Origin of the sequence: Pseudomonas sp. M2 (assembly GCF_015751845.1) — a bacterium.
Classification (GTDB): domain Bacteria; phylum Pseudomonadota; class Gammaproteobacteria; order Pseudomonadales; family Pseudomonadaceae; genus Aquipseudomonas; species Aquipseudomonas putida_E.
Window position 1 is genome coordinate 50,787 of the sequence record NZ_JADOUD010000001.1, and the last position, 112,910, is coordinate 163,696.

Here is a 112,910-nt window from a genome sequence, read left to right on the forward strand (position 1 = left end):
GCCTTCCGGGTTGACGTAGATCAGGCCCATCTGCACGGCGGCCAGCGGGTTTTCCAGGTTGCGCTCGGCCGACAGGTCGCGGTTCTGTTCTTCACCATGCTTGGCGGGTTCGGCCACCAGGTCCCCCTGCCCGGGCGCCTGGGCCTTGACCTGGTCCTTGCCATAGCGGGTGTCGCCGCCCAGCCAGACCTTTTCCGAACCCCAGTACACGTCTTCGTCCGGCTCCCACACATCCGCCCGGCCGCCGGAGAAACCGAAGGTCTTGAACCCCATCGATTCCAGGGCGACGTTGCCGGTGAGCACGATCAGGTCGGCCCAGGAGATCTTGTTGCCGTACTTCTGCTTGATCGGCCACAGCAGGCGCCGCGCCTTGTCCAGGCTGACGTTGTCGGGCCAGCTGTTGAGCGGCGCGAAACGCTGCTGACCAGAGCCGGCGCCGCCACGGCCGTCACCGATGCGGTAGGTGCCGGCGCTGTGCCAGGCCATGCGGATGAACAACGGGCCATAGTGGCCAAAGTCGGCCGGCCACCAGTCCTGGGAGTCGGTCATCAAGGCGGTCAGGTCTTGCTTGAGCGCCTGGAAGTCGAGGCTCTTGAACGCCTTGGCGTAGTCGAAGTCCGGGTCCATCGGGTCGGACTTGGCGCCATGTTGGTGGAGAATCCTGAGGTTGAGCTGGTCAGGCCACCAGTCTCGGTTGGTGGTGCCGCCACCTGCGGTTTGATGGAACGGGCATTTCGATTCGTTCGACATCTGCGGTTACCTTTGGGTCGGTTATCCAGATTTCCGGTCTATGCCAGGTGTTCTTTGAGCCGAGCACATGGGCTCATGCCTACCCCTCATCAGGTCAGGTCGGTCACGTTCCGACAGGGGCTTGCGAAGCTGTCACGGCGTGGCGGCAGGGTCTTGCACCCAGGTGCTCTGACGCCGCCCGCAGGGGAATTCGCAGGGCCACGGACAAGACTAGTCGAGCTTGGGCAGACTTCTAATAGAGTGGCTATTGGAGGGTGATAGGTAGGCTCTGTCAGGATTGCCGGGCAGGCGACAGCGCCCCCTGCCACCGGCTCACTTCCTGCGTTGCATCCAGGCTGCCCCAAGCCCACTCAGGCAGATGATGGCGATACCCAGCAAGGTGGTGCTATCGGGCACCTGCCCGTAGATCAGCAACCCCAGCAAGCCGGCAAACACGATCTGGCAATAACTGAACGGCGCCAGCAGAGCCGGCGCGGCGTGGCGGAAGGCCTGGGTCAGCAGCAGGTGCGCACTCATGCCGAAACCGCCCAATGCCAGCATCAGCAGCGCGTGGTCCCAGCGCGGCAGCTCCCAGAAAAACGGCACCAACGCACTCATTACCAGCGTGTTGCACAGCCCGGCGTAGAAGTTGCTGGTGGTGGGGCTGTCATGGGCGGCGAGTATGCGCGTGAGCAACTGGTAGAAGCAAAAGCCTAGCGCCGAGCCGAAGGGGTACAGGATTGCCGGGGTGAACATCGCGCCACCGGGGTGCACCACCACCAGCACGCCGATGAAGCCCAGCACCACCGCCACCCATTGCCCAGGTGTGACGCGCTCCTTGAGCAGCGGCGCCGACAGCGCAGTGACCAGCACCGGGGCCAGGAAGTTGACCGAGGTCGCCTCGGCCAGCGGCAGGTACTGCAAGCCGGTGGTGAACAGCAGGCTGGTGCTTAGCAAGCTTAACGCGCGCAACGTCTGTAGCACCGGGCGCCGGGTGCGCAGCACATTCAGGCCGGATTTGGGCAGGAATATGCCGGCCATCAGTAGCGTGTGCACCAGGTAGCGGGCCCACACCACCATGATGATCGGGTATAGCCCACCGAGGAATTTGGACAAGGCATCGTGGCTGGCGAACAGGAACGTGGCCACCACCACCAGGGCGATGCCGCGCAGGGGGTGGTTGACTCCGGACAGCGGTGTGCTGGAACTCATGGCGTTCTCGATGGCGGCGCTGCGGCATGCAGCGCCAGGTGAAGGCAGTGCGACAACAGGGATTCTAGAAGAGATACGACGACTTAAGGAAGGTCAATTGACACGCCGGTTCAAGCCAATGTGTTTTCCGTTCGCTGATCGACCACTTTCAGCTCCCTACTCGTGGTCCCTGACAGGCGAAACGCGCACCATCGAACGTGGCCCTCGAACCCGAACAAGGAGTTTTCATGCATAGGCTCACCACCCGCAACGGCCTCGACCTACCCAGCATCGGCCTGGGCACCTGGCCGATGACCGGCGCCGAGTGCACGCGTGCAGTTCACCAGGCACTGGAGCTGGGTTACCGGCACATCGATACCGCCACCGCCTACGACAACGAAGCTGCTGTTGGCCAGGCGTTGCGCGACAGCAGCGTGCCACGCGAACAGATCCACCTGACCACCAAGGTCTGGTGGGACCGCCTGGCGCCCGAGGCCATGCGCCAATCCCTGGAGAACAGCCTGCGCGCCCTGGGCACCGAGCAGGTCGACCTGTTCCATATTCACTGGCCCGGCAAGGACTGGGACCTGGCCCGTAGCATCGAGACGCTGGTGGCCCTGCGTGACGAGGGCAAGGTACGCAGCATCGGCGTGGCCAACTTCCCCCTCGGCCTGCTGCGCCAAGTGATCGAAACGCTGGGCGCGCCGCTGGCGGCGATCCAGGTGGAATACCACGTGCTGCTCAGCCAGCAACCGCTGCTCGACTATGCCCGCCAGCACGACCTGCTGCTAACGGCGTATACCCCGCTGGCCCGCGGGCGGGCGGCGGCGCAGCCGGTGATCCAGGACATCGCCCGCAAGCATGGTGTGTTGCCGAGCCAAGTGGCGCTCAAGTGGTTGCTGGACCAGGACGGCGTGGCGGTGATCCCCAAGGCCAGCAGCCGCGAGAACCAGCTGAGCAACCTGGCGGCGCTGGATGTGCGCCTGGATGATCAGGATCGGGCGCTGATTGCCGGGTTGCCAAAGGATCAGCGGGTGGTGAACCCAGACTTTGCGCCGGACTGGAACAGCTGAATGCCAGGGGCCGCTTTGCGGCCCCTTCAACCCACCGCCACAGCCACCTGCTTCAACCGCTCCCCCGCCGGCACCGGCCGCCCATACAGATAACCCTGAAAGTGCGAGCACCCCTCCGCCGCCAGGCGCTGCATCTGCTCCTCGGACTCCACCCCCTCTGCCGTGGTCTTGATCATCAGGCTGTTGGACAGTTCGGTGATCGCCCGAACGATGGACATCGCCTCGCGGCTGTCGCACATGTCATGCACGAACGACTTGTCGATCTTGATCCGGTCGAACGGGAACGAGCGCAGGTAACCGAGCGACGAATACCCGGTGCCGAAGTCATCCAGCGAAATCGACACCCCCAGGTCTTTCAGCGCGCGCAAGGTACGCACGTTCTCCTCGCTGTTGCCCAGCAGTACCGATTCGGTGATTTCCAGCTCCAGGCGCTGGGGCGCCAGGCCCGAGTCGGCCAGGGCCAGCGCCACGGTATGGACCAGGTTGGCGTTCTTGAACTGCACCGGTGACAGGTTGACCGACACCGTCTGCTCACTGTCCCAACTGGCCGCCTCCTGGCACGCCAGGTTCAGCGCACGGGTGCCGAGTTCGTGGATCAGCCCGGTCTCCTCGGCAATGGGAATGAAGTCCATGGGCATGACCATGCCACGGGTCGGGTGCTCCCAGCGCAACAGCGCCTCGTAGCCAGTCACGCTGCTGGTCTGCTGGTCCACTATCGGCTGGTAATGCAGGTGCAACTGCCCAAGGTGCAGCGCAGTGCGCAGGTCTGTTTCGACCAGGCGGCGCTGGCGGGCGGCGACATCCAGTTCGACGTGGAAGCACTCAAAGCGGTTACGGCCATTGCGCTTGGCTTCGTAGAGGGCCATATCGGCGTAACCGAGCAACTGTTCGGCCTGTTCATTGTCATCGGGGGCAATGGCGATGCCGATGCTCACGCCCACCGTGAACTGGTGGCCTTCGATCTGGAACGGCGGGCAAATCGCTTCAATCAGGCGCTTCGCCGTATTGCAGGCAGCCTCGCGGCCGTCCAGGCCAGTCAGCACCACGGCGAACTCGTCGCCGCCCAAACGGGCCAGGGTGTCTTGCTCGCGCAGCTCGCGGCGCAGGCGCTTGCCCAGGGCGCGCAACAGCTTGTCGCCGAAGGCATGGCCGAGGGAGTCGTTGATGTTCTTGAAGTTGTCCAGGTCCAGGCACAGCGCTGCGGTCAGCTTTTCGCTCTGCTGGCCGCGCACCAGTGCCTGCTTGAGCCGCTCGTTGAACAGTGTGCGGTTGGGCAAACCGGTCAGCGCGTCGTGGTGCGCCATGTGGTGGATCTGGGCGTGGGCGGCCAGTTCCTCGGTGGCGTCTTCTGCCACGAACAGCACATAGTCGGCCTGGCCTTCGCGGTTCTGGCTGAGCAGGGCACGGCTGCGCAAGGTACGCGGACCACAGGCGGTATCGACCCGGGTTTCAGCAGCATAACCCTTTGGGTTGCGCGCGCCACGGGCGAGCTGCTGTTCCAGGTAGTCAGCCGCAGCCGGTGCCAGGCACTCACCCGGCAACTGGCCGATCATGCTGCTGCCGCGACCACCGAACAGGCGTTCGGCCTGCTGGTTGGCCAACAGGATGCGCTGGCTTTCCAGGTCCTGGACGATAACGCTGGCGGGAATGTTGGCGATCACCGAATCAAGGAACTGCGAGAGCTTGGTCATCTCCTGGCTGTACTGTTCAGCCAGCTCCTTGGCCTGCAACAGCTCCAGTTCCTGCTGGCGCCGCTCGGAAATGTCGCGGGTGACCTTGGCGAAGCCAATCAGATGGCCGTTGTCATCGCGCACCGCCTCGATCACCACGTGGGCATGAAAGGTCGAGCCGTCCTTGCGCAGGCGTGCGCCGGTTTCTTCGAAGCGGCCCGTGTCGCGCGCCTGCGCAAGGTTCTGCTCGGGCAGGCCGGCGACGCGCTCGGCTTCGCTGTAGAACAGCGAGTAGTGCTTGCCGACGATTTCGTCGGCAAGGTAACCCTTGGCCCGCTGGGCGCCCGGGTTCCAGTTGGCGACGATACCGTCGGGGGTGAGCAGGTAGATGGCATAGTCCACCACGCTCTGGATCAACAGCCGATACATGATGTCGGGGCTTGCGACTAGCGACATGAAAATTTCCCTGAACCTGCAACGCGCACGAAAAGGAACCCCAGGCCAGAGCGACCGGGTCTTGAATACGAGGTAATGGCATTATGCCGCTTGAGTGGATTTTGTGAAGTGGCTCACAGTTTTTTGCCAGCGCCGCTCAGTGGTAAGCGGACGTAACCTTATAGGTGAGCAGGTCCGGGTCATCACCCAGCACGATTTGCTGCACCGGCCGCGGCAAGTCGGCCACGACGGCTTTGCAGAAGGCAACGGCGGTGGGGTCCGGCGCATAGCAGCGCAGGAGCCAGTCTCCGGCACCGCTGAGCAACTGCAGCGCGACCGCACGGCCAATACCCTGCCGGCGGTAGCGCTTGAGGATGAACAGGTCGGCCAGCTCACTGGCATTGATGCCAGGCAGCTCGCTGCGCTCGACCAGCACGAAACCGGCAATGAAACCATCCACCAGTACCAGGTTTGCGCTCCAACCGTTTGCAAGCCAATAGCGCTGCAGGTGCTCTTCGTGAATGTAGAAGCGCCCGTCTACCTCGACGTCTTCCTGCTCCCAGTCAGAGGACTCGTAGGCATAGAACTGATAGAGATTACGGATCAGGTCGGCCTGGTCGCGGGTAGTGGTGAGCAATTCGATGGGCAGCATGGGGGGGCTCGGGCACTGGGGTGGTTGAAAGGCTTTCATGTTGAAAGTACCGGCCCCCAGATTATGGCTCAACTCAGCGCCATGAACGGCATCAGGCGCCCCGCACCTGATGCCGTGCCCCTCACTTTTCTTGCAGTACCGCCCTGCCCTTCACTGCCCGCGGCCCGCGCCAGGCCCAGAACAGCAACCCGGGGAACGGGGCGTAGACGACGAAGACGATCCATAGCATCTTGCGCTCCGCGCGCCGTTCGCTGCCGATGATGTGCCAGATGGCGAAGATCTCCAGCAAGATGACCAAGGCCGCGACAATGATCCAGATCGTTCCGATTTCCATGAGCACTCTCCCGTTGGCATGTAAAGGGTTGGGTTACTGCCAGCGGCAAGGGTTCATTCGGATTTACTTGCCTGGGCCTTTTCCAGTGCAGCCTTCAACGCCTTCGCATCAGCGAACTCCTGCTGGCTGACCAACGCTCCCTGCTCAAGCTGCAACCACAGCACCTTGCCTTCCTGCCCAGGATAGCGGCTGGCCACCTGCCCTTCACGATCAAGCATAACCCGGTAGTTGTAATCACGCATGGCCGGGATGGCGAACAGCTTGCTGATCAGCGCCGGCATGCGCTGGATATCCGCCACAAACACCGCATCGCGCGACTCCAGGTAGCCCTTGGGCTGTTCAGCCAGGGCCGCCTTCACCAGCTTGGCGCCGTCCATGTCGCGGGCCACCAGCAGCACATGCGTGCCGGCGTCCAGGGTATAGGGCTGGTCATGCTGGTCGAGCAGCGTCCACGGTGCGAGCTTTTCCCCGGTTTGCAGGGCGTTTGCCACCAGTGGCAGCAGGCTGAACAACAGGGCGACGGCGTATTTCATCGAGGTTCTCCAGGTGGGAGGCGCCAGCATAGCCCAGTTGCCTCAATACGACCTCCAATACCACAGGCCCACCCAGGCGATTGTCTTTCCCCTAGCTACCGGCCACACTCGCCAGGCCATCCAGGAAGCGGAGTCCAGAGTGCCCACCCCACGCCAGTTCAGCAAGAAGACCAGCACCACCAACATGCTGCGGCTCAAGGCCACCGCGGGCAGCCCCCAGGCGCCCTACCGCGTCGACTTCGTCCTGCTCAAACACTTCTCCATGGCCAGTTTCACCGTGGCCATGGACGTGCTGGTCACCGCCAACCTGCTGCGCGCCGACAGCTTCAGCTTCACCCCACTGTCGCTGGACGGCGACCGGGTGCTGAGCGACCTGGGCCTGGAGCTGGTGGCCACTGACCTTGTTGCCAGCGAACTGAAAGCACTTGAACTGCTGATCATCTGCGGAGGCTTGCGCACACCGCTGAAGTACCCCGAACTGGACCGCCTGCTGGATGACTGCGCCGCCCACGGCAAGGCCCTGGGCGGGCTATGGAACGGCGCCTGGTTTCTTGGCCGCGCCGGGGTACTGGATGACTATGGCTGCAGTATCCACCCCGAGCAGCGCGCCAGCCTGTCCGAGCGCAGCCCGCAGACACGCATCACCCCGGCCAGCTTCACCCTGGACCGTGACCGGCTCAGCGCCGCCAGCCCCAATGGCGCCATGGAACTGATGCTCGGCCTGGTCCGCCGCCTTTACGGTGACGGCCTGGCAGAAGGCGTCGAAGAAATCCTGTCGTTCTCCGGCGCCCGCTACCGGCAGGTCGGCCCGGGGGCGAAAAAGTCGATGAGCCTGCACCTGCGCACCATCGTCGAGCTGATGGAGAACAACCTCGAGGAAACCCTCAGCCTCGACCAGTTGGCGGCCTACAGCGGCCGCTCGCGGCGGCAGATCGACCGCCTGTTCCAGGCCCAGCTGGGCACCTCGCCGCGGCGCTACTACATGGAACTGCGCATTACCAAGAGCCGCCGCCTGCTGCAGTACTCCGACCTGTCGGTGATGGAGGTTGCGGTGGCCTGCGGCTTTGTTTCGGTGTCGCACTTCAGCAAGTGCTACGCGGCCTACTTCGGCTACCCGCCGTCACGTGAGCAACGGCTGGGCGAGTGAACGGCACTCAGGCCTGGATGTAACGCATCACTGCTTCGCAGATCATGGCCTTGTGGCGCAGTTTGACCTGCTCATCCAGCAGGTCGATCTGGAAGATATCGCCGAAGGTATGGCGGTTCGAGACCCGATAGAAGCAGAACGCGCTCATCAGCATGTGCAGGTCGATGACCTCGATGCCCGGGCGGAACACCCCCTCTTGCACGCCACGCTCCAGCGTGCGGCCCAGCGCCTGCAGCACCAGGCTGCTCATCTCGCGGATGGCCGGGGTTTTCTTCACGTACTCGCCGTAGTGGATGTTTTCGGTGCAGACCATGCGCACGAAATCGACGTTGCGGTCGTGGTGGTCGAAGGTGAACTCGGTCAGGCGCTGGATGGCCTGCTCGGCCGGCAGCGACTCCAGGTCCAGGCGGTGCTCGGTCTTGCGGATGTCGCCGTACAGCTTGACCAGGCACTCGACGTACAGCTGCTCCTTGCTGCCGAAGTAGTAGTAGATCATGCGCTTGGAGGTGGCTGTGCGCTCGGCGATGGCATCCACCCGCGCACCTGCCAGGCCTTGCTGGACGAACTCGTTGATGGCGGCCTGGAGGATGTCCTCGCGGGTTTTTTCAGGGTTGTTCTTGCGCGACTTGCGTGTCCCTTCGATCTCGGGCTGGCCGAGGGGGGCAACGGGATTGCTCATAGCTGCTCACGGGGTATTTATTGGGATTTGGACGGGATTATCCGTGAGTGGAGGGTTGGAAGGAAGCGCGCTGTTGATCGGGTGGGCAGGATTGGCGGGGGCCCAGCCTGAGCCCCTTGATCAAGCGCTGCACAGGCAGCGCCCGATCTCACAAGCCGTGAACCCTTGGGCCGTTACAGCACCGGCTTGCGCGCCGCTCCGCTGCGCCGCTTGGCCATCGCCGCCAACCGCACAGGAACGTTGGCCGCACCGTACCCGGCATACCCCCCCTTGCGCTGGATGATTTCAAAGAAGAACCGGTCCTCGAACGCCTCGGTGTACACGTGGAACAGCTCGCCGCCCTGGGCATCGCGGTCGTACAGCACGTTGTAGTACGCCAGCTCGCTGAGAAACTCGTCATCGAAATCGAAACGCGCCGCCAGATCGTCGTAGTAATTGAGCGGAATTTCCAGCAACGGCACACCGGCTTCCTTCGCCCGCGCCACTTCCTTGAAGATGTCGGCACAATCGAAGGCGATATGGTGAACGCCCGACCCGCGATAGCTCGACAGCGCGTGGGCGATGGCGGTGTTGCGGTTTTCCGATATGTTCAGCGGCAGGCGCAGGCTGCCGCACTGGCTGCGCAGGGCACGGCTTTTGACCAGGCCGTAGGGGTCGGGCAACACCACTTCATCATCTGCGGCAAAGTCGAACAGGCTCTTGTAGAACAGCACCCAGCTGTCCAGCGACTCGGCCGGCAAGGCCAGGGCCATGTGGTCGATGCGCTGCAGGCCACCGGTGCTGCTGGCGCTCTGGTCCAGGCGGAAGTCGGTGTCGTACAGCGACGGGCCTTCCTTGCCCTGCTCCACCAGGTAGATCAGGCTGCCATCCGGGGCGCGCACTGCAGGCACCTCACATTCATTGGGGCCGACCAACCCACGGAACGGCTGGCCGCGGAAGTCGGTGGCGCGCTGCAGCGCCGCGTGCTCGTCCTTGACCCGCAGCGCGGTGGCACACAACGATGGGCCGTGGGCCTCGAAGAAGTTGTGGCCAAAGGAGTAGGGCTCGGCATTGAGCACGATGTTGATGTCGTTCTGGCGCAGCAGGCGTACGTCCTTGCTGCGGTGCTTGCCGGCGTCGGCAAAACCCAGGCGCTTGAGCCAGCTGCCCAGACGCGCGCCGACCGCTTCGTCCACGGCAAATTCGAGGAATTCCACGCCGTCGTAGGTACTGGCGGCGGGCGGTGCGAACAGCACACCCGGCTCGATCGCGGTGCCCTCCTGTTGCAGGCGCAGGCGGGTCTGTTCCTCCAGGTACAACAGCGAGCGCAGGCCATCGGCGGCGTTCTGGCGCGGTGGTGCGGCGCGGAAGCCGTCGTTGAAGATTTCCAGCGACAGCGGGCCGCGATAGCCGGTGGCCAGGATCGGCGCGAGGAAACCGGCCAGGTCCATTTCGCCCTGCCCCGGGAAGCAGCGGAAGTGGCGGCTCCACTCCAGCACATCCATGGCCAGGATCGGCGCGTCGGCCATCTGCACGAAAAAGATCTTGTCGCCGGGGATGTCGCGGATCGCGGCAGGGTCGCCCTTGAGCGACAGGGTGTGGAAGCTGTCGAGGATCACGCCCAGCGCCGGGTGGTCGGCCTGGCGCACCAGGTTCCACACTTGCTGGTAGGTGTTGACGTGACGGCCCCAAGCCAGGGCTTCGTAGCCGATGCGCATGCCGCGTTGGCCGGCGTGCTCGGCGAGCAGGCGCAGGTCGTCCACCAGCAGTTGTTCTTCGCCCAGGGCGTCGGCCTGCACGTTGCTGCACACCAGCACCAGGTCGGTGCCCAGCTCTTGCATCAGGTCGAACTTGCGCTCGGCGCGGTCGATGTTCTTCTGCAGGCGGTCGCGGCGGCAGCCTTCAAAATCGCGGAACGGCTGGAACAGGGTGATGGCGATGCCGAGGTCGGCGCACATCTGGCGCACCTCGCGCGGGCTGCCGGCATAGTAGAGAAGATCATTTTCGAAGATCTCGACGCCGTCGAACCCGGCGGCGGCGATGGCTTCGAGCTTTTCCGGCAGTGTGCCGCTCAAGGACACGGTGGCTATCGAACGCTGCATGGTGGAATTCCTTGTTATGGGGCTACTGGGCTGGAAGCTGGGGCTAAGCAAAACACCATCAGACTTCTTGGCATGATGAATTATTCGCAGGTAAAGTCATGGCAGCAATCACTTTGTACGGAACGGTTAGTTTTGCGTTCGATTACCGCACAAAACCCGTTTTGGCGAATTGATTCACTGCCACCCCTGCGCAACCATGAGACCAGACGCAGGCACACCGACCACCACTTTCTGCCCAGTGGCCGTTCGGCACAACCTGCGCTCACAAGCCCAGCGCCACGACATAATAAGTTCAATAAAACGGGTACAGACCTATGCAAACATCCCTCGCCTTGCAACCCGCACCTGCTCGATCGTTGTCTCCAAACAGACTTGGCTCGCGATCGCCGGCCCTTTAAGCACCCACATACTCCCGATAGCGATCGCACACCCACTGGCTTGCCGCCTGACGGCACCGGCTGTGCGGCGACCAACAAAAACAACGGAGACAACGATGGCTAACTCCAGCTCTCAAGCCAAGAAAGCGACCGCCAGCGGATGGATAGGCTCGGCACTCGAGTACTACGACTTTTTCATCTATGCCCAGGCTGCGGCACTGATCTTCCCGCAGATCTTCTTCCCCAACACCGACCCCAAGATGGCGATCATCGCCTCGCTGGCTACCTACGGCGTGGGTTACCTGGCCCGTCCGGTCGGCGCCTTCGTGCTCGGCCACTGGGGTGATACCCGCGGGCGCAAGAACGTGCTGCTGCTGTGCATGTTCCTGATGGGCATTTCGACCATGGCCGTGGGCCTGCTGCCTACCTACCACGATATCGGCATGCTCGCCCCGGCCTTGCTGGTGCTGCTGCGCCTGGTCCAGGGCTTTGCCGTGGCCGGCGAAATCTCCGGGGCCAGTTCGATGATCATGGAGCACGCACCGTTCGGGCGGCGCGGCTACTTCGCCAGCTTTACCTTGCAGGGCGTCCAGGCCGGCCAGGTAATGGCGGCGGCGGTGTTCCTGCCACTGGCCTACTTCATGCCCAGCGAGGCGTTCAACGACTGGGGCTGGCGCATTCCGTTCCTGATGAGCGCCATCGTGCTGATCGCAGGCTTCATCATCCGTAAGGAAGTGCACGAAACCCCGGCCTTCGTCAAAGAAGAGAAACAGGACAAGGTTGCCAAGTCGCCAATCAGCGAGGCCTTCCGCCACAGCTGGAAGCACATGGTGCTGGTGATGTTCATGGCCTTGATGAACGTGATCCCGGTAGTTGCCACCATCTTCGGCGCGGCCTACGCGGTACAGCCGGCCTACGGCATCGGCTTCGACAAGAGCGTGTACCTGTGGATCCCAGTGGTGGGCAACATCGTTGCAGTGCTGGTTATCCCGTTCGTGGGCAATCTTTCCGACAAGATAGGCCGTCGCCCGACCATGATCGCCGGTTGCCTGGGCTCAGGCCTGCTGGCCTTCGTATACCTGTATGCGATCAGCATCCAGAACGTGCCGCTGGCCTTCGCTACCTCGATCCTGATGTGGGGCATGGTTTACCAAGGCTACAACGCGGTGTTCCCAAGCTTCTTCCCTGAGCTGTTCAACACCCGCTACCGCGTGTCGGCCATGGCCATTGCCCAGAACATCGGCACCATGCTGACTGCGATGCTGCCGGCGTTGTTCGCCCTGGTAGCGCCACCAGGCTCGGATAACATTCCGCTGGTGGTTGGCGGCCTGGCGTTCTTCATCACCTGCGTATGTGCCCTGGCAGCGTATGTCGCGCCGGAAACCCATCGCCTGGCGATGGAAGACCTGGGCAACCCGCAGGCCAAGCCGATGGACAAGGATGCCTATGAGGCCAGCCGCAAGGGTAGCCTTCAGACAGTGAGCCACTGACGGACGCAAGGGGCCGCAGTGCGGCCCCAAGCAATTCAGCCGTTGACCACTGCCTGCAAGCGCTGCCACAACCGCTCGACATGCTCGCGCTCAGTGGGCAGCGCCCCCACCGAAACCCGCACCATCCAGCGCCCGTTCAAGGTCGCCGGCGTGACATAAGCCTCACCGGAGGCGTTGAGCCGCTCAGCCCATGCCTTGGTATGCGCATCCAGCGCCTCCCCTTCCAGCCCCCCAGGCCGATGCACAATGCACAAGGTCTGCAACTGTACCGGCGCCAACAACGCCCACTCCCCTGCCGCCTCAACCTGTTCGGCCAGCCAACGGGCATTGTCCAGGTCGCGCCGCAAGCGCTGCTGCAACGCCTCGACCCCCTCGCTGCGCAACATGAACCACAGCTTCAGCGCGCGGAAGCGACGCCCCAGCGGGATGCCCCAGTCACGCAGGTTCTTCACCTCACCATCGACCGCCGACTGCAGGTAGCTGGGGTTGGTGCTCATCACCCGGATCAGGTGCTGCGGGTCACGCACGTAATAGATAGAGCAGTCGAACGCCACCCCCAACCATTTGTGCGCGTTGACCACCACAGAGTCGGCCAGCTCGATGCCGTCCCACATCCAGCGGCATTCGGGCAGGATCATCGCTGAGCCGGCCATGGCTGAATCAACGTGCAGCCACAGCCCCTGGGCCTGGGCGATTTCGCCAATCTGGCGTAAGGGGTCCAGCGCCGTAGTGGTGGTCGTGCCGGTGGTAGCGACCACTGCGCAGGGCTGGTTGCCTTCAGCCAGGTCCTGTTCGATGGCCGCCAACAAGGCATCGGGGCGCATGGCGAACTGCTCGTCGGTGGCGATCAGGCGGATGTTGGTGCGGCCGAAACCGGCCAGCAGCGCGGCCTTGTCCACCGAACTGTGGGCGTGGGCGCTGACATACACGATCAGCGGTTTGGCTTCGGCTTGCAGGCCGCCACGCACCAGGGCGTAGTCGGTGGCACGTTCACGGGCACAGATCAGCGCGACCAAGGTGCTGGTAGACGCTGTGTCCTGAATCACGCCGCTCCACTGCCCCGACAGGCCCAGCAACTGGCGTACCCAGTCCAGAGTGGTCTCCTCCAGCTCGCTCAGCGCAGGGCTCGATTGCCATGACAGGCCCAGCACACCCAGGCCCGTGCTGAGAAAATCGCCGAGCACCGAGGACAAGGTGCCGTTGGACGGGAAGTAGCCATAGAAATCGGGGTGTTGCCAATGCGACAGGCCTGGCATCACCAGCGTGTTGACGTCATCGAGGATCGCTTCGAACGGCTCGCCCTGTTGCGGGGCGCCGGCAGGCAAGGCAGCTTTAAGGTAGCCAGGCTCGACCTGGGCCATCACCGGGCGGTCACCGACGCTCTGGCGGTAATCGGCGATCAGGTCGATCAATTGATGGCCGTACTGGCGGAATTGTTCTGGGGTCACGCGCGGTCTCCTGTGGGTTGTCCGCTGTCAGGCCCGCCCCCATCGCCGGCAAGCCGGCTTCCACAGGTACTGCACTGGGCTTGAAGGCTCTGGGCACCTGTGGCAGCCGGCTTGCCGGCGATGGGGGCATCACCAACAGCACAAGGGCCCCAGTCTAGGCGCCTGCCGCCACGCCAATAACCCCGCTTGGCGCATACCTGCTATGGCAAAGCCGCATGCCCACCCTGCACGCCGAACTGTGACTGGCGCCACAGCTCGAACACCCGGTTGCGCAACCAGCGGTGCTCGGCCGACGCCTGCAGGCGCTGGTGCCACACCACCCAGTAGCGCTGGGTATGCTCCACAAATCCCAGCGGCCGCCAGGCCAGGCCATGCAGCCGGCACAGTTGGCGGGCAATATGCTCGGGCACCGTCGCCAGCGCCTGGCTGTTGCCAATGACCTGCACGGTGGCCGAGAAGAACGGTACCTCCAGGCTGATGCGCCGCTGCAGCCCCTGGGTGCGCAGGTGGCGGTCGATGAAGCTGTCCTTGTCGCCACCGCCGGAGATGCGCACGTGCTTGAAGGCCAGGTAGTCGTCCTGGCTCAGCACTTCGCAGGCCACCAGCGGATGGTCCCGGCGCATCAGGCACACCGCACGGTCCTCGCCAAGCAGGCGACCGTGCAGGTTGGCCGGCGATTCGTCGAACAGCGTGGTCGCAAGGTCGATCTCGCCGCTGGCGAGCAAAGCGTATTGCCCGGCCTGCCAGGTGCGGTAGTCGATGCTCACGCCCGGTGCTTCCTGCTCCAGCGCCGCCACCAGCAGCGGCAGCATGTGCTCTGCAACATAGTCGGACGCGGCCAGGCAGAAGCGCCGCTCGCAACGGGCCGGATCGAACGCGGCCGGCTGGCGCAGGGCCTGAAGCTCTTCAAGCACCTGGCGCAGCGGCTCGACCAGGGCTTGGGCGTACTCGCTGAGCACGTAGCCACGGCCCTGGCGCACCAGCAATGGGTCGTCGAAGGCTTCGCGTAGATGGGCCAGCTGACGGCTCAACGCCGACTGGCTGACGCCCAGGCGCTCGGCGGCGTGGCTGAGGTTTTTCAGCTGCAGGAGGCAGTCGAGGGTACGCAGGTGGGCGAGGCTGAGGGAGGCGAAGGTTGGGTTCATACAGGCTTCCCCAGGCTGAACACAGGCCCATTCGCCGGCAAGCCGGCCCCCACAAGTACCGCGCAGAACCTGCGCTTTGCACTGTACCTGTGGGAGCCGGCTTGCCGGCGATTGGGCCGCAAAGCGGCCCCGGCTTTTACTCGGTCAGGCCAACGTAGACGTTCTGTACGTCGTCGTTTTCGTCGATCGCCTCGAGGAACGCCTCGACTTCAGCCAGTGCCTCGGCACTGAGGCTGGCAGCGCTCACCGGGTTCTTCGGGGTGTAGCCGATCTTGGCCGAGGAGACGGTGAAACCATGCTCGGGCAGGGCTTTCTGCACTGCATCCAGGTCGGTGGTGTCCGTGATGAACAGGGTCGAGCCCTCTTCTTCACCTTCTTCAAAGTCCTGGGCACCGGCTTCGATGGCGGCCATTTCCGGGTCGGCATCGCCGTCGGGCATGGCTTCGATCAGGCCCACATGGTTGAAGTCCCAGGCCACCGAACCGCTGGCACCCAGCTGGCCCTTGCGGAACAGCACGCGAATCTGCGCGACGGTGCGGTTGACGTTGTCGGTCAGGCACTCGACGATCAGCGGCACCTGGTGCGGCGCGAAACCTTCGTAAGTCACCGCCTGGTACTGCACGGCATCACCGTCCAGGCCCGCGCCCTTGCGGATTGCCCGGTCCAGGGTCTCGCGGGTCATGGAAGCCTTCTTGGCTTGCACGATGGCCAGGCGCAGGCGTGGGTTCATGTCGGGGTCGGCGCCCGACCTGGCTGCGATCTGGATTTCCTTGGACAGCTTGCCCATGATCTTGCCCTTGGCATTGGCAGCTGTTTCTCTATGCTTGGCTTTCCACTGTGCGCCCATGTCGACTCTCTTGTTTCAGCGGCCGGTTCAGGAAGCGACCGGCCAAAAGTGGGAGCAGTTTATACGCCCTCGGGCCAGTGTTCGACAAGAAATCTCACGCTTTGTCGGCCTTGCCCGCCGCCGCTGCGAACCGGGCCAGCCGCACGTCCAGGTGGCGTGGCCGCAGCCCCCGGTCTTCGGCGCGCTCCTTGCGCCGGATTGCATTGCGCACCATCAGCGACCCCAGGTAACGGATCGGCTCCGGCGGGAACAGCCCCAACGGGCCCTTGACCAGTGGCGAGCGGGTCCACGGGTTGTCCAGCCCCAGCGCCAGCGACGAGAGGATCTGCCCGCCCATGTGGCACGGCCCTACCCCGCTGCCAGAGTAGCCGAAGCCATAAAACACGTTGCCCTGCCCGTCCAACCGCCCGAAGAACGGCAGCCCGGTCACCGAGCGGTCGGAGGGGCCGTTCCAGCTGGCCGCCAGCGGTACCTGGGCCAAGGCAGGGAAGAAATCGGCCAGGCTCTCACGCAGCAGCGGCCGGTATGGCGAGGGTTGATCGAACACCGGCAGCATGCGCCCGCCATAGGCGAAGGTGTTGCCACCCTTGCCGAGCATCAGGCGACCATCGGAGGTGTTGTGGTAGTAATGCACGAAGATCCGTGAGTCCAGCACGCTGATGCCGTTGTTCAGGCCGATCTCGTGCAGCAGCTCGGGGCACGGTTCGGTGATCACCATGTCACTGGAGACGATCGCCACGCTGCGCTCGAACTGCGGGAAGGCACGCGCCATCCAGGCATTGAGGCCGAGCACCACGCGGTCGGCACGTACCGTGCCGTGGGCCGTGCGCACCAGCGCCGGGGTGCCATGCTCCAGGCCGGTCATGGCCGTGCCTTCATGAATGCGCACGCCGCGCTGCAACGCCACACGCCGCAGGCCGCGAACCAACCGGCCAGGCTGGACGGTGGCGGCGGCCGGCGAAAACCAGCCCTCCAGGTGCCGCGCCGAGCCGGCCAGGCGCTGCACCTCATCCAGCGGCAAACGCTCGAATGAATTGATCCCCTTGTGCTCCAGCGCAGCGATCACCGCATCGGTTGCACCCACCTGGGCCTGGTTGGTGGCGGTGTACAGTGTGCCGTCCAGGCGGTAGTCGCACTCGATGCCATTGGCCGCGCAAAACGTGCCAATGGCACCGATGCTGCGCTCTGACTCGCTTACCAGGCGCACCGCTTCGGCCACCCCGAACAGACGCTCGAGGGTGAAGTACTTGGCCGACCAGGACAACGCGCAACCACCGTTGCGCCCACTGGCGCCCGCACCGCAGATGTCAGCCTCGATCAGCAGCACGTCCAGCGCCGGCACCGCCTCCTTGAGCATCAGCGCGGTCCAGAGGCCCGTGTAGCCGCCGCCGACAATGCACACGTCGCAGCGGGCATCGCCTTGCAGTGGCGGGCATACCGCGTCCTGTTCACAATCCAGGGCCTGTTGCAGCCAGAAGGGTCTCATTCGCTCGCTTTCCTTTAGGTACGCAGTGGCTTGATCGCCATGCTGGTGTTGGGCGCCACATCATTGGCCTGGGCTGCGCTGGCCGGGCGGCTGTTCCAGTGCGGCAGCAGCACCAGAGCCGAGAACAGTGCGCAGCCAGCGAACACGATGAACACCGTGACGCTGTCGAAGTAACCGGGCAACAGGCCGCCGAGCACCGCGCCCACCGAACCGCAGCCATTGACGAAACCGGCTGCCGTGGCACCGGCCTTGGCGGTGCCGAAGTCGATGGCCGCCGCGCCGCTGATCATCGAGTCCGGCCCGTACAGGGTCAGGCCCATGAAGAACAGCAGGCCAACTACCATGACGATGCTGCCGCTGTGCATGGCTGCCATGAACGCCGCCAGGGCCACGGTCAGCAGCACCAGGCTGATCACACAGGCCGGCATGCGCCGGGCGCCGAACAGCTTGTCCGATGCCAGGCCGATGATGATGGGGCCCAGCAGCCCGGCCAGTTCAAAGGCCGTGGGGATGATCGCAGCACCTACCTTGCCGACGGAGGGCATCTGCTCGAAGACGATCACCGGCCCCCATAGCAAGATCGCGTAACGCGCCGGTTTTAGAAGAAAGTACGCCAGGCCCAGGGTCAGTACCGTGCGGTTGCGCAAGATCTCGCGCAGCGGCGTCCACACACTGCACAGGCTGCCGGCCGGCGCCATGCTCTGCGGCTCGGGCTCGACCGCCGGCAAGCCCACATCCTCGGGTTTGTTGCGCTGCAGGAAGAAGAACAGCACCGCCACCGCCGCCACCACCGCGGCACTGGAGAAGAATGCCGCATGCCAGCTGCCGATCAGGGTATAGGCCCACCAGCCGGCGAACGGCGAGGCGACCAGGCCGCCAAATGCATAGCACGAGCTCCACAACCCCAGTACCCGGCCGCGCTGAACGGCAGGGAAGAAGCTGCCGATGTTCTTGCACAGCCCGGCCCAGCCGGTGGACTGCGCCAGGCCCTGGATCAGCATGCAGGTGGCAAAGATCGGGAAGGTCGCGTAACTGCCCATCACCACTGCTGCTGCCGCCGAGATCAACAAGCCACCGAGCACCACCACACGCGGGCCGAAGCGGTCCGCCAGCATGCCCCAGGTGAACTGGCCCACGGCATAGGCGGCCAGGTAGATGGCGTCGAGGTTGGCCATGGAGGCCTTGTCGAGCATGAAAGTCGGGTCTTCACCAATGCCGAGCTTGGCCACCGAGAAGGCCTTGCGGGTGAAGTAGAAGGCGGCGTAGGCCAGCCAGGTGATAGCGAAAATCTGGATGCGCCAGCGTTTCAACGCGGCTAGGGAGTGATTCATGTGCGTCTGACCTCTTGCTCAAGTGTGCCGGCAGAATGTGAATAAACGCCTGTCTTGTTTTTGTGTTGCGCACTGCATGACGTGGCTCGTCATCTGGTCAGATGGCGCAGGGGTGCGCGCCATGCCCGGCGGCCGCTTGTGGCAGCGCTGGGTTGGTCAGTATGGAAACAGGTGGTGACTGATAAATAAAATCGATTTATCGTATTTCACACATAAGCTCAGCTTGTTACTGGAGTCCACATGTCGGTGTCCCACGCTCAACTCAGGGCTTTCCACGCAGTGGCCGTGCACGGCAGCTTCACCCGGGCGGCAGAAAAGCTGTTTTTGACCCAGCCGGCCGTGTCCGACCAGGTGCGCAAGCTCGAAGAGCGCTTCGGGGTGCTGCTGTTCCACCGCAACAAGCGTTCGGTGCAGTTGACCGACCTGGGCGAACGCCTGCTGGGCATCAGCAAGCGCCTGTTCGCCTGTGAGGCCGAAGCCCACGAACTGCTGCAGGACTCCCGCGCCCTGCACACCGGCAGCCTGGTGCTGGCGGTGGATGCGCCGGTGCATGTGCTGCCGCAGATCGCACGCTTCTGCCAGCGCTACCCGGGCATCCAGGTCAAGGTCGAGACCGGCAACACCGACGAGTCCCTGGCCCGGCTGTTCAGCTATCAGGCTGACCTGGCACTGTTAGGGCGCGATGTCGACGATGAGCGACTGCACTGCATGCCGCTGCGCCGCGACCCGATGGTGGCATTCGTCTCGCACAACCACCCCTGGGCCAGCCGTGGCTCGATCAGCCTGGCGGACCTGGACGACACGCCGCTGGTGCTGCGCGAGCCTGGCTCGGTGACCCGGCAGACACTGGAGGAAGAAATGCAACGCGCCGGGTTGCGAATACGCGCGGCAATCCAGGTCGAAGGCCGCGAGGCCGCGCGCGAGGCGGTGGTGGTGGGGATTGGCGTGGGGGTGGTGTCGGCCGCCGAGTTCGGCGCCGATGCGCGGGTGTGTGCGCTGCCCATTGTCGATTGCCAGCGGCACCTCACCGAGACACTGGTGTGTTTGAGCGAGCAGCGTACGCGGCGGGTGGTGGCGACGTTCCTGCAGGTGGTGCAGGAAAGCTTGTAGCGGCCTTCCCGGCCCTATCGCCGGCAAGCCAGCTCCCACTGGTTTTGCGCTGAGCCTTCATAACTATGCTGGGTATACATTCCTCTCAAAATGCACAACTCATGATTTTCCGCCTAGCCGCCGACACGCTGGTGCTGCTGCACCTGGCCTTCATCCTGCTGGTGCTGTTCGGCGGCCTGCTGACGCTCAGATGGCGCCCCGCCCTGCTCATCCACCTGCCCGCCCTGGCCTGGGGCCTGGCGGTTGAGGGCCTGCACCTGGAGTGCCCGTTGACCGGCTGGGAGAACCGCATGCGTTTCGCCGCAGGCGATGCCGGCTACCACGGCGGCTTCGTCGAGCACTACATCTGGCCGCTGATCTACCCCGCGGGGTTGACGCCGCAGATCCAGTGGCTGCTGGGCGGCGTCGTGCTGCTGGTCAACCTCGGCGTCTATAGCTACGTGATCTGGCGCTGGCGCCATTCACCTACCGCGTAGCAATCACAAACAGCCGCGGGAACGGCAGCAGCACCTTGCCGTCGGTGGCCGCCGGGTAGTCGTGCTGCATGGCCTGCAAGTACATCTGCAGGAAGCTCGCCTGCTCCTGCTCGTCCAGCCTGGCCAGATAAGGCCGCAGGGCCGAGCCCTTGAACCACTCCACCACGGCCTCGGCGCCACCGGTCAACGGGTGATGGTAGGTCGTGCGCCACACATCCACCCGCGTACACAGCGGGCTGAGCAGGTCGTAGTAGAACGCTGCGCTATGCCGGGGCGGCAAGCTCAGGTCGGCGAATTTTTCGGCCCAGGGGCCGCGGCCGGCAATCTCGCGCAACTGGCGGTGGGCCGGCTCGTCGAGGTTGTCCGGGGTTTGCACGGCCAGGCTTGCACCTTCACTCAGCTGGCGCACCAGGTGCGGGTAGAGCGAACCGTGGTCGGGCACCCATTGCAGCGAAGCGTTGGCCAGGATCAAGTCCTGCGGTTCGGGGGCGGTCCAGTGGGCGATATCGGCAATTTCGCAACGCACCCTGGGGATGCGCAGGCGCTGGCGTGCGCGCGCCTTGTCGATCATGTCCGGGTCGCTGTCCAGGGCAGTCACCTGGGCATCGGGGTGGCGCTGCAGCAGTATTTCGGTGGAATTACCAGGGCCGCAACCTAAGTCGGTAGCGTGGCGCACCGGGCGGGGAGGCACCGCGGCAAGCAGGTCGCGCACCGCACGGGTGCGTTCGTCTTCGAACAGGGAATACTGGGTGGCGGACCAGGCCATGAGGGGCTCCTTTTGGCGGGCAATGTGCTCAGCATAAGCCATCTGTCGCCTGTACGGGCCCTGTCGCGGGAACTGTTAGCTCATCCTTGAAGTCAGCCCCTTATGCGCATGCCCATGAAACCATTCCTCGCCCTGGCCCTACTGGCCCTGATCAGCGCCGCCGCCCTCCTCGGCTCACCGTGGATGAACGGGCGCTTTCACATGCCAGCGGACAAAACTCCCACCCATCAACGCGAAACGGCCGGGTCCACGAGGGAGCCGGCCGCTTCGGGCAACCACTAGCGCTTAGTGCTTGCGGGCGCTGCGCATCTGGTGCACCACACCCATGGCCACCACGACGGCGGCAGCAATGCCGGTGGAGATCACCAGGATCTGGTAGTCAGGCATGAAGGCCATGGTCACCAGTGCGGCGACGATGAAGGCGATCACCAGGTAGGTCAGCCACGGGAACAGCCACATCTTCAGGCGTACTTCCTTGCCCTCGGCGATCAGCTTGCGGCGCATGCGCAGCTGCGAGAAGGCAATCACCAGGTACACCAGCAAAGCGATCATGCCGGTGGTGTTCATCAGTGTATCGAGCACGTCTTTCGGGCGCAGGGTCTCGCTGAAGTTGATCAGCGCACACACCACGGCCACGGCGCACGAACCGATGATCGCGTTCACCGGTACGCCGGTACCGGCGCGGGTTGTCTTGAAGAACGACGGCGCATCGCCACGCTGTGCCAGCGAGAACAGCATGCGCGAAGCGGTGTAGTGGCCCGAGATCAGGCAGCTGCTCACCGACGTCAGTACCACGAAGTTCATCAACAGCTCGGCATACGGCACACCCAGCAGTTCCAAGGTGCGGCGGTAGGCGCCATAACCGGAAACGCCCAGGTGCGGGTCGTTCCACGGCACCAGGCAGACGATCAGGAAGATCGAGCCGACGTAGAACAGGCATACACGCCACACCACCGAGTTGGTGGCCTTGACGATCTGGGTGGCCGGGTCCTTGGCTTCGGATGCGGCGATGGTGACGATTTCGGCACCGAGGAAGGCGAACATCACGCCAAGCAACGCCCCGATCACCGTGGTGATGCCATTGGGCATGAAGCCTTCGGCGGTCAGGTGGGTGATGCCGCGCACTTCACCGAACTGCCAGATGTTCATCACCGCTGCAGTACACACGATCAGGAAGCAGACGATCGCGATCACCTTGATCAACGCGAACCAGAACTCGAACTCGCCGTAGTGCTTGACGTTGAAGAAGTTGACGGTGATCAGCACCAGGGTCGTGGCCAGCACGAACACGTTGACGCTTACATCAGGGAAGAAACCATGCAGGATCTTGCCTGCCACATAAGCTTCCCAGGCCATGAGGATGACCCAGTACCACCAGTACAGCCAGCCGATGGTGAAACCGGCCCAACGGCCAATGGCGCGGTCGGCGTAGGTGGAAAACGAACCGGTGTCGGGCGACGAAGTCGCCATTTCACCCAGCATGCGCATGATCAGTACCACCAGGATGCCGCCTGCCAGGTAGGCCAGGACAGCAGCCGGGCCGGCGCTGTGGATCACGCTGCCGGAGCCGACGAACAAGGCGCCGCCGATAACCCCGGCGATCGACATCATCGTCAGGTGGCGCGACTTGAGCGAGGCACTGAGTTTGCTCTCGTGCCCGCTGTTCGCGGTGGTGGTTGTGGATGTTGCGTCCATCAGTTGTGTACCCCGTGCTTCTTTTTATCCAAGGAAAACTGTAAGACCGCGATGGTCATCGGCCTCACCTGTACATCAGTGCTAATGCGGGCAGGAGGTGTGCTGTTACACACGCAGGCCTTCCATGGCGGCCTGCTGACGCGCCCCTGGGTTTGCCCCTGGAGCGAACTGAACATGCTTTATGTGGCGCTATCTGACACCTAATGTAAAAATGTCCGACACATAGAGCCATGCACAGTGGCATGAAAGTCGCACTGCACTGTACAGGTCGCCGATGCAATACACCCTGCAGGCGCCTGCCGTTACGCACCCTCAAGGCCCCCGAATGCTTGAATTACACCCAGACTCCTCGACGCCGTTGGTCAACCAGATCATCGACGGGCTGCGTGAGCTGATCGACAACCAGACCCTCAAGCCAGGTGCCAAGGTCCCGTCGATCCGCGCGTTTGCCGCGACCTATTCGGTGAGCACCTTCACCGTGGTCGAGGCTTACGACCGCCTGGTCGCCCAGGGGCTGCTGGTGAGCAAGGGCAATGCCGGGTTCTTCGTCAACCGCGCGGCGGCCGAATTGCTGGACAACCACAGCGCCGAGGCCGACGCCAGTCGACCATCGTTCAACTCCGAATGGTACCTGCAGCAGATCTTCGAGACCCGTCAGTTGCCATTCAAACCGGGCTGCGGCTGGCTGCCCAACGACTGGATGTACGAAGAAGGCCTGCGCCGCGGCCTGCGCCAGGTTGCCGGCAGCCCGCTGGAGCTGTCCGGCTATGGCGACCCGATGGGCCTGCCGGAATTGCGCGCGCTGACCGCGCAGAACCTGCAGCAGGAACTGTCGATCGTCGCCAACACCGCCCAGCTGATGCTCACCCACGGTGCCAGCCAGGCTCTGGACCTGGCCGTGCGCACGCTTGTGCGCCCCGGTGACGTGGTGCTGGTGGACGACCCCGGCTACCCCAACCTGATGAGCATCCTGCGCACCCAGGGCGCCACCTTGATCGGCGTGCCGCGCACCCCCAACGGCTACGACCTCAACCACCTCGAGCAGCTGTTGGCGCACCACCGCCCGACGGCTTTCTTCACTCAGCCGCACCTGCACAGCCCGACCTGCTCGCGCACCCCGCTGGCGCAGCTGCACCGCTTGCTGCAACTGGCCAGCCAGCACGGCTTTCGCCTGGTGGAAAACAACCTGTACGCCGACATGGTCGCCGAGCCGCAGCCGTGCCTGGCCAGCCTCGACCACCTGCAGCAGGTGGTGTACGTGGGCAGCTACTCCAAGAGCATTTCGCCCAACGTGCGGGTCGGCTACCTGTTGGCCAACCCGGAACTGGCGCAGAAGCTGCTGCACCTGAAGATGCGCTCGGGCCTGACCACCTCGCAGGTGATGGAGCGTGTGGTGTATGCCGCGATCATCGACGGCCGCTGGCGCAAGCACCTCAAGCGCCTGCGCCAGCGCCTGGCCGAGGCCCACCAGGAAGTTGGCCGGCACCTGCACCGGCTGGGTTTCGAGCTGTTCATCGAGTCGGATGAAGGCATGTATATCTGGACCCGCCACCCGGCCATCCCGGACAGCGCAGCGCTACTGGATGATGCGCTGGAGAAAGGCATCATGCTCGGGCCCGGGCAGTTGTTCATGGTCGATGCCAAGCCGACCGGGTGGATGCGGTTCAACGTGGCGTTCAGTACCGACCCTGCGATGTGGGAGTTGTTGGAGAAGGTGTTGGTGAAGCACGTGCGCCGGGCGGGGATTTAGGGCTCAGGGATTGTGCTGTGGGGCTGCTCGCCGCGGCATTTCCAGCGTCTGCGACAGCGAGCGCCGCGCGCGGCGCTCTATCCGCAGGGTGCTATGAGCAGGCACATCGTGTGTTCACACAATACCTCTGCGTAGGTAAACACCGGGGCCGATAACCACAGCCCTGCTCATGCCTCGCTGCCCAGTCTTCGAACGCACCCTCAGTCGCTGCGGCGCCACTCCCAATGCCTGGGCGAATAAAGTCAGGGCCATGAAAGTGGCCTAAGAACCAATTCCATCTTAGTCTTGGGTGACAACAGTCACATCATATTTCTCTCCAAACCTGCATCACAGGAAAGAGAAATGACTGCCCGCAGAACCATAACAAACCCTGAACTTGACGAAATATACTCCTCCGCGCCTTTTGATTATGACTTCGAAACCTTGCTCTCATGGAAACAGCCTTTCACAATACCAATAACGCCGCCAGACATAACAGCGCTTACTGACAATGCGCTTTTGGAGAGTGCTGAAAGTATTGCGCAGAATGTGATCAACAGCATTGAAACGTCTTCCTGCGGGGGAACCCGGTCTTGCAACCTACTTGGAAAAGCAGTATCTAGACATTGACCAGACTCACAGCGAAACCGCCGGCAAGCTCTTTGCAAAAAAGGCACTGCTCCTGCTTCTTTACAGCGAAATTCGTCGTCAGGCAGGCCAGCACACAGACCTCTACAACGGCATTCATGTTTACGCCCCAAACGACCAGACCTTGGCCCAGTTTTTCGAGGTCACGGCATACGTATATATCGAAGAAGAAAGCGAATTCTTCATAATTGAAGAGGCATTGTACAAACTCGCAATCAGCCTCACTGCCGCCCAAATCGAAATTGTGCTGAAGCGTTGCCTGAAGAAGGTTTTGAGAGAGCTGGAAAAAACTCACCATACAGCAACATCAGTTCTACAAAACAGAAACCAGGAGCGCCCTCACAGCAACACCATCATCCTGACGACGAACCCAACAATTCAATTAGGCACAACCCAAGGCCCCATAGCAATAAGTCGATACATTGAATTCGGACTGAAGTATGCAGGACGTAGACTGATTAACATGGCCGAAGCTGCAGCATTGCGAATTTTCAGACTGGGTATCGGCGGTGTCCTTTACTCCCCTGAACTAGGGAACTCTGACCTGTACCATGATTCGGCCTTGAGCATCCCGGCAGAGCTGCTGATCCCTGACCTACCCGAGAACCTTAATGAGCTTGCTACAACCGAAGGTCTCCTTGAGTCCCCGCTTCGAATCCACACTGACCTCGACACCTACATCCTTACGAGGCATCTGAGTACAGCAGATGCAGCGCACCAGATACCCGTGCGCGCCCTCATATTCGATGAAGCGAGTAACAGTTACGTCTCGGCCCCATCAAGGGACTTCCCGATACGACTTACATTCCCCATTCATGTCGCTGGTGGCTCTTCGACCACATCTCCAGGCATACCCGTCAAGCCCAACCCCTATAAGGGTGTAAATCTCGAAACGGCCAGCAGCGCGGCGACGCCCTTCCCCGCAAATGAACCCCAAAATCCCAGAGATTGCATTTACTGCTTCCCGGTAGAGTCTGGCCTGCCGCCGTTATATATCGTATTCAATTCGCCGTATCCCGGCGCTACAACTATAGGCACATACAGCGGCAGGGCCTACAATCCAGACAAAGCAGGCGGGCCTATCGAACGCCTGGACTGGCGAGAAGCCACCTTCACCCAAGCGGGAGTCGACCTTGTAAAATTACACATAAGTCGCTTCGATCCATCTGAAGCTAATGTCGTCATGATAGATAGGCTTGAAAAAATCTTACACGGCAAGATAGCACCTACTGACACAGACAAGCGATTTGTCACCCATGAACTGAGGGAGCTTGAGCGCTTCCGCGCCCTCGGTATCGCTGATAGAATTCTGCCAAACGATCATGGAGAGGCGTGGAACAACACTCACGCCGCCACTCTAGAAGACTACCAACTTAGCTCAGAAGCCGAACTACTATATACACCAGAGGCTTTGGAAGCAGACCGAAAACAACTTCAAAGAGATTACTAATGAACACCATAGACGACATAGTACAAAACGAAGCACCTAGGGACGTCATTTTATTCCTCACTCGAGGAAACAGCATTTCCCACCCGCAAATAGACAGATTATACGAGCGTAACAACTGGGTTTCTCTTGGCAACTGCCTCGGCCTGATCGATCTAATAAAAAATATGCACTCCGATGGATTAATAGTACAAAAAGGCGGCGGGTACTCGAAAGGCCCCAAATGGACCCCTCCCCAATTTTTCCTAGAGAAAAAATACAAATTCACTCAGCCTTGAGCACGAGGTCGATGAATGCGACTGCCCTCTAATTAAAAATAGCAACTCTAACAAGTTGAACTGGGCAGCTTGACGTCACAACACGGCGCCGGCTGCCAAATTAGAGCGCGACAACACCGGCACCTTGGCGCCAAAGTCCTTCCCCGCATCCAGCACAACCTCAAGCTGACTAGTGCGCTGCATGGTGATCGCCGGCTTTGGCAGCGGCTGCCTGCCTGCCTGCCTGCCTGCCTGCCTGCCTGCCTGCCTGAGCATGGGGTGGCGCCGAATCGTGAAACAAGTGCACAGGCCACTCATCCTGCTGAACTTGGATCCTATTCACTGAACGGGTATGCTCGCGGCAATAGCCAATTGCCATCATTCAGGCATGCACCACGCCTGAACTTCAAGGACGAGCCCTTTGCCCAGCAACTCTACCCGCCACACGATCGCCCGCCAGTGGCAACTGCTCAAATTGCTGCCCGACCGCCATCCGGGCATGAGCTCCACACAGTTGCAGGCCGCGTTGGCCAAGGTCGGCTACAAGACCAGCAAACGCACGGTGGAACGTGACCTCAATGAGCTTGCGTCGCTGTTCCATTTACGCTGCAACAACAAGGGCATGCCCTACGGCTGGTACTGGCAGCCAGGCCGCAACCTGGGTGAGGCTCAACTGCTGCAGCCGGATGCGCTCTGCCCTGCCCGGCAGATCGAATTGCGCGCCTGGGTGGATGACGCCCTCGCGCGGCGCCTGGAAGACCAGCCCTTGTCAGATGACATGCGCCTGGCCCCGCACGGCAACGGCGGGGCGACCCTGGATGCCACCGTCGACGACAGCCGCGCGTTGATGGGCTGGCTGCTGTCCCAGGCGGGCTCCATACGTGTACAGGCGCCAGAGGCATTGCGCACAGCCGTGATCGAGCAGTTGCGCCAAAGCCTGGCCCTGCACGACGGCAGCCACTAAGTCATCAGGAGGGCAATGCGGGCTTGCGTGGCCGCGCAAGGCAGGCGTAGCCCAGGCCCAGCACACTGAGCCCCAGCACACCAAGCAGCACCATCAGCTCCCGGCTGTAGCGCGCCACCAACGCCGGGAAACCGATGAATTCTCGATACACCTGCACATCCGCCACACCGTCGGCATGGCTGATGCTGATACCCCCCTGGCGGATCTGCGTGTAGTCGGCATCGAAATACACCCACACCTTGCACGCCCGGCCTTGCTCGATGACCGGGATCTCGACCATGGGCGTGGGGGCCTCGTAGAGGGTGTCGTTGCCTGAGCCGTCGCGCACTTGCACCAAACCCTTGGCCGGCAGGCGCACCTTGACCTCGCGCACCTCGGTGTGACCGGTGTTGCGCAGCTCTATGAGCAAGCCGGTACGGTGGTCCACCAACCCGGCCTCGAACGGTTTGGCGAACAGTTGGGCGTAGGGTGCCTGGGCCAGGTCGATCAGCCTGTCGACCTGATCCTGGCTCAGCGCCCCCTGGCCAATGCCGGCGATGCGAGGCTGCAGCCGCTCGTACTTGAGCTGTTCGTTGGTCTTGCTGATGCGCTCGCTGAACTGGCTTGGGTAGGTGAGGTAGGAATAGGTCAGGGAAGCTCCGAGGCGGGCGTTGTCCTTGAGCACCACGTAGGCCACCAGCCAGACCATCAGGCCAAGCAACAGGGCTACGAGCAGTTTCCCGATTTTGTCCCAACTCAACGGTAGGTTTCCTTCTGTCACGGCATGGACGGTTCGGCGGCCACAAAGGGTGCCAAGTTCAGCGTCGCCAGGCAAGCACTCAGTGGCCCCTTCCCGCTTCAGGCGAACCGTTCGACCTGCGCCTGTGTACGGCGCATCAGCACCTTGCCGTGGCGCACCGACACCAGCGCATGGCCCTGGCTGCGCACCATCTCATAGTCGTCCGGCGCCGACAGCAACAAAAGGTTCGCCGGGCGCCCCACCTCGATGCCGTAAAGCTCGCCAAGGTTGAGCGTGCGCGCACTGTTGTCGGTGATCAGGTCCAGGCAACGTTGCAGGTCTTCGTAGCCCAGCATGTGGCAGATGTGCAGCCCTGCCTCGAGTATGCGCAGGATGTTGCCGTTGCCCAGCGGGTACCAGGGGTCGACGATCGAATCCTGGCCGAAGCACACGTTCATGCCTGCCCGGTCGATCTCGGCCACACGCGTCAGCCCGCGGCGTTTGGGGTAGCTGTCGAAGCGCCCCTGCAAGTGGATGCTCTCGGTCGGGCACGAAACGAAATTGATGCCCGACATTTTCAACAGGCGGAACAGTTTGGAGCAGTAGGCATTGTCATAGGAACCCATGGCCGTGGTGTGGCTTGCGGTCACCCGTGCCCCCATCCCGCGCACCCGCGCTTCTTCGGCCAGCACCTCGAGGAAGCGCGACTGCGGGTCGTCGGTCTCGTCGCAATGCACGTCCACCAGGCAGCCCGTACGCTCGGCCAGCTCCATGAGGAATTTCACTGACGACACGCCCTGGTCGCGGGTGTTCTCGAAATGTGGAATGCCGCCGACCACGTCGGCGCCCATCGCCACCGCCTCGGTCATCAACGCACGGCCGTTGGCGTACGACTCGATGCCTTCCTGCGGGAACGCGACGATCTGCAGGTCGATCAGCCCGCGCACCTCCTCACGCACCTCGACCATCGCCTTGAGCGCGGTGAGCTTTGGATCGGTCACATCCACATGGGTACGCACATGCTGGATGCCATGGTCGACGAGCATGCCGATGGTCTTCTTGGCCCGGGTCTTGATGTCGTCGTGGGTGGTGATTGCCTTGCGCTCGGCCCAGCGCTCGATCCCCTCGAACAGCGTGCCGCTCATGTTCCAGTTCGGCTCACCGGCGGTCAAAGTGGCATCGAGGTGAATGTGCGGTTCGACGAAGGGGGGCACCACCAGGTTCTGTTGGGCGTCCAGGTCGTCGGGGCTGGAGGGCATGACGGCATTGGCCTGGGGCACAATGGCGGCGATACGCTCGCCGTCCAGTTCGATGCGCATCAGGCCGGGCTTGCCGCGCAGTCGTGCGTTGATGATGTTCATGGAGTTACTCCTTGCCTTGGGCTTCGGTCATGCGCCATATCAGCATAGCGACCGCAGCGTTCATACGGAAAAGCGGGTCGTCCAGGGACTGCCCGCTCAGTTGTTCGATGCGTTGCATCCGTTGATTGATGGTGTTGCGGTGCAAACCCAGGCGCTGCCCGGCCTTGAGGCCATTGCCGTTCTCCTTGAGCAGCGCGTCGAGGGTGTGCAGCAATGCGTTGGGCTGTTTGCGCCCAGGGGTGCGCAGCGGGCCGAGGGTCTGGGCGACGAAGTCATCGATCAGCGAACGGTCGACGATACCCTGCAACAGGCGCAATACACCGAGCTCGCTGAAGTCGCACAAGCCGGTGGCCGGGCGCAGGTTTTGCGCCACCTCCAGGGCCTGACGCGCCTGGTTGAGGGCTTGGCGGTAATGGCCACAGTCCTCGGCGAGGCTCGACAGGCCCATGAACAGCCCCATCTCACCTGCCTGCGCGGCCAACTGCCGGTGCAGGCCGGCCAAGGCTGCACGCAAGTCCGGGGTATCGGGCAGCAGCAACACGAACAGGTCACCGGCCAGTTGCGCGGTGACCGCGCCGGCCCGGGCCCGGCACCAGGCTTCAAGCTGGTCTTCCAGGGTTTGGCGGGTGTCCTGCCACAGGCGTTCGCCTGTGGCCAGGCCATGCCGCTCGAACAGCCCGTCGACCGCCGACAAGCGCAACGCCACCAAACGCCGCGGCCCGTCCAGGTCGAGCTGCAGGTGCGCGGCCCGCTGGCGGGCGATGGCCAGGCTTGGATAGTCACCGGTCAGCAGTTGCCCGAGGATGTCGTTGCGCGAGCGGCGCACCTGGGCCATCTGTACCAGTGCGGTACCGATCAGGTGGGTGACCACCACCATCTTCAGGGCATAGGGCTGCTCGATCAGTGGCAGCCCCAACTGCTCGGCGCGCTCGATTACCGCGGCCGGAATACACTGGATGAAGGTACCGCCCGTGAGGATCACCATGCCGGCGATACCCACCGCATCGCCGTCTTCGACCAGGCTCAGCAGGTTGCCCTCGCCACGAGGGTGGTTGATGCCGGTGACGAACACCAGCTCACCGCCCATCACCCATTCGGCGATGCCCTCGTTCTCCGCCACGTAGGGCCAGCGCACCCGGCGCTGCAGGTTGCGTGCACCAGCCCGCACGCTCATCTCGTGCAGGCCGGGCAGGTGCAGGATCTCTTCCAGGGCCAGGCTCACGGCTCGGCCCGCGCCTGGCCCAGTGCCCGGCGTCGGCCGCCAAGTTCAAGCAGCACGATGTAGCACAGCGCCGAGGCGCCGATACCCACCAATGGCGCCACCCAGGGCGAGGCATAGGCCGCCAGCGCACCGACCCCATAGGCGAACAGCCCCAGCAGGTTATAGCGCGGCAGGCTGACCGTGGCCAGGGCCGGATACTTGCCACGGTGGCGGTACCAGAAGTCGGCCATGATCACCCCACCCACCGGCGGGATGATCGAACCCAGCAATACCAGGAAGGGAATCAGCAACTCGTACATGCCACCGATCGCCAACACGATGCCCACCCCTGCCGCCACCAGCGTTGCCGTGCGCCGGCGTTCGCTACGCACCAGGTGACACGCTGCGGCGGCAACGTTGTAGATGGTCGGCCCCTGGATGGTCCACAGGTTGAGGCAGAGCATGACCACCGCTGCGAACGACAGCCCCTGCAGCATCATCACCTCGACGATGTCGGCCTGCTGGTAGACCATCGCGCACCATGCGCCGGCCACGACCATCAGCCCGTTGCCGAGCAAAAATGCCACCACACTGGCCGTCACCGCCACCCGCCCGCTGCGCGACAGGCGCGTCCAGTTGGTGGCTTGGGTGGCGCCGCTGGCAAAGGTGCCGAAGACCATGGTCACCGCTGCCGAGAAGGTCATGGTCTCATGCGGCACCAGCGCCGCCAGTTGCTGCAGGCCACCCACGTCGCGGGTGGCGATTACCATGGAGACGATCAACAGGGCGAACATCAGCGGTACCGATACCCGCGACAACAGGTCCAGCCCCTTGAAACCGACCAATGCCGTGATGCTGAAGCCCAACCCGAACAGCACCATCAACGGCACGGTGAAGCCCTCGGCCAGCCCAAGCAGCTTTACCAGCACGATCGCCACAGTGGCCGTGCCCCACGCATACCAGCCCAGTTCGGCGAAACCGAGCAGGAAGTCCGACAGCCGGCTGCCGGCCTCGCCGAAGCAGAAGCGGCCCATCAGTACAGTGTTGAGCCCGCTGCGCGAAGCGATGAACGCCAGCGCGGCGGCGTAAAGGGCCAGCAGCGTGTTGCCGAGGGTGGCGATCCAGAGCATGTCGATGAACCCGAAGGCCATGCCCAGCTTGCCCCCGGCGAACATCGTGCCGGTGAAGAAGGTGAAACTGAACAGGACCATGGCGATTGGGAGAAGGCCCTTGCGGGCGTGCTGCGGCGCCTCGCAAAGCGGGAATTCGGAGGGGGAACTCATTGTCAGGTGCTCCGGGTTTAGGTTGGAGCAGCCAGAGCAATATACGGGCCGCTTTTTGCTGGCCGATGTACGGCGAAATAGCAGGCGCACGGCATGACAAATAGTGTGCAGGTTGCACAGAATGGTCCGTTCTTGATGGTTTTTTATGTGCCTGTTGACTCAATTTGAGGCCGCCGCGCACCAAAGCAGGACGCGGCTGGGTAGTTTTCACCCGGCCGCCCTCAAGTACGACGCGGCCGATCAGACCGGCGCTGTGCGTGGCATCAGTTCATAGGGATGCTTCCAGCCCGGCAGCGCCTGGATACGCGCTTTCCACGCTTCAATATGGGTGAACTGTGCCAACGGGATGCCGGTATCTTCCGGCATGAACACATAGCCCGCCAGCGACAGGTCGGCGATGGTCAGGCGCCCATCGACCATATAGGGCGTTTTCGCCAGGTGCGCATCGACCACCCGGTAAGCAGCCGTGGCGCGCTCGCGAAGAAACTGGGTTACCGGTGTTTCGCCAGCGTTCTTCAGGCAGAAAATGAACCGCAGCGCCGCGTAATAGGCAGTGAACTTGTGGTTGTCGAACAGCATCCAGCGCCAGATTTCGCGCTTTTCGTTGTCATCGCGCGGGCCGAACTGGCCGGTGCGTTCGGCGAGGTATTCAAGGATCAGCGCCGACTGGGTGATCTTCTGGCCCGCATGCTCCAGCACCGGCACCTCGCCCTGCTCGTTGACCTCATCACGCCAGCTTTGCTCACGAGTCTGGCCGTTGAAGAAATCGACGAACACCGGCTGCCAGGCCTGGCCGGTGAGTTCGAGCATGAGGGCAGCTTTATAAGCATTACCGGATTCGGCGAAGCAGTGCAGTTTGTAGTCGGGCATGGTGGTCCTTCATTTTCCCAGGGTCGATGGCGCTGTTGGTGGGGATCGCAAATGGGTCGTCAAGCCGAGCAGACCACGCCCGCTCGACACGGTCAATGCAATACGCGCAAAGTAGAGTGATACCCCCTCATGCCAGGATGGCCCGTATGCCCTACCCCACACTCCCTTGCTCCCTGAGCACCCCGCGCACCCGCCTGGTGCGCCCCGACCCGGCCCTTGCAGCGCAACTGCGCCAGGCCCTGCTCGAAAGCTACACCCTGCACCAACCCTTCCTGGCCTGGGCCAAACCTGACTGGACGCTGCAGGAAGTACGCGAGAGCCTGCAACTGAGTGCCGGTGAATTTCTCGACCCCGCAGCCGAAAAGCGGTACTTCGTGCTGCACGCGGACAGTGACGCAGTCATCGGCTGCATCGGTCTGCGCCCGGGCAACGCAGAGTACGAGGTAGGTTACTGGGCCAGCCAGGCGTTCAGTGGCAAGGGGCTGATGCGCGAAGCATTGACCGGCCTGCTCGATGCCATCGCAACGCCGGTGTGGCTGACCACCGATATCGACAACCAGGCCAGCCAGCGCCTGGCAGAGCGCGCCGGTTTCGTCATAGCCGGCTCCAGGCTCACCGAACTCGATCCGAGCATGCCACGCCCGCTGTATCGACGCTCACCAGCATAAGGGCTGGAAGCTTTGTCAATCCGCGCTCGACGGTAATGTTCCACCAAGGGAACTACCACCCCAGTTGCGCCATCTTACTCACTGAGTGGTATTTCCCTTGGGCTTCACGCTATTGGAGAACACGCTATGCGCCACCTATTCCTCGCACCTGCATTGCTGCTCCTGCTGCCTGCCGGTGCTGCCATGGCCCGCGTCGATGCGGGCGACGTCGCTACCTCGGCCGGTGTATCCGCCTCGCTGTATTCGACTTTCAAGGATGACAAACGGATCATCCCCGCCCGTGACGAGTTGTCTGCATTCGTCGCCAGCGGTGGTGCTATTCGAGGCGCCTACGTGGAATCGGCGCTGGAACAGGCACGCAAGGACAATCCTGGCTTGCAGGCCAGCGATGAAGAGCTGGCTCGAGCCATATTGTCCCAAGACGACCCAATGGCTCACCACTGAGGCCTGTATGACTTTCTCGCGGGCCGCCCCCCGGGGCGTGCCCGCGAAAAGGCTGCATTTGCCCGGGCAGGTACACGCTTGAGGGGCTAGGCTCAACGGTCCACCACGACAAGGAAGAACCGATGCCTTTGCCCCGCCCTCCCCACGCCATCGCCCTGGCGCTTTTGATCGCCTGTACCCAGGCAACCGCTGCCCAACCTTCTCCCCAGGACCTGCTCAAGCAAGCCCAAGGCGAACAGGCAGCCTACCTTGAAACCCTCAAGAGCCTGGTTTCGGTCGACACCGGTACCGGCACCGAGCCCGGCCTTGAACAAGTCAGCGCCGCGCTGGTCCAGCGCCTCGAGGCATTGGGTGCCCAGGTGCAAACCCACTCCGCCAAACCGTCAGTGGGCGACAACATCGTCGGCACCTTCAAAGGTACCGGCAGCAAAGATTTCCTGCTCATGGTCCACTACGACACCGTCTTCGTCCCTGGCACCGTGGCCAAGCGCCCGTTCCGCGTGGATGGCCCACGCGCCTACGGCCCGGGCGTTGCCGACGCCAAGGGTGGCGTGGCGATGATCCTGCATGCACTCAAACTGCTGCAACAGCAAGAGTTCAAGGGTTACCGCACGCTCACCGTGCTGTTCAACCCGGACGAGGAAATGGGTTCGGCCGGGTCGAAACAGATCATCGCCGAACTGGCGCGCAAGCATGACTACGTGTTCTCTTACGAGCCACCGGACAAGGACGCCGTGACGGTCGCCACCAATGGCATCAACCGCCTCAGGCTCGAGGTCAAGGGCCGTGCCTCGCACGCAGGCTCGGCCCCCGAAGAGGGGCGCAACGCGTTGACCGAACTGGCCCACCAGTTGCTCCAGCTCAAAGACCTGGGTGATGCCAGCAAAGGCACCACGGTGAACTGGACCCTGGCCAAAGCCGGCGAAAAGGCCAACATCATCCCGGCATTGGCCACTGCCGAAGCGGACATGCGCTACTCGGACCTGAGCGAGACCGACCGGGTGCAGAGCGACGCTCAGCGCATCGTGAAAAAACTGCTGGTCGCCGATACCCAAGCGACCGTCACCGTCGAAAAAGGCCGCCCACCCCTGGCACGCAATGACGCATCGGCGAAGCTGGCCCAGACTGCCCAGCAGCTGTACGCCAAAGTCGGCCACAAGATTGAGCCGATTGCCATGCGCTTCGGCACCGATGCCGGCTATGCCTACGTACCGGGCAGCGACAAGCCTGCGGTGCTGGAAACCCTGGGCGTGGTCGGCGCGGGGCTGCATGGGGACGATGAGTACATCGAGCTGAACAGTGTGGCGCCGCGCTTGTACTTGACGGTCGCGATGATCCGGCATCTGGCGCAATAAAGGTATTTCTGTCACGACCCTGAGGGCGCCGGCAAACCGGCGCCCTCAGGGTCACTTCACCCCCACCCGTCCATGCGCATGGTCGCCCGCACCAGCCGCTGCTCCTCCTGCTCGATCTCGCGCAAACTGTCGCGAATCCCGTTGATGTGCTCTCGCGCCGCCCGCTGCGCCTGCTCCGGCAATTGCTCCATCACTGCGTGATACAACCGCGCGTGCTGGCGGTCGATCTGGCGCTTCTGCGCGGGGCGGCAATACAGGTTGTTGACCGATGCGAACACCGCGCTCAAGGTCAGGTCGCTGAGCGACTGCAGGGTGTGCACCAGCACCGGGTTGTGCGAGGCCTCGCTGATTGCCCGGTGGAATGCATGGTCGCGGTGGGCGTGCTCACGCGCATCCAGCCCTTCGGGCGCTGCGTGGGCGGCGAGCATGTCTTCGTAGCGACGGCGGATCAGCAGGCGGTCCACATCGGTGGCACGCAACGCTGCCAGGCGTGCGGACTCGGCCTCGAGCAGCGCGCGCACTTCCAACAGGTCGAACAAAGTGCGCGGTTGCGAGCTGAACAGGTGCATCAGCGGGGTGACGCCCACCTGCTGCCCGGTCAGGTCGGCGACGAACGAACCGCGCCCCTGCTCGGTGTCGATGATGCCGCGCCCGCGCAGGATGCGCAGGCCTTCACGCAGTGCCGAGCGCGAACAGCCGAGCTTTTCCACCAGGCGTCGCTCCGAAGGCAAGGCCTGCCCCACCTTGAGCACACCCTCGACGATCAACCGTTCGACCCGCTCGGCAACCTGGTCGGCGACCTTGGCCTTGCCTTCAGCAACCATGTGCACCCCCTCAACTGGTAGGACCACTTCCATAGCTTGCGCCAATCTACGCATCCCAACCGGTAAATAACCAGCACCTGCCGAAAAAACTGGTAGGACCAGTGCGCTGCAGGCTCGACCTGAGGCAACGGGGCGCGCAGGCTGCGGGGGTGAACGGTTTACCCACAACAACAAAAACTGCCGTTGAGTGAGCCTGATGAACATTCTCTACGACGAACGGGTCGATGGCGCGCTGCCTGCCGTGGACCAGCCGGCCCTGCTGCAGGCCTTGCGTGAAGCGCTGCCCGATCTTGAGATCCTGCATCGGGGCGAAGACCTCACACCTTACGAATGCGACGGCCTCTCTGCTTACCGCACCGTGCCCCTGATGGTGGTGCTGCCCGAGCGTCTGGAGCAGGTGCAGACGTTGCTCAGGCTCTGCCACCTACGCGGCGTGCCCGTCGTGGCGCGTGGTGCCGGCACGGGCTTGTCAGGCGGCGCATTGCCACTGGCCAAGGGCATCCTGCTGGTCATGGCACGCTTCAACCGCATTCTTGAAGTCAACCCGCAAGGCCGTTTCGCCCGGGTTCAGCCGGGGGTGCGCAACCTGGCCATTTCCCACGCAGCGGCGCCCTATGGCCTTTACTACGCGCCAGACCCCTCTTCGCAAATCGCCTGCTCCATCGGCGGCAATGTCGCTGAAAACGCCGGAGGCGTGCACTGCCTGAAGTACGGTTTGACCGTACACAACCTGCTCAAGGTGGAGATCCTCACCGTCGAAGGCGAACGCCTGACCTTGGGCAGCGATGCCCTCGACAGCCCAGGCTTCGACTTGCTGGCACTGTTCACCGGTTCCGAAGGCATGCTCGGGATCGTCACCGAAGTGACCGTCAAACTGCTGCCCAAGCCCCAGGTCGCCCGGGTCCTGCTGGCCAGTTTCGACAGCGTGGAAGACGCCGGCCGGGCCGTGGCCGAAATCATCGCTGCCGGGATCATCCCCGGTGGCCTGGAAATGATGGACAACCTGGCGATCCGCGCCGCCGAAGACTTCATCCACGCCGGCTACCCGGTAGAGGCTGCGGCGATCCTTTTGTGCGAACTCGATGGTGTCGAGGCCGACGTGCAGGACGACTGCGAGCGTGTGGCAGCAGTACTACAGCAGGCCGGCGCCCGCGAGGTGCGCCTGGCCTGCGACGAGGCCGAGCGCGTGCGCTTCTGGGCAGGCCGCAAGAACGCATTCCCTGCGGTGGGGCGCATCTCGCCGGACTACTACTGCATGGACGGGACCATCCCGCGCCGCGAACTGCCGCGCGTGCTCAAGGGCATCAGCGAACTGTCCGCGCAGTACGGCCTGCGCGTTGCCAACGTGTTCCACGCCGGTGACGGCAACATGCACCCACTGATCCTGTTCGATGCCAACCTGCCCGGCGAACTGGAACGCGCCGAAGCCATCGGCGGGCGCATCCTTGAACTGTGCGTGGCAGTGGGCGGCAGCATCACCGGCGAGCATGGCGTGGGCCGCGAGAAAATCAACCAGATGTGCGCGCAGTTCAACAGCGACGAAATCACCCTGTTCCATGCCGTGAAGGCAGCGTTCGATCCCAAAGGGCTGCTCAACCCGGGCAAGAACATCCCCACCCTGCACCGCTGCGCCGAGTTCGGTGCCATGCATGTGCATCACGGGCAACTGCCCTTCCCTGACCTGGAGCGCTTCTGATGAGCCTGGACCGCGATATGAGCCAGGACCTGCTCGAACAGGTCAACCAGGCCTTGAACCTGAACACCCCGCTGCGCATTCAGGGCAGCAACAGCAAAGCCATGCTGGGGCGCCCGGTGGTCGGGGAGCTCGTCGATACCCGCGGCCACCGCGGCATCGTCAGTTACGACCCGACCGAGCTGGTGCTCACCGCTCGCGCCGGTACGCCACTGCAAGAGATCGAGGCGGCGCTGTTCGAGGCCGGGCAGATGCTGCCATGCGAACCGCCCCACCTCGGCGCCGGGGCGACCCTGGGCGGCATGGTAGCAGCGGGGCTGTCCGGGCCGCGTCGGCCCTGGGCCGGGTCGGTACGCGACTATGTACTCGGCACGCGGGTCATTACCGGCCACGGCAAGCTGCTGCGCTTTGGCGGTGAGGTGATGAAAAACGTCGCCGGTTACGACGTGTCGCGGCTGATGGCCGGCAGCTTCGGCTGCCTGGGCCTGCTGACCGAAGTGTCGCTGAAGGTGCTGCCACGGCCCCGGCAATGCCTGAGCCTGCGCCTGCCGATGGACCGCCATCAGGCCCTGGCCGAACTGGCCGAATGGGGTCAGCAGCCGTTGCCGATCAGCGCAGCCTGCCACGACGGCGAAGCACTGTACCTGCGCCTGGAAGGCGGTGAGGGCTCGGTGCAATCGGCCCGCCAGCGCCTGGGCGGCGACGTGCTCGACAACCCGTTCTGGAGTGACCTGCGCGAGCAGCGCCTGGCCTTCTTCGAGGGCCCCGAACCGCTGTGGCGCCTGTCGTTGCCAATTGCCACCGCCGAACTGGACCTGCCGGGGCGCCAGCTGATCGACTGGGGCGGCGCGCAGCGCTGGCTGAAGTCCAACGCCCCCGCAACGGCGATCCGCGAGCTGGCGGCCAAGGCCGGCGGCCACGCCATCGGCTATGCCCAAGGCGAGCACAGCAGTGCACCAATGCCGGCCGCGCTGATGCGTTATCACCACGCCCTCAAGCAACAACTCGACCCCCAGGGCCTGTTCAACCCTGGCCGCCTGTACCCGGACCTGTGAGGCCACGCCATGCAAACCAACCTGAGCGACACCGCCAAGCGCCTGGCCCGCGCCGAAGAAGCCGAGAGCATCCTGCGCGCATGCGTGCACTGTGGCTTCTGCACGGCCACCTGCCCCACCTACCAGTTGCTCGGCGATGAACTGGATGGACCGCGCGGGCGTATCTACCTGATCAAGCAAGTGCTCGAAGGTGCGCCGGTCACCGCAAGCACTCAACTGCACCTGGACCGCTGCCTGACCTGCCGCAACTGTGAGACCACCTGCCCGTCCGGGGTCAAATACCATGACCTGCTGGACATCGGCCGCGCCGTGGTCGAACAGCAAGTGCCCCGCCCGCTCGGCCAGCGCCTGCTGCGCCAAGGTTTGCGCGCAGTGGTGCCGCGCCCGGCGCTGTTCAAGGCGCTGACCCGCGCAGGCCAAACCCTGCGCCCAGTACTGCCGGGCGCACTCAAGAGCAAGTTGCCCGCCCAGGTGGCCTCCCCTGGCAAGCGCCCGGCGGTGCGCCACGCGCGCCGCGTGCTGCTGCTTGAGGGCTGCGTACAGCCGGCCCTGTCACCCAACACCAACGCCGCCACCGCGCGGTTGCTGGACCGCCTGGGCATCAGCGTGGAACCTGCATTCGAAGCTGGCTGCTGCGGCGCGGTTGATTACCACCTCAATGCCCAAGAGCAAGGCCTGCAGCGTGCCCGGCGCAACATCGATGCCTGGTGGCCCGCCATCGAAGCGGGCGCCGAAGCCATCGTGCAGACCGCCAGCGGCTGCGGCGCCTTCGTGCGTGACTACGGCCACCTGCTGGAGAAGGATCCGCTTTACGCGGCCAAGGCAGCGCGGGTCAGTGCGCTATCGCGCGACCTGGTGGAAGTGCTGCGCAACGAGCCGGTCGAGCAACTGGGCGTGTGCGCCGAACAACGCCTGGCCTTTCATTGCCCGTGCACCCTGCAGCACGCCCTCAAGCTCGGCGGCCAGGTGGAGAGCCTGCTGGCCCGGCTTGGCTTCACCCTCACCGCAGTGCCCGACGGCCATTTGTGCTGCGGCTCTGCCGGGACCTACTCGCTGACCCAGCCCGAACTGTCGCGGCAACTGCGCGACAACCGACTCAACGCGCTGGAAAGCGGCAAGCCGCAACTCATCGCCACCGCCAACATCGGTTGCCAGACCCACCTCGACGGTGCCGGACGCACACCGGTACGGCACTGGATCGAAATCGTCGAAGCAGCCCTGAACCAGGAGAACAGCCATGCATAGCAAGTCCGTGATCGGCCAGGTCGAAGTTGCCCGCCTGCTTGCAGCCGCCCGCCAGGAGGCCCTGGCGCACCAGTGGAAGGTCACCATCGCGGTGGTCGACGACGGCGGCCATCCGCTTGGCCTGGAGCGCATGGACGGCTGCGCGGCAGCCAGCGCCTACATCGCCGTTGAAAAGGCTCGCAGCTCGGCCTTGGGCCGCAAGGAAACGCGCGATTACGAACAGATGGTCAACGGCGGGCGCACCGCGTTCGTCACCGCGCCGCTGCTGACCAGCCTGGAGGGCGGCGTGCCATTGCGGGTGGATGGCCAGGTGGTCGGCGCCATCGGTGTATCCGGGGTCAAGCCTGAACAGGATGCCCAAGTGGCCAAGGCCGGAGCGGCGGCCATCACGTAATCCGCGCCTTGACAGCTCACCGCCAACAGAAGAGCCGGGCCGCGGTTGGCTTTTGCAGGTCGACCGCTTGCAAGCCACCCAGCACCTCTCTACACGTTCAGAAAATTCCTACCCAACCTCTCGGAAGCGTCCTACTTGCCGCGCACCACCATGGGAAACATGATCGGCACTTGTGTCCCAGAGGAAGCTGCGCATGCATCCACACACCCGCACCACTGCCGAGTTGCGCAGCGCCCTGCGCGAGCTGCTGGCCCATGATGTCAGCAACCCTGACGACGACCCGCACTGGTCGGGAGTACTGTTCTTTTGTGCCACCGACGAGCGCACGCGGGGGCTGATCGAACGCATCGAGTTGCTGGCCAGCGAGTTGTTTTTCGACGCATGTGGCCGCCTCATCGCGCACCGCATCCGTGCCATTGGTGTCGAGGGCGTTTGCATCAAGCAAAAGCGCAAGGCACCAGCCGATGAGACGGTGATCCGCATTGCGCTGCTGGACAAGGGCTATATCACGGTGAGTACCGCACGGTTCTGAAGCCAGCAGGCGACTGGGGCGCTACTGCGGTGCCGTTGATTCATTTTTGCCTTGCTTTGTTTTTCTTTTGCTTTTGCTTCTAAGTGCGCGGTATGCCAGGCACCGCCGATTGCGACTTCAGGACGCCGAGCGCAGGTCTTGCGTAGGGAGGTGACGGGCATGGATGCCCGTCAAGCGCTTCGGCCCATGGCTGGGCCGTGCAGGCGCTGAGGCCGGCCACGCTGGGCCAACGCTACTGCCCAACCAACCTAGCCCGATATCTCCCCGGGCTTTGCCCCGTCCACTTCTTGAACGCCCGATGAAACGCACTGGGCTCCTGAAACCCCGCCTGCTCGGCGATTTCAGCAATGCTCATCACCCCCTCACGCAAACGCTCAAAGGCCATGGCGCGACGCACCTCATCCTTGATCTGCTGATACGAACGCCCTTCGCGCTCCAACTGGCGGCGGAAAGTGCTGGCACTGATCCCCTGATGCTCAGCCAGGGCCGCCAGCGTCGGCCATTGCCCATAGCGCCGGGCACGCAGATGCCGGTACACCTGGGCCACCAACCCATTCTGGTTGCGAAAGCGGATCACCAGGCCCTGGGGCGCGCTACGCAGGAAGGTTTTCAGACCGGCCAGGTCCTGGACCACCGGCAGACGCAGATAAGCGCTGTCGAACTCAACCTCGGTGCGCCCGCTGCCCAGACGCAAGTCCGGCCCCCACAGCAGCAGGTCGTCGTCCTGGGCCGGGCGCGCCACTGCAAGCTCGGTGCGGTCGATGGCCAGACGGCGCCCGGCCAGCCAGCACAGCAGGCCAACCACCAGCACCAGATAGGTCTCCTCGGCATAAACCCGGGTCAACGGGTCGGCAATGTCCGAGTGCACGCTGATCACAGCCCGCCCGGCGCGCACCGTCAGGCTGCCGCGCAGGTCATGCAGGAACAGGCTAAAATTGCCCAAGCATTGGCGCAGTGCCTTGTCCAGGTTCGGCTCCTGGATAAGGCCGCGGCAGATCAGGGCAAAGCTGCCCAGCGGCATGCCATGGCTGTCGAGGCGAAAGAACTCATCGTCCAGCAGCTGGATCTGCGTCAGCCATAGTTGGGCGAACGCCTTGGCCGGTACGCGGGCCTGTGGCTGATCGAGCAGCGCCGGGTCGATGCCCACCGCACGCAGATGGGCGTCACGCACCAAGGGCTGGTCGCGCAGGGCATGAAACATGGCATTGAGAAAGTACACGGCGACCGAATCGCTATCGCGCATGGCGTTATTCGCTGTCTATGCTGAGTGGCAAAAAGTGCCAGGTTGACTGAACAGATCCGGCATAGGCTGGAACAGGGCCTTTGCCTAGACTCGGACTCAACGAGGGAGCGCCGGCCATTCTCGCAGAGCCTGGCCCGCTCCCGCCATGCCTTCGCAATCGGAGCCTCTATGAGCAGCGCAGAAATCTACGTCGTCAGTGCCGTCCGTTCCGCCATCGGTGGTTTTGGTGGCTCGCTCAAGGACCTGCCGCTGGCAGACCTCGCCACCGCCATCAGCCGCGCCGCCCTCGAGCGCTCGGGCGTAGCCCCAGAGCAGGTCGGCCATGTGGTCATGGGTAATGTCATCCCCACCGAACCACGCGACGCCTACCTGTCGCGGGTCGCCGCGATGAACGCTGGTATCCCTAAGGAAACCCCGGCGTTCAACGTCAACCGCCTGTGCGGTTCGGGCCTTCAGGCCATCGTTTCCGCTACCCAGTGCCTGCTGCTGGGTGATGCCGATGTGGCCCTGGCCGCCGGTGCCGAGTCCATGAGCCGTGGCCCTTACTTGCTGCCACAGGCCCGCTGGGGTGCGCGCATGGGCGACCTGCAAGGCATCGACTACACCGTCGGCGTTCTGCAGGACCCCTTCGAACACTTCCACATGGGCATCACGGCGGAAAATGTCGCCGCCAAGCACGGCATCACCCGCCAGATGCAGGATGAACTGGCCCTGACCAGCCAGCGCCGCGCTGCCCGTGCCATCGCTGAAGGCCGCTTCGCCAGCCAGATCGTGCCGCTGGAACTGAAAACCCGCAAAGGCACCGTCGAGTTCGCCGTTGACGAACACGTACGCGGCGATGTGACCGCCGAACAGCTGGCCGGCATGAAGACCGTCTTCAAGAAAGACGGCACCGTTACCGCCGGCAACGCCAGCGGCATCAACGACGGCGCTGCCGGCCTGGTGCTGGCGACCGGTGACGCCGTACGCCGCCTGGGCCTCAAGCCGCTGGCGCGCCTGGTGGCCTACGCCCATGCCGGCGTCGAGCCCGAGCTGATGGGCCTGGGGCCGATCCCGGCAACACGCAAAGCGCTGGAAAAGGCCGGCCTGAACATCAGCGACCTGGACGTGATCGAGTCCAATGAAGCCTTCGCCGCCCAAGCCTGTGCCGTGGCCCGCGCGCTGGACTTCGACCCGCAGAAGGTCAACCCGAACGGGTCCGGCATTTCCCTGGGCCACCCGGTGGGTGCCACCGGGGCGATCATTGCCACCAAGGCCATCCATGAACTGCAGCGCATTCAGGGCCGCTACGCGTTGGCCACCATGTGCATTGGCGGCGGCCAGGGCATCGCCGTCGTCTTCGAGCGCGTCTGAGGGAACTTGCAACATGAGCATTGAACAGATCGCCGTGATCGGCGCCGGCACCATGGGCAACGGCATCGCGCAAGTCTGCGCGGTGGCCGGCTATCAGGTGCTGCTGGTGGATGTCGCCGAGGCCGCACTAGAGCGCGGCGTAGCCACCCTGAGCAAAAACCTGGAGCGCCAGGTCAACAAGGGTACCCTCGATGCTGAGCGCGCCAGCGCAGCCAAAGCGCGCATCAGCACCAGCACCGATTATGCCCAATTGAGCACTGCGCAACTGGTGATCGAGGCGGCGACCGAAAACCTGCAGCTCAAGCAGCGCATCCTTCAGCAAGTGGCTGCCAACGTGGCGCCCGATTGCCTGATTGCCACCAACACCTCGTCACTGTCGGTGACCCAGCTGGCGGCCAGTATCGAGCACCCTGAGCGGTTCATCGGCGTGCACTTCTTCAACCCGGTGCCGATGATGGCCCTGGTCGAGATCATCCGTGGCCTGCAAACCAGTGACAGCACCTATGCCCAGGCCCTGCTGGTTACCGAGAAGCTCGGCAAGACGCCGATCACTGCCGGTAACCGCCCGGGCTTCGTGGTCAACCGCATCCTGGTGCCGATGATCAACGAAGCGATCTTCGTGCGCCAGGAGGGCCTGGCCAGTGCCGAAGACATCGACACCGGCATGCGCCTGGGTTGCAACCAGCCGATCGGCCCGCTGGCGCTGGCCGACCTGATTGGCCTGGACACCTTGCTGGCGATCATGGAAGCCTTCCATGAGGGCTTCAACGACAGCAAGTACCGCCCTGCCCCACTGCTAAGGGAAATGGTCGCGGCCGGCTGGCTGGGGCGCAAGAGCGGCCGCGGCTTCTTCACCTACTGAGGAGCTAACAGCATGCCCCCGGTCAATGCCGCGATGCGCTGTGCCAATTTTGAAGAGCGACGTGACCGGGCCATGGCGCTGTTCGCCGAGAAGGGCTTCGGCCAGGTGAGCATGCGCGAACTGGCGGCACATCTGGGCGTGACCGCAGGTTCGCTGTATCACCACTTCCCGAGCAAGCAGGACTTGCTGTACGACCTGATCGAAGAGTTGTACGAGGAGCTGCAGGCAACCCTGGAGCTTGGCCGCCGTGCTACAGCGCGCGGCGGTTCGGCGTTGGCTTGCCTGATTGCAGCGCACTGGCAACTGCATGCCGAACGGCCCCTGCAGTTTCGCCTGGCCGCCCGGGATTTCTGCTGCCTGAGCGAAGCGCAGCAAACGCGCCTGGCGTTGTTGCGCAAACGTTATGAGACAGGGTTGCTGCGGTTGATCGCACCGCAGGCGAAACTGCCCGACGCAGCATTGGCGGCGACGGCGCAGGTGGTGGCGACGTTGCTCAACCAGTTGCCTGGGATGCTGAAGGCTTTGCCTGAGGAACAAGGGTTGGGGTTGATGGAAAGCCTGCTGGTTGGGGGAATTGAGCGAACATTGCGCTAGCCCACCGTATCGCTCGATCAGCCAGGCTCTACATCTTCACCACCTCAACAAACGCGGGCCAAGTACTGCTCCCGTTAGCGTGGGCACCAACATCCCCAGCACGTACCAGGTCCCCCAGAACGGCACCTGCATTTCCGGGCAGTGCAGGCAGTAAACCAAGGTTGCGGTCGCACCGGCGAGCAGGCCCGCGGCTGCGCCAGCCTGGCGCAGCCGCGTCGGTGCCAGGCCACGCAATGCCCAGAACAGGGTGATGAACACCGGCACGCACAGCAGCGTGATGTTCAACGCACAGGTGCGCCAGGTACGCCCAAAGATCAAATCGGCACGGGCTTCGACCGGAGCCCCGAACAGGCTGATCGCCGCTCCCAGCCAGACCAGCAGCAACGGTAGCCCGAGCAGTTGCCACACCACTGCGCCGCGTACACCGGGCCTGGCCAGGCGCTGCGTCAACCACAGCCCTAGCAGCGCCAAGCTGGCGGGCAAGGCCAGCTTGGCCCAGAACAATGGCGTACGCGCCACTTCGGCAAGGTCACTGCGCACGCCATAGAGAGCCACCGTCATCAGCACCGCACCCAGTGTGCCTGCAAGCAACGCCAGCGCCAGGCGCCGTGCCAGCGCATGACGGCCCACCGGCTCTTCACCAGCAGCCAGCAGGGTAATCAAGTCATCAGTCTTCATGCTCTTCACTGCCTCGAATCAGCTTGGCCAGCGCCTTGAGCCCCCGGTGTATCCCCACCTTGACCGCCGAACAGGAAAGCCCGGTGATACGCGCAGTCTCCTCCACCGACAGCCCTTCGAGCTTGACGTGGACAATGGGCAAGCGTTGGCGCGCCGGCAACCGCCCCAACAGCTTGCCCAGATCGCGGCTGGCCTGGGCAGGCGCTTCATCACTGGTGGCGAACAGGTCACTGTCGTCTTCCAGCACCTCGTGCAACGCGTCTTGGTGCGCATAGCGGCGCAGGTAATCTGCCAGCTTGTAACGGGCAATCGCCTGTACCCACGCCGTCAGCGGCTGTTGCGGCTGGTAGGTATGACGTGCGTTATGCACGGCCAGCAACACTTCCTGCAGCAAGTCTTCGATTTCGGCCGGGCGCTGCTGCAGCCGCCGCCGCAGAAACCCACGCACATGCACCGCCAGCGCCGCAAGGAATTCGCGGTAGGCCCGTGCATCGCCCGCCAGCCCGCGCAGCAGCAAGCCCTGCAACTGCGCCTCGCGTGCGCCGAGGTGGTCTTGAGAGTTAGTTCGTTGCATGGGGGGCCAGGGTTACACCGTCTGTAGTTTTTTCTTTTATCGAACCTTAGCCGCTGCTGCGCTTTTCAGCGCATGGGTCAGGTCAAATGCACCAAGCAAAAAATATTTTCGCGGGCCTGTAACCGCAGCAGCGGCCACCGCGAACTAGTCCATGAGCCTTCGGTACATCACCACGGCCCATCCTCTGGAGACATCCCCATGAATACCCTCGCCCTTACCACTGCCGCCCTGGCCCTTGCTTCCATGGCCAGCGTCGCCACCGCCGCCGATACCACCAGCAACGGTGCAGCCATGGAAAAATGCTACGGCGTCGCCATGGCCGGCAAGAACGACTGCAAAGCCGGTGCCGGCACCAGTTGCGCAGGCAGCTCCAAAAAAGACTACGACGGCATGGCCTGGAAAAACGTCCCGGCCGGCACCTGCACCTCGATCAAGACGCCCAATGGCATGGGTTCACTGACCCCGATCAAGTCTTGAGCAGAGGCCGCCGACCATGAACCGAACTGCCCCTCTGGGCGCCGGGCTCGGGCTCAAGGCTGAACACTTTGCCCAGGCCTTGGCCTGCGATGCAGAAGGCCTGTGGTATGAGGTGCATCCAGAGAACTACATGGTCGGCGGGCCGCGCCTGGCGTGGCTGCAGCGCATGGCCGAACGCCATGCACTGTCGCTGCACGGCGTTGCCCTGTCACTGGCAGCGGACGCCGAACCGGACATTAGCCACCTGCGCCGGCTGCGCGTGCTGATCGACCAGGTAAACCCGGTGCTGGTGTCGGAGCACCTGGCCTGGTCCACCTGGCGTGACCAGTATCACCCCGACCTGCTGCCGTTCCCCCGCAGCCACGAGGCATTGGCACGCATCAGCGACAATATCCTGCGCACCCAGGATGCCTTGGGGCGCTGCATCGCCATCGAAAACCCCAGCCACTACCTGCAGCTGCAAGGGCACGACCTGGACGAAATCGAGTTCCTCGGCGAGCTGGTGCGCCGCACCGGCTGCACGCTGTTGCTGGACATCAACAATGTTCATGTCAGCGCCCACAACCTGGGTTTCAACGCCCAGGGCTACCTCGACCGCTTCCCGGCCCATGCCATCAGCGAAGTGCACCTGGCCGGCCACAGCCACGACGACCAAGGCGCACTGCTCATCGACTCGCACGATACAGCCATTGCCGAACCGGTCTGGGCGTTGTACCGCCGGCTGATCGCGCGCATCGGCGCGCGCCCGACACTGATCGAACGCGACGGCAACCTCCCCGCCTTCGATGAACTGCTTGCCGAACGGGCGATTGCCCAGTCGACCCTCGACCACGCAGGAGCCTTGCCATGAACCTGCCACTTGGCCAGTTCCAGGATGCCTTCATCGACGCACTCTACCTGCGCCCTGCTCCGCTGCTGCACAACCTGACACGCCAACCGGCGTTCGCGGTCTACCGCAATACCGTGATGGCCGGCTGCGTGGACGCACTGCGCGCCAACTTCCCCAGTGTCGAAACTCTGGTCGGCGCCGGCTGGATGCAGCAAACCGCTGCCGCCTACGCACAACACACCCCACCTGACGACGCACGGCTGATCCGCTACGGTGCGACGTTCGCGGCGTTTCTGCAAGACAGCCAGGCCAGCCACGGGCTGCCCTACCTGGCCGATGTCGCACGCCTGGACTGGTATTGGTGCGAAGTGTTCGCCGCCGACGAGCAACCTTGCCTGGCCTTGGCCGACCTGGCAGGCATGACGGCCAGCGACCTGGGTCGCAGCCACCTGCGGCCGCGCCAGAGCGTGCGCTGGCAGTGGTTCGCCGCTCACCCGGCACTTAGCCTGTGGCGCTGCAGCCGCGAAGGCCTGGCATGGCCACAGTCGCAACCCTGGGTGGCAGAAGGCGCACTGTTGAGCGCCGACCAGGACGGCGTGAACCATCAGCCACTCGAGGCCGGTGGCTGCACGTTCCTGGATGCCTGCGCAGCCGGTCACACACTGGAAAGCGCCTCGCAACTTGCCCTGCAACGCCAGCCTGGCCTCGACTTCACCAGCCTGCTCGGTCGCCTGATGCAGGCCCGGGTCTTTCTCCCGCTTTCATTCGATTGAAGGAACGGCCATGGACACCCTGCGCCCCCCAGCTCCACCCATTGGCCTGCGCCAACGCTGGAACGGCCTTGCCGACTGCCTGCAACGGCTGCTCAACGACAGTGCGTTGTGCCTGGTCGCGCGGTTGGGCATCGCCTCGATATTCTTCCTGTCAGGCCGCACCAAGGTCGAGGGTCTGCTGAGCATCACGCCCAGTACCTACGAGCTGTTCCAGAGCGAGTATGCCTTGCCGCTGCTTTCGCCCTGGCTCGCAGCCCACCTGGCAACCTACGCCGAGCACCTGTTCCCACTGCTACTGGTGCTGGGCCTGTTCACCCGGCTTTCAGCGCTTGCCCTGCTCGGCATGACAGCGGTCATCCAGATATTCGTCTACCCGGACGCCTGGCCTACCCACCTGTCGTGGGCTGGCCTGCTGCTATTGCTGATAGCCCGGGGTGCCGGCGCTCTGTCACTGGACCGGTTGCTACGGCTGCATTGAGCCCAGCCGGCCAGCTACCACTTGGCAGTTGCAGCGTGTCGGCTGAAGAACACTCACGCGGCTTTTCCATTAAACTCTTCGCAGCCCACGTTGTCTTGGTACCGCACTGTTGCACCCACCCTAGCGGTCCCCCCCAAGATGAAGCACCCCGCCACATTCACCCAAGGTTCATTGACCCACCACGTACGGGTAATGGCGTTTACCAGTGCGCTGAGCCTGCTGGCGATTTTCCTGACCGACATTCTCACGCTCACGTATGTCGCCCTGCTGCATGACGAAGTACTCATTGCTGCGGTAGGCATCGCCAAGACCCTGGCCTTTTTCAATTCAAGCCTGGTGGCAGGCATTGTCGTCGCTGCAGGCACCATGATCTCCCGCAGGGTCGGCCAGGGTTCGAGCGCCTCGGTGCCTGTGCTGACCAGCCACATGCTGATCCTCGCCGCGCTGGTCTCGGCCAGTGTGTCTGCACTGCAGTGGTACAACCTGGACTTCTTCGCCGGCCTGGTGGGGGCCGATGCGCCCGCCTCACCGCTTGCCCGGCAATTCATTGCCATGACGCTGGTGGCGTCGGTGCTGATGGCGCTCACTCAAGCCACGGCCCAGGTGCTCCGGGCACAAGGTTTGAGCGGGCGCGCGCTGGCAGTGGTGCTGGCCAGTGCCGCCTGCCTGGCCATCGTCGACCCGATACTGATCTTTGGTCTGGACCTGAAACTGTTGGGCGCCGGCCTTTCCTGCCTGGTGGCCGCCACAGCAGGCAGCCTGACGGGCCTGTACCTGGTCAGGGCCCATGTCGGCCTTGCCACGCGCATACGCCTACGCCTGCTGCGGCTGTATGGCGCCCGCATCATGCGCATTGCCTTGCCTTACACTCTCGCTAATCTGGCGATGCCCGTTGCCCTGACCTACACCATGGCGCAACTGGCGCTGTTCGGGGTCTCGGTCATGGCCGGCATGGCGGTGATGGACAGAGTGCTGCAGATTACCTACTGCCTGTACTTCGCCTTGCCGGGCGCGCTGGTGCCGATCCTGGCACAGAATCTGGGGGCGCACTGCCATGCGCGTTCACAGGCAGCCTTGCACAGCGCCGCCAGGCTGGTGGTGGTGTACGGCCTGGTCGCCTGGGCAGTACTGGCAAGCGCCGCGCCGTGGCTTGGCCCTGCCTTCGCGCTGTCAGGCCCGGGGCAGGCACTGATCGAGGACCTGTGCCGGTACGGGCCGGGGCTGTGGGTCATCATGGGCCTGGACTTCATCGCCATTTCGCTGTTCATCTGCCGTGGCCAGGCAGGGTGGGTGGCCTTCTACGCCTGGCTTCGCGCCACCTTGGGTACCCTGCCCTTCGTCACCGCAGGCGCAGCGCTGCAGGGTGCCAGCGGCATCATGCTCGGGCTGTGGGTCGGCAATGCCCTGGTCGCACTGGCCAGCGTCGCAACGGCCATCCTGATCAACCGCCCAGGCGCATACCGGGCGCACGAACCCTAGAACTTTTGCCATAATCGCCCTCGCCGCTTCAGCGGAACCGGCACACCACCCACCACAGCTTGAAGTTGGTTTATGTCAGGTCAGGATCACGAAAGCGAAGCGTCCAGCACACCGGTCACCAAACGCCGCCGCGCCCCCAAGGGCGAGATGCGCCGCGCCGCCCTGCTGGATGCGGCCACCGCCGTGTTCGCCAAAGACGGTTATGCGGCGGCCTCCATGCGCGATGTGGCCGAAATCGCCGGCATCACCACGGTCGGGCTGTTGCACCACTTCCCCAACAAGGTGTCGTTGCTGCAGGCCTTGCTCGATCGGCGCGATCGGCGAGTGACGGAGAAGTTTGCCGAGCTGGAGATGGCGCCGACGCTTGCGAACTTCCTGGCCTTCGTGCGCATGAGCATGAATTTCAGCGTGCAGAACCTGCTTGAATGCCAGGCTTCGATGATGATCAGCGTCGAAAGCCTGTCCGAGCAGCACCCGGCCTGGCCCTGGTACAAGGAGAAATTCGCGCTGACCCACGCCCACGCCCAGGCGCACCTGGCGGCGCTGGTCGAGCATGGCGAAGTGCGCAAGGACATTGATGCGAAGGCGTTGGCGACCGAGATCTTCGCCGTGATGGATGGCCTGCAGATCCAGTGGCTGCGCGCCCCGGACCAGGTCGACGTCGAAGCGGTCTTCGACGCCTACCTGCTACGCCTTGCCTCTTGCATCAAGGCCTAGCGCGACGGTCAGTAAGCCTGGCTGTCGCTGACCTGCACGGCCGCTTGCAGCGGTGCCGGTAGTGGGTTGCTGTCACGCGTGGTCAAGTGTTGCGGCATGAGCGTGACCAGCGTGCGCTGCAGCGTGAGGTTTTCCGAGTCCGGGCCGACCCACACCTTGAACTTGCCGGCATCGACGTCCCAACTGTCGGTGTTCTGCACGAAGTACGCCAGCGAGCGCGAGTCGATCGGTAGGCTCACGGTCTTGCTCTGGCCCGGCTCCAGGTACACCTTGGTAAAGCCCTTGAGCTCCTTCTTCGGGCGGTCGACTTGCGGGGCGATCGGCTGAATGTACAGCTGCGCGACCTCAAAGCCCGCCTTGTCACCCGTGTTGGTCAGGGTGAACGTGGCGTTCACCGTGTTGCCCGGGGTCATCACATTGGTCGAGAGCTTCAAGTCCGAATAGCCGAACGTGGTGTACGACAAGCCGAAGCCGAACGGGTACAGCGGTTTGGCGTGCTTCTTGTCATAGCCGCGGTACCCCATGTAAAGCCCCTCGCTGTAGTCGATCTCGGTCAGCGGGTTGTCGCCACGGTAGGCGGCCGGGTCCGGGTAGGACGCGTAACTTGGGTTGTCTTCGATCTTCTTGTCGATGGTCACCGGCAGCTTGCCCGACGGGTTCACCTTGCCATAGAGGATTTCAGCCAGTGCCTGGCCGCCCTGTTGCCCCGGGAACCAGGCATGCAACGCTGCGCCAACCTTCTTGGCCCACGGCTGCATGTCGGCCACGCCGCCGCCATGGGTGACGACGATGGTGTTCGGGTTGGCCTTGGTGACGAATTTGATCAACTCGGCCTGCTGGTCCGGCAGCGCGTAGCCGTGGTCGGAGCCTTCACCCTCGTTCTCGTAGTTGGTGCCCGCGGCGATCACCACGGCATCGTAGCTGGCGATGTCCTTCGGCGGTCGCAGGGACGCCCAGCTCATCTGAACGCCTGCCAGGCCGCCCAGTGCCGGCGTGAAATTGCCTTGCACACGGCGGTACTCAAGCTTGACGTTGTAGGACTTGCCCGCCACCAGGGCAGCGCTCTTGCCCGAGGTGGTCAGCGCGTTGACCACATCAGAGGAGTACGGCACGCCGTCGCTCTGCACCACCAGCTTGCCATCGACCCAAAGCTTGTAAGGGCCGTCGGCGCGCACCTTGAACACATGCGCACCCGAGACGGTCGGCTTGATCGTCGCACTGAAGCGTGCGGAGAACGCCCCCGCTGTCGGGCTGAAGCCGGACACTGCAGTGGTGCCGGTGCTGGTTTCATTGGTGCTGGTGGTCCAGTTGAGGTTCACGCCCGGCTCGATGCGGGTCAGTACCGGGTCGCCGCTTAGGCTGGTGTTGCTGAAGTACTCGGCCTTCACCCCGGCATTGCTGACGCCGCTGCCGGACGAGGTCGGCTGGTACCAGACTGCCGCCTTGGGGTTCAGGCTCAACGCCGACAGGTAAGTGACATTGGCGCTGTTCGACGCCAGTTGCTGCAGCCCGCTGAGTTCGGTCACGTAGCTGTTGGGTGGCGAGTTGGCGGTACCGAACGGCGAGGCAGGCGCCTGGTTGGCCCAGTCGCCGATCACTGCGATTCTGGCGGTGCGCGCCAGGGGCAGCAGCGGCTTGCCAGCAGCGGTATCGGCGTTGCGCAGCAGCACGATGCCTTCACGTGCAGCGTTCAGCGAGGCGCGCTGGCCATACTCGGTGTGCTCCAGCGTCTTTGCCGTGTTGAGGTTTTCCTGGAAGTCGTAGCTGACCACCGCACGTAGGTTGCGCTTGACCTTGTCGTCGATGACGTTCTGGGTCAGCTGGCCGCTCCACAGGTACGGCAGCAGGTTGGCCTCGGTGAACTGCAGGCCCGAAGGCATGTCCAGGTCGGTGCCGGCCCATGCGCCCTTGAACGGGTCGTGAATGGCATTGAAGTCACTGATAACGGTGCCCTGATAACCCCACTCGCCTTTGAGCACCTCGGTGATCAGGTGGTGGTTTTCGCAGGCGTAGTCGCCGTTGACCTTGTTGAACCCGCACATGATCGACGCCACGTTGGCGTTCTTGACCATCGACTCGAAGCCGGGCAAGTACAGCTCACGCAGCGTGCGCTCATCGGCCACGACATTGACCGCCTGGCGATTGGCCTCCTGCTCGTTGGCCAGGTAGTGCTTGCCACTGGCCTGGATCCCTTGGGCCTGGATGCCGTTGACGATGGCCGGCGCCAGCACCGCGCCAAGGAACGGATCCTCGCCACTGACGTATTCGGCCGAACGCCCGTTGTAGGGCGTGCGGTACAGGTTCACCCCGGGCGAGAGCATCTGCTGGCCGCCGGAAATACGCGTTTCATAGGCAATGGCCAGGCCGAACTCTTTGGCCCGGTTGATGCTCCAGGTGGCGGCCAGGGCCGACTGCGAAGGGTACTGTGCGCCAAAGGTGGCGTTATTCACGTGCACGCCCATGGACGAGTCGTACGCCACCGTGCCCTGGATCCCCCACTTGAGCAGCGACGGGATCATGTGGCCGTCGTTGACCCGGGTGAAGTTGATCTTCTCGGCCTGGTTCATGTTGTCCAGGATGGAGCTGACCCGGGCCTCCACCTCGTTGCCGGTGGCCGGCCCGGCCGCCAAAGCGCCCGAGGCCTGCATGACGCCGAGCGCCATCAGGCTCACGGCCTGTTTGAAATGTTTCACGGGTTGAATCCTCAAGAACAGAATGGGAGCAGGCAAACCTGCGGCCTTACGGCTGGCTGACCAGCGCCGGCGCATCAGCGGTGTCTACCGGCGCGTCGACAAAGGCATTGGCATCAGTGGCGCCCTTTGCAACATCGCTGACACCGGACAGTTGCTCGCGCTGGCTGTCCAGTTGTTCACGGGCTTCATAAGCCGCTGTACCAGAAGTGGCGCCGTTTGTATCTGCGAAGGCATTTGGCACAGTGGCCAGCAGTGCCGAACAGGCGAACGGCAGCAGTAGTCTATTCATCGAATAGTTCTCAAAAAAGAATGCAGGGATTAGCGGGCCGCAAACAGCGCCCGGCCGGCGCGTAAGTCTGGGCAGTTAAGTGAAAAGTTCAAGCGCTCATGAAGTGCACAGTGGGCAACGCATCAAAAAACCAAAAAAACCACGCAAAATAACATCGAAATATAAAGAATAGAATTACATTAAACACATGCTAAGAGCACAAATGTATCCGTAGATTCCAATATTTATTGTTATCGTGGTTTTTTCATTCTTTTTTTGAGCATTTATGGCAAGAATCAACCTTCCATTAAACCTAGTTGCAATTAGGTTTAGCGGGGTGATATGCTTCCGAGACCGTTGAAAACAGCCAGCTAATTCATACTGAACAAACCAAAAATATAGGCTGTTGCAACGGTTAAAATTCCAAAGTATTCTCCGGGCCACCTCAGGCCTGACAAGTAGTAAAGTGCCGCTATATAGCCAGCACTTGCACTAAGCCATCATGATGAAATCAACTATCCCCTCTGCTGACGATATATGTGAGTGGCTGCTCAATGCTGGCGCATTGCAACCGGCTGATATGAATCGTGCTGCACGCCTGGGCGTGGCGCAGGCAATGGGCGAACATGAAAAACTGCGCACCTTGCTGCGCCTGGGCGCTGTAAGAGAGCAGCAAATGGCCGCGGCCTACGCCGAGTTGCTGGGCGTGCCCAGGCTTGACGGGCAGCGTGTCGACACCCCGCCTGTGGCCACTGAACGCTTTGCCCGCCACTACGGCGTGGTCACCCTCAGCGAAAGCAGCAGCCACTTGCAGGTCGCCGCCGCCGTGCCGCTTTCGGCCTACGCGCTGAACGCACTCGGTTACCAGGCGGCAAAACAGGTAGAGCTGGTGGTAGGGACCAGCGACGAGATCACCGCCCTGATCGAACAGGCCTACGGTGAAGGCCGCTCGGCCATGGGCGCGCTGATCCAGACCCTGGACGACGACAGCATCGACGAAGGCGACATCGAACAGCTCAAGGACATGGCCTCCGAGGCGCCAGTGATCCGCCTGGTCAACCTGATGCTGCAACACGCCGTCGACCGTCGCGCTTCGGATATCCACGTAGAACCGTTCGAAACCCAGCTGAAAGTGCGCTACCGGGTCGACGGCGTGCTGGTCGAAGGCGAAGCACCACCGGCCGGTTACGCCGCGGCGGTCATCTCGCGGCTGAAAATCATGGCCCGGCTGGATATCGCCGAGCGCCGCCTGCCGCAGGATGGGCGGATCATGCTGCGCATTCAGGGCCGCGAACTGGACTTGCGGGTCTCGACCGTGCCGACCAGTTTTGGCGAGTCGGTGGTGATGCGCCTGCTGGACCGGCAAACCGTGAGTTTCGACTTCGCCAGCCTGGGCATCCGTGGCCCCACCCTGCACAGCATCGAGCATCTGCTGGCGCGCCCCCATGGCATCTTCCTGGTCACAGGGCCCACCGGCTCGGGCAAGACCACCACCCTTTACACCGCGTTGTCGGGCCTGAACACCGCCGAACGCAAGATCATCACCGTGGAAGACCCGGTCGAATACCAGCTCACCGGCATCAACCAGATCCAGGTCAAGCCTGCCATCGGCCTGGGGTTTGCCACGGCATTGCGCTCGATCGTGCGCCAGGACCCGGACGTGATCATGATCGGTGAAATGCGCGACCTGGAAACCTGCCGCATCGCCATCCAGTCATCGCTGACCGGGCACCTGGTACTGTCGACCCTGCACACCAACAGCGCCGCCGCCAGCATCACCCGCCTGCTGGACATGGGCGTCGAAGGCTACCTGCTCGCCTCCACCCTGCAGGGCATCCTTGCCCAGCGCCTGGTGCGCCGCCTCGACCCGGCCACCCGTATCGCCTTCCAGGCACCGGCCGAACTGGTCGAACGCCACCAACTGGCCCGCTATACGCAACAGCGTCCGATCATGCTGTACCGCCCAGACGAGCAGGCGCCGGGCGGCGGTTACCATGGGCGCAGCGCGATCACCGAACTGCTGGTCATGGACGAAGACCTGCGCGGCATGCTCATGCGCCAGACCGATGCCGCCACACTGGAGGCCCACGCCCGTCGCAACGGGCTGGTGACCCTCTATGAGGACGGCCTGCGCCAGGCCCTGGCCGGCGTCACCTCGCTTGAAGAAGTGCTGCGCGTCACGGGTGGTGATTGAGGTGCCGACCTTTTCCTATACCGCGCTCGACAGCGAAGGCCGCAAGCAGCAAGGCGAACTGGACGCCAGTGACCGTGACCACGCCGCTCGCCAGTTGCAACGGCGCGGCCTGCTCATCCTGCAGCTCAGGCAGGGCAGCCGCCTGCTGCGTTCGGGCAAGGCGCGCAGCGTGTTCCAGCCGGTGGAACTGATCACCATCACCCAGCAGCTCACTACCCTGCTCAGCGCCGGGCAACCGCTGGACCGGGCGCTGGGCACCGTGCTGAAGAACGTGCGCAGGCCCGCCGCCAAGGCTGTGCTGGAGCGGGTGCGCGAGCAGGTCAAAGCCGGCTTGCCGCTGTCCCAGGCGCTTGAAGAACACCCCGGCAGTTTCTCACCGTTCTACACCAGCCTGGTGCGGGCCGGCGAGGCCGGCGGTGTACTCGAAGTGACCCTGGCCCAGCTTGCCGGCTACCTGGAACAAAGCCACAAACTGCGTGGCGAAGTGATCAACGCGCTGATCTACCCGGCTTTCCTGGTGATCGGTGTGGTCGGCTCGCTGGCGCTGCTGCTGGCCTATGTGGTGCCGCAATTCGTACCGATCTTCCAGGACCTGGGCGTGCCCATCCCGCTGGTGACCCGCGCCGTGCTGGCCATGGGCGAGTTCGTCAATGCCTGGGGGCTGGCCTGCCTGCTGACGCTGCTCGGCGCCAGCTGGCTTGGCCTGGCCGCGCGGCGTGACCCGCGCAGGCGCATCGCCCAGGACCTGCGCCTGTGGCGCAACCGCCTGTTCGGCCCGCTGCTGCAGCGCCTGGAAACCGCACGCCTGGCGCGCACCTTGGGCACCTTGTTGAGCAACAGCGTCACCCTGCTCGGTTCACTGGCGATCGGCCGCGAAGTCAGTGCCAACCATGCCCTGCGCGAGCATGTGGAGCGCACCACCGACCAGGTCAGGCAAGGCAGCAGCCTGAGCCTTGCGCTATCGGCAGAGGCCCTGCTGCCGGAGCTTGCCTTGCAGATGATCGAAGTCGGTGAGCAGTCGGGCACCCTCGGCGCGATGCTGCTCAAAGTCGCTGATGTCTATGACCTTGAAGCCAAACGCACCATCGACCGCCTGCTCGCGGCGCTGGTGCCCACCCTGACCATCGTCATGGCGGTGATGGTGGCGGCAATCATGCTCGCCATCATGCTGCCGCTGATGAGCCTTACCAGCAATATCTAGGAAACCGCCCATGCCCTCCAAGCAACGCTTCAACGCCCGCCAAGCGGGCTTCACCCTGCTCGAAATGCTTGCCGTGATCGTGCTGCTGGGCATTGTCGCGACCATCGTGGTGCGCCAGGTCGGCGGTAACGTCGACAAGGGCAAGTACGGTGCCGGCAAGGCGCAGTTGGCCAGCCTGAGCATGAAGGTCGAAAGCTATGCCCTGGATGTCGGGGCGCCGCCGGCAACCCTTGAACAACTGCTAAAAAAGCCGGCCAACGCCAGCCGCTGGGCCGGGCCGTATGCCAAGCCCTCGGACCTGGTCGACCCCTTTGGCCATGGTTTCGCTTACCACTTCCCCGGTAGCCACGCCAGCTTCGACCTGATCTTCCTCGGCCAGGATGGCGCGGTCGGTGGCGAAGGCTACAAGGCCGACGTGGGCAACTGGGAATAACCATGGCAGCCCGCCCGCCCCGCGAACGCGGTTTTACCCTGTTCGAACTGCTGATCGTCATCGTCCTGGTCGGCGTTGCCACGTCGATCCTGGCCGTTGGCATTGGCCGGGGCATGCTGGTGGCCCATGAGCGCAGTGCATTGGCAAACATGGTGTCGGCGCTGCGTAGCGCGCGCGTGCAGGCCATTGCCAGCGGGCAACCGGTGCGCGCGAGCTTCGACCTGCAGCGCAGGCAGGTGCAGGCACCCGGGCGCACGCCCCAGGGCTGGCCCGAAGACTTCACCGTGCGCCTGCAGACGGCCCGCGGCCTGGGGGCGGGCTTTGAGTTCTACCCCGATGGCGCGGCCAGCGGCGGCAACATCCTGATCAGCCGCGGCCAAGCGCGTTGGCGCATCGACGTCAGCTGGCTCACCGGCAGTGTGCAAGTGCGGGAGTTGCCATGAACCGTCAGCGCGGTTTCACCCTGCTGGAGATGCTGGCAGCAATTGCCCTGCTGGTGGTGGCCTCGAGCATCCTGCTGGGCGCATTCGCCCAGAGCAGCCGCTCACTGGCGCAGGTAGAGCGCAGTGACCGCCACAATGCGGCGGCGCGTTCGCTGCTGGACGACTTCGACTTGGGCCCGCTTGCCGTAGGCCAGCAACGGGGTAGCTGGCAGGGCATCGACTGGGTGCTGGACGTCACCCTGGAACAGGCAGTGCCCACACGCCTCGAACTGTACCGGCTGGACCTGACCCTGATCGACAGCGGGCACACCTGGCGCTACAGCACCCTGCGCGCACGCGCGCCAGGCAGTGGAACATGAAGCGCCAGGCAGGCTTTACCCTGCTGGAGATCCTGGTGGTCATCAGCCTGCTGGGGTTGCTGCTGGGCCTGGTCGGTAGCGCCCTGGTGGCGGCCCACCGCTCAGTGGCAAAGGCCGAGCGCTACAGCGCCCGGCTCGATGAACTGCGTGCAACCCAGCGGTTCCTGCGCCAGGCACTGGGCCAGGTGTTGCCATTGACCGCAGCGACCGGCCAGGGCGCCCACACCGCAACATTCGATGGGCAAAACGACACGGTAGTGTTTTTCGCCCCGCTGCCAAGCTCTGTAGGCGGGGGGATCTACCGCCAGCGTCTGCAACTGCGTCAAGGGCGCCTGGAGATCCGGTTGGCCAGGCTGCAAGGTCAACGCCTGCAGGCCTGGGGCGAACCCCAGCGCTTGCTGGAGGGGGTCAAAGGGCTGCACCTGAATTACCGCGGCTACTCCCCGCTGGGCAAAGCCACCGGCTGGATGCCCCAGTGGCCGTGGCCAGAGCGCCTGCCCCAGGCAGTGCGCGTGGCGGTGCAACTGCAAGGCACTCAGGCCTGGCCACTGCTGCAGGTCAACCTGCTGCTTGACCTGTCCGGCGACGGTGGCCGGCCATGAGCCGCCAGCGCGGCGCGGCCCTGTTGCTGGTGCTCTGGGTCGTCGGTTTGCTGAGCGTGCTGCTCGGCGGTTTGGCGGTATCGGTCCAACTGCAGCAGCGCCAGGCCCGCTGGCAAGGCAACCAGACCCAGGCCGGGCTCGCCGCCCAGGCAGGCTTCAACCTGGCCGTGGCCAACCTGCTGCGCGACGGCCAGGCGCGCTGGCTCGCCGATGGCCAAGTCCACGTGGCCCACTTTGCAGGCAGCACGCTGCACATCAGTGTGGTCAGCGAACGGGGCAAGCTGGACCTCAACGCAACACCTTCAACGAGCCTGGCAAAACTGCTGCGTGCCAGTGGCGCCACCGCCGAACGCTCGAAAATCATCACTCAGGCTTTAAGGACGAGGCGCAACCAGGTACCCCTGCGAATGCTCGAAGAATTTCGCGAACTGCCCGGCATGAGCTACGCCGTCTATGACCGTGCCCTGCCCTTCATCACCGTCTGGTCGGGCAATGCCCAGCCCGACCCCAGCCTGGCATCACCCACACTGGCCAGTGTGCTGGGCCTGCCCCACTATCACGGGCCCGCGCCGGATGGCGGGCCGATCCTCACCGTCACCAGCCAGGCCACCTTGCCCGGCGGCTTTCAGTCACGCCTGAAGGCAACCTTCGTGCTGCTGCCGGCCTACGCCGGTGGCAAGCCTTACCGGGTATTGAGGTGGCAGGATTGATCCGCCTGGCAAAACACTGTGCGGCACGCTGGGGCAGCCAACAGCAGCTTTACCAGGCACGCTGGCGGGCCAGCCGTGCCCGGCACTGGCTCAGCGCATGGCGGGCCGAGCTGCTGGGCATGCTCCCGCAGGCGATCGCCGCGCGCCTTGGCAACGGTAATACGCCGCAGGTGCTGCCATGGCCTTTGCCTGCCGATTGCGAGCACGGCCAGCCTGCCGTTCTGCTGCTGCCTGCCTCGCACGTGCTGACGCAGCACATCGAGTTGCCCGTCGCCGCCACGCGCAACCTGATGCAGGTGCTGGCCTACGAAATCGATCGCTACACGCCGTATACCGCCGACCAGGTCCATTTTGTCGCCCGCGTGGCGCAGCGCCGCGCACCACAGGCCCAGGTTGAACTGGTGGCCATCGCACGCAGTACCCTGGACACCCTGCTGGTTGCCTGTGGCGAACAGGGTGTGCACCTGGTCGGCATCGATGCACTGGACGCCCGCGGCGAACGCCTGATGATCGACTTGCTGCCGGCCGAAAGCGCTCGCACGCGGTCACGCCCAGGCCAGCTGGGCCGCTGGCTGTGGCTTGGCTGCGCAGCCTGTTGCGTAATGCTTGGCGCAGCCTGGCTGGAGCGCCGCCAGGGCGAGGTCCAGGCCATGCAGCGCGAAGTGGCGGCACAACGCGAGGCCGCCCAGCAGGTGCAGCACTTGCGCCAGGCCCTGGACACCACGCTGGGCGCCTCGACCTACCTGGCCAGCCTCAAGGCACAACGCCCCACCGTCACTGCGCTGCTGGCCGACCTCACCGCCTGCGTGGGCGACGACACCTGGATAGAGCAGCTGGAAGTGAGCGATGGCACGCAAGTGACGTTCACCGGCCAAAGCGAACGCACCAGTGCCTTGCTGGCGCAGGTAAAGACCTGCACCACGCTTGAGCACGCGCAGTTCAAAGGCATCATCCAGGCCGACAAAACCACGGGCCGCGAGCGCTTTTCCATCACCGCCCAGCTCAGCCAGGAGGTGCCGCATGCGCCCACTCACTAGCAGAGAACGCAAGCTCTGCGCCTTGGGCGTGCTCGCGCTGTTGCTTTGGCTGGCCTGGTACCTGGTGTTCGAATGCCTGCTGCTCGCCCCCCTGCGCAGCCTGGACGCGCAAGCCCAGACGTTGCGCGAGCAGCAACGGCGCTATGCCAGCCTAATGCTTCAGCAACCTGAACTGCAGGCCCAGTTGCAGCGCAGCCGCAACGACCCCGCCCAACGCAACAGCCTGCTGCCGGGCGAAGACCCCAACGCCGTAGCCGCCGACCTGATGCAGCGTGCCGTCGATCAGGTGAAGGCGCAGGCGCACGTCGGCCCCGGCTGCGATATCACCCAGCGCATGCCCATCGCCCCCGCCGAGCAGGGCCAGGCCGAGCCTTATCGCCCGGTCAAGGTCAGCCTGACGCTGGCCTGCGCCATCGAACCGCTGGCGGCCCTGCTGCATGCACTGGAGTACGGCCAGCCCAGCCTGTTCATCGACCAGCTGAGCATACGCCGCAGTGCTGCGGCGCCAGCCAAGGGGCCTGCCGGGCGCCTGGAAGTTCACCTGCTGATACGCGGTTACCTGCACGCGCAGCCAGCAGAAGGAAGCGACTCATGATGCGTGCCGCTCATCTGGTGCTGCTGGCTGCCAATGTCAGTGCCCTCGCCGTGGTCGCCTGGATGCTTGTCGCGCCAAACCCACCGCAGTGGCTGCCGGCGCAAAAGCCGTCAGCACCCCCCACCCACCAGCCACCCGCGCCACTGGCCGAGCTCGCCCAGCCAGTGCGTGCCGCCACCTGGGCGCACCCGATCTTCAGCGTTGACCGTCAGCCCGACCCACAGCAGCAAGGCCAGCACAGCCCTGCATTGGCCAACCTGACGCTGACCGGCGTGGTACTCGACGGGCAGTCGCGCTGGGCCTACCTGCGCGAAGGCCGCAAACCAGCCAGCAAGGTTGCGCTGGGCAGCACGCTGGCAAGCGGCTGGACCCTTTCCCGGCTGACGGCGCTGAGCGCAACCTTCACCCGTGCCGGGCAACAGCACACCCTGAGCATGCCACTGCTGCGCCTGCCGCCGCCGTCCAAGGCCTCCGCCATCACTCTTCCGCGTATTGAAACCCCATGACCATGCAAGCTCCTTCACGCCATCCATTCCCTACTCTGCGTGCGCCATTGCTCGGCCTGAGTGTCGCCATCACCCTGGCCGGTTGCGCCACCACGCAACGTGACCTGCACACCGACCCGGCGCTGCTGCAGCAAGCCTTCAACGGCGCCGACGCCCCAGCACCTGTGGTCACCAGCCTCGAGCCCGCTGCCGCGCCCGCTGCTACGGCCCCACGCACGCCGCCTGGCCGGCAGATCATCACCGGCAACCAGCGTTTCATCCGCAAGGCCTCGGCAACGCCCCCCGCCGCGAAGGATGAGCAAGGCGATATCGTGTTCAACTTCACCGACCAGCCCATCGAGGCGGTGATCAACAGCGTCATGGGCGACCTGCTGCATGAAAACTACAGCATCAGCCAAGGTGTCAAAGGCAGCGTCAGTTTCTCCACCTCAAAGCCGGTCACCAAGCAGCAGGCACTGTCCATCCTGGAAACGCTGCTGTCGTGGACCGACAATGCCATGATCCGCCAGGGCGAGCGCTATGTGATCCTGCCGGCCGACAAGGCCGTGGCCGGCAAACTGGTGCCACAGGTGCCGGTCGCCCAGCCTGCCACGGGCCTCGCCGCCCGGCTCTACCCGCTGCGCTACATCGGCGCCAGCGAAATGCAGAAGCTGCTCAAGCCTTTCGTACGTGAGAATGCCTTCCTGTTGGTCGACCCGGCCCGCAACGTGATCAGCCTGGCAGGCACTCCAGATGAACTCGCCAACTACCAGGACACCATCGACACCTTCGACGTCGACTGGCTCAAGGGCATGTCGATTGGCGTTTACGGCCTGCAACGCGCCTCGGTGGCCGAGCTCATGCCGCAGCTGCAGAAGCTGTTCGGGCCCGACAGCGGCATGCCACTGTCGGACATGGTCAGGTTCATGCCCAACGAACGCACCAACTCGATCGTCGCCATCTCTGCGCAACCGGAGTATCTGCAGGAAGTCGGTGACTGGATCCGCACCATCGATGAAGGCGGTGGCAACGAACCGCAGCTGTTCGTGTACGACGTGCGCAACATGAAAGCGGCGGACCTTGCCCGATATCTGCGCCAGATCTATGGCTCGGGGCAGATCAACGACGACAAGGCGGCCAGCGTCGCGCCAGGGCTCAAGACCACCAGCCTGACCTCGCTCAACGGCACCGGTAGCCAGTCGGCCCAAGGCCTCGGCGGCACGGGCATGAGCACCCAGGCCAGTATCCGCGAGGCACCCTCGGAGGATGACTATGAGGACACTGGGCAATCCGAGGCCAGCAGCGCAGAGCCGGCCGACGGCTCGGCCAAGAGCCTTGAGGAGTCGGTGCGCATCACCGCGCAGAAAAGCAGCAACCAGTTACTGGTACGCACGCGGCCTGCCCAGTGGAAAGAGATCGAATCGGCCATCAAGCGCCTGGACAGCCCGCCGCTGCAGGTGCAGATCGAAACACGCATCCTCGAAGTCAAGCTCACCGGCGATCTGGACCTGGGCGTGCAGTGGTACCTGGGCCGGCTGGCCGGCAATTCGTCCAGCACCACCGTCGCCAACGAAAGCGGCAGCCAGGGTGCGCTCGGTGCCGGTGGCGTCGCGCTGGGCAGCGCCTCGATGTTCTACTCCTTCGTCAGCAGCAACCTGCAGGTGGCCCTGCGCGCGCTGGAAACACGCGGCCTGACACAGGTGCTTTCGGCTCCATCGCTGGTGGTGCTGAACAACCAGCAGGCGCAGATCCAGGTCGGCGACAACATTCCGATCAGCCAGACCACCGTCAATACCAGCAACTCCGACACCACCCTGAGCAGCGTCGAATACGTGCAGACAGGTGTCATTCTCGATGTCGTGCCACGGATCAACCCCGGTGGACTGGTGTACATGGACATCCAGCAGCAAGTGAGCGACGCCGACGACAGCGCCGTCACCACCACCCAGCCCAACCCGCGCATTTCCAGCCGTGCGGTATCGACCCAAGTGGCAGTGCAAAGCGGCCAGACGGTACTGCTGGGGGGCCTGATCAAGCAGGACAACGGCCAATCCGATACCCGTGTGCCGGGCCTGTCGAGCATACCCGGGCTGGGCTGGCTGTTCGGCAGCACCTCCAAAAGCCGTGACCGTACCGAGTTGATCGTGCTGATCACGCCAAGGGTCGTGAACAACCCCGAACAGGCGCGCCAGGTCACCGCGGATTATCGCCAGCAGATGCAGGTGCTCAGGGAGCAAGCAGCGCTGAACAGGTAGAGAACGAACCGTGCATGGTTCCCTACTGGGCCCTTGCCGGTTGCATGTCACTGCGCATCCGTGCAAGGGTAAAAAAGGAATCCCAGTTACAAACAAAGGAAGCGAAGTACCCCATGCCAGGAATCACACGTATCCATCGCTATTTGCGCTCACTGTCTGCAAACCGATCTGCAGCCAGTGGGCGTGAAGTCAAACAAGGCGCCCGAGCTGCCTCGAAGCTCGCAGACATCCTCTGCACTCCCCGCTCTGTCCCCCCTTATTTCTACGTCGCGCCGGTGCGCGGCCCTGTCGATCGCATGCCCCCTACCTGACAGCTCAAGCAGCGGTTTTTTTCGCAATGCTCGCTTGTACCCGTCTGCAAGCCGAGATGAATCACGATTCACCAAGGGGCAATACCGAATGATCTTTTTTCAGGGCAAACGCATTTTCAGCGCCATCTTCGATATGGATGGCACCATGTTCGATACCGAGCGCCTGCGCTTCAAGACGTTGAAACAAGCGTCGCTGGAAATTGCCGGCAAAGCGCTGAGCGAACAAACATTGATCGGCTCGCTGGGCCTGAGCGCGAAAAAGGCCGAGGCCCTCGCCAAGGCCCACAACGGTGACGACTTCCCGTACGCCCGGATCCGCCAGCGCGCCGATGAGCTTGAGCTGGAGTACGTGCGCAATCACGGCGTACCGATCAAGGCCGGCTTGCTGGAAGTGCTGGAACGGCTACGCAAGTCTGGCCTGACCATGGCGGTCGCCACCTCCAGCCGCCGCGCCATCGCCGAGGAGTACCTGATCAATGCCAATGTGCTCAAGTATTTCGACATCACCGTGTGTGGCGACGAAGTCAGCCAAGGCAAACCCCATCCCGAAATCTTCCTGCGCGCCGCCACCGCACTCAATTGCGAGCCGAGCCAGTGCTTCATGGTCGAAGACTCGGAAAACGGCATGCTTTCGGCCATCCGCGCCGAAGGCCAGGCGATCCTGATCGAAGACATCAAGCCGCCGGCCGCTGAAGTCAAAGCGGGCGCGCTGAAAGCCTACCGCAGCATGAATGAATTCCTCGCCGACTTGAGCGAGTGCGTGCCTGACCTGGGCATGCCGCAGCTTGAAGAGCCCTTTCCAGCGTCACTGAACCAGTTCCGTGTCGGCATTCACGGGTTCGGCGCCATCGGCGGCGGTTACCTGACCCAGGTGTTTTCCCATTGGGACGGCTACACCCGGCCATGTGAAATCATCGCCGCCACCCGTTCGCGCATGCTGCGCGAGACCGTTTCTGCGTTTGGCCGTTACAGCGTGCGTTACGGCGCCACCTCGTTCGACCAGACCATCGAAAATGTGCGCATGATCGACATGGACGATGCCGAGGCGGTGATCGACATGTACAACGCGGCAGAAATCATCGGCCTGAGCCTGCCGGAGCAGGCCATCCGCAAACAGGCCAAGGTGATTGCCCAAGGCTTGCTGCGGCGCTTCGAGCGCCGGGGCCGTGACCTGACCATCCTGATCGTGCTGAACAAGATCGGTGGCGCCGCGTTCGTGCGCCTGCACGTGCAGGCGGAGCTGGAGTTGCTGTGCACGCCGGACATCACTCAACAGATCCTGCAAAAGACCCATTTCGCTGAAACGGTGGTCAGCCGCATCGTGTCCAAGCTCAGCAACGAGGCGTTGGTCCGCCAGTTGCGCATCAAGTCGCAAATGTTCCAGAACAGCCTCGACGACGAGCCTGCACCGGCCAGCAAACCATCCGCGCCGGTACCTGAATACGAGCGCCTGATCTGTCGATTCCGGCCTTTCGCGCAGTCCAGCAACGCGATGAGCCAGCTGCACCTGATCCTGTTCAACAGCGAGCCGGACATGCCGTTGTATGTGGAGCGCGGCAGTGACCTGCTGGAGCGTCTGCGCCAGGTGAAAACGGTCGCCGACATCGCCCAGATCCAGGTCATCAAGAACCGCTTGTGGAACGGCCCTCACGCCATCATTGCCTGGTATGCAAGCCTGCTGGGCTATGACTGGGTTGGCCAGGCCATGGGCGACGACCGGGTCAGTGAACTGGCCGAGCGCCTGATCGGCCAGGAAGTCGCGCCAGCACTGGTGGCTGAGAATGCCGACATGGCAGAGGCGGTGCGCGATTTTGCCAGCACCTTCCTGGAGCGCTGCAAAACGTCGTTCAAAGACCCTTGCGCCCGTGTGGGGCGCGACCCACTGCGCAAGCTTCAGCGCAACGAGCGCATCCTGAGCAGTATCGACCTTGCCCACAAGCACGGCATCGAAACCCCCGGCCTGGCTTTCGGGGCAGCACTTGGCATTCACTATGCGTTGCGCTGCAAAGACAGCAAAGACCTGGAAGCGCAGACCATCAAGCGGCTTTACCAGGAGAACGGCGAAGGCGTCGAGGCTGTGCTTACCCACAAGGGCGATTACAACGGCAAGCCTTACCCGGGGTTGGACCCGGTTCGCGACGCGGCGCTGATCGAGGCCATTGCAGGGAATTTCAGGCAGTTGCAGCAGGAGCAGGATTCGCTGATGTACGCGGCGCAGTGAGGCCTGGTTCGTCGTGATATGCAGACGCCCTTGAGAGCGAGCGCCGCCCGCGCGGCGCTCGCTCTCAAGGGCGTCGAAGCGCTCAAGGCATGCAAAGGCCGAGAAAAACCCAAAATCCGATCGACCTCTCACGCCCTGTCGGCGTCCGATGAACTGCACGTGCGAATTCACTCAAGGGCAACCAGGAGGCCAATCGCTCATGAACGATCGCATCATCGAATTTTTCACCGACACCACCGTGTTCGGTATTTCCATCCTCAACCTGCTGCTGGCACTGGCTGTCGCCGCCCTGACCTTCCTGGCCACCCGGGCGGCCATCAGTTTTTTGCTCAGGCGGGTGCAACGCTGGTCCGAGCATGACGGCGCACTGAGCCAGGTAATGGCCAAAGTGCTGTCCGGCACCAGCAACTTCCTGCTCTTCCTTGCCTCTGTTCTGGTAGGCCTGAGCATGCTCGACCTGCCCGAGCGCTGGCTGAGCCGGGTGGGCAGCCTCTGGTTCGTGGTGGCGGCGCTGCAGATCGGCTTGTGGGTCAACCGCGCCATCGGCCTGGGCCTTAACCGTTACTTCGCCCGGCACAGCACCGCGGGCCTGAATCAGGGCAGCGCCCTGGCCACCCTGGCGGGGTGGGGCGCACGGGTGCTGCTGTGGTCGGTGGTACTGCTGGCCATGCTGTCGAACCTGGGCGTGAACATCACCGCCTTCGTCGCAAGCCTGGGCGTGGGCGGCATTGCCGTTGCGCTTGCCGTGCAGAACATCCTCGGCGACCTGTTCGCCTCGCTGGCGATTGCCGTGGACAAGCCGTTCGAGGTGGGCGACTTCATCGTCATCGGCGCACTGGCCGGCACCGTCGAACAGGTCGGGCTGAAGACCACGCGCATCCGCAGCCTGGGCGGTGAGCAGATCGTCATGGCCAACGCCAGCATGATCAGCAGCACCATCCAGAACTACAAGCGCCTGCAGGAGCGGCGCATCGTCTTTGAGTTCGGCCTGTCTTACGACACCCCGACCGAGGCCGTGAAAAAAGCCCCGGCCATTGTCGAGGAAGCGATCAAGGCACAAGAGCAGGCGCGTTTCGACCGCGCCCACTTGCGCGGTTTCGGCAAGGAGGCGCTGGAGTTCGAATGCGTCTACATCGTCAAGGACCCAGGCTACAACCTCTACATGGACATCCAGCAGGCCATCAACTTCCGCCTGCTCGAACGGTTCTCCAGAATCGGCGCAAAATTCGCGGTACCGGTGCGGGCGATCAAGGTCACAGCGCTGCCGCAAGGGGCCGATGCCCTGGGCCAGGGCATCGAGGGGCGGGGCTTCAAGGAGGCCTGAGCGGCACTTGGGCTCTGGCCGCTTTCAACCGTGCCTGCGCAGGGCTTCGACCAATTGGGCCTTGGTCATGCTGGAGCGCCCCTTGATGTCCTTGCTGCGGGCCTCCTTCATCAGGCTTTCCTTGGTCTGGGTCTGCAGGGACGAGCCTGATGCGCGGGCATGGCCCTGACGGGTTTTGGCCGCACGCCTGGCGGAATCAGAACGCGCGGTGCTCTTTTCGCCGGGCGTGGTCTTCTTGCCTGAGCCCCCAGCTTTCTCGCCACCTCCGGACTGCTTGTTGACGGTAGCCCATGCGCGAGCCTCGGCCTCATCCTTGGAGACCCCCTTATGCTCATAGCTTTCTTCTATGTGCTCAGCCTTGCGCTTTTGCTTTTCGGTGTATTTGTCCTTGTCTCCACGTGGCATGACATTGACTCCTCTGTGGTTGGAATTCCGGGCTGCAGGCACAACCTTGAGACCCTGTGATTTTGAGGGCGTGGGGCCGTGAATGTTCACCGTGGCATGCCAAACTGGGCTGATGGCCTGCCCCGAGCGAAACGAATCAAACTTTTATCCGCCTATGGGCTCTTCTGAAAGACGCTGACCCAACAGCCCTGCCCCGTCAGCCAACAGGACGTGCCATGACGACCCACGCCTTGCAGCAACCAGCCGGCGCTTCTGCGCAGGAGCGCTTCTACAGCACCGACATTCCGGCCCGCCTCGACCGGCTGCCGTGGACGCGTTTTCACACCTTGCTGGTCATGGCGCTGGGCATCACCTGGCTGCTCGACGGCCTTGAGGTGACATTGGCCGGCTCGGTGTCGGGCGCCCTCAAGGCCAGCCCGACGCTGGCAATGACCAATATCCAGATCGGCCTGGCAGGCGCAGCCTACATCGCCGGAGCCGTACTGGGTGCATTGCTGTTCGGCTGGCTAACCGACCGCCTGGGGCGGCGCAAGCTGTTCTTCATCACGCTGGTGCTGTACATCGGCGCAACGGCTGCCACGGCGTTCGCCTGGGACCTGTGGAGCTTTCTGCTGTTTCGCTTGCTCACCGGGGCCGGCATCGGCGGGGAGTACACCGCCATCAATTCGACCATCCAGGAATTCACCCCGGCGCGCTACCGCGGCTGGGTCGACCTGACCATAAACGGTACGTTCTGGATCGGTGCAGCGTTGGGTGCAGTGGGCGCAGTGGTTTTGCTCGACCCAGCGGTGCTGGGCGGCGAACTGGGCTGGCGGCTGTGTTTCGGCATTGGCGCGGCACTCGGCTTGCTGATCCTGCTGATGCGCCTGTGGATACCGGAAAGCCCACGCTGGTTGATGATTCACAATCAGCCGGAAGAGGCCGAGCGCATCGTCGCCGCCATCGAGCGCCATTACCACCAGCGCGGCATCCCCATCCCCCCGCTGCAAAGCCCGGCCCTGCGCCTGCGCGCACGCGATCACACGCCACTGCGCGAGGTGTTCCAAAGCCTCTTCGTGGTGCACCGGCGGCGGGCACTGGTCGGGCTGACACTGCTGACCGCCCAGGCCTTTTTCTACAACGCGATCTTCTTCACCTATGCACTGGTGCTGACCGACTTCTACAACGTGCCGCCTGCCCAGGTAGGCTGGTACATCCTGCCGTTCGCCTTGGGCAATTTCTGCGGGCCGTTGCTGCTAGGCCGGCTGTTCGACGTGGTCGGGCGGCGCATCATGATCAGCTCGACCTACCTGCTTTCCGGGGTATTGCTGGCCATCAGCGGTTACCTGTTTCAGCAGCAACTGATCGATGTGACCGAGCAGACCATTGCCTGGATGGTGATTTTCTTTTTTGCCTCGGCAGCCGCCAGTTCGGCCTACCTCACAGTGGCAGAAACCTTCCCGCTGGAAATCCGCGCGCTGGCCATTGCCGTATTCTATGCATTCGGCACAGGGCTTGGCGGCCTGATCGGCCCGACCTTGTTCGGCGCGCTGATCGAGACCGGCGAGCGCCTGAATGTCCTGTACGGCTACCTGATCGGCGCGGCGTTGATGATCATCGCGGCACTGGCCCAGGCGCTGTGGGGCGTGGCGGCAGAACAACGGCCACTTGAACACGTGGCCAGGCCCCTGTCGCAAGTGAGCGATACCTGACCCATTCGGAGACTTTATGCTGCGCGCCTTTGAACGACGGCTCGACCCTTTCCCACCCGACGAGGCTCCACCACCCCCGGTTGGCCTGCTGCGCTTCCTGTGGGCCTGCACGCGAGGGGCTCGCGGCTATGTGCTCGCCCTTGCGCTGCTCAGCGCCGGGGTGTCGATCTATGAAGCCTGGCTGTTTTCCTTCCTGGGGCAGGTCGTCGACCTGCTTTCGGCCTGGCAGGCGGGCGGCGCAGCCGATGGGCAGGAAACCCGGGTGTTGTGGGGCATCGCCATCGTATTGCTGACCAGCATAGGCCTGGTGGCGCTGCGCACGATGGTGCAGCACCAGGTACTGGCAATCAACCTGCCGCTGCGGCTGCGATGGGACTTCCATCGGCTGATGCTGCGTCAGAGCCTGTCGTTCTTCTCTGACGAGTTCTCCGGCCGGGTCACCACCAAAGTGATGCAGACGGCCCTGGCGGTGCGCGAGGTGTTGTTCACCATCATCGAGATCGCACCGGGCATCGGCGTGTATTTCATCGCGATCATCGCCCTGGCCGGCGGCTTCGACCTCAAGCTGATGCTGCCTTTCATTGCCTGGGTCGCGTTGTTCGGGCTGGCCATGCTGTACTTCGTGCCGCGCCTGGGGCAAGTGGGGCAGGAGCAGGCCCACGCGCGTTCGTCGATGACCGGGCGAGTGTCGGACGCCTACACCAACATCACTACGGTGAAGCTGTTCTCGCACTCCAAGCGTGAAGCGCACTTTGCGCGGGCGGCCATGGAAGACTTCAAGCTCACCGGTTTTCGCCAGATGCGCCTGGTCAGCCAGTTCGAGATCGTCAACCAGGCGCTGGTGGTCGGCCTGATCGCTGGCGCTGGCGGCTATGCCCTGTGGCTCTGGCACCAGGGCGAAGTGGGCACGGGCGCCGTTGCGGCGATTACCGCCATGGCACTGCGGGTCAACGGCATGTCGCACTGGATCATGTGGCAGATGACTTCGCTGTTCGAGAACATCGGCACCGTGCAGGATGGCATGGAAACCCTCACGCGCGGCCCGAAGGTGCAGGATGCACCGAACGCCGGGGTGCTCAAGACCACTGGCGGTGCGGTGGACTTCGACAATGTCAGCTTCAACTACAACGGCGAACGTCAGGTGCTCGATGGCCTGACGCTGCACATTCGCCCAGGCGAAAAGGTCGGCCTGGTGGGCCGTTCCGGTGCGGGCAAGTCCACGCTGATCAACCTGCTGCTGCGTTTTTACGACGTCGACAGCGGCGAAATACGCATCGATGGGCAGAACATTGCCAAGGTCACCCAGGACAGCCTGCGCAGCGCCATCGGCATGGTCACCCAGGACACCTCCCTGCTGCACCGTTCCATCCGCGACAACATCGCCTACGGCCGCCCCGATGCGACCGAGCAACAGATACGCCGCGCCGCAGCCAACGCCCAGGCCGACGCATTCATCGAGCAGCTCAGCGACCGGCAAGGCCACAGCGGCTATGACACCTTGGTGGGTGAACGCGGCATCAAGCTTTCAGGCGGGCAGCGCCAACGCATCGCCATCGCCCGGGTCATGCTCAAGAACGCCCCGATCCTGCTGCTCGATGAAGCCACCAGCGCGCTGGATTCGGAAGTCGAGGTCGCCATCCAGGAAAGCCTCAATGAAATGATGGAGGGCAAGACGGTCATCGCCATCGCCCACCGGCTGTCGACGATCGCCGCCATGGACCGGCTTATCGTCATGGACGAGGGGCGCATCATAGAACAGGGAACCCACAGCGAACTGCTCGCCAGGAACGGCACCTATGCCAGGCTGTGGCAGCACCAGAGCGGTGGTTTCCTGGGTGAGGATCAGGGCGTGGCCGAGGCCATGGAGTAAGCCATGGGCCGTACACGCATTGCCCTTGCCCTGGCGCTGGCTGTCAGCACCGCTGCGCTCGCCGAGCAGCCGTTGCGCCTGCAACAGCTCAAACGCTGCGGCGACTTGATGGACAACCAGCAGCAAACCTGGTGCCTGCGCGTGCAAGGGCTTGGCCAGGCCACGCCGCAGCTGCTGCTCAGCGGCAAGGCAGTGGCCCCGGAGCGTGTCCAGCGCCAGGGGGATACCTTGCGCCTGCAACTGGACGGCACGGCCGTGCAAAGCGGCCCGCTGTGGTTGCAGGACGGCCCGCGTGCCAGCAATGCCGCCTGGCTTACCCTGCACAACAACCATGTGCTGGCCGCAGGGCCCAAGGAAGTGGCCAGGAACATGGATGGCCTGACCACCTATGTCGACCTGGTCAGCGTGCTGATAGAAGAGGACCACGACGGCCGCCAGGAAGCCGAACGTTTGGCGCGCAAATACGGGGCCAAGGTGGTGGGCAGCATCGCTCCTCTGAACCTGTATCAGTTGCGCCTGCCCGCCCAGGACCTGGTGCAGCGTGATGCACTGGTATTGCGCCTTGGCGGTGAAACCAGCGTGGACGCGGTGGTGGTGGAGGAATCGGCGGCCGAAGAGGCAGAACACGCCGCCCCCAAGGCACCGGGGGCCAGCAAGCCTGCGCAAGGCTCGGACGAATGGGCTGCCAACCGCTTCCTCGATGCGGTGCACTACTATCAGCGGCGCATCCCGGGCCGCCAGGTGCCGGTGCTGCCCACCCCGGTTCGGGTCGGGGTGATCGAACGCAATGTCGACTTCGATACCGCAGATTTCGCCGACTACCTGGGCGCCTGCGAGGGGCACCGCACCTGCGTGTATGCCCAGGATGCCAGCAAACCGGACAACCACGGCACAACCGTCGCCGGCATTCTCGCCGCCGGCTGGGATGACGGGGGCAACACCGGCTTCCTGCGGGGGCTGGACAAGGCGGCAGGTGGTTTCGAGGTGATTGTCGAACGCAACTCCGATGCCGGTATCACCGCCAACATCGCCGCATCGGTGAACCTGGTCGAGGACGGCGTGCGCGTACTCAACTGGAGCTGGGGTATTCACCGCGTCGGTGCGCGCAACGTGCAAGGCGATGAGGTGGATTCCCTGCTGCGCTCCGGGATTGCCATGGGCGGCTATGAAGAGCTGCTCGAGGAGTTCTTTCTCTGGCTGCGCAAGGCCCATCCGGATGTGGTCGTGGTCAACTCGGCCGGCAACGGCGCCTCGTTCTCGGGCACCGACGAGTATCGCCTGCCCTCCTCCTTCATCACCGAACAACTGCTCGTGGTGGGCGGCCATCAACGTAGCGGGCAGGCTTCTGTCCCTGTCGAGTCACCGAACTACGCCGTCAAGCGCAGCACCTCGAATGTAGACATGCGCGTCGACATCACCGCCGCAGCCTGCGCCCACGCCTCGACCCGCCAGGCAGGCCAGCCCGGCGCGGTGCATTGCGGCACGTCCTATGCCACCCCGATGGTCACAGGCCTTGTGGCCGCGATGCTGTCGATCAACCCGCAGTTGCAGCCCGAGCAGCTGCGCATGCTGCTGCGCCGTAGCGCCATGACCATTGGCGGCAATCACGACTTCGAGCGAGAGGACGCCGAAGACCTCACCGCACCGATCCTGCCCTCCGAGCGCAACTTTCAGTTGCATGACCGGGACGTGGGGCGTTCTGCGCGGCTGGACATGCAAAAAGCCCTGGAGCTTTCGGTACAAAGCCGTGAGCGGGTGCGCTGAGCATCACCCAGCACATCCGCGCTCACGGCCTCGATCATGTTGCCTTTTTCTCCACATCCCTGGGCGGCTTGGCCGGCCCTTGGGGATCGACCTGCGGGTCGTCCAGATCCGGTGAGTCCGGGTCAAAGCCCAGGTCATCCTCGGTGTCGGCGTGTTCGGACGAGTGCGGCCCCTTGCCTCGCGCGGTTTGTTGCGCGGTGGAATCATGCGCCGTACCGCTTGAGCCGTCTGGCCGACGGGCATCGTTGTCCCGTTCTACTTCACCTTGGCCTTTTGCCTGGCCTGCTTTTTCGGGCGCTAGCGTGGTTTGCGTCTTCATTGCCCCTCCTCAACCTTTGGCGTGATGCAGCGCTGGCTGCCCCACCGGGGCAACGGCTGCTGTAACAGAGGAAGCCTGGACGCCCGATAAAGTTCACCTCGCCATCGTTGTGCCGGGATGGGCGGCCAGCTCGGCGGCTGGCCGCCAGCCTTGCTAATCGAAGATGGCCACTGCCCGAACGAACCCGGCGGATGCCTGGCGGATCTTGTAGGGGAAGCAACTGACCATGAAGCCATAGGCCGGAAGCTGCTCCAGGTTGGCCAGTTTCTCCATCTGCCCATACCCGATGTCGCGGCCAGCCTTGTGGCCTTCCCAGATGATCGACGCATCGCCCGTGGCGCTGAAACGTTCACGGGTGTACTTGAACGGTGCATCCCAGCTCCAGGCATCGGTGCCGACCACCCTTACCCCCCGCTCCAACAGGTAAAGCGTCGCTTCGCGGCCCATGCCAACCCCGGCTTCGAGGTAGCCGGGCTGGCCAAACAGGCTGCCTGCGCGGGTATTGACCAGCACGATGTCCAGCGGCTGCAGTTGATGGCCGATGCGAGCCAGTTCGGCCTCCACCTGCGCCGCCGTCACCACGTGGCCGTCCGGCAAGTGGCGAAAATCCAGCTTCACACCCGGCTGCAGGCACCACTCCAAAGGCAGCTCATCGATGCCGAACGCCCGCTCGCCGCCATTGGTGGTGGACGCATAATGCCAGGGCGCATCCATGTGCGTACCGCTGTGGGTGGTGATCTGCAGCCGTTCAGCTGCCCACGACTCATCGCCCGGCAGGTCTTCCTTGCGCAGGCCAGGGAACATCGCGGCCATTTCCGGCCAGCCCTGCTGGTGGTCCATGTAGTCGATCTTTGGCAGCAAAGGCGGTGGGTCAGTGTAAGGGTTGTTGTCCAGGGTTACAGAAAGGTCCAGCAAGCGACGCTTGTTCACGTTCATGCACACATTCCTTTACGGGTTGCCGCAATGCTGCGGCGCGGTGGCAGATCAAGGGCGTTGCGCAGCAGGCCAAGCACTGAGCCGTCATGGCAGAAGCCCAGCTTGCGGGCCTGGGTTGTGCGCAAGGGTGGATAACGACCGAACAGCGCTTCGAGCTGTGGCTCGGGAGCGAAGCTGATGCATGCATGGTTCTCGTCGCCAAGGCAGGCCTGCAGCCCGGCAAGCACCTGGGCGATCGACAAGTGCAGCACGGGCAACTGCCAGATCCGCCCGTAGCCCGGGTCTTGCAGTTCGGCGGCATGCAGCAGGTTGTCCACGCAACAGCGCGCCGACATCCACCAGGCGCTTGCTTGAGCCGAGACCGGGCAGGTATAGGGTTCGCCGGCCGCATAGGCGTGCAACAAGTCGCTCATGAACGCCGAGCGCAGCCCGTTCGGCTCGCGCGGGCGGGCGACGATGCCGGGCAGGCGCAGCGCGCGGCCGTCCACCTCGCCGCGCCGCGCCAGGTCCTGCAATGCGATTTCCACCATGCGTTTGTGGGCCGCATAGGACAGTTGCGGCGAGGCCGGCTGGTCTTCATCCATGCGCTGGGGCAGATCGCCGCCATACACCGCAACGCTGCTGGCGTACACCAGCACTGGCGGTTGCCGGGCATTGCGCAACTGGTCGAGCAGCTCCAGGCTGCCCTGCAGATTCACCTGGTAACCCAGCTCGTACTGCGCCTCTGCGGCGCCCCCGGGCAGACTGGCCAGGTGGAACACCACATCCACACCATCGGCCAGCGCCCGGCGCAACAAGGCAGGGTCGGTCACACTGCCGTAATGGCGCCGTAGCCGCGCATCGTCGGGCAACCCGTCCAGTTGCTGGTCCAGCACCAGCAATGCCTGGATGCGCTGCCCGCGCAGCGTCCCCGCCTCCAGCAGGCGCCCTACCAGCTGGCGACCGACGAAGCCATTGGCCCCGCTGACCATCACGCGCATTGCCAACCTCCCGGCACCACACGCTGCTCGATGGCGCCGAACAGCACCTCGCCTGAGGTATCCCGTGCCTCCATCCGCACGCGGTCGCCGAAGCGCATGAAGGCCGTGCGCGGTGCACCGTGGGCGATGGTTTCAATGGCACGGCGCTCAGCGATGCACGCCGACCCTACGGAACGGTCCGCGTTGGACACGGTACCCGAGCCGATCAAGGTGCCGGCGCTAAGGCGCCGGGTCAGCGCCGCGTGAGCGATCAGTTGGTGGAACCCGAAATGCATGGCTCCGCCATGGGGGTGGCCGAACCACTCGCCGTTCCACTCCACGTTCAGCGGCAGGTGCACACGACCGTCGCGCCAGGCGTCGCCGAGTTCGTCGGGGGTAACCGCCACCGGAGCAAAGCTGCTGGCGGGCTTGGCCTGGACAAAGCCGAAGCCGGTCTTCATTTCCCTGGGCGCCAGTGCACGCAAGCTGACGTCGTTGAGTTGCAGCACCAGACGCACATGCTGCAAGGCCCGGTCCGGCGGGCAGCCCATGGGCACGTCATCGACAAGCACCGCGAACTCGCCCTCGAAATCGATGCCGTGGGCCTCGCTGGGCAAGGGAATGTCGGCCCGCGGCCCAAGAAAGTCGTCGCCGGCCCCCTGATAGATCAACGGTATGTGCTCGACGCCATCGATGGGGTCCAGGTTGAAGGCCTTCTGCATCAGCTCGCCGTGGCTGAGGAAGGATGAAGCGTCCAGCCACTGCCTGGCCTGGGGCAGCGGCGCGGCGAGCAGTGCCAGGTCAAGGTCGAACGCACCCGGGGCCTGCCCGGCGTTGAGCTGCTCATACAATTGCTGCAGGTCGCCCTCGACCTGCGCCCAGTCGTCCAGGGCAGCCTGCAGCGTAGCGGCGATGCTGCTGGCCTCCACCGCCCGCTCCAGGTTGCGGGCAACCACCAGCAGGCGGCCAGCGCGGCTACCGTCATTGAGTGTGGCGAGCTTCATGGCAGCACCTCCTTGAGCTGCTCGGCGTAACGACCGTCAAGCAGGATGAACACCATGCGCGCCATCTGCGCGGTGCGGTTGCTCCAGGCATGATTGGTGCCGCGCTGCACGACGATGTCACCCCGCTTGAGGTGTACCTCGTCGCCGTCCAGCACCAGCCACACCTCACCTTCAGTGACGATCCCGTAATCCAGGGTTTCTGTGCGGTGCATCAGTTTGTGCTTTGAATCAGCGTTGCCCGTGCCGGCATGCGCTTCGCCGATTTCGGCGAAGGCGGCCGCCGCCTGCTCAGCGCTGACCTGGTTCTGCAGGCTGTCCGGCGGGATATCCACCACGCGGATCACACTGCCCAACGGGCCGGGGCTCAATTGCAGGGGCCGGGCGGTCGGGTCGTCGCCGTTATCCAGCAGCGCCGGGCTGCCGGCACTGTTCCACACTTCGTAGAACACCGTGCCAGGCACCGCCTTGAGCGCAAAGTCATGCGCCGTAGGGCCACAACTGGCCACCACCGCCTGCCCTTGGGAGTCGTGGCCGGTGACGACGCGTTTGAAGGTTGCAAGTGACTGCATGCTGTCTCCTGTCAATTACCGTGGCCGGTGCCAGGGGCGGCACCTGGGCCTGTGTTGGAAAGCTGATCGTTCACAGCGCCCCCACTGCGCCCGCCGCGCGGGCGCGACGCAACAGCAGCAGGCACAGCGGCGCCAGGATCAGTTGGCTGAGGGCAACCAGTAGCAGCGCCTGGGGCAGATGCGGCGCCGCGCCGCCGGTCAGCGCAAGCACCAGCAAAGGGCTGATGAATTCACCGGCGAAAATCGCTGCGGTGAAGCCGCCCGTGGCCCGGCCGCGCTGGTCGAAACCGACGTGCTGCATGACCTGGCTGATCAGGGTGGGCAGCAACAGGCCCACGCCCAGGCCATTGACCAGTACGGCCAACACCACCATTGCGTGGCTGGTGGAAAGCGCCATCAGCCCGCCGCCAAGCCCCGCCGTGGCAAACCCCAGCGCCAGCAGGCGGCCAGCAGGCTGGCGGGCCAGCAAACGGAAGGCCAGTGCGCCGGCCAGCACGCCGAGCTGGTTGGCGCCCATGGTCAGGCCCACCTGCTGGGGCGCATCCACCTGCAGCAGTTGCAGCAGGTAACCAACCTGCACCGGTACGATGAACAGGCTCACACCTGCCAGGCCGGTCAGCAGGTAGATCGGCGCCAAGGCGGCCCAGGGAAAGCGTGAAGCCTGGGCGTGTTGAGGTTCGACACGGCGGGCCTGAGGTTCCCACAACAGCAAGGCCATCAGCGGCAGGCACAACACGCCGACTGCATACAGCGCGAACGGCGTACGCCAGCTGTTCTCGCCCAGTGCCCCGCCCAGCCCCATGAACAGGGCGGCTGACAGCGAAGTGGCGACCATTTGCAGGGCAAACAGGCGCTCCCGGCGCTGGCCATCGAAGTAGTCACCCATCAATGTGGTGCAGCAGGTCATGATCCCGGCTTCGGCCAGGCCAATGCCGGCGCGGCTGGCGATGATCAGGCCAAGTGAATCCAGCCACAGCGGCAGCACCCCGCAGACGCTGTAAAGCAGCATGCTGGCGAGCAGCAAAGCCCGTCGGCCGACACGGTCCGCCAGCATCCCGGCCCATGGTGCCGCCAACGCAATCACCAGCGCAGGCAGCGTCAGCACGACCGGTACCAGCACCGCGACGCCGGGCGTCTCGGTGAAATGCATCTGCATGCGTGGCAGCACAGGCGCGATCAGCACTGCCCCCAGCACCGGCAGGCAGCTGCCGAACAGCAATAGCAGCGCCTGAACACTGCCGGCGATACGTTCAGCGGCCATGGCTCACCTCCTCCAGCGAATGAAGCTTCGCCTGGCGCGGGGTGAGTTCAGCGCCTGCCAGGCACTGTTGCGACAAAGGCTCACGAGCAGGCAACACCGGATCCGCCTGCGAACGCACCTGGCCTTGCGGCAGCAGGAAGTAGGCCAGTGCCGGCAGCAGGACCAGTGCCCCGACCATGTTCCACACGAACATGAAGGCCAGCAACACGCCCATGTCTGCCTGGAACTTGATCGGCGAGAAGATCCAGGTGCCCACCGCAATGGCCAGGGTCACGCCAGTCAGCATCACCACCTTGCCGGTGAACAGCAGCGCGCGGTAATACGCCTGGGAAAGGCTCGCCCCCTGTCGCAGCTGGGCCAGCACGATGCTCATCACATAAAGCGCGTAGTCCACTCCGATGCCGACGCCGAGCGCGATCACAGGCAAGGTCGCCACCTTCACGCCGATGCCCAACGCCACCATCAACGCTTCGCAAAGGATCGAGGTGAGCACCAGCGGCAACACCGCGCAAAGCACCGCACGCCAGGAGCGGAAGGTCACCAGGCAAAGCAGGATGACGGCCCCGTAAACCCACCAGAGCATGTCGCGGTTGGCCTGTTTCACCACCTGGTTGGTGGCGGCCTCGATGCCGGCGCTGCCGGCAGCGAGCAGGAAGGTGGCCTGTTCGCTGTCGTTGTCGCGGGCAAAGGTCTGCACGCTGTCCACCACCCGCGCAAGCGTGTCGGCCTTGTGGTCAGTGAGGTAGGCATAGAGCGTGAGCAGGCTGCAGTCATCGTTGTACAGCCCGCGCGGGGCGTTGGCGGTGACCATGTTCAGGGTCGCCTGGTTGTTCACCAGCTCGTACCACTTCGGGCTGCCTTCAGACAGGCCAACCAGTACCCTGCGGTTGAGCAGCGCCAGTGAGTTGGTCGAGTCCACGCCCGGCAGGCCGCGCAACTGCCAGTCAAGGTCGTCCACACGCTTGAGGGTATCGTAGGCCGAGCAGCCGCCGGCTGGCGTGCGCACCATCACCGCAAACACGTCACTGCTGGCACCGTAATGCTCGGTGATGAAGGCGTTGTCGCGGTTGTAACGCGAGTCCGCACGCAGCTCGGGGGCGCCAGCATCCAGGTCACCGACCTTCAGGTGCAGGCTCACGGCGAATCCGCCAGCGGCCATCAGTACTGCCAGTGCAATGCACCACGCCGCCCAGCGGCGCCGGGTGAAGTGGTCCAGCAGGCGCCACATCGCGTGCTTCTGCGCCCCGCTCGCCTCCGCTTCTTCGGCGCGCAGGCTACGGCGCGCACCTCGGGCGCTGACGCCGACATAGGAAAGCAGCACCGGCAGCAGGATCAGGTTGGTGAAGATCAGCACCGCCACGCCGAGGCTGGCGATGACGGCAAGGTCCTGGATCACCTGGATACGGATGATCATCAGCACCGCAAAACCCACTGCATCACACAACAGCGCAGTGAGCCCGGCCAGGAACAGCCGGCGGAAGGTGAAGCGCGCCGCCACCAGGCGGTGCATGCCGCGGCCGATGTCCTGCATGATGCCGTTCATCTTCTGTGCGCCATGGCTCATGCCGATGGCGAACACCAGAAACGGCACCAGCACCGAGTACGGGTCCAGTTCGTATCCCAGCACCGGCAGCAGGCCCATTTGCCAGATCACTGCCACCAGTGAGCAGGTCACCACCAGCGCCGTACTGCGCGCACATCGGGTGTACCAATAGAGCACGACAGCCGTGATGGCGATGGCGGCGGCGAAGAACAGCAGGATCTGCCTCAGCCCATCGATCAGATCGCCCACCACCTTGGCGAAGCCGGTGATGTGAATTTGCACACCCTGCTGCTGGAAGCGTTCACGCAGGGTTTCCAGTTCGCTGGCGAAGGCGGTGTAGTCAAGCGCCTTGCCGTCCGGCGTCGTTTCCAGCAGCGGCACGTAGACGATGCTCGAACGCTGGTCGAAGGCCACCAACTGGCCGATCTCGTTGGAGCGTTCGACGTTGCGCTTGAGCGCTTCGAGGCTCGCGTGGCCGCCGTCGTAGCCGTCGGGGATCACCGGGCCGCCTTCCAGGCCCTCCTCGGTCACCCCGGCCCAGCGGGTGGAGGGGGTCCAAAGCGACTTCATCGCCGCACGGTCGACGCCCGGCAGCAGGTACACCGCGTCGTTGAGCTGCTGCAGGCTGTGCAGATAGTCCTTGTCGTAGATGCTGCCACTGGGGTTGGCCACAGCGATACGCACCGCGTTGCCCAGGCCGGCAAGTTCCTGGCGGTGTTCCAGGTAGTTGTGGACGAATGGGTGATCGCGCGCAATCGTCTTCTCGAAGCTGGCGTTGAGCGTCAGGCGCGTGGCCTGCCAGCCAAGCAGCAAGGTCGCGGCCAGGCACAACAGCAGGACCAGCGCCCGGTGGTTGAACAGTGCACGCTCCAGCAGCGACCCGGACATGTTGTCGAAGTCATCGAGACGGCCGCTGCAAGGCGCAGGCGGATTCATGGCATGCATGGCTCAGTCCTTCGTGGAAGAGGAAGAAGAAGGTGCCAGGCGGCGTGCACCGGCCATGCCGACGGCGACGATGGCACCGTCGGCGGCAGTGGTAGCGGCAGTCAGTGGCAGGCCATCGGAGACCGGCAAGGGATGCGCGGCAAAGTCGCTGAGGCTGCTGCGCAGCAGCATCCCGGCCTGGTTGGCCAGCAACACGTGATCACCGGCGACGCGGATGCCGTTGAGCGAAGCAGGAATCGGGTTGGCCAACGCCTGGAAACTGGCACCGCCGTCATCGGAGGCAAACAACGAACCGCGTAACCCGCCGACCAGCAGCCGCCCGTTGGGCAGCACGCTGGCAGCGAAGTAGCTCCCGTCATAAGGGCCTTGCAAAGCCTCGAAATGAGCACCGCCATCGCGCGAACTCAGCAGCAGGCCCTGTTCGCCGGCGACATACACGTCAGCGCCCTGACGTGCCAAGGCATACAGGTGCAGGCCGCGGCGGTTGGGCAACAGGCCCATGCCGGACTGCCAACTGCGCCCGCCGTCGGCCGTGATCATGGCCAGGCCGTAGGCGCCCACGACCAGGCCGTGCTGCGCATCGGCAAAGCTCAGCGCCAGCAACGGCTTGTCGGCACCGTCGGCCAGCAGCCGTTGTGCCGCGGCCAAACGGCGCTCATCGGCAGATGCCTCGGCTGCCTGCAACTCCAGCGCAGCGGCGCGCTTGCCGTCGAGCTGCAAAGTCCAGTGCTCGCCGCCATCCTCGCTGCGCAGCACTACGCCGGCGTGGCCAACCGCCCAGCCGTTGCGCTCGTCGACGAACTGCACCGCGGTCAGGCTGACACTCACCGGCACGGTCTTGGCCTGGCGCCAGGCCTTGCCGTTGTCATCCGAGAGCAGCACCACGCCACGTTCGCCCACCGACACCAGGCGCGTGCCGGCACGGGCCACATCCTGCAACACCGCTCGCAAGGCCTGGGGGCCCTGCACTGCGGGCTGCGAGAGCACATCCACGCTACCGCCGGCGTAGGCCGGGGGCAGCGCGCAACAGGCGGCCAGCAGCCAGCCATGGAGCATCTTGTTCATCGCACGCAACCTTTTGTTCTTGTAGTCGATACAGCCCAGGTGCAATGCGCCTGCTCAGCGCACGCCCTCACCCGCCATGGCATCGGCGGTGAATACCGAGTCCTTGTAGGGCGGCACGATGCGGTACTGCTCCTGCTTGCCGGCAAACAGATCGCCGGCAAACCACGCGCCGGACAGCAGGTCATAGAAGCCGTTGGTCAGGGTCACCACGCCAGGCAGGTCAGGCAGTACCACCGGCGAGGTCCAGACCACTTTGGCCAACTGGTTGCGTGCGTCGTATCGCTCACCCAGCACCGCCGCCCAGGTGTCTTCATCGAGGTAGTAGGTGCTCTTGGGCATCACGTGACGCTGGCCCTCCTTGAGCGTCGCCTCCACCACCCACACCCGATGCAGTTCCCAGCGGATGGCTTGTGGCTTGAGGTGATGCGGGTCGAGCAGCGCTTCGGCGTTGGCGGCGGTAAACACCTTGTTGGCGTTGTAGGGGATATACATCTCTTTCTTGCCCACCAGCTTCCAGTCGAAGCGGTCCAGGCGGCCGTTGAACACGTACAGTTCGTCGAAACTCATCACCCCCGCTGTAGCTGGGGTCGGCGTGTCGCAGCAGGCATTGGGCAGGCGGCGCACGCGGCGCTGACCAGGCAGGTAGGTCCACACCGCCGCTTTATCGGCATTGAGGTTTTCAAGGCCGGTGATGGCCTCGCCCGCCCGCAATGGCGGCCCATCGTTGGTCATGCGGATGGACCAGAACACACCTTTGTCACCACTGCCCCCAGGCAGATACCAGGGCATCTGCAAATCGGCGCGCGAATCGTTGGTCAGCACGTGCTTGCCGTCGGCGGTGGTCAGGTACTGGTTGAAGCTGGCGTGCCACGAGGCCCCGCGCCAGCGCAGCAGGTGGTTCCACATGGCTTCTACGCCATTGCCCGGGATCGGGAACGGAATGCCCCCGGAGGCGCCTTCGGGCATGGCGCCGGCAGGGCCGTCCACCAACTTGCCGCTGGTGGCGTTGGCAAAGGTTGCGTCATACACCGATTGCGGTGCGGCAGCGCTGCGGTGGGTCGGGTACACGTCCAACCGGTAGCTGTCGGGGTACTTCTTGAGCATCGCCTGGATGCCTGGGGTCAGCTTGTCAGCGTACTGCGTCATGTTCTGCGCAGTGATTGTCAGCAGCGGCTTGTCAGCGGCGAACGGGTCGCCACGCTTGCCGCCGTCCTTGTAAGCGGCGTCGACCTGGGTGTAACCGCCGGTCCAGGCGGGGATACTGCCGTCGGCATTGCCGGCACGCTCGCCGCCCAATGGGGTCAGTGTGGTCTTGAGCGTTGCCGCCTGCTCGGGGGATACCGCGGCAAAAGCGCCGTGGGCGAACAGCAGCGAGGCACTCAGGGCAGTGAACAGGGAAACGACTTTATTGTTGTGTTTCATCGGGTAGTCCTCGGTCAGAAGGTACGGCTGACGGTGAAGGCGATGAAGTCGCGGTCTTTGAGCGACTGTTCGAAGGTGTAGTTGTTGTCGGCATCGAGGAAGGTGTTTTCCGGGCCGTAGTAATGCGTGTAGGTCAGGCCAAGGCTCCAGGTATTGAGATAGTTGCCCTTCAGGCCGATGTTCAGGTCGCCGCCATGGTCGGTGCCAAAGCCGGTACCCAAGGCCATCGAGGCACCGTTGGTGTAGCTCGCCCCGATCGGCACCGAGAGGTCCAGGCCTGGGTAGATCTGCCGGTACATCGGTTCGAAGACCAGGCGCAGGCTGGTGGCGTCACGGTCGGCGTTGGGGTCGACGGCGTCGGCGTTCTTGCTCACGCTCATCACCCGGTTCCAGGCAATCTCGCCCAGGAAGGTCGACTCGGCGGCAATGAAGTTAGGCTCCAGGCTCGCCAGCCAGGAGACGTTGGCATGCAGCGTGCGGCCGGTGGCGTAGACCGGGTTGTCGTCGTTGTCGATCACCTCGCCCGTCGCCAGTGCATGCTGGTTGGTCGAGGCCAGTGGCTGGTTCCAACGGGTGGAAAGCTCGCCCGCGACGTTGAAGTTGCCCAGGGTGGTGGAAAAACTGGCGCCCAGTGCCTCGATGCCCTCGGGGTACACCCAGTAGAACTCGCCGGCCTTGCCACTGACCGGGTCGAGGTTGGCGAAGTCGGGGCGTACGTTGAGCTGCGGTGACTTGTCGTGGAAGCGAATGGCATAGAGCCCCCAGTCCACGGTCTCGGTGCGCCAACGCAACTGCACACCGCCCTGCCCCGAGTCTTTGGCTTCCTTGTCGTTGCCATGATAGAAGGCCAGTGGCTGGCCACCAGGGAACACCGGCGCGCCAACGAACATGCGCTCTGCGCCGTCCCCAAAGAAGTCGTCGTTGGAGAAATAGCTACCGGCTGCCGGCAGGCGGTTGGCCTCCCACTCGAACTGGTAGTAGGCGCCCAGGGAAACATCCGGCGTCAGCTGCAACTGCCCGGAAATCTGCTGCACCGGGCGGATCAGCTCCTTGAACTGGGTGTTGGGCACCGACAGGCCCTTGACCACATCCACCGGCGCCATGCCCCCGGCGATGCCGTTCATGCCGTAGAACAGGCTCTCGCCCCACTGCATGGCGTAACGGCCCAGGCGGCCAGACACCGGCAGCTCACCGATCTCGGCCTTGCCAAAGATGAACGCATCGAGCAGCTCGCCCTTGCGCCCGTGCAAGGTACGGGTGTCATCGGTGAACTCGTCGAAATCTACCGAATAGCTGTTGGCGCGGCTGGGGTCGCCATTGTCGGTACCTTGGTTGTAGACATCGTCATACCAGGCCGCGCCACTGACCCGGGCGCCGACGTTGCCGTAGGTCACATCCAGCTCTGACAGCAGGTCCAGGCGGTTGGAAATCAGGCCTTTGTCGAAGTTGCGGTCACCATCATCCAGGTTCAGTGCCGTCTGCCCCTCGGTGAGTTTGCTGCTGGCATCCTGGGTGCGCCAGGCGGCGCTGTACTTGAGGGTATTGTCCCAGCGTACCCTCAGGTCCGGGTTGCCAGTATCGAATTGCAGCGCCTGGGCCTGGCTGGCCGCCAGCGCGAAAATCGCCAGGGTGAGGGGTTTGAGCGGCGGCAACGGCCGGGCGGTTGCACCTTTACGAGTCAACATCGTGGTTTCCTCTTTCTTGTTCTTGTGTCGGTGTTGGCATGCGTCGCGGCGCGCCAGCAAGGCAGGGTGCGCCGGGCACAGGTATCAGATCGGCCGGGCCGTGACCTCCAGCATCTGCTTGACCAGGCCGATGCGGTCAAAGGACGGGTCACGCTGGACCTCTTTCTCGCCCGCCAGCAGCGACATGTCGCTGATGAACTTGCAGCGCTCGAAACGGCGGCCCATGAAGCACTGCAACTGCTCGTCCAGGCTGCCGCCGGCGGTCAGCGCTTCGGCCAGCACCACGGCATCTTCGATGGCCATGCCCGCACCCTGCCCCAGGTGCGGTGTGGTGGCATGGGCCGCATCGCCAATCAGCAGCACGCGGCCGCGGTACCAGGGCTCGTCGACGAACACCGCCTCCAGTGGCTTGTAGACGACCTCTGCGCTGTCACGGATCTGTTCGCGCAGCTCACCGATCAACCCGCCAAACCCCGCCAGGCGCTGGCGCAGGCCAGCAGCAAGCCCGGCCGGGTCCATCCACGGGTTGCCCGGTTCGTGGGAAGTGGTGAACAGGTACATCAGGTTGTCGGCCAGCGGCACCAGCCCAGCATTGCCCGAGGGGCCCTGGTAATTGGCCAGGTGGTCGATACCGGCTGCGCGCGGGAAGTTGTGACGCCATACCGACTGGCCGGTGAATTGCGGCTGGTAGGCATCACCGAACAGCAAACCACGGATCTTCGAGTACAGGCCATCGGCACCGACCACCAACGCATAGCGCCCCTGGCGGCCATCGCTGAACAGCACGTCCACGCCAGTGGCATCCTGCTCGAAGCTCTCCACAGAGGTGCCCAGGCGCACTTGGGTACCGAGTTCGATGGCGGTTTCGCTCAGCACCTTGTGCAAGGCACGGCGGGAGATACCGACGTTGGCCGGGTACTGCGGGCCGGCCAGGCGCTGCCCCGGAATACGCGCCAGCTGGTGGCCTTCAGTGGTGTAGATGGCTACGTCCTCGAAGGCGTAGGCCGCGCTCAGGTAGGCATCGAGCACCCCCAGGCGGTGCATCTCGCGCACCACGTTGCTCTGCTGGATGATGCCGACGCCGTAGACGGTCCACTCGGTCTTGAGTTCGACCAGGTCTACCGCCATCCCCTTGCGGCGCAGCGCGATGGCGGCGCACAGCCCGCCAATCCCACCGCCCACGATCAGTACGTTGCTCACAGTATTCATGGCATCCCTCACGTCTTGTTCTTGTTGTTCGCCGCAGCGTGGGCGGCGGGCATTTCCTGTGCCTTGGGCACAGCTTCCCGGCAGCGCCGGGCTTTGACCAATCGAGTCCTGGGATGCGACCTATCACGCAGCGCGATACCTCAGGGGTGCAACTGTTGCAGCGGCACTACCAGCCAGCCGTCCACCTCGCGGTGATCAAGCGCCTGCAGCGCATCGCCACGGCAAGGGCCGTGAACGCAGGTGCCATCGTCAGGCAGAAAGCGTGCGCCATGGGCGTAGCAGACCACCCACTGGCCATCGGCACTGAGGAAGCGGTCCTTGCGGTACTCCAGCGGTACCAGCAGGTGCGGACACAGGTTGCGGTAAACACGCACAACGCCGCGGTGCCGCAGGGCGAACAGGCTGTCTGCCCCCCTGCCCTGCGGGTCGAAGCCGCGTGCCTTGCCCTCGCCCAGTTCCGCGAGCGGGCACAGCGCCACGCAAGGCACAGCTCAGGGCTGCTTTGGCGGTGGGCCACCGGGCGCCCACTTCTCCCGCGAAGCGAAAAGGAACAGCTGCGAGTTGTCGGCCGACATCGGTGCCTGGCGCGCCGCCCACTCATCGTCATGCTTGTCCATGTCGGCGTCGTACTCTATGTGGCAGCCCAGCGGGCTGTTGAAGTACCAGAACCAGTTCGAGCCCAGCAGGTGACGGCCCGGGCCCCAGAAACTGGTCCAGCCCTTTTGCTGGAAGCGATTGCCGGCCAGCAGCACTTCCGTGCCGCTGCCCATATGGAAGGTGAAATGCTCGCAGCCCTGCATGTGTGGCGGCGTCTGGATCATGAACAGGCAGTGGTGATCGTCCATGCCAGCGGTGCGCATGAACGGGCCGACGCCGATGAAGCTGTCAGTGGTGACGAAGCCCAGGCGGTCGCGATAGAAGGCTTCGCCTTTGGCCGCATCGGGCACGAAGTACACCACATGAGACAAGGTGCGCGGCTGCGCTGGCATGTCCAGCGTGATGCCCAACTGGTTGAGGGGGCGCTGCGGCGCGCTACCGGGAGCGTTGGTGAGGTCGGCCGGCGCCTGGAAGCTGCGTCTGCAGGAGACCTGGAAGGCGATGGCAAAGCCCAGGTCGTCGACACTGTGCAGCACACCCTGCTCGTCACGGCGCACCTCGCGGTCGCGCCCCAGCTCGTCGGCGATGGCCTCAAGGTCCTGCGTCGCTGCCACGCCATAAACGGTTTCACGCAGCGATGGGGCCGGGCCCAGCGCCCGCGGCAGGTGGGGGTCATCGCCGTGACGGATGATGATCGCAGTGCCGTCGAGCGCTTCGAAACGGCCACCGTCGGCATCCAGTTGTACGGCTGTGAGGCCGTAATCACGCAGGCAATCGGCGCAGGCCTGGATATCGTCGACGCCGAATACCAGTGCGTCGAGTCCAAGAATGTTCATGGCTACCACTCCATTGAAATTGTTGTTCGGTGCCAGCCAGGGTCACCGGTAGCAGGTCGGCGCGGCGGGCAGGCCGCTCGACTGGAGGGCAGATTGCTGGCTGATCGGCCAGGCTGACCAATCGCGAGTCAGGATGCGAGGCATCGGTAATCGCGATACCTGTGCGCAAGCCCATGGCGCCTGGCGCTGGCTCGGGTGGACAGCGGATTGGCCTTGACGTATCGGTATTGCGGCGGGAAGGTATCGCGAAAATAACTACAAGAACCGTGAGCTATCACCATGCGCTTTCACCACCTGGATCTGAACCTGCTGGTCGCACTGGATGTCCTGCTCGAGGAGCAGAACATCACCCGTGCCGCTGAACGCCTGCACATGACGCAATCGGCTACCAGCGGGGTGCTGGGCCGCTTGAGAACGTTTTTCGAGGACGAGCTGCTGGTGCAGGTCGGCCGCAAGATGCAGCCCACACCCTATGCACTGGAGCTGGCCCAGCCGGTGCGCGAGGTGCTGCTGACCATCCGCTCCTCGATTACCGCCAAGCCGGTGTTCGACCCCTCGAGCAGCAAACGGCACCTGCGCCTGGTGACCTCGGACTACCTGATCAGCGTGCTGTTCGCCCAGGTCATCCAGAAAATCCACCTTCAGGCGCCGCACATCACCTTCGAAATGATCAGCCCCGGTGACAACAGCGCCGAGCTTTTGATGCGCGGCGAAGTCGACATGATGATCGTGCCCGAGCGTTACCTCATCGATGGCCACCCGTCGCAGCTGTTGTTCGAGGAAGACCACGTGTGCGTGGTCTGGCGCGACAATCCGCAAGTCGGCGAGAGCCTGACGCTGGAGCAGTACATGCAGATGGGGCATATCTCGGTGGGCTTTGGCCGTAACCGGCACCTGAGCATCGAGGACTGGTTCATGAACCAGTACGGCTTCAACCGCCGCCTGGAAGTGATTACCAACGACTTCAACACCCTACCGCAGCTGCTGGTAGGCACCCCCCGCGTGGCCACCATGCACCGGCGCCTGGCGCAGCTGTATGCCCGCTACCTGCCCCTGCGCATCCTGCCGCCACCGGTGAAGATCCCGGTGATGCGCGAATTCATGCTCTGGCACCGCAGCATGGAGGGTGACCCCATGCACCGCTGGTTGCGTGAACGCATCAGCGACTTCATTCAGCACGTCGACCAGCAACCCGACGCCCTGCTCGCCAGCGCCTGAGCGGCAGCCATCGCCCCGGCCGGCGCAACGTCGCCGGGGCATCGCGTTTGGCGATACCTCGCATCCCTGTTCACGATTGGCCCCACCTCGCCGTGTCTGCGTACCTTGCCTTCGGACAGCGCCTTGCGTACCTGTCGCAATTGTCAGGCGCCGGACTCAACGACCGCAGAAGGACAACAACAATGTTCCGTTACTTTCCCACCAACTATGTCTGGAATCTCTCGGTGGACCTGGCCATCGAAATGGGCGCCCGCCTGGGCGAGATCGAAGCGATGTGCGCGCCGCTGCAGGAGGCGGCCCTGCAACCCGACGCCGCCGGCACCCAGGCGTTTCGCGAAACCTGGTCGAAGATGGCCGACAAACTCTGCGCCCTGGCCGAAGAAGACGAGGCCGCAGGCCGATGCCTGTCCGCTGGCGAAAAATACAACCGCGCTGCCACTTACTACCTGACCTGCGAACGCCTGCAGGCGCATGGTGCGCCAGGGCGCGAGGCCTTGTACCAGCGTTTTCTCGAGACCTTCGCCCGCGGCATCGACCTGTCCAGGGAAAACTGCGAGCGGGTGGAAATCCCCTACGAAGGCCAGCATCTGAGCGGGCTGCTCGTGCGCGCCGAAGGCACGACCGGCCCGGCACCACTGCTGGTGCAGGTCAACGGGCTGGATTCGACCAAAGAGATGAAGTACCGCGTCGGTCTGCCAGCGTGGCTGGCCAAACGTGGCGTGTCCTCGCTGATCATCGACCAACCCGGCACGGGCGAGGCGTTGCGCCTGCAAGGCCTGACCGCACGTTACGACAGCGAGCATTGGGCTAGCCGCGTAGTGGACTGGCTGGAAACCCGCCCGGAAGTCGACCCCAAGCGCATCGGTATGGAAGGGGTATCGCTGGGGGGTTACTACTGCCCACGTGCGGTGGCCTTCGAACCGCGCTTCGCCTGCGGCGTGGTGTGGGGCGCCAACCACGACTGGCGGGATGTACAGAAGCGTCGCCTGGAGAAGGAAGGCGACTTCCCGGTGCCGCATTACTGGGCGCACGTATGCTGGGTCTGGGGCGCCAAGGACATGGATGAATTCATGACCATTGCCGAAAACGTGCACCTTGATGGCGTGCTCGACCGCATTCGCGTCCCCTTCCTGGTGACCCACGGCGAAAAGGACTCGCAGATCCCGCTCAAGTGGGCCCATCGCACCTACGAGCAGCTGGTCAACAGCCCCAAGCGCGAATTGAAGGTCTTCACTGAGCGCGAAGGCGGCGTGCAGCATTCAAGCTTCGACAACAGCATCAATGCCGGCCAGTTCATCGCCGACTGGGTTGCCGAAACGCTCGGCGGGCATACCGCCTGAACCCTTGCTGGTGAAGGTGCCGGGGCAGCCTGTATGGCGACTGCCCCGGTGCCTGTCAGCGGTTCATGCCGTCATCAGGCCGGTGCCCGCGTACCGTGGAATGATGCGATCCGCCACCCCTTCTCCCGTTTGACCCAAAGCTGCGTGGCGAAACCTTCGGCGCGCACCGGTTCACCGCCGCCGCGTTTTTGCAGCAGGTTGCATTGCACCCCGCTCATCAGCGCCAGCCCGTCGGCAAACACCCGCACCGTCAGCTCACCGCGATCCACGGCCAGGTAGCGCACGGCATTGCGGGCATAATCCAGGTACTGTCCTTTGTCCTGCACCAGCCCCGTGGTGTGGACATAAAGCAAATCATCGTCGAACAGCACCTCGAGCTGCTCATGGTCCTCGTGGACCAAGGCGCGCTGGCGTTCGGCTTCAAGGCTCAGCAACTCATCACGAATAGCCTTCATGGTACTTCCTTCAGGATTGATTGACCGGCACATCCTCACCTCACCCCCAGCGCAAGGAACAATCGTGGATATCCATGCCTGCCATCGACACTGACGATACCTGGCCATTGCCCCCTGCCGGCCCGGGCAACCCGGCAGCCACAGGGGTTGCGGCAGGTATCGATGCCGTCGATGGGTGGCCAACGACAGGATCTGATGGTGCCTGCCGCCGCAGGCACATAGCCTGCCGGAAACAACAAGACGAGTAGAACCCGACCATGAGCGCCCTGCACCTTCACTGCGCCACCCTGTTCGATGGCGCCAGCCTTCAGGCACGCCAGCAACAGACGCTGATCATCGAAAACGGCCTGATACGCCATGTTGGCGCGACGGCCCAGGCGCCACGCCCATTGCCCGGTGACCGCGAAGCGCGCGGCGACTTCGTCATGCCGGGGTTGGTAGACGTGCACACCCACCTGGCGTTCGGCAACGCCCAGAGCGAGGAAGACATCGACATCTGGACCAGCGACGAATTCCGCGCCTTGCGCGGCATGTTCTTCGCCCAGCACGTGCTGGCTGCCGGGGTGACCTCGATGGTCTGCCCGGGTGACAGCGGCCAGCTCAGCATCGCCGTGCGCAACACAGTCAACGCCGGGCTCTTCGAAGGCCCGCGCATCGCGGCAAGCAGCCGCGTGATCACCAACCGGCAAAGCCTCAACGACTGGTTTCCCAGCCGCGTCGGCGCACCGGAATACTTCACCGCTGCGCTGGTCACCAGCCGTACCGAAGCCATCGCGCAGATCCGCAAACAGGCCAAGGATGGCGTCGACCTGATCAAGATCGCCATGGACGGCACGCACCGCCGCCCCAACGGTGAAATCATCGCCGCCTTCACAGCCGATGAAACCCGCGAAATGGTCGACGAAGCGCACCGCCTCGGCTGCCGGGTAGCGACGCATGCCTACGGCCGCGAAGCCGTGATGTACGCGGCCAAGGCAGGCGTCGATCTGGTCTTTCATGCCTTCTACATGGACGACGCCTGCATCGAAGCACTTCTGGAGGCAGGCAGCGTGCTGGCGCCCACCATGACCTTCCCACAGAACACCGTAGATTTCTGCCAGCCCCACGACCCGGCGGTGACCACAGGCTACGCCGGCTACTGTGCCCGCACGCTGGAACTGGGCACGCCGGTGCTCAAGCGCGCCAAGGCGGCCGGTATTCCGTTCGCCTGCGGCAGCGACAGCGGTTTTGCCGTCACCCCTTACGGTGAGTGGCATGCGCGTGAACTGGAGTTGCTGGTCACGCGCCTGGGCTTCACCCCGGCACAAGCGCTGCACGCTGCGACCAATGTCGGCGCACGCCTGATGCCACGCGGTGAAACGCTCGGCACCCTGGAGCCAGGCAAACAGGCCGACCTGTTGATCCTCGACGGCTCGCCGCTTGACGACATCCGCATCCTGCAAGACCGCAACCGCCTGCAGGCGGTGTACAAGGCAGGCCAGCCGGTGCGCCTGCAACGCACGCCCTACAACCCTAAGCAGGTCTCGGACTTCAACTCCCTGAAATGGACCGAACTCTACACCCGCGACCGTGTAGCCGAACTTGGCAAATGGAGCCAGTGACCATGCAGACACTCGATTTCGAAACCGCCGCGCAGCTTGCCGCGTCTACGCTGCGACACGCCCGGGCCTTGGGCGTGCGGCCTTTGGCAGCCGCCGTGCTCGATGCTGCAGGCCACCCGCTGGCGCTGTTGCGCGATGAGCAGGCCAGCGCCTTGCGCCCACAGATCGCCACCGCAAAAGCCAGCGGCTGCCTGGGTATGGGCTTCGGTGGCCGGGAGCTGGCAAGGCGCGCTCAGGTGATGCCAGCATTCTTCGACGCGATCAACAGCCTGACCCAAGGCCACGTGATCCCAGTACCCGGCGGTGTTCTGCTGCGCGACACCGAGGGGCGCCTGCTGGGGGCAATCGGCGTCAGCGGTGACACCTCGGACAACGATGAGCGTTGCGCCTTGCAGGCCATCGAAGAGTTCGGCCTGGTCGGTGACACGGGCGACCTTCAGGCGTGATCTACCCCCGCCGCCTGCTCGGTCAGCACCTGTCGCAGCCAGCTCAGGGCCGGGTCGGATGCTTGTTGCGGGTGCCATTGCACCACTTGCACAGCCACCGGGAAGGCGATGGGCGATGGCAGTACCCGTAGCTGATGATGACGCGCCAGCCCTTGGGCCTGGCGCCGAAACAACGTAGCGATGCGCGGCGTACCGGCGACGAAGTCGCCCATCAGCGCGAAACTCTGCACCGCCACGGCCACACGCCGCTCGATGCCGATTTCACGCAGGTGCTGGGTGTCGAGCGAGAGGTTCTGGCCATCGGTGAACTCGCGCACGACATGCGCGGCTGCACAGAACTCAGCCAGGTCAAGGCCCGCCTGGTAAGCCACTGCATGCGCGCAAACAACGCAGCACAGCTCATCCTCGAGCAACACTGAGTGGGGGTAGCGCGGGTTTATGCGCCGCTGGGGCACGACCACCAGGTCGCTGCGGCGATAGTCCAGTGCCTCGGCAACCACGTCACCGTCACGCGACAGCGGCAGGTCGCGAACCGTCAGCGATATGCCGGGCGCCAGGCGCGCCAGTACACGGCTGAGCGCAGGCATGACAGTGGCCGCCACATAGTCCGACGCCACCAGGGTAAAGCGCCGCTCACAGCGGCCGGGGTCGAAGTCCAGGGACGTCTGCACCACCTCCCCGACCAGGCTTAGCGCCTTTCGCACTCTGGGTGCCAGCTGCCGCGCCAAGGCACTGGGCTCAAGGCCGCGCCCGAGCGGGATCAGCAGGGGGTCCTGAAAATGTTCGCGCAGGCGCCCCAGCGCAGCGCTGGTGGCAGACTGGCCAAGGTTGAGGCGCTGCGCCGCCCGGCTGACGCTGCACTCCTCGAGCAGCACATCCAGGGCGACCAGCAGGTTGAGATCAAGACGTCGATAGCGCATGGGCAACTTATACCCGACAGGGGTGCGCTCACGATGCGGTTTTCGCACTACCAGGTATCGCCCTGCGCGATACATCGGGCTGCATCGCAGCAGTAGCCGCGCTCAGGCCTTGCCAATCTCCGGCACCAGCATCCACTCCGCGCTGTCGTTCCACACATCCATGCGCACGATCTTGCCCGCCTTCACTTCGAAGCGGTCCAGGTAACGGTTGCCGGAAAAGCTGCGGCCATCCGGCCACTGCCCGTACAGCGTGCCATTGGAATACACCACGGTGTGGTCCTCGCGCTCGCACCAGTCGAACTGCCCCAGCTGCTTTTTCACCCAGGTGTAACGCGCGCCGTTGAACGCGGTGATGTCGGTCGGGGTGGGCATCGCGCGGCCGCCGGTAAAGGTGATGCGCACGTCGTCGCTCATGAACGTGGCGGCGCGCACCGGGTCGGGGGCCATGGAGGCGGCGAGGAAGTCGCGCACGATCTGTACGGCGCTGTTGCTTTCGGTCATTGCAAGTCTCCGAGGGTGTCCAGAACGGGGCGTAGGCCCCGAACGATGCCTTGATCCAGTGCACGCGAGGGCGCTGAAGCCAAGGCGCAAGCCCCAAAACACGGGGTGCCCGAAGTATTTTCCAAATGGCACCTGTTTTGCTAGCACATTTTTATAAATTGCTAGCAATCAGGAGTTCGAACCATGTTCAGCCGTTCCTTGCTACGTCGCTGGCTGCCCTGCGCAGCCTTTTCCCTGGCCTGCTGCACAGGCTGGGTACAGGCCGCCGAGCCGATCAAGGTGGGCCTGGTGGCCGCGTTGTCGGGGCAGTCGGCCAAGTCCGGCGAGGCCCTTACCCGGGGCCTCACCCTGGCCATCGACGAAATCAATACCAAAGGCGGGCTGCTGGGCCGCCCGGTGGAGCTGGTGCGCCGCGATGACGAAAGCAACCCGGCCAAGGGCATGCTGGCGGCGCGCGAGCTGATCCAGCGGGAGAAGGTCAGCGTGCTGTTCGGCGGCCTCGACACCCCGGTGTCGCTGGCCATCGTGCCGTTGGCCAACCAACTGAAAACGCCGTTCATGGGCATCTGGGCGGCAGGCACCAAGATCACCGAGAACGGCGCGAAGGACAACTACGTGTTCCGCGTGTCGGCGGTGGATGAACAGGTGGATGAAGCGCTGGTCGCCTATGGCCTGCGCCAGGGCATGAAACGACCGGGTTTGATCCTGGCCAACAACCCTTGGGGCGAGTCGAACCTGGCAGGGCTCAACGCGGCCCTGGCCCGCCGCGACATGGCCCAGGCGCCGGCCGAGCGCTTTGAAGACAGTGACCTGGACATGGTGCCGCAACTCACCCGCCTGAAAAGCGCAGGTGTCGACACCCTGCTGCTGGTCGGCAACGTCGGTCCGTCGGCGCAGGTGGTCAAGTCGCTTCAGCAGATGGGCTGGAACGTGCCGGTGGTGTCGCACTGGGGCCCGGCCGGCGGGCGCTTTGGTGAGCTGGCCGGGCCAGACGCCGGGCGCGTGCACTTCATCCAGACCTTCGTCTTCAGCGCCCACAACAGCGCCCGCGGCGATGCCTTGCTGGCCGCGCTCAAGCAGCGCTACCCGCAGGTAAAGACCCTGGCCGACGTGACCCCGGCCGTGGGCATCGCCAACGCCTACGACGCCATGCACCTGGTGGGCCTGGCGATCGACAAGGCCCAGGACACCCAAGGCACGAAGGTGCGTGACGGCTTCTATGCCATCAGCGACTACGACGGGCTGATCAAACATTATCAACAGCCGTTCAGCGTTGACCGCCACGATGCCCTGGGCCCTGACGACTACATCTTCAGCCGCTTCGATGGCGACACCATCGTGCCCGTGACGCCCTGAGCGGAGGCCCTCGACATGATCACCACCGCACTGGTCAGCGGCCTGGGCCTGGGCAGCATGTATGCGCTGCTGGCTTTGGGCTTTCACCTCACCTATGCCGTGTCGCGCACGGTCAACTTTGCCCAGGGCAGCGCGATGATGGTCGGCGCCGTGCTGGGCTACAGCCTGGCGGTGACCTGGGGCTGGCCGCTGTGGCTGGCACTGCCCACTACCCTGCTGCTGTGCGCGGTGCTGGGCCTGGCCATCGAGCGTTTTCTGGTGCGGCCGTTCCATGCCCGTGGCTCGGACGCCTGGCTGATGGCGACGGTGGCGGGCGGGCTGCTGCTGGACAACCTGGCGATGTTCACCTTCGGCAAGGAGCCGCGGCAGTTCGGCAGCGCCCTGACCAGCCTGCGCCTGGACTTGGGCGACAGCAGCCTGAATGCCGTGCAACTGGCCATCCCCCTGGCCGGTGCGGCAGTTGCGGCCACGCTTTACTGGGTGCGCAGACGCACGCAACTGGGCTTGCGCCTGGAAGCCTGCGTGCAGAACCCACGGGCAGCGCGGTTGATGGGCATCGAAGTGAACCGCGTGGTGGCGGCGGCCTTTGCCCTGTCGACCGTGTTCGCGGCGCTGGCGGGCCTGCTGATCGCACCGCTGTACAGCGTGCACGCGGACATGGGCACGCTGTTCGGCCTGAAGGCTTTTGCCGTGGCCATCCTGGGCGGCATCGCCAGTGCCGGTGGGGTGTTTGCCGCAGGCCTGCTGTTTGGCCTGCTCGAGGCGGTGGTCACGCTGTATTTCGGCTCTGCGTTCACACAATTGCTGTGCTTTGCACTGGTGATCGTGGTGCTCGCGGCACGTCCTGACGGCCTGTTCGGCCGCAAACTCTGGGTAAAGGTATGACCATGCGCGAGCGACTCGCCCCCCTCGGCCTGGCCCTGTTCGGGGTCGCCAGCATTGGCCTGGCACTGGGCCTGGACAGCTACTGGCTATTGATCCTGACCTTGTACGCGCTGGCGGTCACCGTCGGCGTGGGCCTGAACATCCTGATCGGTTTGTCCGGGCAGATGTCCTTCGGCCACATCGCCTTCTATGCCATCGGCGCCTACCTGTCGGCATTGCTGACGCTGGCAGGCCTGCCGCTTTCGGGCGCCCTGCCCCTGGCCGGCCTTGGCTGCGCAGTGCTGGGTGGCTTGCTGGCGATCCCGGCGCTACGAGTCAGCGGGCCTTACCTTGCGATGATCACCATTGCCTTTGCGCTGGTGGTGCACAACGGCCTGATCGAGTGGCGCAGCGTCACCGGTGGGGCCAATGGCCTGATGGGCATCCCGCTGCCTGAACTCGGCACGCTGGACCCGGCGCTACTGCTGGCACTGGCTTCAGTGCTGCTGATGCTGGCCGCACTGGTCTTCTATTGGAGCCTGCAACGCAGCGGCTGGGGCTTGGCAATGCGTGCGGTGAAGGCTTCGGAGATCGCCGCGCGTTCACTGGGGATCAACCCGGTGCAGACGCGGACCCTGGCCTTTGCCCTGTCGGCCGGCCTGGCGGGGGCGGCCGGTGCGCTGGTGGCGCCGGTGCTGATGTTCATCAACCCGGCGGCGTTCCCGTTCTCACAGTCGATCCTGTTCGTCCTGGCGGTGATCGTGGGTGGCGCCGGCATGCTGTTCGGGCCAGTGCTCGGTGCACTGGTGATCGTGCTGCTGCCCGAATTGCTGGCCGACTTTGCCGAATACCGGTTGCTGGCATTTTCGGTTTTGCTGCTGGCAGTACTGTGGGCTGCACCACGCGGTGTGCTGGGCAGCCTGGCCAAGCGCTTCTGGCGGCCGCGACACGAGCCGGTCACGGCACAGCCCGACACGGCGGCGCTGCGGGCGTTCTTCGCCGGTGGTGCGCAGCATGGGCTGAAGGTCGAGGGCATTGGCATCCGTTTTGGCGGTGTCCAGGCCGCGCAGCAGGTCAGCCTGCAGGCTGTGCCTGGCAGCATCACCAGCCTGATCGGGCCCAATGGTGCGGGCAAATCCACGGTGCTCAACCTGATCAGTGGTTTCTACCGCACCGACACCGGCTCGATCCAGCTGGGCGGGGAGCTGGCCGGGCAGCCGGCCTGGCGCATCGCCCGCGCCGGTATCGCCCGTACGTACCAGACCACCCAGCTGTTCGGTGAACTGAGCGTGCTTGAAAACCTGCTGTTGGCCTTCCAGCAAGGGGCCATCGAACGGCCCTGGCCATGCCAGCAAGCCACACGCAAGGCCATGGCCATTGAGTTGCTGGCGCTGGTCGGCTACCGCAGCAACCTGCACGTCACCGCCGATGACCTGCCCCACGTCGACCGCCGCCTGGTCGAGATCGCCCGGGCCCTGGCCAGCCGGCCGCAGGTGCTGCTGCTCGACGAGCCTGCCGCCGGCCTCGGCCGGCAGGACACCGACCGCCTGGCGACGCTGCTGCGACGCCTGGCCGCCTTCAACCTGGCGATCATCCTGGTCGAGCACGACATGCCGCTGGTGATGGCCGTGTCGCAAAGGCTACTGGTGCTCGACGCCGGCAAACCGATCGCCTGGGGCACACCTGAACAGGTGCGCGCTGACCCACGGGTGATTGCCGCGTACCTGGGTGGCACCGAGTACCAGGCCCAGCCGCGCGCGCAGGCCTGGGCAGGCTCGCGTGATGCCGTGCTGCACGTGCGCGACCTGTGCATCGACTATGGCGCGGCGCCAGTGGTCGAAGGCGTCGACCTGGTGGTCAACCCGGGCGAGCTGATCGCCATTCTGGGCGCCAATGGCGCCGGCAAATCGAGCATCCTGCAGGCCCTTGCCGGCCTGCACAGGCCGCGTGGCGGCAGCATCGTGCTGGACAACCGCAGCATCGAAAGCCTGGATGCCAGCCAGATCGCCCGCCTTGGCCTGGCCCTGGTCCCTGAAGGCCGGCAGCTGTTCGGCCAGTTGAGCGTGCGTGAGAACCTGCTGCTGGGGGCCAATGTGCGCCAGGATGCCGTCGATGCCGACGCCGAGATTGCCGCGATCCTCAAACGCTTCCCCCGCCTGCGCGAGCGTATCGACAGCCCGGCCGGGCTGCTCTCGGGCGGTGAGCAGCAGATGGTCGCGATCGGCCGCGGGCTGATGGCCAAGCCGCGCATCCTGCTGCTCGACGAACCGTCCCTGGGCCTCTCCCCGGCGATGATCGGCGAGCTGTACGACGCCCTCGCCGCCCTGCGCGACGAAGGGGTGACGTTACTGCTGGTCGATCAGATGGCCAACCTGGCACTGCAGGTGGCCGACCGTGCCTACGTGCTGGAAACAGGCCGTATCGTCAAACAGGGCAGCGCCGAGCACCTGCGCGGCGACCCACAACTGGAAGCCGCCTACCTGGGCGCAGGAGCCGCCGCATGAACCACCTGGAACTGATCAATGTGCGCCTGGGCGACGGCCCGGCACTGAGCCGCCTGCTGATCGAAGACGGCCGGTTCGTGGCCCGGCTGAGCCGGCCGGCGCCCAAACTCGACCTCGGCGGCCGGCTGGTGTTGCCCGGCCTGATCGAAACCCATATCCACCTGGACAAGGCCTGCATCCTTTCGCGCTGCCAGCTGCGCGAAGGCACGCTGGCCGAAGCCATCGCCCAGACCCGCCTGGCCAAAGCCGATTTCACCGAGGCCGATGTGTACGCGCGCGGCGCGGCAGTGCTGGAGCAAGCCATCGTGCAAGGCACCACGCACATGCGTACCCATGTCGAGATCGACCCCGGCATCGGCCTGACCGGCCTGCGCGCCATCCGTAGGCTGCAGGCTGATTACGCCTGGGCCGTGACCCTGGAGATCTGCGTGTTTCCGCAGGAAGGCATGCTCGACAACCCCGGGACCGAAGCCCTGTTGTGCCAGGCCCTGGACGAAGGCGCCGAAGTGCTGGGCGGCTGCCCTTACACCGACGCCGACCCGCCTGCACAGATCCGCCGGCTGTTCGAACTGGCGGTGGCCTACGATCGCGATCTGGACCTGCACCTGGACTTCGACCTACAGGTCGCCGGCATGACCCTGGGCGAGGTGATCCGCTGCACCCACCAGCATGGCTGGCAGGGCCGGGTCACCGTTGGCCATGTGACCAAGCTCTCGGCACTGCCGCAGGCCGAACTGATGCGTATGGGCCACGCCTTGGCCGAAGCCGGCGTGCAGGTCACCTGCCTGCCGGCCACCGACCTGTTCCTCACCGGCCGTGACCGCTTCCATGACAAGCCCCGGGGGCTGGCACCGCTGGCGCAGTTGCATCAGTGCGGGGTGACCTGTTCGTTGTCGAGCAACAACATCGGCAACCCCTTCACGCCCTACGGCGATGCCTCCCTGGTGCGTCAGGCCAACCTGTACGCCAACGTCGCCCAACTGGGCACGCCGCAGGAACTACTGCTGTGCCTGGGCTGGATCTCACGCCAGTCGGCGCGCCTGCTGCGCCTTGCCGACTATGGCCTGGAACCGGGTTGCCGAGCCGACTTCGTGGTGTTCGATGCACCCTCGCCGGCCGAGGTGATCGGCCGTATCGCCGCGCCGCTGATGGGTTTCAAACAGGGCCGGCAGACCTTCAGCCGGCCACCCGCCGAGCTGTTCCCGGCACAGCTCACAGCCCTGACAGTGCCTGACGCAGGTTGACCTCAGGCGCAGCTACATCCTCGAGGGCCAACTGGCCCTCGAGTTCGTCCAGGTGCGCGATCATTTCGTCCACGGCCGCCTGGGTATTACCGGCGCGCAACGCATCGATGATCGCCTGGTGCTCGTCCGAGGCACAGGGCGGGCTGTCACCACGCTGGTACAGGGCGACGATCAGCGAGCTGCGCACCATCAGGTTACCGAGGATATCGGCCAGCACCTGGTTACCGCTTACCTCCCCCAGCAACAGGTGAAACTCGCTGAGTTCGCGGACGATGGCGCGGCGATCGGTGCTGGCTGTGGCGGCGCGCTCGTTGTGCATGTGCTGTTCGATGCGCACCTGATGCTCGGCGACATGGGCCGGGGTGATGGCCTCGACGATCGCCCGCTCCACGGCGCGGCGTGCGGCGAAGATTTCCCGTGCTTCGCGGGCACTGGGCTGGGCCACGGTGGCGCCGCGGTTGGGCTCGATGTCGACGATGCGCTGCATGGCCAGGCGTTGCAGCGCAGCCTGCACGTGGTTGCGGTTGGCCTGCAGGGTCTCGACGATGTGCGCCTCGACCAGCCGCACGCCAGGGCGCAGGCGATGCTGGGCAATGGCCTTGGCGAGCATCTCGGCGATGCGCTGGACTTCTTGTTGCTTGCTACTGACCGTCTTGCCTTTCATCGAGACCTCTAAACCCTCAAACGCATTGGGCCGGCATTATCCGCCGGGCCAGGCATTGCGGCAATCGGCGCGGTTCAGTCCTGCTGGCCAAGGGCGCTGCCCTGGCTGCGCGGGTCGTAGGCAGCAGTGCGCTGGCCGTCAGGGCCGATGGCGATCACGCCGGCCAGGCCCATCAACGGGCTGAGCGCAGGCGTGGTCTCGACCTGATGGCCCCGGTCGACCAGCCCCTGTACCACCGATTCGCCGATATCGGCCTCCAGCTTGAGGTTGTCGGTGCTGTCGAAGAAGCTGCGCCCAAGCAGAAACCGCGGTGCACGCAACGCCACCTCGGCAGGCTGCTGATAGTCGATCAACTGGGTGGCAAGCACCATCTGCGTCTGAGGTTGGCCGTCACCCCCTTGGGTGCCGAAGAACCAGCGGCGCCCATCATCGGCCAGGTAGGCCGACGGGTTGAGTGTGTGCGCCGGCCGCTTGCCGGGCGCCCAGGCATTGCGGTGCCCCGGCTGGGCGCTGAAACCTGCCGCGCGGTTGTGCCAAAGGATGCCGGTATCGCCCAGGATGCAACCGGAACCGAAATCATGGAACAGGCTTTGGATCAGGCAGGCGCTGCGCCCGGCGCGGTCGGTGGCGGCCATCCACACAGTGTCGGCAGGTTGCCCAGGCTCGCCCCAAGGCGTCGCACGCTGCTCGTCAAGGGTCGCGGCAGGCTGAGCAAGCGCGTGCTCGAAGTCCCAGCCGCTGGCGAGCGGGTCATGCAGTTGAGCGTTGCGCTGCAGCAGGCCCTGCTTGATGGCTTCGACCAACAGGTGGTAGTAGCGCGGCGTGCCGTTTTCGCCCAGGTTCACAGCCTGCAGGGCAGCCATGGCGCGCAGCGTGTACAGGCCTTGGGTGGGTGGCGCGACGTTGTACAGCCGGCCATTGCGATAGCGTATGGAGATAGGCGCCGCCAGGCAGGCCCGGGTGGCGCGCAAGTCTTCGACGCTCAGGCCGCAGCCCAGCGCGTCGAACGCCACACCAAAGGCTTCTGCCAGTTCCCCATGATAGAAGTCGCCTGGGCCACGCCGCGCCAGGTGCTCCAGGCTGTTGGCCAGCGCGGGTTGGCGCAGACGGCCACCCTGGGGCGTACACAATGGCTGCAGGCTGGGCAGTGTCTTGATCAGGCTGGCGCGCTGCCCTTGCCAGAACAGTTGCGAGGGGGATACCTCAACCCCGTCGCGGGCCAACCCTGCGGCGCCAGTCAGCAGGTCGGCCCAGCCCAGCCGCGACCCCCACTGCTCGCTGATTGCCTTGGCCTGCGCCCAACTGGCCATGGCCCCGGCCGTGGTCCCGACGGAGCCAGGCCCGCGCAGGCTGATCGCGCCTGCTGCGGGCAAGCGCATCCCGGCCTGGCCGATCCCGATGATGGTGCGTACCTGATCGTCATGGAGCAACCACAGTGCATCACCGCCCAGGCCCGTCATGTGTGGGTACACCGCCGCCAGCACGGCACTGGCGGTGAGCATTGCATCGATTGCGCTCCCCCCGCCGTCGAGCACCTCCAGGCCCGCCGCGCTTGCCAAGGGGTGCGGGGTGCACAGCACGCCACCGCGGGAGTGGGCGACCAGGGACTCGTTCATTGCTAGCTCCTTTTCTGATATTGCTAGCAATCAGCAAGGATCGTTCCCATTTGCCAAAACCGCTTTGAACTAATCCCCACCCCCCGCTCCCTAACCTTGTGCGTTCCCATTGCCACTCACTAGGAAGGTTTGATCACTATGAAAAGCGAACAAGTTGAAGGTGTTGCACAGAAAGTCGCTGGCAAGGCGCAGAGCGCAGTGGGCCGGCTGTTCGAGGACCCGGCCCTGGAGGCAGAGGGTGATGGCCGCCAGGTCGCAGGCCAACTGACCAAAACCTATGGTGACGCACTGAACAACGTCTCCACCTTCGTTAAAGAGAAGCCCATCACCGCCCTGGCAATCGGCGCCGCGCTCACCCTGGTGGTGAGCCGCCTGCTGCGTCGCTGATAAGCAAAAGGTCGGTCCAAGGGCTTCGAGGCATCTGAAGCCCTTTGGCATCAAGCAGCCTCGGCAAGCGCGAGAGCAGACTGTACCGAGGCGAATCAATGGGTGAACAGCCGTCGTTCGCGCGCCCAGACAATGGCTTCACTGCGGCTGTGAACATCGAGCTTGGAGTACACCGTTGCCACATGGTTGCGCACAGTATTGAGCGCCAGGTTAAGCCGCGTTGCGATTTCCTTGTCGGCAAGGCCTTCACAGATCAGCGCCAGCACATCGCGCTCACGGCGGGTCAGGTCGGTAAACGATGCATCTGGTAAACGCCCTGTGTTGATGCGCTTGGCATTGGCCAGTTTCTCGATCAAGGTCTGGCTGAACCATGACGCATCCTGCATCACCGTTTCTATCGCCTCGACCAACTCCAGCTCAGAACGCTTGCGCTCGGTAATGTCCATCAGTACCAACAGGTAGCACGGGGTGTCCTGCAAGCTGACGGTGTCCGCCTGCAGTACACAGTCGAGCCGGTCATTGCCTTTTTTTCGCAGCTTAAGGTCCAGCCCTTCGATGCGCCCGGTCTTTTCCAGCGCATCGAACACCTGGGTAGCCACACGCCGATCATCCATGAAGTCGATTTCGGCCACTGTCTTGCCTATCAGCTCCTGGGCGGCGTAACCCAAGGTGTCCAGAAAGGCTTCATTGGCATCGATCAGTTGCTGCCTGTCGGCGCTGCACAGCAGGGTGGGCACAGGGCTCAGGCGAAAGGCCTTGGCAAAGCGCTCCTCACTCTGGCGCAGGGCATTTTCCGCCTTGCGCCGGGGCTCCAGGTCGGTGAATGAAAACAGCATGCAATCTTCTTCATGCATGTCCAGCGGTTGCCCGGCAACGATCACCAGTTTGCTGCCACCATCGGGCAAGCGCAGTTCAGCCTGCATCTGCGGGATGGTCGCCCCTTCCATCAGGCGTTCGATAGCCAACTCCTTGCGTTCGGCGTTTTCCAGCACATCCACTTCGTAGACCGAACGGCCAATGACGTTCTCCCGCATATGGCCGGTCATTTCCAGAAAGCCCTGGTTGACCTTGATGAAGCGCAGGTCGCTGAGCCTGCAGATGACTGCAGGGGCCGGGTTGGCATTGAAGGTTTTTTCGAAGCGCTGCTCGGCGCTGGCCCACTCGGTGGCATCGGCCAGGATCAGCACCAGCGATTCGGCCTCGCCCTTGCTGTCTTCCAGCACCATGCTGCGCACGCGGTGCACGCGGCTGCGCGCTTCATCGTCGCCAACAGCCAGCACCTCTACCATCACGTCGCTGAACACCTCCCCCGCAGCCACGCGGGCGATAGGGTACTGCTCGGCTTCAAGGGGGTGATTGTTGCGGTAGCGCAGGGCAAAGCGTTCGCGATAATCCTCAGCGTTGCTGCCCAGTTGCTCCAGGCTGTCGACCCCGTGCATGCGCAAAGCCGCTTCGTTGGCCCAGATGATGGATTGGTCGACCTCCAGCAGGATCACACCATCGGACAGCCCGGCGATGATTTGCTGAAGCTGGCGGCGGTTGGTCTCGCGGGCAAGCACGGCGTCGCTCATAGAGTGTCTCCAATCGGTAGTTCTGCATGGCCTGGAGCTTAAACGCTGCAGGCGGGCCAGGGTTGGTGCGAATGCACTAATCGATCAGGTGCGGATGCGCCAATACAGCCTTGCATGTGACCTGCAAACTGGCCCTGACGTTGCACCTGGCCTGTGTTGCCGGTGCTGCCGGAACTTACCCACGAGGATGCATAGATGACTGAATCGTATGTGACCACCCCAACCAACGCTGTCAGCCCGCTACGGGTATCGTGGAGCGCCGTGTTTGCAGGCGGCGCCATCGCCCTGGCCAGCTACCTGGTACTCAGCGTACTGGGCACGGCCATTGGCGCCGGAGCCATGAACCCGATGGCCGACGGCAATCCGCTGCAGGGCTTTGGGACCGGCGCTGGGGTGTGGCTGTTCATCAGCACCCTGCTCTCGGTCGCAGCCGGTGCCTGGGTCGCCGGGCGTACCGCGCCCACCCGCGGCGGCCTGCATGGCCTGTTGAGCTGGACGGTGACCACCCTGCTGGCTACCTGGTTGCTGGCTTCGTTGGCCGGCACCGTGGTTGGCACTGCCGGCAATATCGCTGGCAAAGGCCTGTCGCTGGCAGCTGACGGTGTCGCCGCCGCCGCACCCAGTGTGAGCCAGGGCATCAAGGAGCAACTGAACAAGAATGGCATCTCGCTGGACTGGGACAACCTGGAAGCGGAGTTGAACAAAACCTTGGCGCAGTCCGGCAAGGCTGAACTGGCCCCTTCGTCCCTGGAGCAGCAGGCCGATCAGGCCCAGGCTCAGGGAGAGTCGGCAGGGCGCGTCGCGGCCGAGGACCCGACCCAGGCCGTCGACCAGCTCAAGCAGTGGTTCGAGCGGGTGCGCAAGGCCGGTGAACCTGCCCTGAGCGCGGCAGACAAGCAAGCTTTGGTCAACATCGTCGCTGCGCGCACCGGCAAGAGCCAGCAGGAGGCCCAGCAGGTGGTCGATAACTACGCCCGTGCCTACCAACAGGCCGCCGAGCAAGTGAAAGTGCTCAAAGAGCAGGCCGAGCAACAGGCTCGCGAAGCCGCCCAGGTAGCCGCCAGCAACGTATCGAAAGCCGCCTGGGGCACCTTGGTAACCCTGCTGATCGGTGCCGCCTTGAGTTTTGGCGTAGGCCGCTTCGCGCTGACGTCTCGCAAGACCCGCGTCGCCACGGTGTGAGTCGCAACGCAAACGCTGTATGAACGCTTCACCCAACCCACGTTTCACTGATGTCTGTTGAAGGAGAACGACCATGAGCAGCACTTCGGACAAAGTAAAAGGCTTGGCCAACGAAGCCGTCGGCAAGGTCAAACAAGCCGTAGGCAAAGCCACTGGCAACACGGAGCTGGAGGTCAAAGGCAAGGTGCAGGAGAAAAAAGGCGAAGCTCAGCAGGTAGTCGCTGATGTCAAGGACGCGGTCAGCAAGGATTGACCATTGCGCTTGAGCCTATACAAACGGTCGCCTGAGGGCGGCCGTTTGCTATTTGGCGGCATACCCTTCTCGGCCAACGGCCGAGCCATGACGCGAGCACTCCATTGCGCACAGCGATCGACCGACCAAATGCTTCCCGTGCAAGTATCATCAGCTACTTGTCTGTTTGTATAACGATCAGCATGCAGGCCGCACTCTCGCCCAAGGAGCAATGATGAACCGCTTCAACCCTGGCAAATTGAAACTCTCGAAATGGACAGCGCGACACCCTGAGAACCGCGAAAAGCACTTTCTGGTGACCGACCTGGAGCTGGATGAAGAGGGGCATGTGCTGCGTGTGGAACTGGAAGCGGTACACAGCAAGCGCAGCCAGTGGCTGGACTGGCGGGTACTGCGCGACCCCGAGGTATGGCTGATGGGCTGGCAGTGAAAACGGCCTGATCCGCTGCGGCCCCGATCGTGCTCAACACACGCTCCCCGGTCAGCCAAATACCGGTTTCAGCAAGGCCTGCGCCTCATAGAGCGGTGGCAGGTAACGCAGCCGTATCTCATCCATGCTCAGCCGCGATGCATGGGTAGTGATGGTCAGTGTCGCCTTGAGCTGCCCCGCCCGGTCCAGTAACGGCACGCCGATTACGCGCATGCCGACTTCGAACTCCTGATCGACGATGCAGTAGCCCTGCTCGCTCACCTGCTGCAACGTCGCGTCCAGCAGCGCCCTGTCGGTCTGGGTGTAGGGCGTCAGCGGGTGTAGCGGGTTACGGGCGAAATAGTCATCGCGCTGCGCTTGGTCCAAAGCCGCCAGCCAGACCCTCCCGCCGGCAGTGCAGTACATCGGCACCCGCGAGCCGGGCCGTATCGACAGTGATGCGATGTGGCTGTAGCGGCTGCGCACCAAGTGGATGATTTCATCATCGTCGCGTGTGCCCACCGAGACATGCTCCTGGGTCTGGCGCGCCACTTGCTCGACGATCGGGCGCAGCATGCGTGGCAACTGCGCCGAGTCCACATAGGCCTGGCCGATACGCAGGGCCTTGGGGGTCAGCCAGTAGTGACGGTTGTCGGTTTCGGCGAAGCCTTCATGCACCAGGGTCAGCAGAAAACGGCGCGCTGCGCTGGGCGTAAGGCCTGCTTGCCTGGCGGCCTGGGGCACTGTCAGGCGTGGCTGCTCGGCGTTGAACAGCTGCATGAGCGCCAGGCCTTTCTGTAAACCGGCAATCAGGTCGCGGGGGTGAGTCTGGGGTTTGTCCATTGGCTGCACTCGTGAGTGGGGAGAATCGTGCCGCTGAGCAGTGCTAAACAGCGCCTATGCTGCGAATATCGCTTTATCAATGCGATTATCGCATCAAACCGTTGGCAAGCGCATTGTGACAACGCCGCTGCCGCATCACCCTGACTTCCATAACAACACCCCAAACGGAAGTCACCATGATCAAAGGTTCGACAGCGCTGGTCGCCATCGTCGGTTCGCCCATCGCCCAGGTGAAATCGCCTGAAAACTTCAACACCTGGTTCAGCAACAATGGCCTTGACCTGGCCATGCTGCCCATCGACTTGCAGCACGCCGCGCTGGACGCTTTTATCGACACCCTGCGCGGCTGGCGCAACCTGCGCGGTTGCGTGGTGACCGTGCCCTACAAGCAGGCATTTGCCACCCGCCTGGACGGCCTGAGCGAACGTGCAGCAGCCCTGGGCTCGGTGAACGTGGTACGGCGCGAAAACGATGGCCGCCTGTATGGCGACAACGTAGACGGCGCAGGTTTTTTGGGCGCAGCACGCAAGCACGGCTTCGACCCTGCGGGCAAGCGAGTGCTGGTCATTGGTTGCGGCGGCGTCGGCAGTGCCATTGCCTACGCACTGGGTGAGGCCGGGGTCGCCCAGGTCACCCTAAGCGACCCGGAAACGTCGCGCGCTGCAGCACTTGCCGAGCTGCTGGGCAAGGCCTTCCCTGGCGTCGGCATCACCACTGCATACAGCGCGCTGGACGCCTTCGACCTGGTGGTCAACGCTTCGCCCGTGGGCATGGGCGGCACGGGCGAGCTGCCGCTGCCCGCTGCCCTGCTGGGCACGCTCAACGCCGCCACGCTGGTGGCCGATGTTGTCACCTCACCGGAGATCACCCCACTGCTGGAGCAGGCGCGCGAACGCGGCTGCGCAGTCCAGACTGGCGCGCAAATGGCCTTTGCGCAGCTTGGCCACCTGGGCGCCTTCATGGGCGTCACGCCACTGGAGATCTGAGACCATGCCCCCTATCGAAAACGCGCAACCGGTGTACGACCTGGTCGTGCTCGGCAGCGGCGCCGGTGGCCTGGCTGCCGCCGCCACGGCATCACGCCTGGGCCTGAAGGTCCTGGTGGTGGAAAAGGCCGAACACTTTGGCGGTACCTCGGCGATCTCCGGCGGAGCAGCATGGTTGTATGGCTCCGATCAGGCGCGCGCCGCCGGTGCCCAGGATTCGCCCGAGGCCGTCAGGACCTACCTGAAAACCATCATCGGTACCGGCTACAACGCCGAACTGGTGGACGCCTTCATCGCGCGCGGGCACCAGGCGCTGCGCTGGCTGGAGCACAACACCGAACTGCGCTACGCACTGCGCCCGCACTCCCCGGACTATTACCCGGACGCACCCGGCGCCACGGCGTTCGGCCGGGCGCTGGAAATGGTCGAGTATGACGGCCGCCGCCTCGGCGCGCGCTTCAAGGACTTGAAGATGCCACCACCGGGCATGCTGTTGTTCGGCGCAATGATGGTCAACCGCGAGGACATTCAGCACTTCCTGAGCCTACGCCGCTCACCCCGGTCACTGTGGCATTGCCTGAAACTGATGGCGCGCTACGCACTGGACCGTGTTCGCCACCACCGTGGCACGCGCCTGACCACGGGGAACGCGCTGGTCGCCCGCCTGGCCAGCACAGCCTTTGCCCACGGCGCGCACCTGTGGTTGCGCAGCGAAGCGCAGGCACTGATCGTCGAGCACGGCACGGTCACCGGCGTGGAAGTACAGCATGAGGGCCGCCGCACCCAGGTCCATGCCCGCGGCGGTGTGGTCTGCGCCATGGGCGGGTTTGCTGCGGGTGCGCTGGCTGCGGCCTACCGGCCGGCCCCTGACGCGCCACACCTCAGCATGTCCCCGCCCAGCAACGACGGTGCTGCTCTGCGCCTTGCCCAGGCGGTGGATGCAGCCCAGGGCGAGGGCCTGGTCGCCAACTTCTTCTGGGCGCCGGTTTCCGAGCGGCGCCATGCCAGTGGTGAGCGCGAGCGCTTCCCGCACCTGGTCACCGACCGCGCCAAGCCAGGGGTCATTGCGCTCGACCCGGCCGGGCGGCGCTTCGTCAACGAATCCAACTCCTATCACCACTTCGTCCAGGCCATGTTCGCCAACGGCATCAGCACCTGCTGGCTGGTCTGTGACGCCCAGGCCATGAACCGTTACGGCCTGGGCCTGGCACGGCCCAAACCGGTGGACAACACGGCCCTGATCGAAGCCGGCTACCTGCACCGCGCCGGCTCAGTGCAAGAGCTGGCCCGGGCCATCGGCGTGGCCACGCAGGTGCTGCAGGAAACACTGGAGCGCTTCAACGCCGACGCCCGCAGCGGCATCGACCGGCAATTTGACAAGGGCGGCAACAGCTACAACCGCTACATGGGCGACCCGCAGCACAAGCCCAACCCGTGCCTGGCGCCACTGGCCAAGGCCCCGTTCTACGCCATCCGTATTCACACCGGCGACCTTGGCTCCGCGCGCGGCCTGGTGACCGACGCCAACGCCAATGTACTCAACCGCGCCGGTGCGCCGATCGTAGGCTTGTATGCCGCCGGCAACGACATGAACGCGTTGATGAATGGCACCTATCCAGGCCCAGGGATCACCCTCGGCCCTGCCCTCACCTTCGGCTGGATCGCTGCCAGCCATATCGCTGAACGCCTGCAAGCCCACAGCCCTGAAATGGAGACGCTCCCATGTACTTCGAAATGAGAACCTACACCCTCGACCCACTGAAAATGGCTGACTGGCTGGCTCTCTACCAAAGCCACGCACTGGCGGTGCAGTGCGAACACCTGGGCAACCTGGTCGGCTTCTTCACCAGCGAATTCGGTGAGGTGAACCAGGTGGTGCACATCTGGGGTTATGCCAGCCTGGACCAACGCAGCGAACGCCGTGCGGCGATGGCCGCAGACCCGCGCTGGGCGGAGTTTTCACGGCGCAACCGTGAACTGGGCGCCGTACTGCGGCTGCAATCACGCCTGCTGCGGCCTACAGGCTTCTCGCCGCTGCAGTGAAAACGGAACCGGAGTGCACCCATGCAACCCCTTGAGTGTGACGTACTTGTCATCGGCTCCGGTGCCAGCGGCCTGGCTGCGGCGGTTACCGCCGCGCACCACGGCCTGAAGGTGATCGTGGCGGAAAAAGCCCCCCGGCTTGGCGGCACCAGCGCCTGGTCGGGCGGATGGCTATGGATACCGCGCAACCCGCTGGCCGTGGCCGAAGGCCTGGTCGAAACCGACGATGCACCAGAGCGCTACCTGCGTGCCCAGACCCGCGTCGCTGAACTGGACGCACGCCAACTGGCGTTCCTGCGCCATGGCCCCGCAATGGTGGCGTTCTTCCAGCAGCACACCCGCGTGAAGTTCCAGTGCGGTACGAAGCTCCCCGACATGCGTGAAGGCGACGGCAGCGCCCACGGCGGGCGAGCACTGTGTGCACTGCCCTATGACGGCCGCCTGCTCGGGCCCTGGATACACAGGCTGCGGCCACCGCTGGACATCGTCAGCCTGGCCGGCATGGGCATCGCCGGTGGCACGGACATGGCGGCTTTCTTCAATGCTCGCCAATCGCCCAGGGCGGCTTGGCATGTGGCCAAACGCCTGTTGCGTCACGGGCGCGACCTGTTGCGGCACCGGCGCGGTCTGCAACTGGTCAACGGCAACGCGCTGGTGGCCGGCCTGCTACGCAGTGCCCTGGACCTGGGCGTCACGCTGCTGACCGACAAAGCGGCCATTGCCTTGCTGGGAGGGGCACGCATCAGCGGCGCGCAGTGTGCCGATGGCCAGCTGATCCAGGCGCGGCGTGGCGTAGTGCTGGCCTGTGGCGGCTTTGCCCATGACCGCCAGCGCATCGCGCAACTGATGCCGCACGCGCCCGACGGGGTTGGCCATTACTCTGCCGCGCCGCCGGAAAACAGCGGCGATGGCCTGCGCCTGGGAGAGCAGGCTGGCGCCCAGGTCGCTACCACCTTGGCCCATGCCGGTGCCTGGGCGCCGGTATCGCAGGTGCCGCGCGGCGATGGCCGCGCTGGGCATTTCCCGCACCTGATCGACCGCGCCAAGCCTGGTTTCATTGCAGTGCGCAGTGACGGCCGACGCTTCGTCAACGAGGCGGACTGCTACCACGACTTCATGAATGCGCTGTTCGCCGCTACGCCAGAGGGCGAGCCTTATGAGGCCTGGTTGATCTGCGACCACGCCGCGCAGCGTCGCTATGGCATCGGCTGGGCCAAACCGTTTCCCTTCCCTGCCCGCTTCTATGAACGGCGTGGCTACCTGTTGCGCGGCAACGACCTGGCGCAACTGGCCGCGCGTTGTGGCATAGATGGCCAGCAATTGCAGGGCACTGTGGCGCGTTTCAATCAGCATGCGGCGCAGGGCGTGGACCCTGACTTTGGCCGCGGCGCCTCGGCGTACAACCGGGCGCAGGGTGAGCCTGAACAGGCGCCGAACCCTTCGCTGCGGCCCCTGCTGCGCGGCCCTTTTTATGCAGTGAAGTTGCTGCCGGGCAGCCTCGGCACCTTTGCCGGGCTGGGCACCGATGCTTCGGCGAGGGTGCTCGATGGTGCAGGGCAAGCCATACCGGGGCTGTTTGCCGTGGGCAATGACATGCACAGCATTATGGGCGGGCACTACCCCAGTGGCGGTATCACACTGGGGCCCGGGATGACCTTTGGGTACCTCGCGGGCCTGGCGCTGTGCGGATCACCGCAGCCCGGACAGGCCTGATCAGCTCCTGCCGGAACCGCGCAGTTCTTGAGGTCTGCGCGTTACCTATGGTAGCCGGCTTGCCGGCGATGGGCCGCAAAGCGGCCCCTTGGCTCAAATCAACGCCAATACCGCCCGGGCCTTCTCCAGCGCCATCCGCGCAC

The 112,910-nt window shown here is 64.2% G+C and carries 105 protein-coding genes and 1 pseudogene (2 of these 106 cut by a window edge); 58 read left to right on the forward strand and 48 right to left on the reverse strand.

The genetic code is table 11. The features are described 5' to 3' along the window. Together katG and IWW33_RS00385 are read right to left on the reverse strand one after the other, a co-directional pair. Positions 1–750: the 5' end (the start) of a catalase/peroxidase HPI gene (gene katG, locus IWW33_RS00380; protein ID WP_196914176.1), read on the reverse strand. Its footprint begins 1,506 nt before the window's first position; the window shows 750 of its 2,256 coding nt (coding positions 1–750); the start codon lies at positions 748–750; the stop codon falls past the left edge of the window. 312 nt (positions 751–1,062) lie between these two features. Continuing rightward, the gene (locus IWW33_RS00385; RefSeq protein WP_012314122.1) at positions 1,063–1,941 is read right to left on the reverse strand and encodes a DMT family transporter; all 879 of its coding nucleotides are present in this window, start codon (positions 1,939–1,941) and stop codon (positions 1,063–1,065) included. Between the two features lie 227 nt (positions 1,942–2,168). Between IWW33_RS00385 and IWW33_RS00390 the strand changes: the two genes are divergently transcribed. Then, positions 2,169–2,993: an aldo/keto reductase gene (locus IWW33_RS00390; RefSeq protein ID WP_115275071.1), complete on the forward strand. Its 825-nt coding sequence runs from the start codon at positions 2,169–2,171 to the stop codon at positions 2,991–2,993. A 26-nt stretch (positions 2,994–3,019) separates the two neighbouring features. Here IWW33_RS00390 and IWW33_RS00395 read toward each other — a convergent pair whose 3' ends face one another. From IWW33_RS00395 to IWW33_RS00410, 4 genes are all read right to left on the reverse strand, one after another. Continuing rightward, the gene (locus IWW33_RS00395) at positions 3,020–5,119 is read right to left on the reverse strand and encodes an EAL domain-containing protein (protein WP_174141466.1); all 2,100 of its coding nucleotides are present in this window, start codon (positions 5,117–5,119) and stop codon (positions 3,020–3,022) included. Between the two features lie 136 nt (positions 5,120–5,255). After that, positions 5,256–5,750, reverse strand: a complete 495-nt coding sequence (locus tag IWW33_RS00400) for a GNAT family N-acetyltransferase (RefSeq protein WP_115275073.1) — start codon at positions 5,748–5,750, stop codon at positions 5,256–5,258. A gap of 121 nt (positions 5,751–5,871) precedes the next feature. Beyond that, positions 5,872–6,084, reverse strand: a complete 213-nt coding sequence (locus tag IWW33_RS00405; protein ID WP_012314118.1) for a PLDc N-terminal domain-containing protein — start codon at positions 6,082–6,084, stop codon at positions 5,872–5,874. Positions 6,085–6,137: 53 nt separating this feature from the next. Next, complete coding sequence (locus IWW33_RS00410; protein WP_046785487.1) at positions 6,138–6,617, reverse strand: hypothetical protein; 480 nt, start codon at positions 6,615–6,617, stop codon at positions 6,138–6,140. A gap of 139 nt (positions 6,618–6,756) precedes the next feature. On the opposite strand from IWW33_RS00410, the gene IWW33_RS00415 reads away from it, so the two are divergent. Beyond that, positions 6,757–7,764 (forward strand): GlxA family transcriptional regulator, encoded by a 1,008-nt coding sequence (locus tag IWW33_RS00415; RefSeq protein WP_119688819.1) that lies wholly within the window; start codon positions 6,757–6,759, stop codon positions 7,762–7,764. A 7-nt stretch (positions 7,765–7,771) separates the two neighbouring features. Here the strand turns inward: IWW33_RS00415 and IWW33_RS00420 are convergent, their stop codons facing one another. Both IWW33_RS00420 and quiC read right to left on the reverse strand, forming a co-directional pair. Next, positions 7,772–8,443 carry a TetR/AcrR family transcriptional regulator gene (locus tag IWW33_RS00420; protein WP_012314115.1) on the reverse strand — a complete coding sequence of 224 codons (672 nt, stop codon included), beginning with the start codon at positions 8,441–8,443 and terminating at the stop codon, positions 7,772–7,774. A gap of 173 nt (positions 8,444–8,616) precedes the next feature. Further along, positions 8,617–10,524 (reverse strand): 3-dehydroshikimate dehydratase QuiC, encoded by a 1,908-nt coding sequence (quiC, locus tag IWW33_RS00425; protein ID WP_012314114.1) that lies wholly within the window; start codon positions 10,522–10,524, stop codon positions 8,617–8,619. 493 nt (positions 10,525–11,017) lie between these two features. Here quiC and IWW33_RS00430 point away from each other — a divergent pair, with 493 nt between their 5' ends. Next, entirely contained in the window at positions 11,018–12,391 is a 1,374-nt protein-coding gene (locus IWW33_RS00430; protein WP_174141465.1) for an MFS transporter, read from the forward strand. A gap of 35 nt (positions 12,392–12,426) precedes the next feature. Here the strand turns inward: IWW33_RS00430 and IWW33_RS00435 are convergent, their stop codons facing one another. From IWW33_RS00435 to IWW33_RS00455, 5 genes are all read right to left on the reverse strand, one after another. Beyond that, positions 12,427–13,839 carry a DOPA decarboxylase gene (locus IWW33_RS00435; protein ID WP_046785491.1) on the reverse strand — a complete coding sequence of 471 codons (1,413 nt, stop codon included), beginning with the start codon at positions 13,837–13,839 and terminating at the stop codon, positions 12,427–12,429. Between the two features lie 200 nt (positions 13,840–14,039). Continuing rightward, a complete protein-coding gene (locus IWW33_RS00440) occupies positions 14,040–14,984 on the reverse strand; it encodes a LysR family transcriptional regulator (protein WP_119688816.1) in 945 nt (314 codons plus the stop codon). A 136-nt stretch (positions 14,985–15,120) separates the two neighbouring features. Next, entirely contained in the window at positions 15,121–15,831 is a 711-nt protein-coding gene (locus IWW33_RS00445) for a YebC/PmpR family DNA-binding transcriptional regulator (RefSeq protein ID WP_039603624.1), read from the reverse strand. Between the two features lie 94 nt (positions 15,832–15,925). Continuing rightward, positions 15,926–17,317: an FAD-dependent oxidoreductase gene (locus IWW33_RS00450; RefSeq protein ID WP_174141464.1), complete on the reverse strand. Its 1,392-nt coding sequence runs from the start codon at positions 17,315–17,317 to the stop codon at positions 15,926–15,928. Between the two features lie 14 nt (positions 17,318–17,331). After that, positions 17,332–18,648, reverse strand: a complete 1,317-nt coding sequence (locus IWW33_RS00455) for an MFS transporter (RefSeq protein ID WP_174141463.1) — start codon at positions 18,646–18,648, stop codon at positions 17,332–17,334. Between the two features lie 240 nt (positions 18,649–18,888). Here IWW33_RS00455 and IWW33_RS00460 point away from each other — a divergent pair, with 240 nt between their 5' ends. Then, positions 18,889–19,758 carry a LysR substrate-binding domain-containing protein gene (locus IWW33_RS00460; protein WP_115275080.1) on the forward strand — a complete coding sequence of 290 codons (870 nt, stop codon included), beginning with the start codon at positions 18,889–18,891 and terminating at the stop codon, positions 19,756–19,758. A 101-nt stretch (positions 19,759–19,859) separates the two neighbouring features. Next, positions 19,860–20,234 (forward strand): DUF2784 domain-containing protein, encoded by a 375-nt coding sequence (locus IWW33_RS00465; protein WP_174141462.1) that lies wholly within the window; start codon positions 19,860–19,862, stop codon positions 20,232–20,234. Here IWW33_RS00465 and tam read toward each other — a convergent pair. Continuing rightward, positions 20,224–21,000 carry a trans-aconitate 2-methyltransferase gene (gene tam / locus IWW33_RS00470; protein ID WP_046785497.1) on the reverse strand — a complete coding sequence of 259 codons (777 nt, stop codon included), beginning with the start codon at positions 20,998–21,000 and terminating at the stop codon, positions 20,224–20,226. The two genes, IWW33_RS00465 and tam, sit on opposite strands and share 11 nt — an antisense overlap. A gap of 102 nt (positions 21,001–21,102) precedes the next feature. On the opposite strand from tam, the gene IWW33_RS26570 reads away from it, so the two are divergent. Next, positions 21,103–21,282: a hypothetical protein gene (locus IWW33_RS26570; RefSeq protein ID WP_231386136.1), complete on the forward strand. Its 180-nt coding sequence runs from the start codon at positions 21,103–21,105 to the stop codon at positions 21,280–21,282. A 3-nt stretch (positions 21,283–21,285) separates the two neighbouring features. Here the strand turns inward: IWW33_RS26570 and IWW33_RS00475 are convergent, their stop codons facing one another. Next, complete coding sequence (locus tag IWW33_RS00475; protein ID WP_046785499.1) at positions 21,286–22,695, reverse strand: amino acid permease; 1,410 nt, start codon at positions 22,693–22,695, stop codon at positions 21,286–21,288. Positions 22,696–23,020: 325 nt separating this feature from the next. Here IWW33_RS00475 and IWW33_RS00480 point away from each other — a divergent pair, with 325 nt between their 5' ends. From IWW33_RS00480 to IWW33_RS00490, 3 genes are all read left to right on the forward strand, one after another. Continuing rightward, a complete protein-coding gene (locus tag IWW33_RS00480) occupies positions 23,021–24,445 on the forward strand; it encodes a PLP-dependent aminotransferase family protein (RefSeq protein ID WP_039601970.1) in 1,425 nt (474 codons plus the stop codon). A gap of 541 nt (positions 24,446–24,986) precedes the next feature. Next, positions 24,987–26,522 (forward strand): S-type pyocin domain-containing protein, encoded by a 1,536-nt coding sequence (locus IWW33_RS00485; RefSeq protein ID WP_174141461.1) that lies wholly within the window; start codon positions 24,987–24,989, stop codon positions 26,520–26,522. A 675-nt stretch (positions 26,523–27,197) separates the two neighbouring features. After that, complete coding sequence (locus IWW33_RS00490; protein ID WP_174141460.1) at positions 27,198–27,740, forward strand: WYL domain-containing protein; 543 nt, start codon at positions 27,198–27,200, stop codon at positions 27,738–27,740. A 4-nt stretch (positions 27,741–27,744) separates the two neighbouring features. On the opposite strand, the gene IWW33_RS00495 is transcribed toward IWW33_RS00490, so the two are convergent. The 5 genes from IWW33_RS00495 to IWW33_RS00515 all read right to left on the reverse strand — a co-directional run bounded on the left by IWW33_RS00495 (position 27,745) and on the right by IWW33_RS00515 (position 33,173). Continuing rightward, the gene (locus IWW33_RS00495; RefSeq protein ID WP_174141459.1) at positions 27,745–28,479 is read right to left on the reverse strand and encodes a hypothetical protein; all 735 of its coding nucleotides are present in this window, start codon (positions 28,477–28,479) and stop codon (positions 27,745–27,747) included. Positions 28,480–28,577: 98 nt separating this feature from the next. Next, positions 28,578–29,819, reverse strand: a complete 1,242-nt coding sequence (codA, locus tag IWW33_RS00500) for a cytosine deaminase (protein ID WP_174141458.1) — start codon at positions 29,817–29,819, stop codon at positions 28,578–28,580. A gap of 4 nt (positions 29,820–29,823) precedes the next feature. Next, positions 29,824–31,041 (reverse strand): PucR family transcriptional regulator, encoded by a 1,218-nt coding sequence (locus IWW33_RS00505; RefSeq protein WP_174141457.1) that lies wholly within the window; start codon positions 31,039–31,041, stop codon positions 29,824–29,826. Next, entirely contained in the window at positions 31,038–32,303 is a 1,266-nt protein-coding gene (codB, locus tag IWW33_RS00510) for a cytosine permease (protein WP_174141456.1), read from the reverse strand. The genes IWW33_RS00505 and codB overlap by 4 nt, the downstream gene beginning before the upstream one ends. A gap of 240 nt (positions 32,304–32,543) precedes the next feature. After that, a complete protein-coding gene (locus IWW33_RS00515; RefSeq protein WP_174141455.1) occupies positions 32,544–33,173 on the reverse strand; it encodes a glutathione S-transferase in 630 nt (209 codons plus the stop codon). Positions 33,174–33,319: 146 nt separating this feature from the next. Here IWW33_RS00515 and IWW33_RS00520 point away from each other — a divergent pair, with 146 nt between their 5' ends. The 3 genes from IWW33_RS00520 to IWW33_RS00530 all read left to right on the forward strand — a co-directional run bounded on the left by IWW33_RS00520 (position 33,320) and on the right by IWW33_RS00530 (position 35,640). Next, the gene (locus IWW33_RS00520) at positions 33,320–33,841 is read left to right on the forward strand and encodes a GNAT family N-acetyltransferase (protein ID WP_174141454.1); all 522 of its coding nucleotides are present in this window, start codon (positions 33,320–33,322) and stop codon (positions 33,839–33,841) included. 126 nt (positions 33,842–33,967) lie between these two features. After that, positions 33,968–34,285, forward strand: a complete 318-nt coding sequence (locus IWW33_RS00525) for a DUF2388 domain-containing protein (RefSeq protein ID WP_012314094.1) — start codon at positions 33,968–33,970, stop codon at positions 34,283–34,285. Between the two features lie 122 nt (positions 34,286–34,407). Further along, on the forward strand, positions 34,408–35,640 hold the full coding sequence (locus IWW33_RS00530) for a M20/M25/M40 family metallo-hydrolase (RefSeq protein ID WP_174141453.1): 1,233 nt from the start codon (positions 34,408–34,410) through the stop codon (positions 35,638–35,640). Between the two features lie 56 nt (positions 35,641–35,696). Here IWW33_RS00530 and glcC read toward each other — a convergent pair whose 3' ends face one another. After that, complete coding sequence (glcC, locus tag IWW33_RS00535; RefSeq protein ID WP_174141452.1) at positions 35,697–36,464, reverse strand: transcriptional regulator GlcC; 768 nt, start codon at positions 36,462–36,464, stop codon at positions 35,697–35,699. Between the two features lie 196 nt (positions 36,465–36,660). Between glcC and glcD the strand changes: the two genes are divergently transcribed. From glcD to IWW33_RS00560, 5 genes are all read left to right on the forward strand, one after another. Then, positions 36,661–38,160, forward strand: coding sequence for a glycolate oxidase subunit GlcD (glcD, locus tag IWW33_RS00540; protein ID WP_174141451.1), 1,500 nt, complete (start codon positions 36,661–36,663; stop codon positions 38,158–38,160). Continuing rightward, positions 38,160–39,212 carry a glycolate oxidase subunit GlcE gene (glcE, locus tag IWW33_RS00545; RefSeq protein ID WP_174141450.1) on the forward strand — a complete coding sequence of 351 codons (1,053 nt, stop codon included), beginning with the start codon at positions 38,160–38,162 and terminating at the stop codon, positions 39,210–39,212. The genes glcD and glcE overlap by 1 nt, the downstream gene beginning before the upstream one ends. A gap of 9 nt (positions 39,213–39,221) precedes the next feature. After that, the gene (glcF, locus tag IWW33_RS00550; RefSeq protein WP_174141449.1) at positions 39,222–40,457 is read left to right on the forward strand and encodes a glycolate oxidase subunit GlcF; all 1,236 of its coding nucleotides are present in this window, start codon (positions 39,222–39,224) and stop codon (positions 40,455–40,457) included. Next, positions 40,450–40,851, forward strand: a complete 402-nt coding sequence (locus IWW33_RS00555; RefSeq protein ID WP_046785513.1) for a heme-binding protein — start codon at positions 40,450–40,452, stop codon at positions 40,849–40,851. Before glcF ends, IWW33_RS00555 begins: the two co-directional genes overlap by 8 nt. A gap of 193 nt (positions 40,852–41,044) precedes the next feature. Next, complete coding sequence (locus tag IWW33_RS00560) at positions 41,045–41,383, forward strand: hypothetical protein (protein ID WP_115275095.1); 339 nt, start codon at positions 41,045–41,047, stop codon at positions 41,381–41,383. Positions 41,384–41,615: 232 nt separating this feature from the next. Here the strand turns inward: IWW33_RS00560 and IWW33_RS00565 are convergent, their stop codons facing one another. Next, a complete protein-coding gene (locus tag IWW33_RS00565) occupies positions 41,616–42,626 on the reverse strand; it encodes an AraC family transcriptional regulator (protein WP_119688803.1) in 1,011 nt (336 codons plus the stop codon). Positions 42,627–42,794: 168 nt separating this feature from the next. Here IWW33_RS00565 and IWW33_RS00570 point away from each other — a divergent pair, with 168 nt between their 5' ends. Genes IWW33_RS00570 through IWW33_RS00580 form a run of 3 tightly spaced genes read left to right on the forward strand, consistent with a single transcriptional unit; the run spans position 42,795 to position 45,435 of the window. Then, positions 42,795–43,979, forward strand: coding sequence for an acetyl-CoA C-acyltransferase family protein (locus IWW33_RS00570; RefSeq protein WP_046785516.1), 1,185 nt, complete (start codon positions 42,795–42,797; stop codon positions 43,977–43,979). A 13-nt stretch (positions 43,980–43,992) separates the two neighbouring features. Beyond that, positions 43,993–44,841 (forward strand): 3-hydroxybutyryl-CoA dehydrogenase, encoded by an 849-nt coding sequence (locus IWW33_RS00575; protein WP_119688802.1) that lies wholly within the window; start codon positions 43,993–43,995, stop codon positions 44,839–44,841. A 12-nt stretch (positions 44,842–44,853) separates the two neighbouring features. Next, positions 44,854–45,435, forward strand: coding sequence for a TetR/AcrR family transcriptional regulator (locus tag IWW33_RS00580; protein ID WP_174141448.1), 582 nt, complete (start codon positions 44,854–44,856; stop codon positions 45,433–45,435). Between the two features lie 36 nt (positions 45,436–45,471). Here IWW33_RS00580 and IWW33_RS00585 read toward each other — a convergent pair whose 3' ends face one another. Both IWW33_RS00585 and IWW33_RS00590 read right to left on the reverse strand, forming a co-directional pair. Beyond that, the gene (locus IWW33_RS00585) at positions 45,472–46,113 is read right to left on the reverse strand and encodes a DUF1109 domain-containing protein (RefSeq protein ID WP_174141447.1); all 642 of its coding nucleotides are present in this window, start codon (positions 46,111–46,113) and stop codon (positions 45,472–45,474) included. Further along, complete coding sequence (locus tag IWW33_RS00590; RefSeq protein WP_174141446.1) at positions 46,103–46,687, reverse strand: sigma-70 family RNA polymerase sigma factor; 585 nt, start codon at positions 46,685–46,687, stop codon at positions 46,103–46,105. The genes IWW33_RS00585 and IWW33_RS00590 overlap by 11 nt, the downstream gene beginning before the upstream one ends. A gap of 198 nt (positions 46,688–46,885) precedes the next feature. Between IWW33_RS00590 and IWW33_RS00595 the strand changes: the two genes are divergently transcribed. The 6 genes from IWW33_RS00595 (at position 46,886) to IWW33_RS00620 (ending at position 51,440) form a co-directional block, all read left to right on the forward strand. Beyond that, entirely contained in the window at positions 46,886–47,164 is a 279-nt protein-coding gene (locus tag IWW33_RS00595; RefSeq protein ID WP_039602319.1) for a DUF2282 domain-containing protein, read from the forward strand. A gap of 16 nt (positions 47,165–47,180) precedes the next feature. Next, positions 47,181–48,014, forward strand: coding sequence for a DUF692 domain-containing protein (locus IWW33_RS00600; protein ID WP_174141445.1), 834 nt, complete (start codon positions 47,181–47,183; stop codon positions 48,012–48,014). Beyond that, complete coding sequence (locus tag IWW33_RS00605) at positions 48,011–48,766, forward strand: DNA-binding domain-containing protein (RefSeq protein WP_174141444.1); 756 nt, start codon at positions 48,011–48,013, stop codon at positions 48,764–48,766. Before IWW33_RS00600 ends, IWW33_RS00605 begins: the two co-directional genes overlap by 4 nt. 10 nt (positions 48,767–48,776) lie before the next feature. Beyond that, positions 48,777–49,244 (forward strand): DoxX family protein, encoded by a 468-nt coding sequence (locus tag IWW33_RS00610; protein ID WP_125922911.1) that lies wholly within the window; start codon positions 48,777–48,779, stop codon positions 49,242–49,244. A 138-nt stretch (positions 49,245–49,382) separates the two neighbouring features. Continuing rightward, positions 49,383–50,723 (forward strand): MATE family efflux transporter, encoded by a 1,341-nt coding sequence (locus tag IWW33_RS00615; protein WP_174141443.1) that lies wholly within the window; start codon positions 49,383–49,385, stop codon positions 50,721–50,723. Positions 50,724–50,795: 72 nt separating this feature from the next. Beyond that, the gene (locus IWW33_RS00620; RefSeq protein WP_125922909.1) at positions 50,796–51,440 is read left to right on the forward strand and encodes a TetR/AcrR family transcriptional regulator; all 645 of its coding nucleotides are present in this window, start codon (positions 50,796–50,798) and stop codon (positions 51,438–51,440) included. Positions 51,441–51,448: 8 nt separating this feature from the next. Here the strand turns inward: IWW33_RS00620 and IWW33_RS00625 are convergent, their stop codons facing one another. Further along, positions 51,449–54,103, reverse strand: coding sequence for a glycoside hydrolase family 3 C-terminal domain-containing protein (locus IWW33_RS00625; protein ID WP_217433303.1), 2,655 nt, complete (start codon positions 54,101–54,103; stop codon positions 51,449–51,451). Positions 54,104–54,179: 76 nt separating this feature from the next. Further along, positions 54,180–54,422, reverse strand: coding sequence for a hypothetical protein (locus IWW33_RS00630; RefSeq protein ID WP_115275108.1), 243 nt, complete (start codon positions 54,420–54,422; stop codon positions 54,180–54,182). A gap of 481 nt (positions 54,423–54,903) precedes the next feature. Between IWW33_RS00630 and gspE the strand changes: the two genes are divergently transcribed. The 13 genes from gspE (at position 54,904) to IWW33_RS00695 (ending at position 68,571) form a co-directional block, all read left to right on the forward strand. Further along, a complete protein-coding gene (gene gspE / locus IWW33_RS00635; RefSeq protein ID WP_039604478.1) occupies positions 54,904–56,595 on the forward strand; it encodes a type II secretion system ATPase GspE in 1,692 nt (563 codons plus the stop codon). A gap of 1 nt (position 56,596) precedes the next feature. Further along, a complete protein-coding gene (locus tag IWW33_RS00640) occupies positions 56,597–57,796 on the forward strand; it encodes a type II secretion system F family protein (RefSeq protein WP_174141442.1) in 1,200 nt (399 codons plus the stop codon). A gap of 10 nt (positions 57,797–57,806) precedes the next feature. After that, entirely contained in the window at positions 57,807–58,229 is a 423-nt protein-coding gene (gene gspG / locus IWW33_RS00645; protein ID WP_046785525.1) for a type II secretion system major pseudopilin GspG, read from the forward strand. Positions 58,230–58,231: 2 nt separating this feature from the next. Next, positions 58,232–58,672, forward strand: a complete 441-nt coding sequence (locus tag IWW33_RS00650) for a GspH/FimT family pseudopilin (protein WP_046785526.1) — start codon at positions 58,232–58,234, stop codon at positions 58,670–58,672. Beyond that, positions 58,669–59,031 carry a type II secretion system protein gene (locus IWW33_RS00655; RefSeq protein ID WP_174141441.1) on the forward strand — a complete coding sequence of 121 codons (363 nt, stop codon included), beginning with the start codon at positions 58,669–58,671 and terminating at the stop codon, positions 59,029–59,031. The genes IWW33_RS00650 and IWW33_RS00655 overlap by 4 nt, the downstream gene beginning before the upstream one ends. Next, positions 59,028–59,633, forward strand: a complete 606-nt coding sequence (locus IWW33_RS00660; RefSeq protein ID WP_174141440.1) for a prepilin-type N-terminal cleavage/methylation domain-containing protein — start codon at positions 59,028–59,030, stop codon at positions 59,631–59,633. Before IWW33_RS00655 ends, IWW33_RS00660 begins: the two co-directional genes overlap by 4 nt. Continuing rightward, a complete protein-coding gene (locus IWW33_RS00665) occupies positions 59,630–60,343 on the forward strand; it encodes a type II secretion system protein GspK (protein WP_115275111.1) in 714 nt (237 codons plus the stop codon). The genes IWW33_RS00660 and IWW33_RS00665 overlap by 4 nt, the downstream gene beginning before the upstream one ends. Then, entirely contained in the window at positions 60,331–61,380 is a 1,050-nt protein-coding gene (locus IWW33_RS00670; RefSeq protein WP_174141439.1) for a type II secretion system protein GspL, read from the forward strand. Before IWW33_RS00665 ends, IWW33_RS00670 begins: the two co-directional genes overlap by 13 nt. Then, on the forward strand, positions 61,364–61,975 hold the full coding sequence (gspM, locus tag IWW33_RS00675; protein WP_115275113.1) for a type II secretion system protein GspM: 612 nt from the start codon (positions 61,364–61,366) through the stop codon (positions 61,973–61,975). Before IWW33_RS00670 ends, gspM begins: the two co-directional genes overlap by 17 nt. After that, positions 61,972–62,481, forward strand: coding sequence for a type II secretion system protein N (locus IWW33_RS00680; protein WP_174141438.1), 510 nt, complete (start codon positions 61,972–61,974; stop codon positions 62,479–62,481). The genes gspM and IWW33_RS00680 overlap by 4 nt, the downstream gene beginning before the upstream one ends. Continuing rightward, entirely contained in the window at positions 62,478–64,715 is a 2,238-nt protein-coding gene (gspD, locus tag IWW33_RS00685; RefSeq protein WP_174141437.1) for a type II secretion system secretin GspD, read from the forward strand. The genes IWW33_RS00680 and gspD overlap by 4 nt, the downstream gene beginning before the upstream one ends. A 399-nt stretch (positions 64,716–65,114) precedes the next feature. Beyond that, positions 65,115–67,247 (forward strand): HAD family hydrolase, encoded by a 2,133-nt coding sequence (locus tag IWW33_RS00690; protein WP_174141436.1) that lies wholly within the window; start codon positions 65,115–65,117, stop codon positions 67,245–67,247. Between the two features lie 199 nt (positions 67,248–67,446). Next, entirely contained in the window at positions 67,447–68,571 is a 1,125-nt protein-coding gene (locus IWW33_RS00695) for a mechanosensitive ion channel family protein (protein WP_046785533.1), read from the forward strand. Between the two features lie 24 nt (positions 68,572–68,595). On the opposite strand, the gene IWW33_RS00700 is transcribed toward IWW33_RS00695, so the two are convergent. Continuing rightward, a complete protein-coding gene (locus IWW33_RS00700; protein ID WP_119688785.1) occupies positions 68,596–68,976 on the reverse strand; it encodes a termination factor Rho in 381 nt (126 codons plus the stop codon). Positions 68,977–69,191: 215 nt separating this feature from the next. Here IWW33_RS00700 and IWW33_RS00705 point away from each other — a divergent pair, with 215 nt between their 5' ends. The 3 genes from IWW33_RS00705 to IWW33_RS00715 are packed head-to-tail and all read left to right on the forward strand — an operon-like array spanning position 69,192 to position 74,301. Further along, the gene (locus IWW33_RS00705; RefSeq protein ID WP_174141435.1) at positions 69,192–70,667 is read left to right on the forward strand and encodes an MFS transporter; all 1,476 of its coding nucleotides are present in this window, start codon (positions 69,192–69,194) and stop codon (positions 70,665–70,667) included. A 16-nt stretch (positions 70,668–70,683) separates the two neighbouring features. Beyond that, positions 70,684–72,537 (forward strand): ABC transporter ATP-binding protein, encoded by a 1,854-nt coding sequence (locus IWW33_RS00710; protein WP_046785535.1) that lies wholly within the window; start codon positions 70,684–70,686, stop codon positions 72,535–72,537. 3 nt (positions 72,538–72,540) lie between these two features. Next, entirely contained in the window at positions 72,541–74,301 is a 1,761-nt protein-coding gene (locus IWW33_RS00715; RefSeq protein ID WP_174141434.1) for a S8/S53 family peptidase, read from the forward strand. A 34-nt stretch (positions 74,302–74,335) separates the two neighbouring features. Here IWW33_RS00715 and IWW33_RS26575 read toward each other — a convergent pair. The 13 genes and pseudogenes from IWW33_RS26575 to IWW33_RS00780 all read right to left on the reverse strand — a co-directional run. Continuing rightward, positions 74,336–74,476: pseudogene (locus IWW33_RS26575) on the reverse strand (DUF6021 family protein); the annotation flags it as partial. 297 nt (positions 74,477–74,773) lie between these two features. Beyond that, entirely contained in the window at positions 74,774–75,556 is a 783-nt protein-coding gene (locus IWW33_RS00725; RefSeq protein ID WP_115275122.1) for a cyclase family protein, read from the reverse strand. Then, positions 75,553–76,536 (reverse strand): NAD-dependent epimerase/dehydratase family protein, encoded by a 984-nt coding sequence (locus tag IWW33_RS00730; protein WP_174141433.1) that lies wholly within the window; start codon positions 76,534–76,536, stop codon positions 75,553–75,555. The genes IWW33_RS00725 and IWW33_RS00730 overlap by 4 nt, the downstream gene beginning before the upstream one ends. After that, positions 76,527–77,519 carry a fumarylacetoacetate hydrolase family protein gene (locus IWW33_RS00735; RefSeq protein ID WP_046785540.1) on the reverse strand — a complete coding sequence of 331 codons (993 nt, stop codon included), beginning with the start codon at positions 77,517–77,519 and terminating at the stop codon, positions 76,527–76,529. Before IWW33_RS00735 ends, IWW33_RS00730 begins: the two co-directional genes overlap by 10 nt. Then, positions 77,516–78,088 carry a cupin domain-containing protein gene (locus tag IWW33_RS00740; RefSeq protein WP_046785541.1) on the reverse strand — a complete coding sequence of 191 codons (573 nt, stop codon included), beginning with the start codon at positions 78,086–78,088 and terminating at the stop codon, positions 77,516–77,518. The genes IWW33_RS00735 and IWW33_RS00740 overlap by 4 nt, the downstream gene beginning before the upstream one ends. A 70-nt stretch (positions 78,089–78,158) precedes the next feature. Then, positions 78,159–79,349, reverse strand: a complete 1,191-nt coding sequence (locus IWW33_RS00745) for an MFS transporter (RefSeq protein ID WP_174141432.1) — start codon at positions 79,347–79,349, stop codon at positions 78,159–78,161. Next, positions 79,339–81,837, reverse strand: a complete 2,499-nt coding sequence (locus IWW33_RS00750) for an MMPL family transporter (protein ID WP_174141431.1) — start codon at positions 81,835–81,837, stop codon at positions 79,339–79,341. The genes IWW33_RS00745 and IWW33_RS00750 overlap by 11 nt, the downstream gene beginning before the upstream one ends. Positions 81,838–81,840: 3 nt before the next feature. Next, complete coding sequence (locus IWW33_RS00755; protein ID WP_174141430.1) at positions 81,841–82,902, reverse strand: YCF48-related protein; 1,062 nt, start codon at positions 82,900–82,902, stop codon at positions 81,841–81,843. Positions 82,903–82,956: 54 nt separating this feature from the next. Then, on the reverse strand, positions 82,957–84,324 hold the full coding sequence (locus IWW33_RS00760) for a DUF1329 domain-containing protein (protein ID WP_174141429.1): 1,368 nt from the start codon (positions 84,322–84,324) through the stop codon (positions 82,957–82,959). Positions 84,325–84,338: 14 nt separating this feature from the next. After that, a complete protein-coding gene (locus tag IWW33_RS00765) occupies positions 84,339–86,009 on the reverse strand; it encodes a DUF1302 domain-containing protein (RefSeq protein WP_046785547.1) in 1,671 nt (556 codons plus the stop codon). An 84-nt stretch (positions 86,010–86,093) separates the two neighbouring features. Beyond that, a complete protein-coding gene (locus IWW33_RS00770; protein ID WP_046785548.1) occupies positions 86,094–87,218 on the reverse strand; it encodes an FAD-dependent oxidoreductase in 1,125 nt (374 codons plus the stop codon). A 140-nt stretch (positions 87,219–87,358) separates the two neighbouring features. Further along, the gene (locus tag IWW33_RS00775; protein ID WP_115275128.1) at positions 87,359–87,706 is read right to left on the reverse strand and encodes a Rieske 2Fe-2S domain-containing protein; all 348 of its coding nucleotides are present in this window, start codon (positions 87,704–87,706) and stop codon (positions 87,359–87,361) included. Between the two features lie 3 nt (positions 87,707–87,709). Continuing rightward, positions 87,710–88,651: a VOC family protein gene (locus IWW33_RS00780; protein ID WP_115275129.1), complete on the reverse strand. Its 942-nt coding sequence runs from the start codon at positions 88,649–88,651 to the stop codon at positions 87,710–87,712. Positions 88,652–88,930: 279 nt separating this feature from the next. Here IWW33_RS00780 and IWW33_RS00785 point away from each other — a divergent pair, with 279 nt between their 5' ends. Both IWW33_RS00785 and IWW33_RS00790 read left to right on the forward strand, forming a co-directional pair. Beyond that, positions 88,931–89,869, forward strand: coding sequence for a LysR family transcriptional regulator (locus tag IWW33_RS00785; protein WP_046785551.1), 939 nt, complete (start codon positions 88,931–88,933; stop codon positions 89,867–89,869). Between the two features lie 182 nt (positions 89,870–90,051). Then, a complete protein-coding gene (locus IWW33_RS00790) occupies positions 90,052–91,209 on the forward strand; it encodes a prolyl oligopeptidase family serine peptidase (protein ID WP_161871384.1) in 1,158 nt (385 codons plus the stop codon). Positions 91,210–91,283: 74 nt separating this feature from the next. Here IWW33_RS00790 and IWW33_RS00795 read toward each other — a convergent pair whose 3' ends face one another. Continuing rightward, positions 91,284–91,664, reverse strand: a complete 381-nt coding sequence (locus IWW33_RS00795) for a nuclear transport factor 2 family protein (protein WP_115275131.1) — start codon at positions 91,662–91,664, stop codon at positions 91,284–91,286. A gap of 257 nt (positions 91,665–91,921) precedes the next feature. On the opposite strand from IWW33_RS00795, the gene IWW33_RS00800 reads away from it, so the two are divergent. Beyond that, positions 91,922–93,265 (forward strand): amidohydrolase family protein, encoded by a 1,344-nt coding sequence (locus IWW33_RS00800; RefSeq protein ID WP_174141427.1) that lies wholly within the window; start codon positions 91,922–91,924, stop codon positions 93,263–93,265. Between the two features lie 2 nt (positions 93,266–93,267). Further along, positions 93,268–93,711: a heme-binding protein gene (locus IWW33_RS00805; protein WP_174141426.1), complete on the forward strand. Its 444-nt coding sequence runs from the start codon at positions 93,268–93,270 to the stop codon at positions 93,709–93,711. Here IWW33_RS00805 and IWW33_RS00810 read toward each other — a convergent pair. Both IWW33_RS00810 and IWW33_RS00815 read right to left on the reverse strand, forming a co-directional pair. Continuing rightward, a complete protein-coding gene (locus IWW33_RS00810; protein ID WP_119688778.1) occupies positions 93,702–94,631 on the reverse strand; it encodes a LysR family transcriptional regulator in 930 nt (309 codons plus the stop codon). The genes IWW33_RS00805 and IWW33_RS00810 overlap by 10 nt on opposite strands. Positions 94,632–94,733: 102 nt before the next feature. After that, positions 94,734–95,132, reverse strand: coding sequence for a membrane protein (locus tag IWW33_RS00815; RefSeq protein ID WP_046785557.1), 399 nt, complete (start codon positions 95,130–95,132; stop codon positions 94,734–94,736). A 183-nt stretch (positions 95,133–95,315) separates the two neighbouring features. On the opposite strand from IWW33_RS00815, the gene IWW33_RS00820 reads away from it, so the two are divergent. Genes IWW33_RS00820 through IWW33_RS00835 form a run of 4 tightly spaced genes read left to right on the forward strand, consistent with a single transcriptional unit; the run spans position 95,316 to position 101,100 of the window. Continuing rightward, positions 95,316–96,488, forward strand: a complete 1,173-nt coding sequence (locus IWW33_RS00820; RefSeq protein ID WP_174141425.1) for an ABC transporter substrate-binding protein — start codon at positions 95,316–95,318, stop codon at positions 96,486–96,488. A gap of 15 nt (positions 96,489–96,503) precedes the next feature. Then, a complete protein-coding gene (locus tag IWW33_RS00825) occupies positions 96,504–97,373 on the forward strand; it encodes a branched-chain amino acid ABC transporter permease (protein ID WP_046785559.1) in 870 nt (289 codons plus the stop codon). Between the two features lie 2 nt (positions 97,374–97,375). After that, a complete protein-coding gene (locus IWW33_RS00830; protein WP_231386137.1) occupies positions 97,376–99,856 on the forward strand; it encodes an ATP-binding cassette domain-containing protein in 2,481 nt (826 codons plus the stop codon). Beyond that, the gene (locus IWW33_RS00835) at positions 99,853–101,100 is read left to right on the forward strand and encodes an amidohydrolase family protein (RefSeq protein ID WP_046785561.1); all 1,248 of its coding nucleotides are present in this window, start codon (positions 99,853–99,855) and stop codon (positions 101,098–101,100) included. Before IWW33_RS00830 ends, IWW33_RS00835 begins: the two co-directional genes overlap by 4 nt. Here IWW33_RS00835 and IWW33_RS00840 read toward each other — a convergent pair. After that, positions 101,069–101,764, reverse strand: coding sequence for a GntR family transcriptional regulator (locus IWW33_RS00840; protein WP_039601266.1), 696 nt, complete (start codon positions 101,762–101,764; stop codon positions 101,069–101,071). The genes IWW33_RS00835 and IWW33_RS00840 overlap by 32 nt on opposite strands. A 74-nt stretch (positions 101,765–101,838) precedes the next feature. Next, positions 101,839–103,380: a gamma-glutamyltransferase gene (locus IWW33_RS00845; RefSeq protein ID WP_231386138.1), complete on the reverse strand. Its 1,542-nt coding sequence runs from the start codon at positions 103,378–103,380 to the stop codon at positions 101,839–101,841. A gap of 138 nt (positions 103,381–103,518) precedes the next feature. Between IWW33_RS00845 and IWW33_RS00850 the strand changes: the two genes are divergently transcribed. Continuing rightward, complete coding sequence (locus IWW33_RS00850) at positions 103,519–103,767, forward strand: CsbD family protein (RefSeq protein WP_012314048.1); 249 nt, start codon at positions 103,519–103,521, stop codon at positions 103,765–103,767. Between the two features lie 95 nt (positions 103,768–103,862). On the opposite strand, the gene IWW33_RS00855 is transcribed toward IWW33_RS00850, so the two are convergent. Next, the gene (locus IWW33_RS00855; protein ID WP_174141423.1) at positions 103,863–105,338 is read right to left on the reverse strand and encodes a helix-turn-helix transcriptional regulator; all 1,476 of its coding nucleotides are present in this window, start codon (positions 105,336–105,338) and stop codon (positions 103,863–103,865) included. Positions 105,339–105,533: 195 nt separating this feature from the next. Between IWW33_RS00855 and IWW33_RS00860 the strand changes: the two genes are divergently transcribed. From IWW33_RS00860 to IWW33_RS00870, 3 genes are all read left to right on the forward strand, one after another. After that, positions 105,534–106,520, forward strand: a complete 987-nt coding sequence (locus IWW33_RS00860) for a hypothetical protein (RefSeq protein ID WP_039601269.1) — start codon at positions 105,534–105,536, stop codon at positions 106,518–106,520. Positions 106,521–106,593: 73 nt separating this feature from the next. Next, the gene (locus IWW33_RS00865; RefSeq protein ID WP_012314045.1) at positions 106,594–106,773 is read left to right on the forward strand and encodes a CsbD family protein; all 180 of its coding nucleotides are present in this window, start codon (positions 106,594–106,596) and stop codon (positions 106,771–106,773) included. A 214-nt stretch (positions 106,774–106,987) separates the two neighbouring features. Further along, on the forward strand, positions 106,988–107,203 hold the full coding sequence (locus tag IWW33_RS00870) for a TIGR02450 family Trp-rich protein (protein ID WP_012314044.1): 216 nt from the start codon (positions 106,988–106,990) through the stop codon (positions 107,201–107,203). A gap of 51 nt (positions 107,204–107,254) precedes the next feature. On the opposite strand, the gene IWW33_RS00875 is transcribed toward IWW33_RS00870, so the two are convergent. Next, on the reverse strand, positions 107,255–108,025 hold the full coding sequence (locus IWW33_RS00875; RefSeq protein ID WP_119688774.1) for an IclR family transcriptional regulator: 771 nt from the start codon (positions 108,023–108,025) through the stop codon (positions 107,255–107,257). 176 nt (positions 108,026–108,201) lie between these two features. On the opposite strand from IWW33_RS00875, the gene IWW33_RS00880 reads away from it, so the two are divergent. The 4 genes from IWW33_RS00880 to IWW33_RS00895 are packed head-to-tail and all read left to right on the forward strand — an operon-like array spanning position 108,202 to position 112,767. Beyond that, a complete protein-coding gene (locus IWW33_RS00880; protein ID WP_115275141.1) occupies positions 108,202–109,011 on the forward strand; it encodes a shikimate dehydrogenase in 810 nt (269 codons plus the stop codon). Positions 109,012–109,015: 4 nt separating this feature from the next. After that, complete coding sequence (locus IWW33_RS00885; protein ID WP_174141421.1) at positions 109,016–110,749, forward strand: FAD-dependent oxidoreductase; 1,734 nt, start codon at positions 109,016–109,018, stop codon at positions 110,747–110,749. After that, on the forward strand, positions 110,734–111,054 hold the full coding sequence (locus IWW33_RS00890; RefSeq protein ID WP_115275143.1) for an NIPSNAP family protein: 321 nt from the start codon (positions 110,734–110,736) through the stop codon (positions 111,052–111,054). The genes IWW33_RS00885 and IWW33_RS00890 overlap by 16 nt, the downstream gene beginning before the upstream one ends. 21 nt (positions 111,055–111,075) lie before the next feature. After that, entirely contained in the window at positions 111,076–112,767 is a 1,692-nt protein-coding gene (locus IWW33_RS00895; RefSeq protein WP_174141420.1) for an FAD-dependent oxidoreductase, read from the forward strand. A gap of 93 nt (positions 112,768–112,860) precedes the next feature. Here the strand turns inward: IWW33_RS00895 and IWW33_RS00900 are convergent, their stop codons facing one another. After that, on the reverse strand, positions 112,861–112,910 hold the final stretch of the coding sequence (locus IWW33_RS00900; RefSeq protein ID WP_115275145.1) for a sugar phosphate isomerase/epimerase. It continues 766 nt past the right edge of the window; the window shows 50 of its 816 coding nt (coding positions 767–816); its start codon lies beyond the right edge, outside the window — the gene reads right to left on this strand; its stop codon occupies positions 112,861–112,863.

What these genes read in the sequence shown, in the direction of transcription:
- IWW33_RS00735 (WP_046785540.1), bottom strand. Translation starts at nt 77,519, where the DNA reads ATGAAGCTCGCCACACTCAATGACGGTAGCCGCGCTGGCCGCCTGCTG.
- IWW33_RS00405 (WP_012314118.1), bottom strand. Translation starts at nt 6,084, where the DNA reads ATGGAAATCGGAACGATCTGGATCATTGTCGCGGCCTTGGTCATCTTG.
- IWW33_RS00825 (WP_046785559.1), top strand. Translation starts at nt 96,504, where the DNA reads ATGATCACCACCGCACTGGTCAGCGGCCTGGGCCTGGGCAGCATGTAT.
- IWW33_RS00385 (WP_012314122.1), bottom strand. Translation starts at nt 1,941, where the DNA reads ATGAGTTCCAGCACACCGCTGTCCGGAGTCAACCACCCCCTGCGCGGC.
- IWW33_RS00750 (WP_174141431.1), bottom strand. Translation starts at nt 81,837, where the DNA reads ATGCATGCCATGAATCCGCCTGCGCCTTGCAGCGGCCGTCTCGATGAC.
- IWW33_RS00820 (WP_174141425.1), top strand. Translation starts at nt 95,316, where the DNA reads ATGTTCAGCCGTTCCTTGCTACGTCGCTGGCTGCCCTGCGCAGCCTTT.
- IWW33_RS00575 (WP_119688802.1), top strand. Translation starts at nt 43,993, where the DNA reads ATGAGCATTGAACAGATCGCCGTGATCGGCGCCGGCACCATGGGCAAC.
- IWW33_RS00520 (WP_174141454.1), top strand. Translation starts at nt 33,320, where the DNA reads ATGCCCTACCCCACACTCCCTTGCTCCCTGAGCACCCCGCGCACCCGC.
- IWW33_RS00445 (WP_039603624.1), bottom strand. Translation starts at nt 15,831, where the DNA reads ATGGGCGCACAGTGGAAAGCCAAGCATAGAGAAACAGCTGCCAATGCC.
- IWW33_RS00650 (WP_046785526.1), top strand. Translation starts at nt 58,232, where the DNA reads ATGGCAGCCCGCCCGCCCCGCGAACGCGGTTTTACCCTGTTCGAACTG.
- IWW33_RS00560 (WP_115275095.1), top strand. Translation starts at nt 41,045, where the DNA reads ATGCATCCACACACCCGCACCACTGCCGAGTTGCGCAGCGCCCTGCGC.
- IWW33_RS00615 (WP_174141443.1), top strand. Translation starts at nt 49,383, where the DNA reads ATGAAGCACCCCGCCACATTCACCCAAGGTTCATTGACCCACCACGTA.
- gspD (WP_174141437.1), top strand. Translation starts at nt 62,478, where the DNA reads ATGACCATGCAAGCTCCTTCACGCCATCCATTCCCTACTCTGCGTGCG.
- IWW33_RS00460 (WP_115275080.1), top strand. Translation starts at nt 18,889, where the DNA reads ATGTCGGTGTCCCACGCTCAACTCAGGGCTTTCCACGCAGTGGCCGTG.
- IWW33_RS00855 (WP_174141423.1), bottom strand. Translation starts at nt 105,338, where the DNA reads ATGAGCGACGCCGTGCTTGCCCGCGAGACCAACCGCCGCCAGCTTCAG.
- IWW33_RS00580 (WP_174141448.1), top strand. Translation starts at nt 44,854, where the DNA reads ATGCCCCCGGTCAATGCCGCGATGCGCTGTGCCAATTTTGAAGAGCGA.
- codB (WP_174141456.1), bottom strand. Translation starts at nt 32,303, where the DNA reads ATGAGTTCCCCCTCCGAATTCCCGCTTTGCGAGGCGCCGCAGCACGCC.
- IWW33_RS00620 (WP_125922909.1), top strand. Translation starts at nt 50,796, where the DNA reads ATGTCAGGTCAGGATCACGAAAGCGAAGCGTCCAGCACACCGGTCACC.
- IWW33_RS00885 (WP_174141421.1), top strand. Translation starts at nt 109,016, where the DNA reads ATGCCCCCTATCGAAAACGCGCAACCGGTGTACGACCTGGTCGTGCTC.
- IWW33_RS00390 (WP_115275071.1), top strand. Translation starts at nt 2,169, where the DNA reads ATGCATAGGCTCACCACCCGCAACGGCCTCGACCTACCCAGCATCGGC.
- IWW33_RS00880 (WP_115275141.1), top strand. Translation starts at nt 108,202, where the DNA reads ATGATCAAAGGTTCGACAGCGCTGGTCGCCATCGTCGGTTCGCCCATC.
- IWW33_RS00810 (WP_119688778.1), bottom strand. Translation starts at nt 94,631, where the DNA reads ATGCGCTATCGACGTCTTGATCTCAACCTGCTGGTCGCCCTGGATGTG.
- IWW33_RS00695 (WP_046785533.1), top strand. Translation starts at nt 67,447, where the DNA reads ATGAACGATCGCATCATCGAATTTTTCACCGACACCACCGTGTTCGGT.
- IWW33_RS00840 (WP_039601266.1), bottom strand. Translation starts at nt 101,764, where the DNA reads ATGAAAGGCAAGACGGTCAGTAGCAAGCAACAAGAAGTCCAGCGCATC.
- IWW33_RS00710 (WP_046785535.1), top strand. Translation starts at nt 70,684, where the DNA reads ATGCTGCGCGCCTTTGAACGACGGCTCGACCCTTTCCCACCCGACGAG.
- IWW33_RS00760 (WP_174141429.1), bottom strand. Translation starts at nt 84,324, where the DNA reads ATGAAACACAACAATAAAGTCGTTTCCCTGTTCACTGCCCTGAGTGCC.
- IWW33_RS00835 (WP_046785561.1), top strand. Translation starts at nt 99,853, where the DNA reads ATGAACCACCTGGAACTGATCAATGTGCGCCTGGGCGACGGCCCGGCA.
- IWW33_RS00895 (WP_174141420.1), top strand. Translation starts at nt 111,076, where the DNA reads ATGCAACCCCTTGAGTGTGACGTACTTGTCATCGGCTCCGGTGCCAGC.
- IWW33_RS00850 (WP_012314048.1), top strand. Translation starts at nt 103,519, where the DNA reads ATGAAAAGCGAACAAGTTGAAGGTGTTGCACAGAAAGTCGCTGGCAAG.
- IWW33_RS00870 (WP_012314044.1), top strand. Translation starts at nt 106,988, where the DNA reads ATGAACCGCTTCAACCCTGGCAAATTGAAACTCTCGAAATGGACAGCG.
- IWW33_RS00725 (WP_115275122.1), bottom strand. Translation starts at nt 75,556, where the DNA reads ATGAACGTGAACAAGCGTCGCTTGCTGGACCTTTCTGTAACCCTGGAC.
- IWW33_RS00805 (WP_174141426.1), top strand. Translation starts at nt 93,268, where the DNA reads ATGCAGACACTCGATTTCGAAACCGCCGCGCAGCTTGCCGCGTCTACG.
- IWW33_RS00800 (WP_174141427.1), top strand. Translation starts at nt 91,922, where the DNA reads ATGAGCGCCCTGCACCTTCACTGCGCCACCCTGTTCGATGGCGCCAGC.
- IWW33_RS00625 (WP_217433303.1), bottom strand. Translation starts at nt 54,103, where the DNA reads ATGGCGCTCGGCGTCATGCAGGCCTCGGGCGCTTTGGCGGCCGGGCCG.
- IWW33_RS00610 (WP_125922911.1), top strand. Translation starts at nt 48,777, where the DNA reads ATGGACACCCTGCGCCCCCCAGCTCCACCCATTGGCCTGCGCCAACGC.
- IWW33_RS00475 (WP_046785499.1), bottom strand. Translation starts at nt 22,695, where the DNA reads ATGGACGCAACATCCACAACCACCACCGCGAACAGCGGGCACGAGAGC.
- IWW33_RS00565 (WP_119688803.1), bottom strand. Translation starts at nt 42,626, where the DNA reads ATGCGCGATAGCGATTCGGTCGCCGTGTACTTTCTCAATGCCATGTTT.
- IWW33_RS00740 (WP_046785541.1), bottom strand. Translation starts at nt 78,088, where the DNA reads ATGCAGTCACTTGCAACCTTCAAACGCGTCGTCACCGGCCACGACTCC.
- IWW33_RS00795 (WP_115275131.1), bottom strand. Translation starts at nt 91,664, where the DNA reads ATGAAGGCTATTCGTGATGAGTTGCTGAGCCTTGAAGCCGAACGCCAG.
- IWW33_RS00530 (WP_174141453.1), top strand. Translation starts at nt 34,408, where the DNA reads ATGCCTTTGCCCCGCCCTCCCCACGCCATCGCCCTGGCGCTTTTGATC.
- IWW33_RS00715 (WP_174141434.1), top strand. Translation starts at nt 72,541, where the DNA reads ATGGGCCGTACACGCATTGCCCTTGCCCTGGCGCTGGCTGTCAGCACC.
- IWW33_RS00845 (WP_231386138.1), bottom strand. Translation starts at nt 103,380, where the DNA reads ATGAACGAGTCCCTGGTCGCCCACTCCCGCGGTGGCGTGCTGTGCACC.
- gspE (WP_039604478.1), top strand. Translation starts at nt 54,904, where the DNA reads ATGATGAAATCAACTATCCCCTCTGCTGACGATATATGTGAGTGGCTG.
- IWW33_RS00830 (WP_231386137.1), top strand. Translation starts at nt 97,376, where the DNA reads ATGCGCGAGCGACTCGCCCCCCTCGGCCTGGCCCTGTTCGGGGTCGCC.
- IWW33_RS00455 (WP_174141463.1), bottom strand. Translation starts at nt 18,648, where the DNA reads ATGAATCACTCCCTAGCCGCGTTGAAACGCTGGCGCATCCAGATTTTC.
- IWW33_RS00765 (WP_046785547.1), bottom strand. Translation starts at nt 86,009, where the DNA reads ATGTTGACTCGTAAAGGTGCAACCGCCCGGCCGTTGCCGCCGCTCAAA.
- glcF (WP_174141449.1), top strand. Translation starts at nt 39,222, where the DNA reads ATGCAAACCAACCTGAGCGACACCGCCAAGCGCCTGGCCCGCGCCGAA.
- IWW33_RS00605 (WP_174141444.1), top strand. Translation starts at nt 48,011, where the DNA reads ATGAACCTGCCACTTGGCCAGTTCCAGGATGCCTTCATCGACGCACTC.
- glcC (WP_174141452.1), bottom strand. Translation starts at nt 36,464, where the DNA reads ATGGTTGCTGAAGGCAAGGCCAAGGTCGCCGACCAGGTTGCCGAGCGG.
- IWW33_RS00515 (WP_174141455.1), bottom strand. Translation starts at nt 33,173, where the DNA reads ATGCCCGACTACAAACTGCACTGCTTCGCCGAATCCGGTAATGCTTAT.
- IWW33_RS00730 (WP_174141433.1), bottom strand. Translation starts at nt 76,536, where the DNA reads ATGCGCGTGATGGTCAGCGGGGCCAATGGCTTCGTCGGTCGCCAGCTG.
- IWW33_RS00815 (WP_046785557.1), bottom strand. Translation starts at nt 95,132, where the DNA reads ATGACCGAAAGCAACAGCGCCGTACAGATCGTGCGCGACTTCCTCGCC.
- IWW33_RS00770 (WP_046785548.1), bottom strand. Translation starts at nt 87,218, where the DNA reads ATGAATACTGTGAGCAACGTACTGATCGTGGGCGGTGGGATTGGCGGG.
- IWW33_RS00570 (WP_046785516.1), top strand. Translation starts at nt 42,795, where the DNA reads ATGAGCAGCGCAGAAATCTACGTCGTCAGTGCCGTCCGTTCCGCCATC.
- IWW33_RS00665 (WP_115275111.1), top strand. Translation starts at nt 59,630, where the DNA reads ATGAGCCGCCAGCGCGGCGCGGCCCTGTTGCTGGTGCTCTGGGTCGTC.
- IWW33_RS00745 (WP_174141432.1), bottom strand. Translation starts at nt 79,349, where the DNA reads ATGGCCGCTGAACGTATCGCCGGCAGTGTTCAGGCGCTGCTATTGCTG.
- IWW33_RS00860 (WP_039601269.1), top strand. Translation starts at nt 105,534, where the DNA reads ATGACTGAATCGTATGTGACCACCCCAACCAACGCTGTCAGCCCGCTA.
- codA (WP_174141458.1), bottom strand. Translation starts at nt 29,819, where the DNA reads ATGAACATCATCAACGCACGACTGCGCGGCAAGCCCGGCCTGATGCGC.
- IWW33_RS00785 (WP_046785551.1), top strand. Translation starts at nt 88,931, where the DNA reads ATGCGCTTTCACCACCTGGATCTGAACCTGCTGGTCGCACTGGATGTC.
- quiC (WP_012314114.1), bottom strand. Translation starts at nt 10,524, where the DNA reads ATGCAGCGTTCGATAGCCACCGTGTCCTTGAGCGGCACACTGCCGGAA.
- IWW33_RS00690 (WP_174141436.1), top strand. Translation starts at nt 65,115, where the DNA reads ATGATCTTTTTTCAGGGCAAACGCATTTTCAGCGCCATCTTCGATATG.
- IWW33_RS00755 (WP_174141430.1), bottom strand. Translation starts at nt 82,902, where the DNA reads ATGAACAAGATGCTCCATGGCTGGCTGCTGGCCGCCTGTTGCGCGCTG.
- IWW33_RS00590 (WP_174141446.1), bottom strand. Translation starts at nt 46,687, where the DNA reads ATGCAACGAACTAACTCTCAAGACCACCTCGGCGCACGCGAGGCGCAG.
- IWW33_RS00660 (WP_174141440.1), top strand. Translation starts at nt 59,028, where the DNA reads ATGAAGCGCCAGGCAGGCTTTACCCTGCTGGAGATCCTGGTGGTCATC.
- IWW33_RS00430 (WP_174141465.1), top strand. Translation starts at nt 11,018, where the DNA reads ATGGCTAACTCCAGCTCTCAAGCCAAGAAAGCGACCGCCAGCGGATGG.
- IWW33_RS00555 (WP_046785513.1), top strand. Translation starts at nt 40,450, where the DNA reads ATGCATAGCAAGTCCGTGATCGGCCAGGTCGAAGTTGCCCGCCTGCTT.
- IWW33_RS00480 (WP_039601970.1), top strand. Translation starts at nt 23,021, where the DNA reads ATGCTTGAATTACACCCAGACTCCTCGACGCCGTTGGTCAACCAGATC.
- IWW33_RS00790 (WP_161871384.1), top strand. Translation starts at nt 90,052, where the DNA reads ATGTTCCGTTACTTTCCCACCAACTATGTCTGGAATCTCTCGGTGGAC.
- tam (WP_046785497.1), bottom strand. Translation starts at nt 21,000, where the DNA reads ATGGCCTGGTCCGCCACCCAGTATTCCCTGTTCGAAGACGAACGCACC.
- gspM (WP_115275113.1), top strand. Translation starts at nt 61,364, where the DNA reads ATGCGCCCACTCACTAGCAGAGAACGCAAGCTCTGCGCCTTGGGCGTG.
- IWW33_RS00680 (WP_174141438.1), top strand. Translation starts at nt 61,972, where the DNA reads ATGATGCGTGCCGCTCATCTGGTGCTGCTGGCTGCCAATGTCAGTGCC.
- IWW33_RS00465 (WP_174141462.1), top strand. Translation starts at nt 19,860, where the DNA reads ATGATTTTCCGCCTAGCCGCCGACACGCTGGTGCTGCTGCACCTGGCC.
- IWW33_RS00400 (WP_115275073.1), bottom strand. Translation starts at nt 5,750, where the DNA reads ATGCTGCCCATCGAATTGCTCACCACTACCCGCGACCAGGCCGACCTG.
- IWW33_RS00705 (WP_174141435.1), top strand. Translation starts at nt 69,192, where the DNA reads ATGACGACCCACGCCTTGCAGCAACCAGCCGGCGCTTCTGCGCAGGAG.
- IWW33_RS00600 (WP_174141445.1), top strand. Translation starts at nt 47,181, where the DNA reads ATGAACCGAACTGCCCCTCTGGGCGCCGGGCTCGGGCTCAAGGCTGAA.
- IWW33_RS00410 (WP_046785487.1), bottom strand. Translation starts at nt 6,617, where the DNA reads ATGAAATACGCCGTCGCCCTGTTGTTCAGCCTGCTGCCACTGGTGGCA.
- glcE (WP_174141450.1), top strand. Translation starts at nt 38,160, where the DNA reads ATGAGCCTGGACCGCGATATGAGCCAGGACCTGCTCGAACAGGTCAAC.
- IWW33_RS00525 (WP_012314094.1), top strand. Translation starts at nt 33,968, where the DNA reads ATGCGCCACCTATTCCTCGCACCTGCATTGCTGCTCCTGCTGCCTGCC.
- IWW33_RS00630 (WP_115275108.1), bottom strand. Translation starts at nt 54,422, where the DNA reads ATGAATAGACTACTGCTGCCGTTCGCCTGTTCGGCACTGCTGGCCACT.
- IWW33_RS00395 (WP_174141466.1), bottom strand. Translation starts at nt 5,119, where the DNA reads ATGTCGCTAGTCGCAAGCCCCGACATCATGTATCGGCTGTTGATCCAG.
- IWW33_RS00420 (WP_012314115.1), bottom strand. Translation starts at nt 8,443, where the DNA reads ATGAGCAATCCCGTTGCCCCCCTCGGCCAGCCCGAGATCGAAGGGACA.
- gspG (WP_046785525.1), top strand. Translation starts at nt 57,807, where the DNA reads ATGCCCTCCAAGCAACGCTTCAACGCCCGCCAAGCGGGCTTCACCCTG.
- glcD (WP_174141451.1), top strand. Translation starts at nt 36,661, where the DNA reads ATGAACATTCTCTACGACGAACGGGTCGATGGCGCGCTGCCTGCCGTG.
- IWW33_RS00595 (WP_039602319.1), top strand. Translation starts at nt 46,886, where the DNA reads ATGAATACCCTCGCCCTTACCACTGCCGCCCTGGCCCTTGCTTCCATG.
- IWW33_RS00890 (WP_115275143.1), top strand. Translation starts at nt 110,734, where the DNA reads ATGTACTTCGAAATGAGAACCTACACCCTCGACCCACTGAAAATGGCT.
- IWW33_RS00700 (WP_119688785.1), bottom strand. Translation starts at nt 68,976, where the DNA reads ATGCCACGTGGAGACAAGGACAAATACACCGAAAAGCAAAAGCGCAAG.
- IWW33_RS00440 (WP_119688816.1), bottom strand. Translation starts at nt 14,984, where the DNA reads ATGAACCCAACCTTCGCCTCCCTCAGCCTCGCCCACCTGCGTACCCTC.
- IWW33_RS00875 (WP_119688774.1), bottom strand. Translation starts at nt 108,025, where the DNA reads ATGGACAAACCCCAGACTCACCCCCGCGACCTGATTGCCGGTTTACAG.
- IWW33_RS00865 (WP_012314045.1), top strand. Translation starts at nt 106,594, where the DNA reads ATGAGCAGCACTTCGGACAAAGTAAAAGGCTTGGCCAACGAAGCCGTC.
- IWW33_RS26570 (WP_231386136.1), top strand. Translation starts at nt 21,103, where the DNA reads ATGCGCATGCCCATGAAACCATTCCTCGCCCTGGCCCTACTGGCCCTG.
- IWW33_RS00780 (WP_115275129.1), bottom strand. Translation starts at nt 88,651, where the DNA reads ATGAACATTCTTGGACTCGACGCACTGGTATTCGGCGTCGACGATATC.
- IWW33_RS00585 (WP_174141447.1), bottom strand. Translation starts at nt 46,113, where the DNA reads ATGAAGACTGATGACTTGATTACCCTGCTGGCTGCTGGTGAAGAGCCG.
- IWW33_RS00450 (WP_174141464.1), bottom strand. Translation starts at nt 17,317, where the DNA reads ATGAGACCCTTCTGGCTGCAACAGGCCCTGGATTGTGAACAGGACGCG.
- IWW33_RS00655 (WP_174141441.1), top strand. Translation starts at nt 58,669, where the DNA reads ATGAACCGTCAGCGCGGTTTCACCCTGCTGGAGATGCTGGCAGCAATT.